Annotated in this window: 113 protein-coding genes (1 of these 113 only partly in view); 79 read left to right on the plus strand and 34 right to left on the minus strand. The window is 61.3% G+C overall.

Annotated elements, in window-relative coordinates:
- A partial coding sequence (locus tag CKW07_RS15220; RefSeq protein WP_141234455.1) for an S-layer family protein occupies nt 1-4288 on the plus strand: 4288 nt, incomplete at its 5' end.
- 160 nt (nt 4289-4448) lie between these two features.
- Here CKW07_RS15220 and lapD read toward each other — a convergent pair.
- From lapD to CKW07_RS15240, 4 genes are all read right to left on the minus strand, one after another.
- Nucleotides 4449-6389, minus strand: a complete 1941-nt coding sequence (gene lapD / locus CKW07_RS15225) for a cyclic di-GMP receptor LapD (RefSeq protein ID WP_095145627.1) — start codon at nt 6387-6389, stop codon at nt 4449-4451.
- 26 nt (nt 6390-6415) lie between these two features.
- Nucleotides 6416-7123 (minus strand): cysteine protease LapG, encoded by a 708-nt coding sequence (gene lapG / locus CKW07_RS15230; RefSeq protein WP_095145628.1) that lies wholly within the window; start codon nt 7121-7123, stop codon nt 6416-6418.
- A gap of 118 nt (nt 7124-7241) precedes the next feature.
- Nucleotides 7242-7607: a YbaN family protein gene (locus CKW07_RS15235; protein ID WP_176465329.1), complete on the minus strand. Its 366-nt coding sequence runs from the start codon at nt 7605-7607 to the stop codon at nt 7242-7244.
- 40 nt (nt 7608-7647) lie between these two features.
- Nucleotides 7648-8235, minus strand: coding sequence for a YecA family protein (locus CKW07_RS15240; RefSeq protein WP_095080204.1), 588 nt, complete (start codon nt 8233-8235; stop codon nt 7648-7650).
- A 280-nt stretch (nt 8236-8515) separates the two neighbouring features.
- On the opposite strand from CKW07_RS15240, the gene recQ reads away from it, so the two are divergent.
- The 3 genes from recQ (at nt 8516) to CKW07_RS25855 (ending at nt 12387) form a co-directional block, all read left to right on the plus strand.
- Nucleotides 8516-10642: a DNA helicase RecQ gene (recQ, locus tag CKW07_RS15245; protein WP_095145630.1), complete on the plus strand. Its 2127-nt coding sequence runs from the start codon at nt 8516-8518 to the stop codon at nt 10640-10642.
- Nucleotides 10643-10758: 116 nt separating this feature from the next.
- On the plus strand, nt 10759-11193 hold the full coding sequence (locus tag CKW07_RS15250; RefSeq protein ID WP_095145631.1) for a MarR family transcriptional regulator: 435 nt from the start codon (nt 10759-10761) through the stop codon (nt 11191-11193).
- Nucleotides 11194-11319: 126 nt separating this feature from the next.
- The gene (locus tag CKW07_RS25855; protein WP_141234452.1) at nt 11320-12387 is read left to right on the plus strand and encodes a FimV family protein; all 1068 of its coding nucleotides are present in this window, start codon (nt 11320-11322) and stop codon (nt 12385-12387) included.
- Between the two features lie 27 nt (nt 12388-12414).
- Here CKW07_RS25855 and CKW07_RS15260 read toward each other — a convergent pair whose 3' ends face one another.
- Nucleotides 12415-14604, minus strand: coding sequence for a patatin-like phospholipase family protein (locus tag CKW07_RS15260; RefSeq protein ID WP_095145633.1), 2190 nt, complete (start codon nt 14602-14604; stop codon nt 12415-12417).
- Nucleotides 14605-14673: 69 nt separating this feature from the next.
- On the opposite strand from CKW07_RS15260, the gene CKW07_RS15265 reads away from it, so the two are divergent.
- Nucleotides 14674-14961 carry a SelT/SelW/SelH family protein gene (locus tag CKW07_RS15265; protein ID WP_095145634.1) on the plus strand — a complete coding sequence of 96 codons (288 nt, stop codon included), beginning with the start codon at nt 14674-14676 and terminating at the stop codon, nt 14959-14961.
- On the opposite strand, the gene CKW07_RS15270 is transcribed toward CKW07_RS15265, so the two are convergent.
- On the minus strand, nt 14955-15848 hold the full coding sequence (locus tag CKW07_RS15270; protein WP_095145635.1) for a DMT family transporter: 894 nt from the start codon (nt 15846-15848) through the stop codon (nt 14955-14957). The genes CKW07_RS15265 and CKW07_RS15270 overlap by 7 nt on opposite strands.
- 94 nt (nt 15849-15942) lie before the next feature.
- Nucleotides 15943-16701: an AraC family transcriptional regulator gene (locus tag CKW07_RS15275; RefSeq protein ID WP_095145636.1), complete on the minus strand. Its 759-nt coding sequence runs from the start codon at nt 16699-16701 to the stop codon at nt 15943-15945.
- A gap of 400 nt (nt 16702-17101) precedes the next feature.
- On the opposite strand from CKW07_RS15275, the gene CKW07_RS15280 reads away from it, so the two are divergent.
- Complete coding sequence (locus CKW07_RS15280) at nt 17102-17917, plus strand: UDP-2,3-diacylglucosamine diphosphatase (RefSeq protein ID WP_095145637.1); 816 nt, start codon at nt 17102-17104, stop codon at nt 17915-17917.
- A 29-nt stretch (nt 17918-17946) separates the two neighbouring features.
- Here CKW07_RS15280 and CKW07_RS15285 read toward each other — a convergent pair whose 3' ends face one another.
- Both CKW07_RS15285 and CKW07_RS15290 read right to left on the minus strand, forming a co-directional pair.
- Nucleotides 17947-18537 carry an HD domain-containing protein gene (locus CKW07_RS15285; protein WP_095145638.1) on the minus strand — a complete coding sequence of 197 codons (591 nt, stop codon included), beginning with the start codon at nt 18535-18537 and terminating at the stop codon, nt 17947-17949.
- 44 nt (nt 18538-18581) lie between these two features.
- On the minus strand, nt 18582-18893 hold the full coding sequence (locus tag CKW07_RS15290; protein WP_095145639.1) for an Mpo1-like protein: 312 nt from the start codon (nt 18891-18893) through the stop codon (nt 18582-18584).
- 160 nt (nt 18894-19053) lie between these two features.
- On the opposite strand from CKW07_RS15290, the gene CKW07_RS15295 reads away from it, so the two are divergent.
- Nucleotides 19054-20115, plus strand: a complete 1062-nt coding sequence (locus CKW07_RS15295) for an AraC family transcriptional regulator (RefSeq protein ID WP_095145640.1) — start codon at nt 19054-19056, stop codon at nt 20113-20115.
- Here CKW07_RS15295 and CKW07_RS15300 read toward each other — a convergent pair.
- Nucleotides 20072-21526, minus strand: a complete 1455-nt coding sequence (locus CKW07_RS15300) for a TrkH family potassium uptake protein (protein ID WP_095145641.1) — start codon at nt 21524-21526, stop codon at nt 20072-20074. The genes CKW07_RS15295 and CKW07_RS15300 overlap by 44 nt on opposite strands.
- 121 nt (nt 21527-21647) lie before the next feature.
- Between CKW07_RS15300 and CKW07_RS15305 the strand changes: the two genes are divergently transcribed.
- Nucleotides 21648-22208, plus strand: coding sequence for an NAD(P)H nitroreductase (locus CKW07_RS15305; protein WP_095145642.1), 561 nt, complete (start codon nt 21648-21650; stop codon nt 22206-22208).
- Nucleotides 22209-22312: 104 nt separating this feature from the next.
- On the opposite strand, the gene CKW07_RS15310 is transcribed toward CKW07_RS15305, so the two are convergent.
- The 6 genes from CKW07_RS15310 to CKW07_RS15335 form a co-directional block, all read right to left on the minus strand.
- Nucleotides 22313-23650: a HAMP domain-containing sensor histidine kinase gene (locus CKW07_RS15310; RefSeq protein WP_095145643.1), complete on the minus strand. Its 1338-nt coding sequence runs from the start codon at nt 23648-23650 to the stop codon at nt 22313-22315.
- 67 nt (nt 23651-23717) lie between these two features.
- Entirely contained in the window at nt 23718-24155 is a 438-nt protein-coding gene (locus CKW07_RS15315) for an LTXXQ domain protein (RefSeq protein ID WP_095145644.1), read from the minus strand.
- 125 nt (nt 24156-24280) lie between these two features.
- Nucleotides 24281-24958, minus strand: coding sequence for a response regulator transcription factor (locus CKW07_RS15320; RefSeq protein ID WP_095145645.1), 678 nt, complete (start codon nt 24956-24958; stop codon nt 24281-24283).
- Nucleotides 24959-24965: 7 nt separating this feature from the next.
- Nucleotides 24966-25376, minus strand: a complete 411-nt coding sequence (locus CKW07_RS15325) for a translation initiation factor 2 (protein ID WP_095145646.1) — start codon at nt 25374-25376, stop codon at nt 24966-24968.
- Between the two features lie 106 nt (nt 25377-25482).
- Nucleotides 25483-25782 carry a YciI family protein gene (locus tag CKW07_RS15330; protein ID WP_095080186.1) on the minus strand — a complete coding sequence of 100 codons (300 nt, stop codon included), beginning with the start codon at nt 25780-25782 and terminating at the stop codon, nt 25483-25485.
- A gap of 1 nt (nt 25783) precedes the next feature.
- Complete coding sequence (locus tag CKW07_RS15335) at nt 25784-26380, minus strand: septation protein A (RefSeq protein ID WP_095080185.1); 597 nt, start codon at nt 26378-26380, stop codon at nt 25784-25786.
- Nucleotides 26381-26466: 86 nt separating this feature from the next.
- On the opposite strand from CKW07_RS15335, the gene CKW07_RS15340 reads away from it, so the two are divergent.
- From CKW07_RS15340 to CKW07_RS15370, 6 genes are all read left to right on the plus strand, one after another.
- Nucleotides 26467-27315, plus strand: a complete 849-nt coding sequence (locus CKW07_RS15340) for a PHP domain-containing protein (protein WP_095145647.1) — start codon at nt 26467-26469, stop codon at nt 27313-27315.
- Between the two features lie 171 nt (nt 27316-27486).
- Complete coding sequence (locus tag CKW07_RS15345) at nt 27487-28116, plus strand: L-threonylcarbamoyladenylate synthase (protein WP_095145648.1); 630 nt, start codon at nt 27487-27489, stop codon at nt 28114-28116.
- A 120-nt stretch (nt 28117-28236) separates the two neighbouring features.
- Nucleotides 28237-28935 (plus strand): ScpA family protein, encoded by a 699-nt coding sequence (locus CKW07_RS15350; RefSeq protein WP_172736528.1) that lies wholly within the window; start codon nt 28237-28239, stop codon nt 28933-28935.
- A gap of 12 nt (nt 28936-28947) precedes the next feature.
- A complete protein-coding gene (gene scpB / locus CKW07_RS15355; protein WP_095145650.1) occupies nt 28948-29931 on the plus strand; it encodes an SMC-Scp complex subunit ScpB in 984 nt (327 codons plus the stop codon).
- Between the two features lie 171 nt (nt 29932-30102).
- Nucleotides 30103-31338 carry a 23S rRNA pseudouridine(2605) synthase RluB gene (gene rluB / locus CKW07_RS15360; RefSeq protein ID WP_095145651.1) on the plus strand — a complete coding sequence of 412 codons (1236 nt, stop codon included), beginning with the start codon at nt 30103-30105 and terminating at the stop codon, nt 31336-31338.
- Between the two features lie 897 nt (nt 31339-32235).
- Entirely contained in the window at nt 32236-33654 is a 1419-nt protein-coding gene (locus CKW07_RS15370; protein ID WP_095145653.1) for an amino acid permease, read from the plus strand.
- An 89-nt stretch (nt 33655-33743) separates the two neighbouring features.
- On the opposite strand, the gene CKW07_RS15375 is transcribed toward CKW07_RS15370, so the two are convergent.
- On the minus strand, nt 33744-34520 hold the full coding sequence (locus CKW07_RS15375; RefSeq protein ID WP_095145654.1) for an NAD(P)H-dependent oxidoreductase: 777 nt from the start codon (nt 34518-34520) through the stop codon (nt 33744-33746).
- 439 nt (nt 34521-34959) lie between these two features.
- On the opposite strand from CKW07_RS15375, the gene arfB reads away from it, so the two are divergent.
- Nucleotides 34960-35373 (plus strand): alternative ribosome rescue aminoacyl-tRNA hydrolase ArfB, encoded by a 414-nt coding sequence (arfB, locus tag CKW07_RS15380; RefSeq protein ID WP_095145655.1) that lies wholly within the window; start codon nt 34960-34962, stop codon nt 35371-35373.
- On the opposite strand, the gene CKW07_RS15385 is transcribed toward arfB, so the two are convergent.
- The 6 genes from CKW07_RS15385 to phhA form a co-directional block, all read right to left on the minus strand.
- The gene (locus CKW07_RS15385) at nt 35370-36560 is read right to left on the minus strand and encodes an MFS transporter (protein ID WP_095145656.1); all 1191 of its coding nucleotides are present in this window, start codon (nt 36558-36560) and stop codon (nt 35370-35372) included. The genes arfB and CKW07_RS15385 overlap by 4 nt on opposite strands.
- A gap of 112 nt (nt 36561-36672) precedes the next feature.
- Complete coding sequence (locus CKW07_RS15390; protein ID WP_095145797.1) at nt 36673-36855, minus strand: hypothetical protein; 183 nt, start codon at nt 36853-36855, stop codon at nt 36673-36675.
- A 74-nt stretch (nt 36856-36929) separates the two neighbouring features.
- On the minus strand, nt 36930-37061 hold the full coding sequence (locus CKW07_RS25745) for a hypothetical protein (protein WP_256577056.1): 132 nt from the start codon (nt 37059-37061) through the stop codon (nt 36930-36932).
- Between the two features lie 309 nt (nt 37062-37370).
- Nucleotides 37371-38564, minus strand: a complete 1194-nt coding sequence (locus CKW07_RS15395; RefSeq protein ID WP_095080176.1) for an amino acid aminotransferase — start codon at nt 38562-38564, stop codon at nt 37371-37373.
- Nucleotides 38564-38920, minus strand: coding sequence for a 4a-hydroxytetrahydrobiopterin dehydratase (locus CKW07_RS15400; RefSeq protein ID WP_095080175.1), 357 nt, complete (start codon nt 38918-38920; stop codon nt 38564-38566). The genes CKW07_RS15395 and CKW07_RS15400 overlap by 1 nt, the downstream gene beginning before the upstream one ends.
- 70 nt (nt 38921-38990) lie before the next feature.
- Nucleotides 38991-39782, minus strand: coding sequence for a phenylalanine 4-monooxygenase (gene phhA / locus CKW07_RS15405; RefSeq protein ID WP_095080174.1), 792 nt, complete (start codon nt 39780-39782; stop codon nt 38991-38993).
- A 279-nt stretch (nt 39783-40061) separates the two neighbouring features.
- On the opposite strand from phhA, the gene CKW07_RS15410 reads away from it, so the two are divergent.
- The 40 genes from CKW07_RS15410 to flhB all read left to right on the plus strand — a co-directional run bounded on the left by CKW07_RS15410 (nt 40062) and on the right by flhB (nt 79881).
- The gene (locus CKW07_RS15410; protein WP_095145657.1) at nt 40062-41621 is read left to right on the plus strand and encodes a sigma-54-dependent transcriptional regulator; all 1560 of its coding nucleotides are present in this window, start codon (nt 40062-40064) and stop codon (nt 41619-41621) included.
- A 170-nt stretch (nt 41622-41791) separates the two neighbouring features.
- Nucleotides 41792-41959 carry a periplasmic nitrate reductase, NapE protein gene (locus tag CKW07_RS15415; protein ID WP_095145658.1) on the plus strand — a complete coding sequence of 56 codons (168 nt, stop codon included), beginning with the start codon at nt 41792-41794 and terminating at the stop codon, nt 41957-41959.
- Between the two features lie 42 nt (nt 41960-42001).
- Nucleotides 42002-42268 carry a chaperone NapD gene (locus tag CKW07_RS15420; RefSeq protein WP_095080171.1) on the plus strand — a complete coding sequence of 89 codons (267 nt, stop codon included), beginning with the start codon at nt 42002-42004 and terminating at the stop codon, nt 42266-42268.
- A complete protein-coding gene (gene napA, locus CKW07_RS15425) occupies nt 42259-44763 on the plus strand; it encodes a nitrate reductase catalytic subunit NapA (protein ID WP_095145659.1) in 2505 nt (834 codons plus the stop codon). The genes CKW07_RS15420 and napA overlap by 10 nt, the downstream gene beginning before the upstream one ends.
- An 11-nt stretch (nt 44764-44774) precedes the next feature.
- Nucleotides 44775-45266: a nitrate reductase cytochrome c-type subunit gene (locus CKW07_RS15430; protein ID WP_095145660.1), complete on the plus strand. Its 492-nt coding sequence runs from the start codon at nt 44775-44777 to the stop codon at nt 45264-45266.
- A gap of 9 nt (nt 45267-45275) precedes the next feature.
- A complete protein-coding gene (locus tag CKW07_RS15435; RefSeq protein WP_095080168.1) occupies nt 45276-45872 on the plus strand; it encodes a cytochrome c3 family protein in 597 nt (198 codons plus the stop codon).
- A 212-nt stretch (nt 45873-46084) separates the two neighbouring features.
- A complete protein-coding gene (locus tag CKW07_RS15440; protein ID WP_095080167.1) occupies nt 46085-46825 on the plus strand; it encodes a flagellar basal body rod protein FlgF in 741 nt (246 codons plus the stop codon).
- Between the two features lie 45 nt (nt 46826-46870).
- On the plus strand, nt 46871-47656 hold the full coding sequence (gene flgG / locus CKW07_RS15445) for a flagellar basal-body rod protein FlgG (RefSeq protein ID WP_095145661.1): 786 nt from the start codon (nt 46871-46873) through the stop codon (nt 47654-47656).
- Nucleotides 47657-47708: 52 nt separating this feature from the next.
- Nucleotides 47709-48404, plus strand: a complete 696-nt coding sequence (gene flgH, locus CKW07_RS15450; RefSeq protein ID WP_095145662.1) for a flagellar basal body L-ring protein FlgH — start codon at nt 47709-47711, stop codon at nt 48402-48404.
- A 15-nt stretch (nt 48405-48419) separates the two neighbouring features.
- Nucleotides 48420-49529, plus strand: a complete 1110-nt coding sequence (locus CKW07_RS15455; protein WP_095080164.1) for a flagellar basal body P-ring protein FlgI — start codon at nt 48420-48422, stop codon at nt 49527-49529.
- Nucleotides 49530-49539: 10 nt separating this feature from the next.
- The gene (flgJ, locus tag CKW07_RS15460; RefSeq protein WP_095145663.1) at nt 49540-50823 is read left to right on the plus strand and encodes a flagellar assembly peptidoglycan hydrolase FlgJ; all 1284 of its coding nucleotides are present in this window, start codon (nt 49540-49542) and stop codon (nt 50821-50823) included.
- Nucleotides 50824-50833: 10 nt separating this feature from the next.
- Nucleotides 50834-52846, plus strand: a complete 2013-nt coding sequence (flgK, locus tag CKW07_RS15465) for a flagellar hook-associated protein FlgK (RefSeq protein WP_095145664.1) — start codon at nt 50834-50836, stop codon at nt 52844-52846.
- 13 nt (nt 52847-52859) lie between these two features.
- The gene (locus CKW07_RS15470) at nt 52860-54434 is read left to right on the plus strand and encodes a flagellar hook-associated protein 3 (protein ID WP_095145665.1); all 1575 of its coding nucleotides are present in this window, start codon (nt 52860-52862) and stop codon (nt 54432-54434) included.
- A gap of 327 nt (nt 54435-54761) precedes the next feature.
- Complete coding sequence (locus tag CKW07_RS15475; protein ID WP_095145666.1) at nt 54762-55691, plus strand: ketoacyl-ACP synthase III; 930 nt, start codon at nt 54762-54764, stop codon at nt 55689-55691.
- 251 nt (nt 55692-55942) lie between these two features.
- Nucleotides 55943-57367: a flagellin gene (locus CKW07_RS15480; protein WP_095145667.1), complete on the plus strand. Its 1425-nt coding sequence runs from the start codon at nt 55943-55945 to the stop codon at nt 57365-57367.
- 74 nt (nt 57368-57441) lie between these two features.
- On the plus strand, nt 57442-57795 hold the full coding sequence (locus CKW07_RS15485) for a flagellar protein FlaG (protein ID WP_095145668.1): 354 nt from the start codon (nt 57442-57444) through the stop codon (nt 57793-57795).
- Nucleotides 57796-57876: 81 nt separating this feature from the next.
- Nucleotides 57877-59262, plus strand: a complete 1386-nt coding sequence (gene fliD / locus CKW07_RS15490; protein WP_095145669.1) for a flagellar filament capping protein FliD — start codon at nt 57877-57879, stop codon at nt 59260-59262.
- 150 nt (nt 59263-59412) lie between these two features.
- Nucleotides 59413-59802 (plus strand): flagellar export chaperone FliS, encoded by a 390-nt coding sequence (gene fliS / locus CKW07_RS15495; protein ID WP_095145670.1) that lies wholly within the window; start codon nt 59413-59415, stop codon nt 59800-59802.
- Between the two features lie 24 nt (nt 59803-59826).
- Nucleotides 59827-60123 carry a flagellar protein FliT gene (locus CKW07_RS15500; protein WP_095145671.1) on the plus strand — a complete coding sequence of 99 codons (297 nt, stop codon included), beginning with the start codon at nt 59827-59829 and terminating at the stop codon, nt 60121-60123.
- Between the two features lie 172 nt (nt 60124-60295).
- The gene (locus tag CKW07_RS15505) at nt 60296-61771 is read left to right on the plus strand and encodes a sigma-54 dependent transcriptional regulator (protein WP_095145672.1); all 1476 of its coding nucleotides are present in this window, start codon (nt 60296-60298) and stop codon (nt 61769-61771) included.
- A gap of 110 nt (nt 61772-61881) precedes the next feature.
- Complete coding sequence (locus CKW07_RS15510; protein WP_095145673.1) at nt 61882-63081, plus strand: PAS domain-containing sensor histidine kinase; 1200 nt, start codon at nt 61882-61884, stop codon at nt 63079-63081.
- Nucleotides 63082-63086: 5 nt separating this feature from the next.
- Nucleotides 63087-64487 carry a sigma-54 dependent transcriptional regulator gene (locus CKW07_RS15515; RefSeq protein WP_095145674.1) on the plus strand — a complete coding sequence of 467 codons (1401 nt, stop codon included), beginning with the start codon at nt 63087-63089 and terminating at the stop codon, nt 64485-64487.
- Between the two features lie 130 nt (nt 64488-64617).
- Nucleotides 64618-64947 (plus strand): flagellar hook-basal body complex protein FliE, encoded by a 330-nt coding sequence (fliE, locus tag CKW07_RS15520; RefSeq protein WP_095145675.1) that lies wholly within the window; start codon nt 64618-64620, stop codon nt 64945-64947.
- Nucleotides 64948-64962: 15 nt separating this feature from the next.
- Nucleotides 64963-66750: a flagellar basal-body MS-ring/collar protein FliF gene (gene fliF, locus CKW07_RS15525; protein WP_095145676.1), complete on the plus strand. Its 1788-nt coding sequence runs from the start codon at nt 64963-64965 to the stop codon at nt 66748-66750.
- Nucleotides 66743-67762, plus strand: a complete 1020-nt coding sequence (gene fliG / locus CKW07_RS15530) for a flagellar motor switch protein FliG (RefSeq protein ID WP_095080149.1) — start codon at nt 66743-66745, stop codon at nt 67760-67762. Before fliF ends, fliG begins: the two co-directional genes overlap by 8 nt.
- Nucleotides 67763-67766: 4 nt before the next feature.
- Nucleotides 67767-68570 (plus strand): flagellar assembly protein FliH, encoded by an 804-nt coding sequence (fliH, locus tag CKW07_RS15535; protein ID WP_095145677.1) that lies wholly within the window; start codon nt 67767-67769, stop codon nt 68568-68570.
- Complete coding sequence (fliI, locus tag CKW07_RS15540) at nt 68560-69918, plus strand: flagellar protein export ATPase FliI (RefSeq protein WP_095145678.1); 1359 nt, start codon at nt 68560-68562, stop codon at nt 69916-69918. Before fliH ends, fliI begins: the two co-directional genes overlap by 11 nt.
- Nucleotides 69919-69923: 5 nt before the next feature.
- Nucleotides 69924-70373: a flagellar export protein FliJ gene (gene fliJ, locus CKW07_RS15545; protein WP_095145679.1), complete on the plus strand. Its 450-nt coding sequence runs from the start codon at nt 69924-69926 to the stop codon at nt 70371-70373.
- Nucleotides 70374-70463: 90 nt separating this feature from the next.
- Nucleotides 70464-70769: an STAS domain-containing protein gene (locus CKW07_RS15550; protein ID WP_095145680.1), complete on the plus strand. Its 306-nt coding sequence runs from the start codon at nt 70464-70466 to the stop codon at nt 70767-70769.
- Nucleotides 70770-70774: 5 nt separating this feature from the next.
- A complete protein-coding gene (locus tag CKW07_RS15555; RefSeq protein WP_095145681.1) occupies nt 70775-72481 on the plus strand; it encodes a fused response regulator/phosphatase in 1707 nt (568 codons plus the stop codon).
- 30 nt (nt 72482-72511) lie between these two features.
- Nucleotides 72512-72856: an Hpt domain-containing protein gene (locus CKW07_RS15560; RefSeq protein WP_095145682.1), complete on the plus strand. Its 345-nt coding sequence runs from the start codon at nt 72512-72514 to the stop codon at nt 72854-72856.
- A gap of 81 nt (nt 72857-72937) precedes the next feature.
- Entirely contained in the window at nt 72938-74215 is a 1278-nt protein-coding gene (locus CKW07_RS15565) for a flagellar hook-length control protein FliK (protein WP_095145683.1), read from the plus strand.
- A 268-nt stretch (nt 74216-74483) separates the two neighbouring features.
- Complete coding sequence (gene fliL, locus CKW07_RS15570; protein WP_095145684.1) at nt 74484-74984, plus strand: flagellar basal body-associated protein FliL; 501 nt, start codon at nt 74484-74486, stop codon at nt 74982-74984.
- A gap of 9 nt (nt 74985-74993) precedes the next feature.
- On the plus strand, nt 74994-75962 hold the full coding sequence (gene fliM / locus CKW07_RS15575) for a flagellar motor switch protein FliM (protein ID WP_095080140.1): 969 nt from the start codon (nt 74994-74996) through the stop codon (nt 75960-75962).
- Nucleotides 75963-76018: 56 nt separating this feature from the next.
- Nucleotides 76019-76477 carry a flagellar motor switch protein FliN gene (fliN, locus tag CKW07_RS15580; RefSeq protein WP_095145687.1) on the plus strand — a complete coding sequence of 153 codons (459 nt, stop codon included), beginning with the start codon at nt 76019-76021 and terminating at the stop codon, nt 76475-76477.
- 45 nt (nt 76478-76522) lie between these two features.
- Nucleotides 76523-76909: a flagellar biosynthetic protein FliO gene (gene fliO / locus CKW07_RS15585; RefSeq protein ID WP_256577057.1), complete on the plus strand. Its 387-nt coding sequence runs from the start codon at nt 76523-76525 to the stop codon at nt 76907-76909.
- Nucleotides 76909-77658: a flagellar type III secretion system pore protein FliP gene (gene fliP / locus CKW07_RS15590; protein ID WP_095145690.1), complete on the plus strand. Its 750-nt coding sequence runs from the start codon at nt 76909-76911 to the stop codon at nt 77656-77658. The genes fliO and fliP overlap by 1 nt, the downstream gene beginning before the upstream one ends.
- 24 nt (nt 77659-77682) lie before the next feature.
- Nucleotides 77683-77952, plus strand: coding sequence for a flagellar biosynthesis protein FliQ (fliQ, locus tag CKW07_RS15595; RefSeq protein ID WP_093417060.1), 270 nt, complete (start codon nt 77683-77685; stop codon nt 77950-77952).
- Between the two features lie 3 nt (nt 77953-77955).
- On the plus strand, nt 77956-78738 hold the full coding sequence (gene fliR, locus CKW07_RS15600; protein ID WP_095145692.1) for a flagellar biosynthetic protein FliR: 783 nt from the start codon (nt 77956-77958) through the stop codon (nt 78736-78738).
- Nucleotides 78739-78741: 3 nt separating this feature from the next.
- Nucleotides 78742-79881: a flagellar biosynthesis protein FlhB gene (gene flhB / locus CKW07_RS15605; RefSeq protein ID WP_095145694.1), complete on the plus strand. Its 1140-nt coding sequence runs from the start codon at nt 78742-78744 to the stop codon at nt 79879-79881.
- 193 nt (nt 79882-80074) lie between these two features.
- On the opposite strand, the gene CKW07_RS15610 is transcribed toward flhB, so the two are convergent.
- Entirely contained in the window at nt 80075-81115 is a 1041-nt protein-coding gene (locus CKW07_RS15610; RefSeq protein WP_095145696.1) for an RHS repeat-associated core domain-containing protein, read from the minus strand.
- A 388-nt stretch (nt 81116-81503) separates the two neighbouring features.
- On the opposite strand from CKW07_RS15610, the gene flhA reads away from it, so the two are divergent.
- The 14 genes from flhA (at nt 81504) to CKW07_RS15680 (ending at nt 95826) form a co-directional block, all read left to right on the plus strand.
- Nucleotides 81504-83633, plus strand: coding sequence for a flagellar biosynthesis protein FlhA (flhA, locus tag CKW07_RS15615; protein WP_095145698.1), 2130 nt, complete (start codon nt 81504-81506; stop codon nt 83631-83633).
- A gap of 11 nt (nt 83634-83644) precedes the next feature.
- The gene (flhF, locus tag CKW07_RS15620; RefSeq protein ID WP_095145699.1) at nt 83645-84970 is read left to right on the plus strand and encodes a flagellar biosynthesis protein FlhF; all 1326 of its coding nucleotides are present in this window, start codon (nt 83645-83647) and stop codon (nt 84968-84970) included.
- A 113-nt stretch (nt 84971-85083) separates the two neighbouring features.
- A complete protein-coding gene (gene fleN, locus CKW07_RS15625; RefSeq protein ID WP_027621027.1) occupies nt 85084-85914 on the plus strand; it encodes a flagellar synthesis regulator FleN in 831 nt (276 codons plus the stop codon).
- Nucleotides 85911-86651, plus strand: coding sequence for an RNA polymerase sigma factor FliA (fliA, locus tag CKW07_RS15630; RefSeq protein ID WP_007894214.1), 741 nt, complete (start codon nt 85911-85913; stop codon nt 86649-86651). Before fleN ends, fliA begins: the two co-directional genes overlap by 4 nt.
- Before the next feature lie 166 nt (nt 86652-86817).
- Nucleotides 86818-87189, plus strand: a complete 372-nt coding sequence (locus CKW07_RS15635; RefSeq protein WP_172736526.1) for a chemotaxis response regulator CheY — start codon at nt 86818-86820, stop codon at nt 87187-87189.
- 30 nt (nt 87190-87219) lie between these two features.
- Nucleotides 87220-88008, plus strand: coding sequence for a protein phosphatase CheZ (locus CKW07_RS15640; RefSeq protein WP_095145701.1), 789 nt, complete (start codon nt 87220-87222; stop codon nt 88006-88008).
- A 76-nt stretch (nt 88009-88084) separates the two neighbouring features.
- Complete coding sequence (locus CKW07_RS15645) at nt 88085-90316, plus strand: chemotaxis protein CheA (protein WP_095145703.1); 2232 nt, start codon at nt 88085-88087, stop codon at nt 90314-90316.
- Nucleotides 90317-90365: 49 nt separating this feature from the next.
- Complete coding sequence (locus tag CKW07_RS15650; RefSeq protein ID WP_095145705.1) at nt 90366-91493, plus strand: chemotaxis response regulator protein-glutamate methylesterase; 1128 nt, start codon at nt 90366-90368, stop codon at nt 91491-91493.
- Nucleotides 91493-92233 (plus strand): flagellar motor protein, encoded by a 741-nt coding sequence (locus tag CKW07_RS15655; protein WP_095080127.1) that lies wholly within the window; start codon nt 91493-91495, stop codon nt 92231-92233. Before CKW07_RS15650 ends, CKW07_RS15655 begins: the two co-directional genes overlap by 1 nt.
- A 10-nt stretch (nt 92234-92243) precedes the next feature.
- Complete coding sequence (gene motD / locus CKW07_RS15660) at nt 92244-93137, plus strand: flagellar motor protein MotD (RefSeq protein WP_095145798.1); 894 nt, start codon at nt 92244-92246, stop codon at nt 93135-93137.
- A gap of 44 nt (nt 93138-93181) precedes the next feature.
- Entirely contained in the window at nt 93182-93970 is a 789-nt protein-coding gene (locus CKW07_RS15665; RefSeq protein WP_095145707.1) for a ParA family protein, read from the plus strand.
- Nucleotide 93971: 1 nt separating this feature from the next.
- Nucleotides 93972-94859, plus strand: a complete 888-nt coding sequence (locus tag CKW07_RS15670; protein WP_095145709.1) for a CheW domain-containing protein — start codon at nt 93972-93974, stop codon at nt 94857-94859.
- An 85-nt stretch (nt 94860-94944) separates the two neighbouring features.
- Nucleotides 94945-95430 carry a chemotaxis protein CheW gene (locus tag CKW07_RS15675; protein ID WP_095080123.1) on the plus strand — a complete coding sequence of 162 codons (486 nt, stop codon included), beginning with the start codon at nt 94945-94947 and terminating at the stop codon, nt 95428-95430.
- The gene (locus CKW07_RS15680; protein ID WP_095145711.1) at nt 95431-95826 is read left to right on the plus strand and encodes a DUF2802 domain-containing protein; all 396 of its coding nucleotides are present in this window, start codon (nt 95431-95433) and stop codon (nt 95824-95826) included.
- Between the two features lie 51 nt (nt 95827-95877).
- Here CKW07_RS15680 and CKW07_RS15685 read toward each other — a convergent pair whose 3' ends face one another.
- Nucleotides 95878-96210, minus strand: a complete 333-nt coding sequence (locus tag CKW07_RS15685) for an EscU/YscU/HrcU family type III secretion system export apparatus switch protein (protein ID WP_095145713.1) — start codon at nt 96208-96210, stop codon at nt 95878-95880.
- The gene (locus CKW07_RS15690; RefSeq protein ID WP_095145715.1) at nt 96207-97772 is read right to left on the minus strand and encodes a flagellar hook-length control protein FliK; all 1566 of its coding nucleotides are present in this window, start codon (nt 97770-97772) and stop codon (nt 96207-96209) included. The genes CKW07_RS15685 and CKW07_RS15690 overlap by 4 nt, the downstream gene beginning before the upstream one ends.
- Before the next feature lie 194 nt (nt 97773-97966).
- Between CKW07_RS15690 and ccmA the strand changes: the two genes are divergently transcribed.
- The 10 genes from ccmA to CKW07_RS15740 all read left to right on the plus strand — a co-directional run bounded on the left by ccmA (nt 97967) and on the right by CKW07_RS15740 (nt 105348).
- Nucleotides 97967-98602, plus strand: a complete 636-nt coding sequence (ccmA, locus tag CKW07_RS15695; RefSeq protein WP_095145717.1) for a cytochrome c biogenesis heme-transporting ATPase CcmA — start codon at nt 97967-97969, stop codon at nt 98600-98602.
- Nucleotides 98599-99267, plus strand: coding sequence for a heme exporter protein CcmB (ccmB, locus tag CKW07_RS15700; protein ID WP_095145718.1), 669 nt, complete (start codon nt 98599-98601; stop codon nt 99265-99267). Before ccmA ends, ccmB begins: the two co-directional genes overlap by 4 nt.
- A 77-nt stretch (nt 99268-99344) precedes the next feature.
- Nucleotides 99345-100100 (plus strand): heme ABC transporter permease, encoded by a 756-nt coding sequence (locus CKW07_RS15705; protein WP_095145720.1) that lies wholly within the window; start codon nt 99345-99347, stop codon nt 100098-100100.
- Nucleotides 100097-100273 (plus strand): heme exporter protein CcmD, encoded by a 177-nt coding sequence (gene ccmD, locus CKW07_RS15710; protein WP_095080104.1) that lies wholly within the window; start codon nt 100097-100099, stop codon nt 100271-100273. Before CKW07_RS15705 ends, ccmD begins: the two co-directional genes overlap by 4 nt.
- The gene (gene ccmE, locus CKW07_RS15715) at nt 100270-100725 is read left to right on the plus strand and encodes a cytochrome c maturation protein CcmE (protein WP_095145722.1); all 456 of its coding nucleotides are present in this window, start codon (nt 100270-100272) and stop codon (nt 100723-100725) included. Before ccmD ends, ccmE begins: the two co-directional genes overlap by 4 nt.
- 3 nt (nt 100726-100728) lie before the next feature.
- Complete coding sequence (locus CKW07_RS15720) at nt 100729-102717, plus strand: heme lyase CcmF/NrfE family subunit (protein ID WP_095145724.1); 1989 nt, start codon at nt 100729-100731, stop codon at nt 102715-102717.
- The gene (locus CKW07_RS15725) at nt 102714-103250 is read left to right on the plus strand and encodes a DsbE family thiol:disulfide interchange protein (RefSeq protein WP_095145726.1); all 537 of its coding nucleotides are present in this window, start codon (nt 102714-102716) and stop codon (nt 103248-103250) included. Before CKW07_RS15720 ends, CKW07_RS15725 begins: the two co-directional genes overlap by 4 nt.
- Nucleotides 103247-103717, plus strand: coding sequence for a cytochrome c-type biogenesis protein (locus tag CKW07_RS15730; protein ID WP_095080100.1), 471 nt, complete (start codon nt 103247-103249; stop codon nt 103715-103717). The genes CKW07_RS15725 and CKW07_RS15730 overlap by 4 nt, the downstream gene beginning before the upstream one ends.
- Nucleotides 103714-104922, plus strand: coding sequence for a c-type cytochrome biogenesis protein CcmI (ccmI, locus tag CKW07_RS15735; RefSeq protein ID WP_095145728.1), 1209 nt, complete (start codon nt 103714-103716; stop codon nt 104920-104922). The genes CKW07_RS15730 and ccmI overlap by 4 nt, the downstream gene beginning before the upstream one ends.
- A 15-nt stretch (nt 104923-104937) precedes the next feature.
- Entirely contained in the window at nt 104938-105348 is a 411-nt protein-coding gene (locus tag CKW07_RS15740; RefSeq protein ID WP_095145729.1) for a hypothetical protein, read from the plus strand.
- A gap of 33 nt (nt 105349-105381) precedes the next feature.
- On the opposite strand, the gene CKW07_RS15745 is transcribed toward CKW07_RS15740, so the two are convergent.
- The 8 genes from CKW07_RS15745 to CKW07_RS15780 all read right to left on the minus strand — a co-directional run.
- A complete protein-coding gene (locus CKW07_RS15745; RefSeq protein ID WP_095145731.1) occupies nt 105382-105957 on the minus strand; it encodes a PIN domain-containing protein in 576 nt (191 codons plus the stop codon).
- Nucleotides 105954-106421 carry a helix-turn-helix domain-containing protein gene (locus CKW07_RS15750; protein ID WP_095145732.1) on the minus strand — a complete coding sequence of 156 codons (468 nt, stop codon included), beginning with the start codon at nt 106419-106421 and terminating at the stop codon, nt 105954-105956. Before CKW07_RS15750 ends, CKW07_RS15745 begins: the two co-directional genes overlap by 4 nt.
- A 264-nt stretch (nt 106422-106685) precedes the next feature.
- On the minus strand, nt 106686-107684 hold the full coding sequence (locus tag CKW07_RS15755; protein WP_095145734.1) for a sulfate ABC transporter substrate-binding protein: 999 nt from the start codon (nt 107682-107684) through the stop codon (nt 106686-106688).
- Between the two features lie 92 nt (nt 107685-107776).
- A complete protein-coding gene (locus CKW07_RS15760; protein ID WP_095145736.1) occupies nt 107777-108601 on the minus strand; it encodes an ion transporter in 825 nt (274 codons plus the stop codon).
- A gap of 21 nt (nt 108602-108622) precedes the next feature.
- The gene (locus CKW07_RS15765; protein WP_095145738.1) at nt 108623-109543 is read right to left on the minus strand and encodes an urea transporter; all 921 of its coding nucleotides are present in this window, start codon (nt 109541-109543) and stop codon (nt 108623-108625) included.
- A gap of 175 nt (nt 109544-109718) precedes the next feature.
- Entirely contained in the window at nt 109719-111134 is a 1416-nt protein-coding gene (gene pyk / locus CKW07_RS15770; RefSeq protein ID WP_095145740.1) for a pyruvate kinase, read from the minus strand.
- Nucleotides 111124-112404, minus strand: a complete 1281-nt coding sequence (locus CKW07_RS15775) for a glycerate kinase (protein WP_095145742.1) — start codon at nt 112402-112404, stop codon at nt 111124-111126. Before CKW07_RS15775 ends, pyk begins: the two co-directional genes overlap by 11 nt.
- Before the next feature lie 86 nt (nt 112405-112490).
- Nucleotides 112491-113311 carry the 3' portion of a 2-hydroxy-3-oxopropionate reductase gene (locus CKW07_RS15780; RefSeq protein ID WP_095145744.1) on the minus strand. The gene runs 73 nt beyond the window's last position, so 821 of the gene's 894 nt are visible here — the last part of the coding sequence; its start codon lies off the right edge, out of view — the gene reads right to left on this strand; the stop codon is at nt 112491-112493.

Raw genomic sequence — 113311 nt, forward strand, 5'->3', positions numbered from 1 at the left:
AAACCTCGGCGACGGCTCGGCACCGGGCAGTTCAAACCTGACCCAGAGCGCTACCTTCACCGTCACGGCACTGGACGGCGTACAGACCCTGAGCGTCGGTGGCATCAACGTGGTGACTAACGGCGTGAACGCCGGCTTCCCGCAAACCTTCACCACCGGCCTGGGCAACACCCTGACCATCACCGGCTACGACTCGGCGAGCGGGCTGGTGAGCTACAGCTATACCCTCAACGACAACGAAAACCACCCGACCGCCAGCGGCACCAACAGCCTCAGCGAATCCTTTGCAGTGACGGTCACCGACAGCAACGGCACCACCGCGACTGACTCACTGGACGTGAGCATCGTCGACGATGTGCCGGCGGCGGTGAGTGACAGCAACGCGGGAACTGCCAGTGAAGCGCAAACCATCCTTAGCGGTAATGTGCTGAGCAATGACGTGCAAGGCGCCGATCGCGTGCCGACCGGGCCGATCACCTCGCAGACCGTCAACGGCACCTACGGCCAATTGGTCCTGGCGGCCAACGGCACCTACACCTACACCGTCGACACTGGCAACCCGGCGTTCCTGGCGCTGCAAACCAACGCCACTGAGACCTTCACCTACACCCTTACCGACGCTGACGGCGATACCAGCACCGCGACCCTGGTGCTCAATGTCCACAACAACGACGATCCGGTGACCATCACCGGGCTCCAGGTCGAGGGCGGTGAACTGACGGTCTACGAAAAAAACCTCGGCGACGGCTCGGCACCGGGCAGTTCAAACCTGACCCAGAGCGCTACCTTCACCGTCACGGCACTGGACGGCGTACAGACCCTGAGCGTCGGCGGCATCAATGTGGTGACTAACGGCGTGAACGCCGGCTTCCCGCAAACCTTCACCACCGGCCTGGGCAACACCCTGACCATCACCGGCTACGACTCGGCGAGCGGGCTGGTGAGCTACAGCTATACCCTCAACGACAACGAAAACCACCCGACCGCCGGCGGCAGCAACAGCCTCAGCGAATCCTTCAGCGTGACAGTCACCGACAGCAACGGCACCATCGCGACCGACTCGCTGGACGTGAGCATCGTCGACGACGTGCCAGCGGCCAAACCCGACAGCGGCTCCGTGATCGAAGGCACAACCCTCAATCTCGCGGTACTGGGTAACGACATCAATGGCGCCGACGGTGCGACCGTGGTGGGCGTGAGGGCTGGCAGCAATACCGCGACTCCGGCCAGCGGTGGCCTGGGCACCAACATCGGCGGCACCTATGGTTACCTGACCCTGGACGCCGCGGGCAACGCGGTATACCACAGTAATCCGGACTCGGTGACCCCACCGGGCGCCACCGACACGTTCGTCTACACCGTTCGTGATGCCGACGGCGATGAAAGCACCACCACCATCACCATCCATGTCACCGACAACGGTCTGACGGCGGTCGTTGACACGGATGTCACGGTCTACGAAAAAGCCCTGGACCTGACCCAGGACGGCCAGGACCTGGCCGCCGGTACCGTCACCGGCAGTGACCCGGGCAATACGGGGGAGACCTCCACCGGCACGTTGGTGGGCTCGGTCAGCGGTGGCAGTGGCGCGCTCACCTACACACTGGTGGGTAGCGACACCGGCAACTATGGGCAAATCGTGCTCAACCCGAACGGCACCTACACCTACACCCTGACCTCGGCGCCGAAAACCTTGCCCAACGCCAATGACGGGCCCAACACCCTGACAGAAAGCTTCACCTACAAGGCGACCGATGCCTTGGGCAATTCCACCACCAGTACCATCCTGGTGAACATCGTCGATGACGTGCCCAAAGCCGTGGCTGCCGAGCGCTCGGTGCCAGCGGTGGAGATCGACTCCAATCTGCTGCTGGTGATCGACGTGTCCGGCAGCATGGATCAGTCATCCGGTGTCCCGGGAGGTGGAACCCGGTTGGACCTGGCTAAAGCGGCCATCAGTGCGTTGCTCGACAAGTACGACGACTTGGGTGATGTCAAAGTGCAGATCGTCACTTTCAGCAGCAGCGCCACTAACAACACCTCGACGGTCTGGGTCGATGTCGCCACGGCCAAACTCATCGTTGCCGGCCTCTCAGCCGGCGGGGGGACCAACTACGATGCGGCGGTGGCAATGATGCAAACCGCGTTCAACAAAGCCGGAAAACTCACCGGTGCGCAGAATGTCGGCTATTTCTTCTCCGACGGTGCTCCGACATTGGGACAGGAAATCGGCACGGCCGACGAGACGGCGCTCAAGGCGTTCCTAGACGCCAATGACATCAACAACTACGCCATCGGCCTGGGCGCTGGGGTGAGTAACGCCAACCTCAATCCATTGTCGTACAACGGTGCTGTCCACACCGACACCAGTGCAGTGGTCGTGACCGACCTGGTGCAGCTCAACTCGGTGCTTTCGGGCACGGTGGTCGGCGCGCCGGTCACCGGCACATTGCTGGGCGAGGGCGGTACCTTCGGCGCCGATGGCGGCTTTATCAAATCCATCGTGATCGATGGGACCACCTACACCTACGACCCCCAAGGCAATACCAACGCCGGTTCGCTGACCTTCAGCGGTACCAACCGCGGGACCTTCAACACGGTCGACAACAGCATCAGCATCGCTACGACCAAGGGCGGTACCCTGGTGATCAACCTCGACACGGGTGATTACACCTACACCTCGCAGAAGACCACGTCGGTGCAGGTCACCGAGAGTATCGGCTTCACGGTCAGTGACAACGATGGCGACCTCGCCACTGCCACGCTGACGATCAATGTCATGCCGAACTTGGCGCCAGTGGCGGGGGATGACCACGTCATTACCAACGTGTTGTCGAGCAGCATCGTGGTACCGGGCGAGTTGTTGCTGGCGAACGACAGCGATGCCAATGGCAATCTGCTGACGGCTACACCAACGACCTTCAACACCGGCTGGATAGCTAAGGGCGCTGACTTTACCGGCACCGGGGCCATCAACTTCACCGGCACCAACAACAATAATGCCGCCAACCAGAACCTGGCGAACGTGCGCGCCTCCTTTGCCGGAGACGCGGCCACCATGACCGCGCTGCTGGTGATCAGCGGTTATCTGGGGGGCGTTTCCGCTAACAATGCCAACGATGAAGACGTGATCACCGTCAATCTGAAGCAGGGTGAAACCCTCAACCTGAACCACGACCTGGCGGCCGGGCGCATCACCATGGCGTACTCGCTCAACGGCGCCCCGTTCGTGGCGATTGCCGATGGCGATACCCTCGCCGCAGCGGCGGATGGTACCTACCAGATCCGCGTGATCAACGTCACCAACCCTAGCGGTGGCGGTGCGAACAACTCGGAAGACTACCAACTGACCATGACGGTCAACTATGCCGGCGCCCATGACGTGACAGCGGACTACCACGGCACCTACACCACCAACGATAACCATGGCGGCAGTGACACGGCCAACGTCACCATCAGTTATCAGGAAGGCAATACCCTCACCGGGACCTCGGGGGACGACGTGCTGGTGGCCGGTGCGGGCAACAACATGCTCAATGCCGGTGACGGCAATGACGTGCTCACGGCGGGCAACGGTAACAACGAGTTGCACGGCGGCGCGGGCAATGACCTGTTGTTCAGTGGTACCGGCACCGACCTGCTCGACGGTGGCACAGGCACCGACACCGCCAGCTACGCCCATGCCACATCGGCGGTGACCGTCAATCTGGGGCTGTTGGGTGCACAGGGCACCGGTGGTGCGGGCTCCGATACCCTGAGCGCTATCGAGAATCTGACCGGCTCCAATTTCAACGACACCCTGACCGGCAATGGCAACGCCAACGTCATCACCGGTGGCTTGGGGCACGACGTGCTCAATGGTGGCGATGGTGACGACGTGCTGATCGGCGGGTTGGGCAACAACACCCTGAGCGGTGGCCAGGGCGTCGACACCTTCCAGTGGTCGCAAGGTAACAGCGGGCATGACCTGGTCACCGACTTCACGCCGGGTACCGACAAGCTCGACCTGTCGCAGTTGCTGCAGGGCGAAAACGCTACCACGGCCTCGCTGGATGACTACCTGCACTTCACCGTCACCGGCAGCGGCGCCTCACTGGTCACCAGCATCGACGTCAGTGCCAAGGCCGGTGCCGCGCCGACCCAGACCATCGATCTTGCAGGCGTCAACCTGGCCGATCACTACGGCGTCACGCCTGGGGCGGGCGGGGTGGTTGCCGGTGGGCACGACACCGCCACCATTATCAATGGCATGCTCAGCGACCATTCGCTGAAGGTGGATACCGTCTGACCTGAAACGACAGGACAATGCTGTTCAGTCAAGCGAACGCCGCCCCTTGTAGGAGCAGCCGGTCGACGCTCGAGTGCTCGCGATGACCGTGAGAGCGACGTGGGGCGTCCAGGCCGCACGCGTTATCGAGCGACCATCGCGAGCACAGTGCTGGTGGATATCACATCGGCTGTGGTGGTCCGATCAACCGGCCCATCGCCCCGAACACCCCTAATCCCCTGAGTGCTTCCAGCTCGCCATGGGTCTCGACCATTTCCGCGATCAATGGCAAGTCGATGCTGTTGGTGGCGCGGAAAATCGCTTCGATGAACAGGCGTTTGTCGTTTTGCCGATCGATGGCGCGGATGTAGCTGCCGTCGATTTTCAGGTAGGCCAGGCCCAGTTGGGTGAGGTTGCCGATCTGGTTGAAGCTGCCGCCGAAGTGTTGCAGGCCGATGTGGTAGCCGGTGTTGTGCAGGCTTTGGCTCAACTGGCGCAGCTCTTCAGGCGGTGGTAACTGGCGTTCGTCGATTTCCAGGGTCAGCAGTGGCGCAAGGTCTGGCAGGGCCTCGAGCGTGTCGAGCAGGATACGCAGTTGGCTGGCATCGCTCAGGGTACTGCCGGACAGGCTCAGGGCCAGCGGCTGGCGGTGTTCGGCGAGGTACTCCAGGGTGTTTTCGAGCATGGCCAGGTCAAACCGCGCGGTCCAGCCGAGGCGTTCGATCCAGGGCAGGAAGTGCCCGGCGGCAATGGCTTCGCCCTGCGGGTCGAGCAGGCGTGCCAATACCTTGTGATGCAACAGTTGCCGGGTGTCGGCGCATTGCACCACCGGCTGGAAGTACAGCTGCATCTTGCCATGGGTCAGGGCGTCGTCGATCCAGGTGCGCCAGTCATGCTGGGTCTGGTTCGGTGCAGTGTCGGACCGGGCCAGGTATACCCATGGCCGCTCCGGTTGTCGCTGTGCCTGGGTCAAGGCTTGATCGAGACGCAGCCATACATCGCCTGATGTCTCGCCCGGCGCGTAGGCGACGATCCCCAGGTGGGCGACGGGTGTGCAGTCGCTGGCTCCTGTCAGGCGCAGGTTCTCCAGGGTGGCGCTGATCTCGCTGGCCAGGCGCGCCGCGTCCTGGGTGTCCAGGCCCGGTGTCAGCAGGCTGAACTCTCCACCACGATTGCGCGCGGCCAGCCAGGTGTGACGTTCAGGTTGTTGAGCCAGGCGCTTGAGCAACTGGCCAATGGCGCCGATCAGCGCATCGGTGCGCTGGCCACCCAGTCGCTGGTTCAGGCCGGTCAGGTCGTTGACCCGCAGCATCAGTAAATGCCCGGTACGGCTTTGTTCGGAAACCAACAGTTGATCGGCCAGTTGCTCGTCGAGCAGGCGCCGGTTGGCCAGCCCCGTCAGGCTGTCCTGATAGGATTCGGCGCGCAGTTTTTCGCTGCGGGCGGCCTCTTCGGCGAACAGCCCCTTGAGCTTTTCGACCATCTGGTTCATCGCCAGCATCACCCGCTTGAGTTCCGGGGTGTTCGGCAGTTTGGGGGCGCTGAGAAACTCCCGGTGGCTGATGGCTTCGGCCTGCTTGACCATGGTGTCCAGCGGACGCAATTGTCGGCGCAGCAGCCAGCCACCAAACACGGCACTGAGCAAGCCGCACAGCAGTAACCAGATCAGGCTGCCCAGGGTGCTGTCCCACAGTTTGGCCAGGGCAAACTGCGGATTGCTCAGCACTTCGACCCGTGCGGCCTGCTCCCAGCCGCGCATGATCAGCGCATCGCCGCCCTGGGGGCGCAGGTCGACCAGTTTGACGAACCAGCCCGGTATGCCTTCGGACGCGGCAGTGGCAGTGCGCTCCACCATGATCTTCTCGTCTTCGATGTTGACCACGCGGATGCTGGAAAAATAGCCGCTGTCGAAGATCGAACTGACCATCAGTTCAATCATCGCCGGGTCGTCGATCTGTGTGGTCAGCGACAACCCCAACGCGGTGGCGGCATCCTGGGCGTGGGAGCGCAACTGGCCGAGCATCTGCTCGCGCGAGCTTTCCAGGCCGACAAAAAAACTGCCACTGAAAGCCACCAGCAGAAACAGGCAGATGGCCAGGAACAACTGTTTGAGTAGCGACATGCGGCGCTCCTTGTTGATCTGCGGTGTCAGCCATCACCCACGGCGAATCCTTCGACCTGCATCTTTTGCAGCACATCCTGCCAGCGCGACAGTCTTTTCGAGTCGCCGCTGCGTTTGCCACCGTTGGCACCCGGCATGTACAAGCCTTCGGCGTTGAAGGCGTACACCGGCAGCAGGTCTTTGCGTTGGGAGGCGGGACGGATTTCACCGATCAGGTTGTCCAGCACCAGTGGATCGGCCGTGGGGCTGGCGTAGTAGGTCAGCACCATGTGTGCCTGATTCTGGGTCAATGCCTTGACGTAGGTAATGCGCAGTTTTTCGCTGGGAACACCGAGTTGGCGCAGGCTGAAATACTTGGCCAGGGCGTAGTCTTCACAGTCACCGGCGCCCTTGACCAGCGATTCGACAGGGGTTGCCCAGTAATCGGTCTGACGCCACACACGGGTGTCGTCCTGAAAACTCAATTGCTGGTTGAAGAAGCGATTGACCGCGCTCAGTTGCTCGCGCTCGGGATCCGCTGATTCACTTTGCAGCATCTGGTTCCATGCCTCGATCCGTCCTTTTGCGGGGCCCAGCGTGCCGTAGCGTTTTTCGGCCGTTTGCAGGATTTGCCCGAAGTTCCAGTTCGCCCGGACGCTGCCCAGCCCCGCCAGCAAGAAAACTGTCAACAACAAGCATCCACCGAACCGAAGTCGGAGCGTTGACCTTCCTGGACTACGCGGACTAAGGAGCATGTCAGGCTGCTCGCATGCAGATGCCTGGAGTTTAGGCGCTGTTTGGTGAAAGGCAGGGCGGATCGTCGGTTGAGAGGCGAGTGGGCGGCGGGCTGCTGTTGTCAGCAGGAGCTCGCACTCAAGGTTTGCTCAGGGTCTTCTGGCGCAGGATGTACACCGTCACCAGCACGGCGCTGGTCAGCATGAACGCGCGTGCCCACGGCAGCGGTACGAGCAAGCACGACAGGCCGATGCTCAGCCACATCAGGCCAATGGCGTAGACCTTGCCCTTGAGCGGGATGCCATTGCCGTCCAGGTAGTCGCGAATCCAGGGGCCCAGGCGAGGGTGTTCGACCAGCCATTGGTAGAAACGCGGTGAACTGCGGGCGAAGCAGGCGGCTGCCAGCAACAGGAATGGCGTGGTGGGCAATACGGGCAGGAAGATGCCGATCACTCCCAGCGCTACGCTTAGCCAGCCTATGGCCAGCAGCACGTAGCGCTGCATCAGGGAGCGGTTGCCTATGGGATCAGCCACAGGCGGGGACTCAGTGATGGCGAGGCTTGAGGATCGCCGGTTTTTCGTCCGGGGCGTTGCACAGCAGGTACAGCGCGGTCAGCGCTTCCGGGATCTGCACGATCATGTCGTCCATCAGGTTGGCATCGGCCGCGATGTCGGAGAACTCTGGCTGTTCATCGAACAGGCCGGAACCGACCATGATCGGCAGCAGCATTTCGCTGACTTCATCTTCGGCGGTTTCGAACCAGGCTTCTTCGCGCAGGAACACGCCTTCCATGAAACCGATGCACCAGCCGCGCAGTTCGGAGTCATCCGGCTCGTCGCCCAGATCCAGGTCGCACGGCAGCTCGAATTCTTCATCGGCGGCCAGTTGACGGGCGATGTGAGCCTTGAGCGCCACCAGGGTCGACTCGATTTCCACGCGCTGGGCTTCGCTGCTGTAGTGCGGTTCTTCAGCGAACAGGGCGTCGATCCACTCACGCTCCGGCACGCTTTCGGAACAGATCGACAGGGCGGTCAGGTAGCCGTGGGCGGCCACGTAGTCCAGCGCCTCGTCATGCAGCTCGTCGGCGTCGAGGAAGACTTGCAGGCGGGTTAGTTGCTCAGCGAAGGACATTGGGAGGGCTACCTTGGGAATATACGATGACCAATTCTAGGCGTTCTTGAGCGCTCAGGCCAGCCGCGTGGCGGATTTGCCTGCATTGCACGGGCATTCGTCGCACCAGGGGCAAACCTCAACAGCCCCCGGGGCCGGTCGGGTATACTCGCGCGTTTTGCAAAGCCCTGCAGGCGCCGCTGTCACCCGGGACAAATCCACTTACGGATCTGTCCGTGAACAATGCGGTTTTTTGATCCAGCCTGTGTCCAGGGATATTCAGCACCATTTGGAGTTTTTCATGCTCGAACAGGCTCAGCGCGTCCTCAAGGACATCTTCGGCTACGACAGTTTCCGTGGCCGCCAGGGTGCCATTATTGAGCGCGTGGCCAGCGGCGGCGACGCCTTGGTGCTGATGCCTACCGGTGGCGGCAAATCCTTGTGTTTCCAGGTGCCGGCACTGCTGCGCGAAGGCCTGGCGGTCGTGGTTTCGCCGTTGATTGCGCTGATGGACGATCAGGTCGCGACCCTGGACGAACTGGGTGTTGCCGCCGCGGCCCTCAATTCGACCCTGAGCCCCGAGCAGCAACGTGACCTGGCCGCACGGATCAAGCGTGGCGAAGTGAAAATGCTGTACCTGGCACCAGAACGCCTGGTCCAGCCGCGCATGCTGGCGTTCCTGCAAAGCCTTGATATTGCGCTGTTCGCCATCGACGAAGCCCACTGCGTTTCGCAATGGGGTCATGACTTCCGCCCCGAATACCTGCAACTGGGCCAGTTGGCCGAGCTGTTTCCCCATGTACCGCGCATCGCCCTGACCGCCACTGCCGACAAGCGGACCCGTGAAGAGATCGTCACGCGCCTGCACCTGCAGGACGCCGAGCGCTTCCTGTCGAGTTTCGACCGGCCGAACATCTTCTATCGCATCGTGCCCAAGGAGCAGCCGCGCAAGCAATTGCTCGCGTTTCTTTCCGAGCGCCGCAGCGATGCGGGCATTGTCTATTGCCTGTCGCGCAAGAAAGTCGACGAAGTGGCCGCGTTCCTCTGCGAGCAGGGCTACCCGGCATTGCCGTACCACGCAGGCTTGGCCAATGACTTGCGGGCCTATCACCAGAAGCGCTTCCTCAACGAGGAAGGCCTGATCATGGTGGCCACCGTGGCGTTCGGCATGGGCATCGACAAGCCCAACGTGCGGTTTGTCGCGCACCTGGACTTGCCCAAGTCCCTTGAGGCGTACTACCAGGAAACCGGCCGGGCGGGGCGTGACGGCCTGCCGGCGGACGCCTGGATGGCCTACGGCCTGCAGGACGTGCTGATGCTCAAGCAGATGCTGCAAAACTCCGAAGGCGACGAGCGTCACAAGCGCCTGGAGCAGCACAAGCTCGACGCCATGCTCTCGCTGTGTGAAGAAACCCGTTGCCGCCGTCAGACCTTGCTGGCCTATTTCGATGAAGACATGCCCCAGCCCTGCGGCCACTGCGACAACTGTGTCGACGGTGTGCAGACCTGGGATGCGACCGAACCGGCCCGTCAGGCCTTGTCGACGATCTACCGTACCGGTCAGCGCTATGGCGTCGGGCATCTGGTGGAGGTGCTGCTGGGCAAGGACAACGAAAAGGTGCGTAGCGCCGGTCATCAGCACTTGTCGGTGTTTGGCGTCGGCAAGGCGCGGGCAGAAAGTGAGTGGCGCTCGCTGTTCCGGCAACTGGTGGCGCGCGGCTTGGCCGACATCGACCTGGAAGGCTACGGCGGCCTGCGATTGAGCGACAGTTGCCGGCCGTTGCTCAAGGGCGAAGTGACCCTTGAGCTGCGCCGCGACCTCAAGCCGCAAACCACCGCCAAGAGCAGTACCAGCCAGGCCAGCCAGCTGGTGCGCCTGGAGGAGCGCGAGCAGTGGGAAGCCCTGCGCGCCTTGCGTCGCAAGCTCGCCGAAGAGCACGGTGTGCCGCCTTACGTCATCTTCCCCGATTCCACCTTGCTGGAAATGCTCCGCAGTCAACCCGGCACCCTGGCGGAAATGGCCAGGGTCAGTGGTGTCGGCGCGCGCAAGCTGGAGCGCTATGGCGACGCGTTCCTCGAGGTCCTGGGCGGTCAGGCCGAGGCGCCGAAAGTGGTGGCCGACCTGCGCCACGAACTGATTACCCTGGCCCGTGCCGGCATGACACCCGTGCAGATTGCCGGTCAGTTGCAGTGTTCGGAAAAGAACGTTTACACGATGCTCGCCGAGGCCATTGGCAAACAGCAACTGTCGCTGGAACAGGCGCTGGATCTGCCGGAGGACCTGCTAAGTGAAGTCCAGGATGCGTTCCTGGACGGCGAGGGCGAGTTGCCGCCCGTGGCCGAGGTCGCTGGCGTGTTCGCCGGGCGGGTTCCTGAGGGCGTGTTGTACTGCGTGAGGGCGGCCTTGCAGTCAGAGTTCGAAATGTGAGCAAACACTTCTCATGATGTAACGATTCAGTACATAGGCGCCCTTGCTTCGAGTCGAGGGTCATGCTTAGCTGACTAATAATTAGTTTTCTATTTCAGTCTAATCATGAGTTTTTTATGCCGTTAACCGATCAGCACCGTTTTGGCATGCAGTTGGCGCAGATGTCTCGCGGCTGGCGCGCCGAACTGGATCGTCGTCTCGCCGGCCTGGGCCTGTCCCAGGCACGTTGGCTGGTGCTGTTGCACCTGGCGCGTTTCGAGCAGGCCCCCACCCAACGGGAATTGGCGCAAAGCGTGGGGGTTGAAGGCCCGACCCTGGCGCGTTTGCTCGACAGTCTGGAAACCCAGGGGCTGGTGCAACGTCAGGCGGTGGTAGAAGACCGCCGGGCGAAAAAAATCGTCCTCTGCCCCTCGGCCTGTCCGTTGATCGAACAAATTGAAACCATTGCCACCGCATTGCGCCACGAACTGTTCGCCGGCGTCGACGAAGCGGATTTGAAGGTGTGCATGCGGGTTCACGGGCACATCCTGGCCAACCTCGAAAAATCCTGAGGCATATCCCCCCGGCAGACGTTTGAGACACCCCCTTGGGCAAACTATAAGAACTACCTGGCAATAACGTGTTCGTACAGCCAGTGCGAATACGCAGGGGTGGTTCCGGTTTTCCAGGGGATGTTCATGTTCAAGTGTTATCCGGCCGCGTGGCGGCATTACCTGCATGTGCTTCTGACAAGTGGCGCGCTGTGTTACTCGACGGCGACACCTGCGTTGGGATTGGGCGAAATCTCCCTGCACTCGGCGTTGAACCAGCCCCTCGTGGCAGAGATTGCACTGCTCGATGCGCAGGCACTGGCTGAAGGTGAGCTGTCGGTCGGCCTGGCCACTGCCGATGAGTTCAACCGAGCGGGTATCGAGCGGGTGGGCCTGCTCAACGATCTTCGCTTCACCCCCGTGTTGCGCGGCGAACGCAGCGTGATTCGGGTGACCTCCAATAAGCCCGTCAATGAACCCTTCCTGAATTTTCTGCTGCAACTCGACCAGCCCCAAGGCCGAGTGGTGCGCGAGTACACCGTGCTGATCGATCCTCCGGGTTCCCCGGGGATCGTGCCGTTGGCTGGCGTCGAGCCTGTCCCGGTAGCGCGCTCGCCCGCCGAAGATGTCGTACCGGCCCAGTCCCCGGTCATGTCCTCCAGTGACGGGCCTGGAGTGGTTGATCCGACACAGGAACAACTGGCCGCCAGCGTTCTGCAGAACCAGCAGTTGCAACTCTCCATCGATGAGTTACGCGCCGGCTTGCAAACCCGGGATGATCAAATCGCCCGTCAGCACCAGCAATTCAGCGAGCTGCAGGCGCAATTGGCCGAAGCCCGGCAGCCTCGGTCCGAGGCGGTCGCACCCTTGCCCGTCGCTGTTGCCCCGTTGAGCGAGAACGGCAAGGACTCGACGCCGTGGCGGCTCATCGCCTTGTCGGGGTTTGGCGGGCTGTTGTTACTCGGGTTGTTTTTACGCCATCAGCGACGGCAGGTGGCGGACCTGCCGGAACCTGATGTCCCTCATCAACCGCTGCCGGTGATCGAGCCCAGGCCGCTGGTGGAGCGGTCGATAGAACCCATTGCCCCGGATACGACGGACCGGTTGCCGTTGAAAAACGACGATCTGTCGATGGACCTGCAGTGGGAGCTGGTCAATCCGTTCGACAGTGCGCCGGATCCCGCAAGGCCCACTGCAATCAATGCCGATCGCTAGGCGTCAGGCGCTGTGCCTGGCCACGGGTCAGAACGTTTGCCCAAGGTTCATGTAGATCGCTTGTTCGTCTTCATCGTTGAAGCCATAACTGAAGTTCAGCGGCCCCAGGGGCGTATCGAAACCGAAGAACACGCTGGCCGCGTTGATGTACCCACTGTCGAATTCGTTGTCGTTGTTCCAGGCCCGACCGCGCTCCAGCGATGCGCCCAGGTACAGCGGGAAGTCCAGCGGCAGGTAGGCGCGCGGCGTCAGGCGACGGTAGTAGATGGCGCGAGTCAGGCTGACGTTCTGGCCGGAAATCGAATCCTGGCGAAAGCCCGACAGTTGCCGGGCACCGCCCAGGACGAAGCTGGAGGTGACCACGTCGGCGGTATCCAGGGTGCGTCCGTAGCGACCGCCAAAGACGTAGGTGTCCGGGCCGAAGCTCAGGGCCTTGTCCAGTTTGAAATCCCACTGACGGTAACGGCTGTCGGAACCCAGCCCGGGTTCGAACTCGCGGAAGGACAGGCCAATGTCTTCGCCGGCATGGGGGAAGTAGACGTTGTCCAGTGAGTCGAACGAGTACTTGAGCTCATAGAACCCTTCGTTGAAGCTCTCGCTGGGCAGGCTCTGGTCGCCAATGCGTACATCCGCATTGCCCCAGGCTTCGCCGACGCCCAGGCGAATCTCACCACTGTTGCCGATCTGCCGCCCCAGGTTCAGGCCAAAGCCATAGCGCTCAAGGCGATACTCGGCAATCGGGTCGTTTTCCAGGATGGCTTCCACGTTCTGCGACTCGATGGCGGCATAAGGGGCAACGAAGTAGCGCGAACCCACGTCCAGTGGCTGGTAGAACTCGGTGTACAGCTCTTGCTGGTCACCGATCTGAGCACGGGTCAGCCATTCGGCACCGAGGCTGTTGATGCCGTTCACGCGGTAGCTGGCGCCAATGTTGAAGGCGCTGTCGCCCTTCATGTCGTCGGACAGGTTCAGCCCCAGGCGCAGGTAGTCGGTGCCCGTGCGCTTGCCGCGTGCGCGGATCACCAGTGTGTGATCCTGCCCCTTGTGGACCACGCGGTACTGCACCAGGTCGAAGTAGTCCAGGCCATACAGCGTGCCCATGTCGGTTTGCAATCGGCCGATGTCCAGCGGTTCGCCGACTTTCTGCCGAATGTAGTAGCGGATTACGTCGTCGCCGACTTTCGAATCGTTTTCAACCCGGATGGCGTTGATGACGGGCGTGCGCTGGCCGGGTGCCCTGGCGGCGGTCAGTTCGGCATCCTCCGGTGTGGCGGGGCCCAGGGCAGCGAGGCGTGCGTCGAGGAGGCGCGTGGCACGATAGCCGGCATCGATCATCTCCCGGGCCTTGCCGAAATCGGTGACGCCAAAACTGGCCAGTGGTGGCTGGACCAGTATGTCGTCCTTGTGCAGGGTGGCCAGCTGTTCTTCGGAGTTGCGGCGGGTCATGAGGGTGATCGACTGGTTCAGCACGTCGACCACCGACGTCATCTGCTTGCGGGTGCGCAGCGGGGTGCCGATGTCGACCACGATGGCGAGGTCGACGCCCATCTCGCGGGCTACGTCCACCGGAATATTGTCGGTCATGCCGCCGTCCACCAGCAGGCGACCGTCGAGTTCGACCGGGGCGAACACGGCCGGTATCGACATGCTGGCGCGAATCACCTGGGGCAGGTGGCCCTTGCGAAAGACCACCTTCTCCCCGCTGGCGATATCGGTCGCCACTGCGCGGAAGGGTATCGGCAGCTTGTCGAAATCCCGGGTATCGCTGGTGTGAGCCAGCAGACTCTCGAGTAGCAACGTCAGGTTCTGCCCCTGGATCACCCCCAGCGGCAGGCCGAGGCTGCCGTCATCGCGAAAGCTCAGCTGCTGCTTGACCAGAAAGTCGCGGTCATCCTGTTTACGGCGAAACGGTATGTCGGCGCGGGGCGGCGCGTCGGACAGTGCCTGCTGCCAGTCGATGCCCAGGGCCAGCTTTTCCAGTTCGTCGATCTTGTAACCCGAGGCATACAGGCCGCCAATGACCGCTCCCATGCTGGTGCCGGCGATCGCATCAATCTTGATGCCTTGTTCCTCCAGCGCCTTGAGCACGCCAATATGGGCCAGGCCGCGCGCGGCGCCGCCCGACAGTACCAGGCCGATTTTCGGCCGTGGCGCTTGCTCGGCAAGCACGAACAAGGGCATCAGGCACAGCAACAGGCAGGACAACAGGCGGCGCATCGGCAATCTCGGGCGAACGGTAAAGGCGGTTATTATAGGACGCCACCGACCTCAGGAGTTTCGCGCGTCATGACCGTCAGCAAACCGGAAGTAGTCATCACCTATTGCACGCAATGCCAATGGCTGTTGCGTGCCGCCTGGCTGGCCCAGGAGCTGCTCAGCACTTTCGCTGACGACCTGGGCAAAGTGTCCCTGGTGCCGGGAACCGGCGGCGTGTTCCAGATCAGCTGCGACGGCGTGCAGATCTGGGAGCGCAAGGCCGACGGTGGTTTCCCTGAGGCCAAGGTCCTCAAGCAGCGGGTACGAGACCAGATCGATCCAGAGCGCGATCTGGGTCACAGCGACAGGACTCAGTGAGGGACCGCTTCTGCGGACACGGCCTTGTTGCCTGAACTCCCCGACAGGCTGCTGGATACCACGATGGCGACGATGATCAACGCACCACCGATCAGCATCCGCAGCGTCGGGTCTTCGCCGAACAGCAGCCACGCCACCGTGATCCCGTAAACCGGCTCCAGGGCGAACACCATCGCCGCCGTACGCGCCTTGATCACTGCCAGGCTGGCCACGAACAGGCTGTGGGCGAGGCCGGTACAGAACACCCCCAACAGGCCTATCCACAGCCAGTCGAGGGCACGTACCTCACTCAAGCCAGGTGCCGCTACCGGCAGCAGGCACAGTGCGACGACCACGTTCTGGCACAGCGCCGCCTGTACTGCCGGGATGCGCCCCGAACTGGCGCGGTTGGTCAGCGACAGCAGGGCGAATAACAGGCCTGAGCCCACGGCCCAGAGCAGGCCGATGGTGGCTTCGCTGGCCAGGTCGAAGGCCGGGGTGACCAGCACCAGGCCAATGCTCACTAGGACCACCAGCAGTATTTCGTTGGCGCGGATCCGCTCGCGGAAGATCAAACCCTCCAGGATCACGGTGAACGCCGGGAAGCTGGCAAACCCCAGGGTCGCAATCGCCACGCCGGCAACCTTCACCGCAATGAAGAAGCTCACCCAATGCCCGGCCAGCAGCAGGCCGCTGAGCAGCAGGCGGCGGGTGTCCACGGCGCGCATTTTCTGCCAGCCGGTGTTGCTGGCGAAACGGGCAAAGCAGGCCAGGGCAATCACGGCGAAGGCCGCCCGACCGAAGACGATGATGGCGGGGGAAGCGGCGGCGAGTTTGCCGAACACACCGGTCAGGCCAAACATCAGTGCACCGATATGCAGGGCGCCAAGGGCGGTACGCGGAGTCATTGCAATCCTTAATACGAAGACACAGGCATGGGGCCACTTTAAGGGGCGGACCACAGGGGTGTCTGTCGCCAGACTCGCGATTTTTAGCGCCAGTCTAGCGTTCTGTCTCGGCTCGGCGCAGTTTGCCGGGGGAAGCACCGAACTCGCGAGTGACGGCGGCGGCGAAAGCGCTTTGCGAGCTATAGCCAACCCGCAAGGCGACTTCACCGATGGGCAGCGCGGTTTCGCGCAACAGCTTCACGGCGATGTGCAGGCGACGGCTGCGGATGTAATCCATGGGCGTCTGCCCGCATTCGGCGACAAAGCGTGCGTGCACCCGCGCACTGGAAAGTCCGGCAACGCGCGCCAGGTCGGCGACTTGCAGAGGGTAGGCGGCGTATTGGTCGATGTGCGCATTGAGTGCGGCGTAGGGTAGGCGTCTGCCGGCCATCTGGCTTGGTGCGGCGTTGTTGAGGCTGGCAAGCAACAACACGGCGCCCTGCTGGGCAATCAGCGGGTCGTCCACCGGGCTGCTCGCCAGCCAGCTCACCAACTGGCTTTGCCCAGCGTCCAGCGGCAGGCGCCCGGGGGTGTCGAGCAGGCGTCGGCTGGCATCGGCGTGCTCGCCCAGCGAGTGGGATACCCATTGATCGCTCGGCACGTCGAGCACCAGGCAACGGCTGCCATTGGCGCTGCCACAGGCGTGGTGGGCACCGGACGGCACCACCACGAAGCTTTGTTGTACCACTTGGCTACCGCGGCCGCCGACCTCGAAGTCGAGCGCGCCCGACAGGCCGAACACCAGTTGTGCGTGGTCGTGGCTGTGGACGATCAAGTCGTGGCTGTAGTGGCGTAGCGTGAGGATCGGTCTCATCGCGGTCTCCTAGGGTCTGTTGACGTTTGGTGGCGGCCGCGACGGATGCCCGCTTGGTGCAGGGCAAGGCGCGAGGAACGCGGTTTGGTTGTTCCAAATAAGTTCCGAGCAACGCAGCCCTGCACCAAGCGGGCCCCGTCCCTTCGGGTTGCGTGCCAACGTGGGCGAGGCTGCGTTGCGGGATTTGCCAAGGGAACAACCATTGGCGGCATCCCGCGCCTTGCCTCGCCCACGTTGGCCCAGCAACGCGGTTCGCCACCAAACGTCAACAGACCCTAGGCAGACCGGCAGTTTACACCGCTCGCCCCCTGGTACGGGCTGTCATCGGACTGCCGCATTTTTGTCATGGTCTATTAATCGCTGCGGGGCAAGCTTGCAAAAAATCTCGCAGAGGTTGCCCATGACCCGTGCCGAACTCGCCAAACCCAGCCGTAAACAACGCGTGCGCACCTTGTGGATCTCTGATGTGCACCTGGGCACCCGGGATTGCCAGGCCGGGCATTTATCGCAGTTCCTCAAGGGCTACCACGCCGACAAGGTGTACCTGGTCGGTGACATTATCGATGGCTGGAAGCTGCGCAGCGGTATGTATTGGCCCCAGGCGCACACCAACGTGATCCGTCGCCTGCTGACCATGAGCAAGCGCGGCACCGAGGTGATTTACGTCACCGGTAACCATGACGAGTTCCTGCGGCGTTACTCGAAGCTGATGCTGGGCAATATCCAGTTGGTGGACGAGGCCGTGCATGTCACCGCAGATGGCCGGCATCTGTTGGTGATTCACGGCGACCAGTTCGATGTGATCACCCGTTATCACCGCTGGCTGGCGTTTCTGGGGGACTGGGCCTACGAGTTCACGTTGACCCTCAATCGCTGGCTCAATCACTGGCGTGCTCGATACGGCTACGGTTACTGGTCGTTGTCGGCTTACCTCAAGCACAAGGTCAAAACCGCCGTCAGCTTTATCAGCGATTTCGAAGAGGCCATTGCCCACGAGTGCGTCAAGCGCGGGTTGCACGGAGTCGTTTGCGGGCACATTCACCACGCGGAAATCCGCAAGGTCGGTGGCGTGGACTACCTCAACTGCGGGGATTGGGTGGAGTCCTGCACCGCGCTGATCGAGCATTGGGATGGCACGATCGAGCTGTACCGGCTGGCGGACGCCCAGGCGCGTGAGGCACAACTGAGCGCGGTGAAGGTGGCAGAGCCGGCGTAAACGTCTCACCGCCGGCAACCGGCCGGTCTTCAGGCCGGGGCGTGTTCTTCCAGCACCGCGGTATAGATCGAGTTTTTCGGCCGGGTAAACAGGCGCTCCATCATCGGCTCGAAGAAACTCAGGGGGAGCGTCTCGTACGCAGGGTCAAAGGCCGCCGCATCGTACCTGGCGCAAAACTCGATGGTCTGCCGGTACTGCGGGTGCTCGCTGAACTGCTCACGTAGGTGCCGATCCATGCCCAGGTAATGGAAGAAGTAGTAGCCCTGGAAAATCCCGTGCTTTTCCACCATCCACAGGTTTTCGGCGCTGACGAAAGGTCTGAGAATCGCCGCGGCAATGTCCGGGTGGTTGTAACTGCCGAGGGTGTCACCAATATCATGCAAGAGCGCGCACACGACGTACTCCTCATCGCGGCCATCGCGCCAGGCGCGGGTAGCGGTTTGCAATGAGTGGGTGAGGCGATCAACCGGGAAGCCGCCAAAGTCACCCTCCAGCAACTTCAGGTGCGCCACGATCCGTTTCGGCAATTGCCTGGCGTAGGCGCTGAAGTCCGCTGCAATGATGGCCCAGTCTTCCTGCGTGCCATCCTTCATGTGGGTGAAACGGGCCTGTGCGTTCATCGGCTATCCTCTTATTGTGTTGATTGAGCCCGGGCTCAAGGCCACTAGAACGGCACCTTGCCCGCCAGCATGTCGCGGTACATGACGAAATCGCCGAGCAGGCTGTAAAGCGGGTGTCGGAAGGTCGCCGGACGGTTCTTCTCAAAGAAAAAGTGGCCAACCCAGGCGAAGCTGTAGCCGGCCAGCGGCAAGGCCAGCAACCACCACCAGGCGCCTTTGACGATGGCGATGGCGAAGATCAGCATCACCAGGCTGGTGCCGACAAAATGCAACCGACGGCAGGTGCTGTTGCTGTGCTCGCCGAGGTAATACGGGTAGAACTCGGCGAAGCTGTTGAAATGTCTTATGTTTTCCACGACTGCATTCTCTGTGGCTTGGGTGCTGTTGATCGGATGTTCTGCGGGGATCTTATTTGAGTCTAGAGTCATCATTGGCCACAGCCAGTGACAATAGGCGCCACTTTACTATCCTTATGAAATTGGTCGCGAGATGCGGCCTATCACGTAAGAAAACGCCATGAGCGAACGAACGACTTCTTCAAGCTGGGCGATGGGAATTGTCAAGGCGCTGGAAATGGACGGCCTGGATTGCCGGGACTTGTTCAATCAGCTGGGGCTCGACTACGCGGCGCTGGATGATCCGGATGCGCGCTTCCCTCAAGATTCGATGACGCGCCTGTGGCAACGGGCGGTAGCGTTGTCCGGCAACCCGGCCATTGGCTTGAACATGGGCAAGGTGGTGCGTCCGGCGTCCTTTCATGTGGTCGGCTATGCCTTGATGTCCAGCCGGACCCTGGCCGAAGGCTTTCAGCGACTGGTGCGCTATCAACGCATCATTGCCGAAAGTGCCGACCTGAGTTTTCGCCTGTTACCCGAAGGCCATGCGCTGATTCTGACGGTGCATGGCGATCACCTGCCGCCGACCCGGCAAAGCGCCGAGGCGTCGCTTGCCTGTGCGCTAGGCTTGTGCAACTGGCTGACCGGGCGCACCTTGCAGCCATGCAAGGTCCTGTTTCAAGGCGATCGGCCCCTGGACCTCGGACCTTATACACGGACCTTCCATGCGCCGCTGGCGTTCAACGCACCCTACGACGCGCTGATTTTCGAGCCGGCGGACATGGAGGCACCGTTACCCACGGCCAATGAGGCCATGGCACTGCTGCACGACCGGTTTGCCGGTGAGTACCTGGCGCGATTCTCGGGCAGTCGGGTGACCCACAATGCGCGGCAGGTCCTGTGTCGGCTGCTGCCCCAGGGAGAACCCAAGCGCGATACGGTCGCGCAAGCGCTGCATTTGTCTCAGCGCACCTTGCAACGCCGCTTGCAGGAAGAGGGGACGAGCTTTCAGGCGTTGCTCGATGACACTCGGCGCGAACTGGCCGAACAGTACCTGGCGCAGCCGAGCATGACCTTGCTGGAAATTGCCTACTTGCTTGGGTTTGCCGATCCGAGCAACTTTTTCCGTGCGTTCAGGCGCTGGTTCGACAGCACACCCGGCGAGTACCGGGTGCGTTTTCTGGAGACACCCAAGGTGATCAGTGACGCCAGAACGCCGGAATACACAGTACAAACACGGTAATGATCTCCAGCCGCCCGAGCAGCATGCCCAGGGACAGAATCCACTTGGCCGCGTCGGGAAGGGTGGCGAAGTTACCGGCCGGGCCAATGGTCTCACCCAGGCCCGGGCCCACGCCGGAGACGGTGCTGGCCGCGCCGGTGAGGGCGGTCATCCAGTCCACGCCCAGCAGTGACAGGGCCAGGGCGATGGCGCAGATGGTGATCGCAAAGAAGAACGAAAAGGTCAGGATCGAGCGCACGATCTCTTCGTCGAGGCGGTGGCCGTTGTACTTCTGCTTGATCACCGCCCGAGGGTGAATCAACTGATTAAGGTTGGCCTTGAGCAGGATATAGGCAACCTGGAAGCGGAAAATCTTGATCCCGCCTGCGGTCGACCCTGAGCAGCCGCCGACAAAACCCAGGTAAAAGAACAGCATCAGCGAGAAGTTGCCCCACAGGCTGTAGTCCCCAAGTGCAAAACCGGTGGTCGTGACCACCGAGGTGACGTTCAGCGCGACGTGGCGCAGCGCGTCCAGCCAATGCAGTTCGGTGGTCCACCAGTACCAGGTCCCGAGGACCACCCAGGTCACCAGCAGCATGCCGAGCAAGCCCTGCACCTGTTGATCCTTGATCAGTGCCCGGCGATTGCCACGCAGGGTTGCCACATACAAGGCAAACGGCAGGCTGCCCAGAATCATCACGACCACCGCGACCCAGTGCACCGCCGGTGCGGTCCATTTGGCCAGGGACTGGTCGGAGGTGGAGAAGCCACCGGTGGAAATCGCCGACATCGCATGGTTGATCGCATCGAACGGGGTCATGCCCGCCCACCAGAACGCCAGGCTGCCGAGGATGGTGATACCGACGTAGGCGGCAACGATCAGTCGCGCCACCATGTGTGAGCGGGGCATGACTTTTTCGGAGCGGTCCGAGGACTCGGTCTGGAACAGCCGCATGCCACCGATGCGCAGCAGCGGCAAAATGGCGACCGCCATGCCGATAAAGCCGATGCCCCCCAGCCAGTGCAGCAGCGAGCGCCACATCAGGATGCCCGGGGACATGGTGTCCAGGCCACTCAACACGGTGGCGCCGGTGGCGGTAATGCCGGACATGCTCTCGAAAAACGAGTCGGTGTAGCTGATGTGCTGGGTCAACAGGAACGGCAGCGCGGCGAAGATACACACCACCACCCAACTCGATACCGTGAGCAGGTACATGTCGCGCGGACGCAGGTGAATATGTTCCGGGCGTCCGGGGATGACCAGTGCCAGGCCCGCGACAAAGGTGATCATGCTGGACCAGAGGAACGATGGCAGGTCGCTGGTGCGTTCGTAAATCACCAGGGTCGCCATCGGCACAACCATGCTGACGGCGAGCGTGATCAGGAAGATGCCGATGATAAAACCAATGATCCGTAAGGTCGGCAACGCCATGAAGTCCGCTCGGGGTAATGTAGGAAGGGCGCCATTCTACCTGCGAGGCAGGGCATGTAAACCGGCATCCCAACGGTAGTTACCGCTAGAATAGCCAAACATTTTTTTCAGGAGGTGGCCGATGCAGGCTCTCGACGCTTTGCTCAACCGTGTTTCCGTTCCGCGTTTGATTGACCCGGCACCGACTGCCGAACAGCGCGAAGTGCTGTTTGCAGCCGCCCTGCGGGCTCCGGATCACGGGCATATGCAGCCATGGCGCTTTTTGACGGTTGAAGGCGCGGCGCGTGAGCAACTGGGCGAGCTGTTGGCCGAGGCGGCACTGTTGCAAGACGCCGACGCCCCGCAGGCGTTGGTGGACAAGGCGCGTAATGGTCCGCTGCGCGCGCCGTTGGTAGTGGTTGTGGTGGCGCGCCTGCAGGATCACGTCAAGGTGCCCAAGTCCGAGCAACTGTTGGCAGCCGGTTGCGCTGCCCACGGTATTTTGCTCGCGGCCTACGCCCAGGGGATCGGCGCGGTATGGCGCACCGGCGATCTGGCGTACTCGGCCCATGTGGCCAAGGGGCTGGGGTTGGCTGAAGGGGAGGAGGTGATTGCGTTCCTGTACCTCGGCACCCCGCAGAAAGAACCGCGGGTAGCCGAGAAAGTCGATCTGACGGAATTTGTCAGCGCCTGGTCCGTGTAGGAACGAGCGCGCTCGCGATGGACGTCAACGATAACGCGCACTTTCTGAATAACCGCGTTGCTCTTGAGTTCATCGCGAGCGCGCTCGCTCCTACAGGGGCTGTTTCAGGTAGCGATTCCAGGCTCCAGGGGCAGGTCCAGGCTGGCGATGAATCCGCCCTCCGGGTGATTGGCCAGGACCAGGCTGCCACCATGACGCTCCGCTGCCCGGCGAGCGATGGCCAGCCCCAGGCCATGACCGGCCGCGGACTGGCCTGGTGCCCGGTAGAAGGGCTCGCCTAACTGCGCCATATGCTCAGGCTGCACGCCGGGGCCGTAGTCACGCACGCTCACCACCATGCGCTCACCCTCGCGCCGGGCTGACAGGTCAATCGGTTGCCCCGGTGGGTTGAAGCGTTGTGCGTTACGCAGCAGGTTGTCCAATGCCCGCTCGATCATGGTCGGCCACCCCTTGAGGTGCAGTGCCGGTTCGGCTTCTATGCGGATGTACTGCTCCGGCGACGCGAGCTGCGCGTCTTTTTGCAGGCTGCCCAGCAGTGTGTTGAGGTCGACGTCCTCAGCGCTGGCGCTGTCGGCATCGACCCGTGCCAGCACCAGGATTTCACTGATCAGGGCTTCCAGGCGATCGCACTCGCGGGTCAGGCGTGGCCAGAGCTTTTCCCGTTCCTCGGGGGTGGCGCGCTCTGCCAGCGCCAGGGCGATGCGCAAGCGGGCCAGTGGTGAGCGCAGTTCGTGAGAAACGTCACGCAGCAATTGTCGCTGGCTGCCGATCAGGCTTTGCAGGCGCGCGCCCATGCGGTTGAAGTCATTGGCCAGCACTCCGAACTCGTCACGCCGGTTGGCCAGGCGCGCCAGGCTGTTTTGCTGGTACGTGGTCTGTCCCAGGTCGTGCACGGCACCCCGCAGCCGGCTCAACGGGCGAGTGATCGACAGCGTCACCAGCAAGCTGAACAGGGTCAACACCACCAGGGCGATGCCCAGCGCACTCAGCGGCCAGAGCAGGCTTTCGCGGTGCCAGGCATCGAGTTCCGGGTGCGGGATGCGGTAGATCAGCAGGTAGGTTTCACCGGTTTTCGGGCTGGTGTACTCGTCGGTCAGGCGGCGCCAGGGCAGGTGGCGGTCATTGCCGTCACCCTGTCGCGCCTCGAATGCAGCGGCGCGGCGAGGGAATGTACCGCGCACCACCGGATCGCCACTCTCGTTCAATACCTGGACGTTGATGTGGTAGAGCCGCTTGCGTTGCTGCAGCAGCAACTGGGCGGCCTCTTCACCACTTTCTTCGTAGCGCTGCGTCCACTGTTGCGCCAGGTCACTCAGGCCCGGATGGCGACTGAGAATCCAGGCGTCCTGGTTCAACATGTGCCCGAGCAGAATCGACAGGCCGGCAACCAGCGTGATGGCCAGCCAGAAGCTGGCCAGGATGCGCCAGAACAATGAACGCACGGTAAGTCCTCAAACAAGGAAAGCCCAATGGCGGTTAACCATTGGGCTGGGGAGTTGCACTAGACCATTACTGTGCTTTTTGTGGCTGTTGGGCTTTCCAGGCTTTGAACTGCTCCCATTCTGCCTTGCGTTCAGCCTGCTTTTTCTGAATCGCGTCGAATTTCTGCTGCTGGTCAGGCTTGAGCAGGGTGCGAATCTCGGCTTCGGTTTTCTGGTGGCGTGCAGCCATTTCGTCCTTCAGGGCTTTTTGATCGGCTGGCGGCAGTTTTTCCAGGTACTTGTCGACCAGTTGCTTACGCTCAAGCATTTGCTTGCCCATGATTTTGCGGATCTGCTCACGTTGTTCGTGGGTCAGGTCCAGCTGGCTGTACGGGCCTTTACCGTGCATCTGACCGCCGTGTCGCGAGCCGTCCATCGAGCCCATCGGACCTTCGCCTTCGGGCATGGCCATGGCAACCGTTGGCAGGGCAGCAGCGAACATCAAAGCGATAAGGGTCTTGCGCATGGTGTATCTCCTTGTCTCATTCCCGGTGTGTTCCGGATGTGTGCAGATTACAGAGATCAAGGTCAGCGGCGGTCAGCGAAGCGTAAAGCTTGGGTAAAGATGGTTTTGCACCGCCCTGACAAAACTTACAGGCTGTAATAGTAGCCGCGGCTGCGCAGGGCAACGATGCGCGGTCGGCCATCGGGGTGCGGGCCGATCTTTTTACGCAGGTTGCTGACGTGCATGTCCAGGCTGCGGTCGTACAGGGTGAGCTTGCGGCCAAGGGCGATCTGCGCCAGCTCCTGCTTGTCCAGCGGTTCGCCGGGCTGCTTGAGCAAGGCTTCGAGCAAGCGGCTTTCAGACACGGTGAGGGTGTATTCCTGCTCGTCGATACTGACCACGCCACGCGCCGGGCTGAAACACAGGTCGCCCAGTTCCAGCTGGCTGGAGACCGGTGCCGGATGGCTGCGTCGCAGCACGGCGCGCAGGCGGGCGGTCAGCTCCCGTGGGTCGCACGGTTTGGCCAGGTAATCGTCGGCACCCAGTTCCAGGCCCAGGATGCGGTCCAGCGGCTCGCCCCGGGCCGAGAGCATGACCACCGGCAGGTCCGGGTGATCGCTGCGCAGTTGCTTGAGCAGTTCCAGGCCGCTGCCGTCGGGCAGCATCACATCCAGTACCACGGCGGCAGGTGCCGATTCGGCCAGGGCGCGACGCGCACTCAGGCCGTCGTGGCAGGCACGCACCGCAAAGCCTTCCTGGCTCAACCAGCTGGCAAGGAGCTCACACAGCTCCTGGTCATCATCAATCAGTAACAGCTCGCTCATGACTTACTCAATTTAGCCATTGTCGACGTCTTCTGTGCCCACCGCTGGCGAAGATACCGCAGAGCAGCGCCAATAGCGCGACTCCCGCCCCGGTGACGAACCATTGTTGCTGATCGGTCAGCAGGCGCGGCACGGTGCTGGCCTGGACTTCCTTGAGTTGCAGCTTGAGGCGCTGGTTCTCTTGGCGCAGTCGGCCCAGTAGGGCGCTTTCGCGTTCGCTGTCGGCGGTTTGCAGGTGTTTGTTCAGCTCTTCTCGTTGCCGCTCGCTTTCCTTCAAGCGTTGCTGCAATTGCGTGATCTGGCTGCCGGCACTCAAGGACAGAGGCGTTGAAAAGCCTGCATCCGAGTCTCCCTCGGCATGGGCAAAGCCCCCGATCGATAATGTGACCAACAGCAGACACAGCGGACCTTGGCGCATCGCAACTCCTGATTCCAAACGAGTGTTGGGCAGGTTGTCGGCCGTTGAACGAGAATACTGAGCAATTGAGTGCGCGATGAACCGAAGGTTCACCGCGCGGGCAGGATCAAGGCAGGACTTGCTTGAACGGCTTTACCAGCACGTTGGCGTAAACGCCGGCGGCGATGTACGGATCGGCGTCGGCCCAGGCCGTGGCGGCTTCAAGGGAGGCGAACTCGGCAACGATCAGGCTGCCGGTGAAGCCTGCGGCACCCGGATCATTGCTGTCCACCGCCGGGTGCGGGCCGGCCAGCACCACGCGACCTTCGGCCTTGAGTTGTTGCAGTCGCTCAAGGTGAGCGGGGCGTGCAGCCAGGCGGCTTTCCAGGGAGTTGGCGACGTCTGTGGCAATGATTGCGTAAAGCATGTCAGTCCTCGGTTTTAGGCGTAGTGGTGTCGGCGTCATGCAGGTGGCGGGACAGGTAGATGCCCTGGCCGACCAGGAACAGCAGGGTCATGCCCAGGCTGCCGAAGACTTTGAAGTCGACCCAGATGCTCTGGAAGGTGAAGGCAACGAACAGGTTGGCTGCGCCGCAGAACAGGAAAAAGCCGATCCAGGCGATGTTCAGGCGCGTCCAGACTTGATCGGGCAGGGTCAGCGCGTGGCCCATGATGCGTTTGATCAGCAGTTGTTCGCCCACGAAATGGCTGCCGATAAAGGCCAGTGCGAACAGCCAGTTGACCACCGGAGCCTTCCATTTGAGGAAGGTCTCGCTGTGGAAGGCCAGGGTCAGGCTACCGAACACCAGGCAGGCGACGAGGGTCAGCCACTGGCTTTTTTCCAGCTTGCGCTGGGAGATGTACAGGGCGCCGTACACCACCAGGGAGCTGGTGATCAGCATTGCCGTGGCGCTGTAAATGCCGCCTACAGTCAGTTGATGGCCGGCGATGTCGACGACCCGCGGGTCGATTTTGAAGACGATGAAAAACAGCAGGAGCGGGATGAAGTCGATGAATTGTTTCACAGTGGCAGCCAGAAGCAGGATGTGCCGGCATAATAACAAACATATTGAGTCGCGAAAGCGCCAGCTGATTTGAGGTTACACATCCTGTGAATGTTGATTTGCACTGCCATAGCACGGCCTCCGATGGCGCCTTGGCGCCCGCGGCACTGGTTGCGCGTGCGTTCGAAAACGGCGTGCGAGTCCTGGCGTTGACCGACCACGACACTCTGGAGGGCCTCGATGAGGCCCGCGGCGCCGCGCAGGCACTGGGGATGCAACTGGTCAATGGTGTCGAACTGTCCTGCACCTGGGGCGGTGCGACCATCCATGTACTGGGCTACGGTTTCGACGTTAATGCCCCGGCGTTGGTCGAGGCGATCGCCAAACTGCGTGACGGGCGCTGGCTGCGTTCCGAAGAAATCAGCCGCAAGCTCGAACTCAAGGGTATGCCGGGGGCGCTGGAAGGCGCGCGGGCCATTCAGCAGGAACTGGGCGACAGCGGCAATGCGCCGGCCCGTCCGCACTTCGCCGACTATCTGGTGCGCGCCGGCTACGTCAAGGATCGTGCTGAAGCCTTCCGCAAGTGGCTGGGCGCCGGCAAGCTGGGCGACGTCAAGCAACACTGGCCGACCCTGGAGGAAACCGTCGAAACCCTGCGTGCCGCCGGCGCCTGGGTCAGCCTGGCCCACCCGTGGCACTACGATTTTACCCGCAGCAAGCGCCGTCGCCTGATTGCCGACTATATTCAAGCAGGCGGCCACGCGATTGAAGTGGTCAATGGTCATCAGCCGGCCGAGCAGGTCGGCAGCCTGGCCATACTTGCCCGTGAGTTCGGTCTGCTGGTCAGTGCCGGCAGTGATTTTCATGGCCCGGGGGGCTGGTCGGAGATTGGCGAGTACCGTCCTGTCCCGGAGGATCTGCCACCACTGTGGTGTCGATTCAAATCCTTAGTCTGATGGATGTGAAACGTGACGAGCGAAGGCAAGGCAAGGAAAAAACAGGCGAGGAGGCGGAGTTTACATCCTGTAAATGCGCACTCCGAGCCGGTTTTTGATGCAGAATTGCACGCGGAGCCTGCAGTAGTTTTCACGCCATCAGTATTGCCGTCGTCTGAACAGGTAGAAAATGTGAGTCAATTTTTCCAGATTCATCCGGAAAACCCACAAGTGCGCCTGATCAAGCAGGCCGTCGAAATCATCCGCAATGGCGGTGTGGTGATCTATCCCACCGACTCGTCCTACGCCATTGGCTGCCAGATCGGCGACAAAAATGCCATAGAACGCGTACGTCGCCTGCGACAACTGGACGACAAACACAACTTTGCGCTGATCTGCAGTGACCTGTCGCAGCTTGGGCTGTTCGCCAAAATCGACACCGGTACGTTCCGGATCCTCAAGGCGCACCTGCCGGGGCCTTACACCTTCATTCTCAATGCCACCCGCGAAGTGCCGCGCCTGTTGCTGCACCCGAAAAAGCGCACCATCGGCCTGCGGGTGCCGAGTCATCCAATTGCCCTGGCATTGCTCGAGGAACTGGGCGAGCCGCTGATGAGCGTGACCCTGATCATGCCCGGTGACAGCGACCCGTTGAGCGACCCTTATGAAATGCGCCAGATGCTCGAGCATCAGGTCGACCTGATCATCGACGGCGGTTTTGGCGGTATCAAGGCCTCCACCGTGATCAGCCTGGCCGACGGCGAGCCGGAAGTGATCCGCGTCGGTTGCGGCGACCCGACGCCGTTCATGGTCGAGGCCTGAATGTCGGTGGTAGAAAGCCTCGACAGCCAGGCCGGCGCCCAGCAGGAGCTGCCGTTTGCCATGGTCTATGGCCAGGCGGTCATGGAAATGCCGCTGGACCTCTACATTCCGCCGGACGCTCTGGAAGTCTTCCTCGAGGCCTTTGAAGGTCCGCTCGACCTGCTGCTCTACCTGATCCGCAAACAGAACATCAACATCCTCGACATCCCGGTGGCGGAAATCACCCGCCAGTACATGGGCTATGTCGAGTTGATGCAGTCGGTGCGCTTGGAGCTGGCCGCCGAGTATCTGGTGATGGCCGCGATGCTGGCCGAGATCAAGTCGCGGATGCTGCTGCCGCGTTCGGTGGAGATCGAACAGGAAGAAGACGACCCGCGTGCCGAACTGATTCGGCGCTTGCAGGAGTACGAACGCTTCAAGGCCGCTGCCGAGGGTATCGACGGGCTGAGCCGGGTCGGGCGTGATGTGGTGGTGCCCAGGCTTGACGCCCCGCAAGCCCGGGCGCGCAAGTTGTTGCCGGACGTGAGTCTGGAAGAGTTGTTGATGTCCATGGCCGAGGTGTTGCGCCGTGGCGATATGTTCGAGAGCCACCAGGTCAGCCGCGAGGCATTGTCGACCCGCGAACGTATGAGCGATGTGCTGGAGCGGCTCAAGGGCGGTGGTTTTGTGCCCTTTGTCGAGCTGTTCACTGCCGAAGAAGGACGCCTGGGTGTGGTCGTGACCTTTATGGCGATCCTCGAGCTGGTCAAGGAGTCCTTGGTCGAGCTGGTGCAGAATGAGCCCTTTGCGGCGATCCATGTGCGGGCGCGAGCCGAATAACGAGCAAAATCCATGAACCTGAGTGAACCCCGCGAGCTGGCGCCACTGCTTGAAGCCTTTCTGTTGGCTTCGGGAAAGCCGCAATCGATGGAGCGTCTGTTCGAGCTGTTTGAAGAGGGCGAGCGCCCGGAACCGCCCGTCTTCAAGAAGGCCCTGGCGATCCTTGCCAAGTCCTGTGACGGCCGGGCCTTTGAACTGAAGGAAGTGGCCTCGGGTTATCGCCTGCAAATTCGCGAGAAGTTCGCGCCCTGGGTCGGACGTCTGTGGGAAGAGCGCCCCCAGCGCTATTCGCGGGCGATGCTGGAAACCATGGCCCTGATCGCCTATCGCCAGCCGATCACCCGTGGCGAGATCGAAGATGTGCGGGGTGTGGCGGTCAACAGCAACATCGTCAAGACCCTGCTAGAGCGCGAGTGGATCAGGGTCGTCGGTTACCGCGAAGTACCGGGCAGGCCGGCGATGTTTGCCACCACCAAGGCCTTTCTCGACCATTTCAACCTGAAGAACCTCGACGACCTGCCACCCCTGGCCGAGTTGCGCGAACTGGAACCCGAGCCCATGCTCGAGTTCGACGATGCCCCTGTTCCGCAGAGCCTGCAGGACTTGGCCGACGCCAGTGCCGAACCCGAAGAGCCCAAGGAGGAGACCAGTTTCCATACCTTGCTGCTGGAACTGGACTCGATGGAGGAGGGGATCAAGACCGATTTCGATGACTTGCTGCGTGATGGCGAGGTGAGCGAGGGGGATTGGCCGAAGCCGGACGACACGCCGGTTGAAATGGAAACCGAAGTTGAAGTTGAAGCCGAGCCTCAAGTCGTAACCCCGCAAGCGCCTGAAGAAGACGTCCTCGGCGTCGCCCAGGCCCGTGAGCAATTGCTCGCCGCCGTGGCTGCCCTCGAAAAGCCGGCACCCGAGCCCGAACTGAGCGACGAAGAGGCCGAAGCCCTGGCACTGGCCGAAGCGATCGAGGCCGAACGCCGTGCGCTCGATGATTGACGCAGCCGGTCGGCGGAAAAACCAGTAACCGACCGTTTATCAGCTAGTCTCTGGTGCGCAAGCGACGCCATGCGCGTATGATTCGCACCCCTTTGACGATCCTTTCGTCAAAGGATCAGTTTTCAACGCTTCAGGCTCAGCCCTGAACAGACCACACCGGGAGGTGCCCAGATGAGTATCAACGATCAGAAAGACGACCAGGAAATCGGCCCAGCAGGCGAAAAGCTGCAGAAAGTCCTCGCCCGTATCGGCGTCGGCTCGCGCCGTGACGTGGAAGCCTGGATCAGCCACGGCCGGATCAAGGTCAACGGCAAAGACGCCACCCTTGGTCTGCGTGTCGACATGCACGACGCCATTACCATCGATGGCAAGGTGATCAAGCGCGAAGAAGCGGCCGAGTCGGTTCGCCGCGTGATCATGTACAACAAGCCCGATGGCGAGATCTGCACCCGTGTCGACCCGGAAGGCCGTCCGACCGTGTTCGACAAGATGCCGCGCCCGAAAGAAGGTCGCTGGATCAACATCGGTCGTCTGGACATCAACACCACCGGTCTGCTGATGTTCACCACCGACGGTGAACTGGCCAACCGCCTGATGCACCCTTCCTACGAAATGGACCGCGAGTACGCGGTACGTGTGCGTGGCGAAGTCGACGACGAAATGATCGAGCGCCTGAAAGCGGGCGTCGTGCTCGAGGACGGCCCGGCCAAGTTCACCGACATCAAGCAAGCGCCAGGCGGTGAAGGCTTCAACCACTGGTATCACTGCGTGGTGATGGAAGGTCGTAACCGCGAAGTGCGTCGCCTGTGGGAATCCCAGGGCCTGGTGGTCAGCCGTCTGAAGCGTGTGCGTTTCGGTCCGGTGTTCCTCAACTCCGACCTGCCGATGGGCCGCTGGCGCGAAATGAGTCAGTACGAAGTCGACATTCTGAGTGCTGAGGTTGGCCTGACGCCGGTCGCGATGCCGCAGATGAACGCCAAGAGCAAAGACAAGCTTGATCGCATGCAGCGTAAATCGTCGCGTCCAATGGCCAAGACCGAGCGCGTGCGCACTTTGCGTCCAGCCGCTGGCACTCCGGCTTCCGTCCCGCGTCCGGCGCGTGAGCCGCAGATCGAAGGCGAGCGTCCAGGCCGCAAGCCAGCGCCACGCCAGGATGGCGAGCGCGGTCCGCGCACGCCGCGTCCGGCCAACGGTCGCACTGAGCGTGGTGAAGTCCGTGGTGCTCCAGCCGGTCGCGGTACGCCGGTGGCAGATCGTCCGGTCGACACCAAGCGCCCGGCCAAGCCTGCGCCGAAGAAGCGCCCAGGCATCGTGCTGGTCGACCGTGACGCGCCGTCAGGCAAGCGTCGTGGCGCACCGGCCGGTTCCGGTCAGCGCCCAGGCTTTGGCCGTCGCAAGCCGGAGTGAAGCAGTTGTAAGCTTCAAGCCATAAGCTGCAGATGAAAACGCCAACCCTCGGGTTGGCGTTTTTTTTTGCTGGAATGGTCGTTAACAATAATGATTAACCCTGTGGGAGAGAGCCGTGTGGCGTTCCGCTTGCTCGCGATGCTCTCAAGAGCGACGCGTTGATTCAGGCAGTACGCGTCATCGTTGACGTCCATCGCGAGCAAGCTCGCTCCCACAGGTGCTGCATTGCTGGTACCTCCAGCCTGGAAATTCAATGTTACGGACTGTAACGAAAACCTGACGAAAACCCCGGCTTAAGCCTGTGGAATCGTCATCTTTCGGACGCTGTAAGGAAATCCTGCCGTCCGTTGTCTTTTTGGTCGCTTTCCAGGGCTCTAGCCCGCTTGTTTCACGGGCTCATGCAAGGTGTCATGCGCCCCATGCCTGTCGTGCAGGTGGATAACAAGAAGGAGGCGCAATGTACGCCGTGAGTCATCTTCATCTCTCTTCGTGGGGCGATTTTTCCGTCACCCCCGTCACTGACCCGCAAAGGTCTGACCCCATTTTTGCAGTCGCCCGACCCTGTCGTGGCGGACACAGGCAATCCCGGCAACCGACACGCTGATTCCTGCGAGGTCTGGCGGCAGGGGGTTACAGGTGTACAATGCGCCGCGTTTTACCTGTGACCTCCTTGCGTAACCACGCAAACCTCAAGGCTATCCGCCTTGTTCACTCCGCCGCGTCACGAGCGCGACGGGTTCGATTTCGTCACAGATAAGAACAAACAGGTGACGCATGACCGTTGTAAATACGCTGAACTCCTGGTGCCTGCGCTGGGGTTTGATCGGCGCTGCTTAATCCCGATTCGAGCAGCAACGTCTTAACGAACATCATCAAACCTTGCGTGAGACCCTTTTCATGAGTGGACAAAACTCGCATTCAGGCGAGCTTAAACGCGGCCTGAAAAATCGCCATATTCAACTGATCGCCCTCGGTGGCGCGATTGGTACCGGATTGTTCCTGGGCTCTGCCGGCGTATTGAAGTCGGCCGGCCCGTCGATGATCCTCGGCTACGCCATCTGTGGCTTCATCGCCTTCATGATCATGCGCCAACTGGGTGAAATGATCGTTGAAGAGCCGGTGGCCGGTTCGTTCAGTCACTTTGCCCACAAGTACTGGGGCGGCTTCGCGGGCTTCCTGTCGGGCTGGAACTGCTGGATTCTGTACATCCTGGTGGGCATGTCGGAGCTGACGGCCGTTGGCAAGTACGTGCACTACTGGTGGCCGGAAATCCCGACCTGGGCTTCGGCGGCAGCGTTCTTCGTGCTGATCAACGTGATCAACCTGGCCAACGTCAAGGTCTTTGGTGAAGCCGAATTCTGGTTTGCGATCATCAAGGTCGTGGCAATCGTCGGCATGATTGGCCTGGGCAGCTACCTGCTGGTCAGCGGCAACGGTGGCCCGCAAGCCGCGGTGAGCAACCTGTGGGAACACGGTGGTTTCTTCCCTAACGGCGTCAGTGGCCTGGTGATGGCCATGGCGATCATCATGTTTTCCTTTGGCGGCCTGGAAATGCTCGGTTTTACCGCTGCAGAAGCCGACAAGCCGAAAACCGTGATCCCGAAAGCCATCAACCAGGTGATCTACCGGATCCTGATTTTCTACATCGGCGCCCTGGTCATTCTGTTGTCGCTGACCCCGTGGGACAGCCTGCTGAACACCATTAACGCGTCCGGCGATGCCTACAGCGGCAGCCCGTTCGTCCAGGTGTTCTCGATGCTGGGCAGCAACACCGCGGCACACATCCTCAACTTTGTGGTCCTGACTGCGGCGTTGTCGGTGTACAACAGCGGCACCTACTGCAACAGCCGCATGCTGCTGGGCATGGCCGAGCAGGGCGATGCGCCGAAAGCACTGGCGAAGATCGACAAGCGCGGTGTACCGGTGCGTTCGATCCTGGCCTCGGCGGCGGTGACCCTGGTGGCGGTGCTGTTGAACTACCTGATCCCGCAACACGCGCTGGAGCTGTTGATGTCGCTGGTGGTCGCGACCCTGGTGATCAACTGGGCGATGATCAGCTACTCGCACTTCAAGTTCCGCCAGTACATGAATCGCACCAAGCAAACACCGCTGTTCAAGGCGCTGTGGTACCCGTATGGCAACTACGTCTGCCTGGCGTTCGTGGTGTTCATTCTCGGCGTCATGCTGATGATCCCGGGCATCCAGGTCTCGGTGTATGCGATCCCGGTATGGCTCGTGTTCATGTGGGTCTGCTACACCCTCAAGAACAAGCGCAGTGCGCAACCGGTGTTGAATGCGGCGCCTGCCGTGAAGTAAGCCTGCTAAGCACAAACAATAAACCCGGAGAATGCCGGGTTTATTGTTTCAAGGCTTATACGGATTGCCTTTAATAACGAGCTCCGCGTTCACTCTGTCGAAGTTCTTGCCGGGGAGAGAGTACCAGGGTGCTGGATAAAAGGTGTGTAACTGGCTGCCCCCGCCTTTAGTTGACCGCGCTCGTCCCAGTCCGTGGGCGAATTGAATGAAAGCAGTGGTGCCTGGTCAATATCAGAGCAAAATGATTCGAAGCGCTCCAGTTCCTCGTTCAGGTCGCGTCCCGTTGCCGTACAGTCTGCCCAGACACCGTGTATCAGATGAGCCTGGAGTACATCGAAGCCTACATAACGAAAGGCGTATTGGATCGGCCATAACAGCAGGTGGGTATTTCCCTCTCGACCGTTAACTGCGCATTCGTCTGCCGAGGAACCGGTTGTGACACACAGAAGCACTCTCTTTCCCCGGCATACACCGTGTTCGAAGCGTTTTTCACTTGAGTAAAGGCCACCGTACACCAGTACCCGATCCATCCACCCTTTGAGCATTGCGGGGGCGCCGAACCACCACAGCGGGAACTGGACAATCAACAGGTCGGCCCAATCAAGGGCAGCCAGCTCGCGATCCACCTGTGCTGGCAGGGTTCCATTTTCGTAACCGAAGCGCTGCTCGGCCTGCACGTCGAACCGGTGAGAGTTCTTGCGCTTGTGAAAATGCCGGGTGTGCTCGCATGCGTCGAAGTCATGTGCATATAAGTCGGTTGCCTTGACACTGTGCCCCGAGGCTTCAAGCGTATGGGTGGCAGTCGTCACAAGACTGTTATTGAAAGACGTGGGTTCCGGGTGCGCGGAAACTATATAGATATTCATTATTGATAATGATCTCTAAAGTTGGATTAAGGGGGGCGCTGCAGTTGTTACAAGTACCCTTCAATTGTTGGTGGTCATGGGGTTGCGCGAGAGAGTATGAGTGCGAGATAAAGTCTTTCTGTTTAATTATTAGTTGATATGGAGGTCGTCCAGCATAGGAGGTTTGCAGAGGAAGGCGGAGTTGTGCGATAGGTGTGTAAAGTTTCCTTGAATTGCAAGGTGCTCTATGTACGACTCAGGATAGACTTAAAGTGGCTCAGGGCTTTGGTCGATTTTGTTCCAGAATGTGATTCATCAACATGTACGTGGGTGCAATCAAGTTGATATAGGGGCGGGCACAGAGCCATGTTGCGTAGTGGCGTTGCATGAACGGGGTAACAGGCACCCCATTCTTTGCCGTTGCGCGTATCCTGCACGCTCTGAACACGGATGCTTTTCCATGCTGGTGATTTCCAACAATGTGCACGTGCCCGATGCCGAGATCGAGCTGACGGCGATTCGCGCGCAAGGTGCGGGCGGGCAGAACGTCAACAAGGTCTCCAGTGCCGTGCACCTGCGCTTCGACATCCCGGCATCGTCGTTGCCCGAATTCTACAAGGAGCGGCTGTTGGCGTTGCGCGACAGCCGGATCACCAGTGACGGGGTGATCATCATCAAGGCCCAGCAATACCGGACCCAGGAACAGAATCGTGCCGACGCCCTGGAGCGTTTGACCGAACTGATCCTGGCCGCCACCAAGGTGGAAAAGAAGCGCCGTCCCACCAAGCCGACGCTGGGCTCGAAGAAACGTCGACTGGAGTCCAAGACCAAGCGTGGCTCGATCAAGGCCGGGCGCGGTAAAATCGACTATTAGCGCAGTTCCCGATGTTTCGGTGCCTGGCGGTACAGGTAGACGCTGAGCATCAGGCCGCAGCAGGCGGCGAGGGACGCAAACAGGAAGATCGAGGCAAAGCCGAAGCCGGCGGCTATCGCCCCGGCCAGCGGTCCGGTGATCCCCAGGGACAGGTCGATGAACAGCGAGTAAGCGCCAACGGCCGCACCACGGCTGGACGCCGGCACCAGGTTCACCGCTTCCACGCCCAATGCCGGGAACACCAGCGAGAAGCCGAACCCGCTCAACGCCGCGCCCGCCAACGCCCAGTGGGCGTCCGGTGCCAGCCAGAGCAGCAACAGGCCGAGGCTTTCCACCGACAGGCAGGCAATGGCCACCCGAAAGCCGCCCAGACGATTGATCAGGTTGCCGAACAGCAGGCGCGCGCCGATGAAGCAGGCGCCGAACAGGCTCAGGCACAGCACGGCGTTGTCCCAGTGTCGGGTGGCGTAATACAGGGTGATGAAGGTGGCAATGGTGCCGAAGCCGATCGAACCTAGCGCCAGGCCGCAGCCATGGGGCAGGACCCGTCCCAGCACATGCATGAACGGCAGGCGCTCGCCGGCAACGATGGGCGCAGCGGTCTTCGGCCAAGCCAGCAGCAGGCCGATGATTGCCAGCAACACAATGCTCACGCCCATGCTCCACAGCCCGAACCGCTGGACCAGCAGCACGCCCAGCGGGGCGCCGACCGCCAACGCGCCATAACTGGCGATGCCGTTCCAGGAAATGACCTTGGCGGTGTTCTGTGCGCCGACCCGGCCAATGCCCCAGCCGATGGAGCCTGAACCTACCAGGCTTTCCGCGCTGCCGAGCACCAGGCGGCCAACCAGCAGGCAGGTCAGGCTCAGCGTCGGCAGGTGTTGTGTCCAGGCGGACAACAGCATGAATACACCGCTCAGTCCGCACCCGGCCAGGCCATACATCACTGCCAGTTTGCTGCCTTTGTTGTCGATGATCCGTCCTGCGTACGGGCGGCTGAGCAGGGTGGCCAGGTACTGCACGCTGATCACCAGGCCAGCGATCACCGCACCAAAGCCCAGGTCGCTGTGGACATAACCCGGCAGTACGGCCAATGGAATGCCGATGTTCAGGTAACCGATGAAGGTAAACAGGACGATAGAAACGACTTGCAGCGTGACCGCCAAGGGGCGCTGGGTATCTGGCATGGGGACGTCCACGGGACAGCAGGATAGATAGGCTGCTTATGATACCGGTGGTTGGATGCGCGAAGGGGGAGAAATTGACGCTAGGTGTCGGGCGTCAGGTGTTGCCGGGTGATCAGGGTTTGGCGGGGGCCAGCATCTGGGTGGCGACCAGGGCCGCGAGGGCTTTCTCCTGGCTGCCAAAGCGGGCCAGTAGCAGGGCTTGTTTCTCGGGTGTCAGGCGACTCCAGACGTCGATCATTTTTTCCGCCGCGTTGATCAGTGCGCTGGCCTGGTGTTCGTCGAAGGTGTCGGTCATGGAGCGGGTCTCGGGTTTCAGGCGGTGTGGAAAGCGCATGAGAGAGCGCTTTCCACACGGTCTGGGTCTAACGCTCAGTCTTCGCTGTCGGCCTTGCGGCTGCCAGTGGCTTCTTTGCGCTCGGGCTGTTGGGCGCCGGCTTGTTGCGGGGTTGTCTGCTCAGTTTCGTGCAGGCTTGGGAAGGGGAGATTGGGAATCTCGTGCATGGTGATTGCTCCTCGCAAAGTCTGTTTTTAAATCGCTGTGTAGAACCACGCTTTTAAAAAGCCTCGGCAGGATACAGCAGGGGAGATGACAATCAGACTTTTATCTCGATTTTCTGCGACAGATGGCCGCAGAGGCGAGGCTGTGAACGGCTGTCGTGGCGAGGGAGCTTGCTCCCGTTCGAGCACGCAGTGGTCGCAAAGCCAGGCAATGAGTTCTAACTGAACGAACTCATTGCCTGGCTTTTGGGGCTGCTGCACAGCCCAGCGGGAGCAAGCTCCCTCGCCACAGGGAACCTGCCTTGCCGGGAGTTACTTGCAGACGTCGGCGATGGCTTGCGCGAGCAAGTCCAGCCGCGTTGCATCAATCCCCGCCACGTTGGCCCGGCCGGAGCTGACCATGTACACGCTGTGGTGGTCCCGCAGGTCTTTCACCTGTGCCGGCGACAGGCCGGTGTAGGAGAACATCCCGCGTTGCACACCGATATGGGCAAAGCGTTCGCGCAAACCGTGCGGCTCCAGTGCCTCCACCAGACCCGAACGCAGCTGCGCGATGCGCAGGCGCATGGCTTCCACTTCGTCGGCCCAGCGTTGTTTCAGCTCTGGGTCGCCGAGGATGGTTGCCACCACGGCCGCACCGTGATCCGGTGGTGTCGACCACAGGTTACGGGCGATATGCGCCAATTGGCTGCGGACATCCACCAGCTTCTCGGCATCCCGGGTGCAGACGATCAGCGCCCCCGTGCGGTCGCGGTACAGGCCGAAGTTCTTCGAGCAGGAACTGGTGATCAGCAACTCAGGCAGTTCGGCGGCAAACAGCCGGACAGCCCAGGCATCCTGTTCCAGGCCATCGCCAAAGCCCTGGTAGGCAAAGTCGATCAAGGGCAGCAGTTCGCGGCTACGAACCACGTCCAGTACCCGGTGCCAGTCGTCGTGCGACAGGTCGAAACCGGTCGGGTTATGACAGCAGGCGTGCAGCAGTACCACGTCGCCCTTGGGAATCAGGTTCAGGGTGGCCAGCATCGCCTCGACGTCGAGGCGGTTGTCGCTGCCCACGTACGGGTAATGGCTGACCTTGAGGCCGGCGGTGGCGTAGATGGTTTCGTGGATCGGCCAGGTCGGGTTGCTCAACCAGATGCCGCGGCCCGGCAGGCACTGAGCGATGAAATCAGCGCTCAAGCGCAAGGCGCCGGTACCGCCCGGTGTCTGGGTGGCGCCGGCGCGCTGCTCGGCGATCAACGCGGAGTCGGCGCCCAGCACCAGCTCGTTGATCACCTTGCCGAACGCAGCGTCACCGTGACCACCGATATAGGTCTTGGTGGTCTGGCGATCCACCAGGCGCAGTTCGGCTTGTTTCACCGACTGCGGAATCGGCGTCAGGCCCTGGGCATCCTTGTAGACCCCCACGCCCAGGTCGAACTTGCACGGGTTGCTGTCCTGGGCATAGGCCTCCATCAGGCCGAGGATCGGGTCGCCGGGTACTCGGCCGATGGCGTCGAAATGCATTACTTGCGGCCCTCGGCATCCTTGGCCACTTCGTCAGTGCGCGCGGCCATGATGAAGTCGTTGCGGTGCAGGCCTTTGATCGAGTGGCTCCACCAGGTCACGGTCACTTTGCCCCACTCGGTGAGCAGGCCAGGGTGGTGGCCTTCGGCCTCGGAGATTTCACCCATGGTGTTGGTAAAGGCCAGGGCGAACTTGAAGTTCTTGAACAGGAAGACTTTTTCCAACTGCATCACGCCGTCGCGAACTTCGATGTTCCAGTCAGGGATCTGCTTGATCAGTACCGGCAGTTCTTCATCGCTGACTTGTGGGGCATCGGCACGGCAGGCTTCGCAATGGGCTTGGTTCAGAGCGGTCATGGTGTGTTCCTGAATGTGGTTCTTGTTAGACGTTACTATTTTTTCGGGCTCGCCGCGACTGCGGCGAGCCTCAGGCCGCCTTGGGTTTTGGCGGGAATTTCGGTGCGTGCAGACCCAGCTTCATGCCTTGGTGGACCATGCCCATGATGTCTTCGTGGGCCAGGTCGAACAGGCGCTTGAGGTTCGGCAGGACAAAGTACAGCGGCTGCAGGATGTCGATGCGGTACGGCGTGCGCATGGCTTCCAGCGGATCGAAGGCTTGATGCTCGGGCTCGCCGGACAGGCTGTACACGGTCTCTTTCGGTGAAGAGAGAATGCCGCCGCCGTAGATGCGTTGGCCTTCGGGGGTTTCGACCAGGCCGAACTCGATGGTCATCCAGTACAGGCGCGCCAGGTAGACACGCTCTTCCTTGGTGGCCTGCAGGCCGAGCTTGCCGTAGGTGTGGGTGAACTCCGCAAACCAGGGGTTGGTCAGCAGCGGGCAGTGGCCAAAGATCTCGTGGAAAATGTCCGGCTCTTGCAGGTAATCCAGTTCTTCGCGGGTACGAATAAAGGTCGCGACCGGAAACTGCTTGCTGGCCAGCAATTCGAAAAAGGTCTGGAATGGAATCAGTGCCGGTACCCGGGCCACTTGCCAGCCGGTGGTTTCGCCGAGGACTTTGTTGATTTCGTCGAGTTGCGGGATGCGGTCATGGGGCAGGCCGAGCTTCTCGATGCCTTCCATGTATTCCGGGCACGCACGACCTTCGAGCACTTTCAGCTGGCGAGTGATCAGCGTATTCCACACCGCGTGTTCTTCAGCGGTGTAGTGGATAAAACCTTGCGCATCGGGCTCACGGGCCACGTATTGCGTCTGCTTCATGCTGCTCTCCTGCAAAGGGATACGTTCTTGTTATGACGTGCTGATGGATCTAGTGATAACCCGAAGTACGCGACCTTGCAGCAGGGTGTGAGGGGTGAGCGTAGGAAAAAATCCTGAAATTCGTAAACTTTTCGTTACGGATTGACCTGTGTCACGTAACTGCTGAGATTTCATGGTTTGAAAAGCCGTGCACCTGTCACATAATCTTGACGACAAACTTCGTGCGTCGGCAGAAAAATCCACACCGCACGCCGTATTTTTCCTCGTTCGGGCCTTTATATGCGTATCAAAGTCCATTGCCAGAACCGCATCGGCATTCTGCGTGACATCCTCAATCTGCTGGTGGAGTACGGGATCAACGTCGCTCGTGGCGAAGTCGGCGGTGAGCATGGCAACGCGATCTACCTGCATTGCCCGAACCTGATCAACCTTCAGTTCCAGGCCTTGCGCCCGAAATTCGAGGCGATTGCCGGGGTGTTCGGCGTCAAGCGCGTAGGGCTGATGCCCAGCGAGCGTCGGCACATGGAGCTCAATGCCTTGCTCGGCGCCCTGGAGTTTCCGGTGCTGTCGATCGACATGGGCGGTTCGATTGTCGCGGCCAACCGCGCGGCGGCGCAGTTGCTCGGTGTGCGGGTCGACGAAGTGCCGGGCATTCCCTTGTCGCGTTATGCCGAGGACTTCGATCTGCCGGAACTGGTGCGCGCCAACAAGTCGCGGATCAATGGCTTGCGGGTCAAGGTCAAAGGCGACGTGTTCCTGGCCGATATCGCTCCCCTGCAATCGGAGCATGACGACAGCGAAGCCATGGCCGGAGCGGTGTTGACCTTGCATCGGGCGGACCGGGTCGGCGAACGCATCTACAACGTGCGCAAGCAGGAACTGCGTGGCTTCGACAGCATTTTCCAAAGCTCCCGGGTCATGGCGGCGGTGGTCCGTGAGGCACGGCGCATGGCGCCCCTGGATGCGCCGCTGTTGATCGAAGGTGAAACCGGTACCGGCAAGGAGCTGCTGGCGCGCGCCTGTCACCTGGCCAGCCCGCGCGGGCAGTCGCCGCTGATGGCGCTCAACTGCGCCGGATTGCCGGAGTCGATGGCCGAGACCGAGCTGTTTGGTTATGGCCCCGGCGCATTCGAAGGGGCGCGGGCCGAAGGCAAGCTCGGGCTGCTGGAGCTGACGGCGGGCGGTACGCTGTTTCTCGACGGCGTCGGCGAAATGAGCCCGCGCTTGCAGGTCAAGTTGCTGCGGTTCTTGCAGGACGGTTGCTTCCGCAGGGTCGGCAGCGATGAAGAGGTGTACCTGGACGTGCGTGTGATCTGCGCTACACAGGTCGACTTGTCGGAGTTGTGCGCCCGGGGCGAGTTCCGCCAGGACCTTTACCATCGCTTGAATGTGCTGTCGCTACACATCCCGCCGCTGCGCGAATGCCTGGATGGGCTGACACCGCTGGTGGAGCACTTCCTCGATCAGGCCAGCCGGCAGATCGGCTGCCCGTTGCCGAAACTGGCGCCCGCGGCCATGGAGCGGCTCAGCCACTACCACTGGCCCGGCAATGTCCGGCAACTGGAGAACGTGCTGTTTCAGGCGGTGTCCTTGTGCGACGGTGGCACGGTCAAGGCCGAACACATACGCCTGCCGGATTACGGTGTGCGCCAGCCGCTGGGGGATTTTTCGCTGGAGGGCGGGCTGGATGAGATCGTCGGGCGTTTTGAAAAAGCCGTGCTGGAGCGCTTGTATTCCGAGCATTCGAGCAGCCGGTTGCTGGGTAAGCGCCTGGGTGTTTCCCACACCACGATTGCCAACAAGTTGCGCGAGTATGAAATAGGCAAGCTCGAGCGTTGATGGTCTATGCCGTGCTCAGGGGCGGTGCTTACAAAGCCAGGCCGTGGAGACTCACGGCCAATCTTGATCGAGTGGTTATTGAGCCTGATTGATCTTCCGCTGATCCAAATCATGGAAATTGCCCCGCAGGCCATCTAGGCTCAGTGCACTATTTGGCAGGAGCGTTAACCATGCCATCGGCAGATGAGTCCGCTCAACGAGTGCGCAAAGAAACTCGACTGTTCCTGTTCTTGATTGTTTTTCTGTTTCCGCTGCTATCGGTCGCCATCGTCGGTGGCTACGGGTTTTTCGTCTGGTTCTTGCAGATGTTGCTCGGTCCCCCAGGGCCACCTCACTGATTGCTTGTCCTGTTCAGTACTAAGGCAAGGAGTGTGCTGGCCATGAAAGAAACCCTCCATATCGCCAGTCTGGTGGTGCTCGCCCGTCCTGCGTTGTTTGACGCGGTGAAGGCTAATCTGCGCTTGCTCAAAGGCGTCGAACTGCACCAGGAAAGTCCTGACGGAAAACTGGTGGTCGTGCTGGAAATGCACGGGGAACACCAGATGTTTCAGCGGATCGAGCAGATCGGTCGCCTGCCGGGTGTGCTCAATGCCTCCCTCGTCTATCACGAGATACTCGATGTAACGGGAGAAAACGCATGCCTATGACTCGGCGCGAATTCGTCAAGGCCCAGGCTGCCGGGATTGCTGCGGCCGCTGCCGGGCTTCCGGTGTTCACTTCGGCCAGCAACCTGATTACTGAACAGGACATGGTCGCCTTGAACTGGAACAAGGCCCCTTGCCGCTTTTGCGGCACCGGTTGCAGTGTGATGGTCGCGACCAAGGACAACCGGGTGGTGGCGACCCACGGTGATGTGAAAGCCGAGGTCAACCGTGGCCTGAACTGCGTCAAGGGCTACTTTTTGTCCAAGATCATGTACGGGGTGGATCGTCTGACCCAGCCCCTGCTGCGCATGACGGATGGGCGCTATGACAAGCAAGGCGAGTTCCAGCCGGTTTCCTGGGAACAGGCCTTCGATGTGATGGAGTTGAAGTTCAAGGAGGCGCTGAAAAACAAGGGCGCCGAGTCGATCGCGATGTTCGGCTCCGGGCAGTGGACCGTCTGGGAAGGTTATGCCGCCAACAAACTCATGAAGGCGGGATTTCGCACCAACAACATCGACCCCAATGCGCGTCATTGCATGGCCTCTGCGGTCATGGGGTTCATGCGTACGTTCGGTATCGACGAACCCATGGGCTGTTATGACGATATCGAAGTCACCGATGCGTTCGTCTTGTGGGGATCGAACATGGCGGAGATGCACCCGATTCTCTGGAGTCGGGTGACGGATCGTCGGATGAGCCAGCCCGACGTCAAGGTCGCGGTACTGTCCACCTTCGAGCACCGCAGCTTTGAGCTGGCCGACATCCCGATGGTGTTCAAGCCACAGACCGACTTGCTGATCCTCAATTACATTGCCAACTACATCATTGAAAGTGGTTCGGTGAACAAGGAGTTTGTCAGCAAGCACACCAAGTTCGCCAAGGGGGTCGATGACATCGGCTACGGTCTGCGCAGCGATGATCCACTGGAGATGAAGGCCAAGAATGCGGCCAAGGCGAACACCTGGAGCGATATCGACTTCGAGCAGTTCGCCGCCTTTGTAAAACCCTACACCCTGGAGCGCACCGCCAGGGAAACCGGGGTGCCGGCCGAGCGCCTCGAGGCCTTGGCGCAACTGTACGCGGACCCGAAGCGCAAAGTGGTTTCATTCTGGACCATGGGCTTCAACCAGCACACACGCGGGGTGTGGGCCAATAACCTGATCTACAACATCCATCTGCTGACCGGCAAGATCAGCGAGCCGGGCAACAGTCCCTTCTCCCTGACCGGCCAGCCATCGGCCTGTGGCACGGCGCGGGAAGTGGGGACGTTCTCCCATCGCCTGCCCGCGGACCTGGTGGTCACCAACCCGGCGCACCGTGCGAAGGCGGAAAAAATCTGGAAGGTGCCGCCAGGTACCGTCAATGAAAAGATCGGGTTCCACGCGGTGCAGCAGAGCCGCATGCTCAAGGACAGTGTGATTAATGTCTACTGGACCATGGCCAGCAACAACATGCAGGCCGGTCCCAACATCATGCAGGAAGTACTGCCCGGCTGGCGTAATCCCCAGAACTTCGTGATTGTGTCCGACGTGTACCCGACGGTTTCCGCGCAAGCGGCCGATCTGATTCTGCCGACAGCGATGTGGGTCGAAAAAGAGGGCGCTTATGGCAATGCAGAACGACGCACTCAGTTCTGGCATCAGTTGGTGACGGCACCGGGTGACGCCAGGTCCGATCTCTGGCAACTGGTCGAGTTTTCCAAGCGATTCACGACCGACGAAGTCTGGCCGGCGGAGTTGCTGGCAACCTCACCACAATACAAGGACAAGACCCTGTTTGAGGTGTTGTTCAAGAACGGTCAGGTCGACCAGTTTCCGAATGAGCAACTGGACGCCGCCTATCAAAACTCTGAGGCCAAGGACTTTGGTTTCTACCTGCAAAAAGGCCTGTTCGAAGAGTATGCCCAGTTCGGCCGGGGGCACGGCCATGACCTTGCACCCTTTGATCTCTATCACACCGAGCGGGGTTTGCGCTGGCCGGTTGTCGACGGCAAGGAAACCCGCTGGCGTTTTCGTGAAGGCTATGACCCTTACGTGGAAAAGGGCAGCGGTGTGCAGTTCTATGGCTATCCCGACAAGAAAGCGATCATCTTTGCGCTGCCCTACGAGCCCCCGGCGGAAGCCCCGGATGCGGATTTCCCGTTCTGGCTGAGCACCGGACGGGTCCTGGAACATTGGCATACCGGGTCCATGACCCAGCGCGTGGAAGAGCTCCACAAGGCGGTGCCCTACGCGTTGGTATACATGCACCCGGACGATGCCAAGGCCTTGAATGCCCGTCGCGGCAGTGAAGTCAAAGTGATCAGTCGCCGTGGTGAAATGCGCGGGCGCATCGAAACCCGAGGCCGTAACAAGCCGCCGCCGGGCTTGGTGTTCGTGCCGTTCTTCGATGCCAACAGGTTGATCAACAAGGTCACGCTCGATGCGACGGACCCGATCTCCAAGCAGACGGATTATAAGAAATGTGCCGTCAGGATTGAGCTGATCAAGACAGCGTAAGGAGAGCTTTGATGAATGGTCGTTCGCTGTCCTTGCTTGCCGCGCTGCTGGTCTGGTTGCCGGTGGCTTTCGCCGCGCAGCCGGGTTATCCGCTGGATGCACCTGCGCCGGATGGTCGGCGGGCAGGTGGCACCCTGACCCAGGAGTTGCCGGCCCCGCCGATTGCCGATGACGAGAACAAGGACCTCAAGCGTGAGCGCAATTATCCCGAGCAACCGCCGACCATTCCCCACAGCATTCGCGGTTATCACATCGATAAGAACAGCAACAAGTGCCTGTCCTGTCATAGCCGGGCCAACAGTGCGCGCACCCAGGCACCGATGATCAGCATCACCCATTACATGGACCGGGATGGCCAGGCGCTGGCGGCGGTTTCCCCCCGTCGATATTTCTGTAACCAGTGTCACGTGCCGCAGAAAGACGTGAAGCCGCTGGTGAACAACAGCTTCAAGAATATTGACCAGGTACTGCAAGATGAAATCAACAACACGCAGAAGCCTTGAGGAGCGGTCATGAAGTCATTGCTTGTCCTGCTCAAAGACTATTGGGCCATTCTGCGTCGACCCAGCGTTCATTACAGCCTGGGCTTTCTGACACTTGGGGGGTTCATTGCCGGGGTGATCTTCTGGGGCGGTTTCAACACGGCGCTGGAAGCGACCAATACCGAGAAGTTCTGCATCTCTTGCCATGAGATGCGCGACAACGTCTACGTCGAACTGCAGGAAACCATTCACTACACCAATCGCTCGGGCGTGCGTGCGACCTGCCCGGACTGCCACGTGCCACACGAATGGACCCACAAGATTGCGCGCAAGATGCAGGCGTCGAAAGAGGTCTGGGGCAAGGTGTTCGGGACCATCAGTACCCGTGAGAAATTCCTCGGTATGCGCCGCGAACTGGCGGAGCACGAGTGGGCCAGGCTCAAGGCCAACGACTCCAGGGAATGCCGCAATTGCCACAACTTCGAGTTCATGGATTTCACCCGCCAGGGCAAGCGCGCGGTTAGCATGCATTCCACGTCACTGGCGACAGGACAGGCGACCTGCATCGACTGCCACAAGGGCATCGCCCACAAGCTACCGGACATGAGCGGGGTCAAAGGCTGGTAGCGATTGAGCAGGTGCGCCTCGGCGCATTGCCGTCAAACGGCATAAGTGCGCCGGTTTTTCGTCTTTGAGCCACGCCACCATTCCCCTCTGATTGTCCTCATGTCCTGTGTTTAAAGGACTTCGAACCTCTGTGCGCAAGTTGGTCTGCAAATTGCTACAACCTGCGCAGTACAGCAGTGGGCGGCAAACGTCCGGCATGCAGAGGAACGATTGTGGACAAGTACCTTTATGTGGCAATGACCGGCGCCAGCCAGAACGCACTGGCGCAGAAGGCCCATGCCAACAACCTGGCGAACATCTCCACCAACGGTTTTCAGAAAGACCTGGAGCAGGCGCGGTCGATGCCGGTGTTTGGCGACAGCTTTCCGGCGCGCGCCTTCGCCATGAGCGAACGTCCTGCCACCGACTTCAGCCCAGGCTCGCTGGTGGAAACCGGTCGTGACCTCGACGTGGCGGTCAGCGGCAACGGCTGGATTGCCGTGCAGAACCCCGATGGCGCTGAAAGCTATGTGCGCACCGGCAGCCTGAATGTCGATGCCCTGGGCGTGTTGCGCGCCGGCAACGGCATGCCGGTCATGGGCAATGGCGGGCCGATCGCCGTGCCGCCCGAGCAGAAAATCGAAGTCGGCCAGGACGGCACCATCAGCATCCGTGCCCTGGGCGAAGGCCCGAGCGTGATGGCTGAAGTCGACCGTATCAAGCTGGTCAACCCGGACCTGAAGAACATGACCAAGGGCCTGGACGGTTCGATCCACACCAAGGACGGCCAGCCGGCGCCCGCCGATGCCAACGTGCAACTGGTGTCGGGGTTCCTTGAGTCGAGCAACGTCAACGCGGTGGAAGAGATGACGTCGGTGCTGGCGCTGGCCAAGCAGTTCGAGCTGCACATCAAGATGATGAACACCGCCAAAGAAGACGACCAGGCCATGGCTCGGGTCTTGCAGATCAGCTAATTATCAGAACGTCGCGCCGTAAAACAGGCGCACGAGGAGAATCGAATGCTTCCGGCTCTATGGGTTGCCAAGACAGGCCTGTCCGCCCAGGACACCAACCTGACGACTATTTCCAACAACCTGGCAAACGTCTCGACCACGGGTTTCAAGCGTGACCGTGCCGAGTTCCAGGACTTGCTGTACCAGATCAAGCGTCAGCCTGGCGCCCAGTCGACCCAGGACAGCGAATTGCCGTCGGGCCTGCAACTGGGTACCGGTGTGCGCATCGTCGGCACCCAGAAGAACTTCAGCGCCGGCAGCCTGCAGACCACCGAGCAGCCGCTGGACATGGCCATCGACGGCCGTGGTTTCTTCCAGATCCTGCAACCGGATGGCACCACCTCCTACACCCGCGACGGTACCTTTCACCTGGACTCCAATGGCCAGATCGTGACCTCCGCCGGGTTTGCCCTGGAACCGGCCATCGTTATCCCCAACGAAGCCCAGACCTTCACCGTGGGCCGTGACGGCACCGTCTCGATCACCATCGCCGGCAACCCGGCGGCCCAGGTGATCGGCAACCTGCAAACCGCCGACTTCATCAACCCGGCCGGCTTGCAGGCAACGGGCAACAACCTGTTCCTGGAAACCGCCGCCAGCGGTGCGCCGCAGGTCGGCACCCCGGGCCTGAACGGTTTCGGTACCACGCTGCAGAACACCCTGGAAACCTCCAACGTCAGCACGGTCGAGGAGATGGTCAACATGATCACCACCCAGCGCGCCTACGAGATGAACTCCAAAGTGATCTCCACCGCCGACCAGATGCTCTCGTTCGTAACGCAGAATCTGTAATCCAGTCTATGGGGCGGCGTGAGGCCGCCTGCAACACCGTGAGGTTAGGGTCATGAAACGCTTTGTATCTGTTCTCGCACTGAGTGGGATCGCCGTGCTGGCGGGCTGCGTCGGGCCGACGCCGAAACCCAATGACCCTTACTACGCACCGGTGTTGCCGCGCACGCCACTGCCGGCGGCGGCCAACAACGGCTCGATCTATCAGGCCGGGTTCGAGCAGAATCTGTACAGCGACCGCAAGGCGTTCCGGGTCGGTGACATCATCACCATCACCCTGAACGAAAAAACTCAGGCCAGCAAAAACGCCAACTCCCAGGTGGGCAAGACCAGCAAGGCCGACATCGGCCTGACCTCGTTGTTCGGCAGCGTGCCCAACACCAACAACCCGTTTGGCAGTGGCGACCTGAGCCTGGAGGCCGGCTACAGCGGTGAGCGCGCGACCAAGGGCGACAGCAAGGCGGGGCAGGGCAACAGCCTGACCGGTTCGATCACCGTGACGGTGGCGGACGTACTGCCCAACGGCATCATCTCCGTGCGCGGCGAGAAGTGGATGACCCTCAACACCGGCGACGAGCTGGTGCGCATTGCCGGCCTGGTGCGGGCAGACGATATCGCCACCGACAACACCGTGCCCTCGACCCGTATCGCCGATGCGCGCATCACCTATTCGGGCACCGGTTCGTTTGCCGATGCGAGTCAGCCAGGCTGGTTCGACCGTTTCTTCTTAAGCCCGCTGTTCCCTTTCTAGGTGATGACTATTTCCATGTTGAACTTCAAACACCTGATGGCGGCCGCGTTGTTGCTGTCCACTTCCCTCGGCGTCCAGGCCGAGCGGTTGAAGGACATCGCCAGTATTTCGGGCGTGCGTTCCAACCAGCTGATCGGCTATGGCCTGGTGGTCGGGCTCAACGGCACGGGCGACCAGACCACGCAGACCCCGTTCACCCTGCAGACCTTCAACAACATGCTGTCGCAGTTCGGCATCAAGGTGCCGCCGGGTTCGGGGAACGTGCAGTTGAAGAACGTCGCGGCGGTGTCGATCAGTGCCGACCTGCCACCCTTCGCCAAGCCGGGTCAGCAGGTCGACATCACGGTCTCGTCGATCGGCAACTCCAAGAGCCTGCGTGGCGGCACCTTGTTGCTGACGCCGCTCAAGGGGATCGACGGCAACGTCTATGCGGTCGCCCAGGGTAACCTGGTGGTGGGCGGTTTTGATGCCGAGGGGCGTGATGGTTCGAAGATCACCGTCAACGTTCCGTCGGCCGGTCGTATTCCCGGCGGTGCCTCGGTGGAGCGAGCAGTGCCCAGTGGCTTCAACCAGGGCAACAGCCTGACCCTGAACCTCAACCGCTCGGACTTCACCACCGCCAAGCGCATCGTCGACAAGATCAACGACATGCTGGGCCCTGGCGTCGCCCAGGCCATCGATGGCGGTTCGATTCGCGTCACCGCGCCGCTCGATCCGAGCCAGCGCGTCGACTACCTGTCGATCCTGGAAAACCTCGAAGTCGATCCGGGCCAGGCGGTGGCCAAGGTCATCATCAATTCGCGTACCGGCACCATCGTGATCGGCCAGAACGTCAAGGTTTCGCCGGCCGCCGTGACCCACGGCAGCCTGACCGTGACCATCACCGAAGACCCGATCGTCAGCCAGCCAGGCGCCTTTTCCAATGGCCAGACAGCGGTGGTACCACGCTCGAACGTCAATGCCCAGCAGGAAGCCAAGCCGATGTTCAAGTTCGGCCCGGGCACCACGCTGGACGAGATCGTACGGGCGGTGAACCAGGTGGGGGCGGCGCCGGGTGACTTGATGGCGATCCTCGAAGCCTTGAAGCAGGCCGGCGCCTTGCAAGCCGACCTGATCGTGATCTGAGGTAGCGGGCATGGATATTCACAAGAGCGGCCTGGTCAGCAGCAGCGATTCGGGTTCCTACTCGGACCTCAACCGGCTTAACCAGCTCAAGGTCGGCGACAAGAACAGCGACGGCAACATGCGCAAGGTGGCGCAGGAGTTCGAGTCGCTGTTCCTCAACGAAATGCTCAAGTCCATGCGCTCGGCCACCGACGCCCTGGGCCAGGACAATCCGCTGAATACGGCGGCGGCCAAGCAGTACCAGGAAATGTACGACCAGCAGTTGGCGGTTTCCATGTCCCGCGAGGGCGGCGGTATCGGCCTGGCCGATGTGCTGATGCGGCAGATGTCAAAAAACAAACCGCTGGCGCCCGGCGAGGCGGCCGCGCTGTCGGCAGCCAAGCAGGAGGCCGCGAAAGCGGCGGTGCAGACGCCAATTGCCGCCGGCACCACAGCGACCAACGGGCCACTGTCCCGGCTCAATGGCCAGCGTCCGCTGTGGGCTTCGCGCTCGGTCAGCCCGCCGCAAGGTGCGGGCGAGGGTGCCCACGGGAATGACATGGCGTTGCTCAACCAGCGCCGCCTGGCCTTGCCGCCCAAACTGGCCGATCGCCTGTTGGCGGGGCTGGTGCCATCGGCCACGGGGACGGCCGCTACCACTGCCCATACCACGCTGCCTAATCGCGCTACCACCACCGGCAATGCGCTGGTCAAAGGGGATTGGCAGCCAGCGCAAAGCTATTCCGCGGAGCGCGGTCGCTTGCAGGTCTATGGCCGCGCCATGGCGCAGCCGCCGCTGGCACCGGCGAAAAAATCCTTCAGTTCACCTGACGAGTTCGTGGCCACCATGTTGCCGATGGCGCGCCAGGCCGCTGACCGCATCGGCGTCGATCCACTGTACCTGGTGGCTCAGGCGGCGCTGGAAACCGGCTATGGCAAATCGGTCATGCGCCAGCAGGACGGCAGCAGCAGCCACAACCTGTTCGGCATCAAGACCGGCAGCAGTTGGCAGGGGGCGCAGGCCCGTGCGATCACCAGTGAGTTCAGGAATGGCGAGATGGTCAAGGAGACCGCCGAGTTCCGCTCCTACACCTCCTATCAGGACAGTTTCCATGACCTGGTGAGCTTGTTGCAGGGCAACAATCGCTATCAAGAAGTGCTGAAGTCGGCCGATAAGCCGGAACAGTTTGTACGCGAGTTGCAAAAGGCCGGGTATGCCACCGACCCGAATTACGCCAGCAAGATTTCGCAGATTGCCAAGCAAATGAAGAACTACGAGCACTACGCTGCGGCCGGCTCTTCCACGAATTTATAAGGTCTGAATCATGAGTTTGCTCAATATCGGGATGTCGGGTCTGTCAAGCAGCCAGTCTGGATTGATGACGACCGGTAATAACATTGCCAACGCCGACACCGCCGGTTACTCGCGCCAGCAGACCGTGCAGAACAGCAAGGCGTCCAACCAGTTCGGCAACGTCTTCATTGGCAGTGGCACCACGCTGGCTGATGTGCGTCGGGTCTACAACTCCTACCTGGACAAGCAACTGCAACTGACCACGTCGCTCAACAGCGATGCCCAGGCGTACCTGAGTCAGGTCAGCCAGGTCGACAAATTGTTGTCCGACAGCGGCACCGGCATCACCAAGGTGATGCAATCGTTCTTCTCGTCATTGCAAACGCTGTCTTCGACCCCGAATGACGCCGCCGCGCGCCAGGCGTTGCTGACCAACGCCCAGAGCCTGAGCAGCCGCTTCAACTCGATGTCCGAGCAGCTCTCGCAGCAGAACACCTACATCAACAGCCAACTGGGTTCGATGGCGGACCAGGTCAATAAGCTGGCCGCGACCGTGGCGGCCTACAATCAGAAAATCAGCGAGGTCAGCGGTTCGGGCGGCATGCCCAACGACCTGATGGACAAGCGCAACGAGACCGTTCGCCAGCTGTCCGAATTGGTGGGCACGCAGGTCGTCGAGCGTGAAGGCAGCCTGGATATCTACCTCAAGGGTGGCCAGCCGCTGGTGATGGGCAACACCGCCAACTCGCTGCAGGTGCAGACCGACAAGAACGATCCGAGCCGCAGCTCGATCATCATCAATCGCGGTTCCTCGACGCTGGATATCACCTCCGCCGTGACCGGTGGCGAGATGGGCGGCCTGCTGCGTTACCGTGATGACGTCCTGGCACCGGCCACCAACGAGCTGGGGCGTATCGCCATGGTCGTCTCTGACCAGGTGAACAAGCAATTGGGGCAGGGCCTGGACCAGAACGGTGAGTTCGGGGCGGCGCTGTTCAGCAACATCAACAGTGCGCTGGCGATCAGTCAGCGCAGTATCGCCAGCGGTAACAACAACCCGGCGTCCGGCAACCTGAACGTGACGATTGCCGACAGCAGCCGGCTCAGCGCCAGCGATTACCAGGTGACCTTTACCAGCGCCACCGGCTATAGCGTCAAGCGCCTGTCGGACAACACCGACATGGGCACCTTCACCCTGGGCGCCAGCCCGGCGCCGGTGATCGACGGCTTCTCCCTGAGCCTGAACAGTGCCGCCGGCATGAGCCCGGGTGACAGCTTCAAGATCACCCCGACCCGTAGTGGTGCCGGTGATCTGTCGACGGTGATGACCGACATCAAGCGCCTGGCAACCTCCGCCCCGCTGACCTCGACCCTGGCTCAGGGCAACAAGGGCACGGGTGCCGTCGGCCAGCCGACGCTGACCACCAGCGTGGATATCTACAACCCGACTCAGGCGCTGGATCTGCAGAATGCGGTGAAGACCGCGATGCCGGTGCGCGTGCTGATGACATCGGGCAGTGATTACCAAGTGCTGGATGCCCAGGGCAATACCCTCGGCACGGGCAGCATCGTGCCCGGCCAGGAAAACCAGCTGAGCATCCAGGTGCCGTACACCGACTCGGCCGGGGCCAGCCAGAACTTCAATTTCGAAATGACCGTCAACGGTACGCCGAGCAAGGGCGACAGCTTCAATGTCTCGATGACGGCCGCCGGCAGCAATGACAACCGTAATGCCCAGGCATTGCTCGGGCTGCAGTCGAAGGGCACGGTGGGGGCGAGCGCGACCAGCCCGGGAGTCAGTTTCACCGACGCCTATGGCGGCCTGGTGGCCGGGGTGGGGGCCAAGTCCAAGCAGGGCCAGATGGACGGCACCGCCAACAACGCGATCCTGCAACAGGCCGCCGCGGCGCGCGATTCCCTGTCCGGCGTTCAGCTCGATGAGGAATCGGGCAACCTGGTCAAATATCAGCAGTATTACAGCGCTTCCTCGCAGATCATCAAGGCTGCCCAGGAAACCTTCGCCACGCTGATCAACAGTCTATAAGGAGCCGTAGACCATGCGTATTTCGACTGCACAGTTTTACCAGAACACGGCGGCCAGCTATCAGCGCAACTTGAACAACCTGCTCAAGACGGCCGAGCAGGCCAGCAGTGGCATCAAGCTCGAAACCGCCGGGGATGACCCGGTGGGCGCGGCGCGCTTGCTGCAACTGGAACAGCAAAGTGCATTGCTGGGTCAGTACAACACCAACATCACGGCGCTGAAGACCGCCCAGGCGCAAGAAGAAAGTGTTCTGGACAGCATCAATACCGTGCTGCAGAAAGTCAGTGAACTGGCCGTGCGCGCCGGTAGCATTTCGCTGAACGATGACGACCGCATGTCCATTGCCGCTGAAGTCGGTCAGGCTGAAGAGCAGCTGTTGAGCCTGATGAACAGCAAGGACGCGGCCGGAAACTACCTGTTTTCCGGCGCCAGCAACGACGTGGCCCCCTTCTCGCGCAATGCCGATGGCACCTACAGTTACAACGGTGATCAGAGCCAGCTGGAGCTGAAGATCGGCGACTCCCTGTCCCTGGGGCTCAATGATTCTGGCTGGAGCGTGTTCCAGCAAGCGATCAACTCCAGTCGCACGGCGACCACCCTGACGGCTCCGGCGGTCGATGACGGGCGTGTAGCCCTGTCACCGGGGCTGGTGAGTTCCAGTCCAGAGTTCAATTCGAAGTTTCGCGGTGGCGAGCCTTACAGCTTGTCGTTTGTGAGCAGCACCCAGTTCAAGATCACGGACGCGGCCGGCAATGACGTCACGGCCGAGGCGAGTGAGGGCGGCACCTTCGATCCCAAGGCCAAGGGCGGTTCCGATGTGACCTTCCGGGGCATGACCTTCGCCCTGGACGTGACCTTTCAGGACTCGGATATCGGGGCCGGCGAAGATGCCGCGATCGCCGGTCACAGCTTCCAGCTGTCGGCCAAGCCCGACAGTTTTGTCAGCTCCCGCAGCCCGGGTAATTCGTCGACCGCCCTGGTCACCCAGACGTCGGTCAGCAATCCGTCCGACTATGCCGGTTTCTTCCCGGAGGGTGGGGCGGTGCTCAAGTTCACCAGCGCCACCACCTTTGAGCTGTATGCAAGTCCGTTGACCAGCGACAGTCAACCGGTGTCCACGGGCTCGGTTGCAGGCGGCGTGGCGACGGCGGCGGGTGTGAGCTTCAGCGTGAGTGGTACACCGGCGGCGAATGACCAGTTCAATGTCTCGGTCAATACTCACCAGACCCAGAACGTGCTGGATACCCTGAGCCAGTTTCGCCAGGCGCTTGAAACACCTGTCCAGGGTGACGCGGCTGCACAGCGAAGCTTTGACAATACGGTGGCCTCGACCATCGCCAATCTGGGCAATGCCAAGAGTCAGGTCGACCTGACTCGTGGGGCCATCGGTGCGCGGGGCAATGTCATGGACATGCAAAGTGACCAGAACCAGAGCGCGGGCCTGATCAATACCTCGACCCAGTCGGGCATCAGGGAGGCCGACCCGGCTGAGGTGCTGACCCGCCTGACCTTGCAACAAACCATGTTGCAGGCGGCGCAGTTGGCATTCTCGAAGATTTCCCAGCTGGGGTTGTTCAACAAGCTCTGACCGAACGCTGGGTTCGCGAGGCCGGCTCCCGTGGTGGGGGCCGGTCTTTTTTTTGAGGTTTTTTCGGGGTTTTATCGACCTCCAGGTCAGCTTTTCAGCGGATTTTGCTCACAAAAAGACAGAAAGCATCAGCCGCCGAGTGACCCGTGGGTCAAAACGCGCATCTTCACTGTATCCTGTCTGCGGGCGGTGAAGGTTGCGGGCCTGTTCAATGTCGTCATCGACGCCCGCCATTGCCTCCGGTTCGGGGTGGTGCAGCCCCCTGACTGTCGACACCCTCGAGCGTGCGAGTGGTGATTTTCAGCTGTTTATTATTGGGAAGCCATAATGATTGGCATAAAAAGTATAGCGAGTTACGTTCCGGCAGCCGGGGTTGACAACTACGCCCAGGGTGCAAAGTTCGACAAGGATGAAACCTTCATTCTCGGCAAGATCGGTTCGGCCTTTTTGCCGCGCAAGGGTGACGAGCAGGAAACCTCCGACCTGTGCGTTGAGGCAGTCAATGCCTTGTTCGCAGCCAACCCCGGGCTCAAGCGCGAGTCCATTGATGCGCTGATCGTCGTCACCCAGAACGGTGACGAAGAAGGCTTGCCGCACACCGCCGCCATCGTCCAGGACAAGCTGGGTCTGCCGACCCACGTGGCGGCCTTCGATATTTCCCTGGGCTGCTCCGGTTACGTCTACGGCATCTATGCGCTCAAAGGCTTCATGGAAGCGGCGGGGCTGAAAAACGGCCTGCTGATCACCGCCGATCCGTATTCGAAGATCGTTGACCCGGAAGACCGCAACACCACCATGCTGTTTGGTGATGCGGCGACGGTCACCTGGATGGGCGAAGACCCGACCTGGCGCCTGGGCAAGGCCAAGTTCGGCACCGACGGTTCCGGTGCGCCGCACCTGAAGGTCAGCGATGGCGTGTTCTTCATGAACGGTCGTCAGGTGTTCAACTTTGCCTTGCTCAAAGTGCCGGCGCATTTGCATGCGCTGCTCGATGAGTCGGACCTGCAGGCCAGCGACATCGATGCGTTCTGCATTCACCAGGGCAGTGCGGCCATCGTCGATGCCGTGGCACGCCGCTTTGAAGAAGGCGAGCCGGAGAAATTCCTCAAGGACATGCTGGAGACCGGCAACACCGTGTCCTCTAGCATTCCGCTGCTGCTGCAGAACCACGTGTTCGGCTCCGCCTGGAGGCGCGTGGCCATCAGCGGCTTCGGCGTTGGCCTGTCGTGGGGCTCGGCGATTCTCTATCGCCCTTGATCCAGAGCGGTTATAGCGCTGAACAGAACGCCCGGGAATGCATATTCCCGGGCGTTTTGCGTTTTATTGACGCCGGGTTTCTGGCTGCCAGCCCTTGAAAACAAAGGGCTGGCACCATGCCACTAAAAAATTCAAAAAAACCGCTCAAGCAAAGTGTGTTCACGACGATAACTATTACGAAGGTTCTCTAGGCCACACCCGGCGGTTGCCAGGGCCGGAAGCCGCAGTATCCATCCAACGAGGATTTCGTCATGGCTTTAACCGTAAACACTAACATTGCGTCGATCACTACTCAGGGCAACCTGAACAAAGCGGGCGGCGCCCTGGCCACTTCCATGCAGCGCCTGTCTTCCGGCCTGCGTATCAACAGCGCTAAAGACGACGCTGCCGGCCTGCAAATTGCCAACCGCCTGACCAGCCAGATCAACGGCCTGGGCCAAGCGGTCAAGAACGTGAACGACGGCATCTCCATCGCTCAGACCGCTGAAGGCGCGATGCAGGCTTCGACCGACATCCTGCAGAAAATGCGTACCCTGGCCCTGTCCTCGGCTACCGGTTCCCTGAGCGCTGACGACCGTAAGTCGAACAACGACGAATACCAGGCACTGACTTCCGAACTGACCCGTATCTCCCAGACCACCACCTTCGGTGGCCAGAAGCTGCTGGACGGCTCCTACGGCACCAAGGCTATCCAGGTCGGCGCCAACGCCAACGAAACCATCAACCTGAGCCTGGAAAACGTAGCGGCCAGCAACATCGGTTCGCAGCAAATCAAAAGTGGCACCATCGCGCCAAGTGCAGGAGGCCTGGCGGGCGGTGATATCACTGTTACCGGCAACGGTCAATCCAACACCATCACCTATGGCGCCAAAGCTTCCGCACAAGAAATCGCCAGCAAGTTGAATGGTTCGATTGGTGGCTTGACCGCTACCGCCAGCACCGAAGTGAAACTGGAAGTGGGTGCTGCTACCCCGTCAAACTTCAAGCTGGCTGTTGGTACCAGCGGCGCAGTTGACTTTGTCGGTGTAACCGATCTGGCCAGCCTGGCTGACCAGTTGAAGTCCAACTCTGCCAAGCTGGGCATCAGCGTTAACTACGACGAAGCGACTTCGAATCTGACAGTCAAGTCCGATTCGGGCGAAAACCTGGTGTTCTCGGGCGCTGACGCCAACGCTCAAGCGAACATCCTGGTTGGCGCAAAAGACGGCGCTGGTAGTTTCGCAACTGCAGCGGCCTTGGGTGGTACTGATCTGATTGTCAATGGTCAGGTTTCCCTGGATTCGGCCAAAGGCTACTCCCTGAGCGATACCGGTACTGGCGTATCCGACGTGTTTGGTGCCGCGACTATCTCGTCGACCAAGAAAACCATCTCCGAGACCGACGTTACCGACATCACCAACGCACAAAACGCGCTGGCTGTGATCGACAAGGCTATCGGCACCATCGACGGCGTTCGTTCGGGTCTGGGTGCTACCCAAAACCGTCTGACCACCACTGCCGACAACCTGCAGAACATCCAGAAGAACTCCACCGCTGCTCGTTCCACCGTGCAAGACGTAGACTTCGCTGCTGAAACTGCAGAGCTGACCAAGCAACAAACCCTGCAATCGGCTTCGACCGCGATCCTGTCGCAAGCGAACCAACTGCCATCCGCTGTACTGAAGCTGCTTCAGTAATAGCGACACTGGGTGACTGACGGAAGGGCGCGTTTACGTGCCCTTTCGTCATTTTCGTGAAGAGGAGATCAGGCATGGACATGAGCGTGAAGTTGAACCTGGCTTATCCAGCAGCCGTGGCCACACAAGGTGCAACGCCGTTGGCCGCAGCGCCTGTTGATAAGTCGAAGGCTGAAGCCGGGGTGTCGAAGCTCTCGGAACCCAAGCGCGATGAGCTGGAAAAAGCAGTCACCGATATTCGAGAATTCGTACAAGCGGCCCAGCGCAAACTGGACTTTTCCATTGATGATTCCACCGGCCGGGTCGTGGTCAAGGTCATCGCCACCGACAGTGGTGACGTGATCCGCCAGATCCCTTCGGAAACCGCATTGAAACTGGCGCAAAGCCTGACGGACGCCAGCAGCCTGCTGTTTGACGACAAGGTCTGAGCTGGCATGAATTTTGTTGCTGCCTGCGCTTGCGGCGCACGTCGTCAAGAAAGCGGCAGCCACTGAACAAGGAGATAGACGATGGCGGGTACAACGGTTAGCGGTATTGGTTCGAACATCGATACCCAGGCGATCGTGAAGTCCTTGGTGGACGCGGAAAAGGCGCCCAAGCAAGCACAGATCAACACCCAGACGCTGAAAGCAACCACCTCGCTGTCGTCGATCGGCAAGATTCAGGCGGCGCTGGATGCTTTCCGTGGCGCCCTGACCACCATGGGCACGGACAACAGTTTCCGTGGCCTGGTCACGTCCTCCTCGGACGAGAAGGTCGCCACCATGACCGCGGGCAATGGCGCCGCCAACGGCAGTTTTGCGCTGGTGGTCGGGCAGTTGGCCAGCGCCTCCAAACTGTCGACCCAAACCTATGCCGGTGGTGCCTCGACGGTGGTCAACAGTGGCACGACGCCGACCACCTTGACGATTTCACAGTCGGGCAAGAACTATGATTTGAGTGTGCCGGCCGGGGCGACCTTGCAGCAGGTGCGTGACTCGATCAACACGCAGTTTTCCACCTCTGGCCTGAGTGCCAACATCCTCACCGACTCTACAGGTTCACGGCTGGTGTTGACCTCGACCACCATGGGCGTTGGCTCGGACCTGACATTGTCCGGCAACTCTGGCCTCGACACCGGTGCGACCGTGATCGACGTGCCACAGAATGCCAAGTACACCATCGACGGCATCGCGATGGAGTCCAAGAGCAACACCATTGCTGAAGCGGTCAGTGGTGTCAGCATCAAGTTGCTGTCGGTTTCGCCGACGGCGGCCGGTGCGCCCAAGCCAACCCCGACCACCATTTCCGTGACCACCAGCAACTCGGCGCTCAAATCCGGGGTCAAGGGTTTTGTCGACACCTACAACGCGCTGATGAAAGCGATCAATACCGAGACCAAGGTCACCATGGGGGCGGATGGCAATCCGATTGCGGGTGCCATGACTGGTGATGCGTCAATGCGCACCTTGGTCAACTCGATTCGTAGTGAGCTGAACGCGCTGTCAGGCACGGGTACCTATAAGTCCCTGGCGCAGTTCGGCATCAGTACTGACTCGACGACAGGGCTGTTGACCCTCGATGACAAGAAGTGGGACAAGGCGATGACCACCAATGCGGCGGACATCACCAGTATCTTCACTGGCAAGGACGGCCTGATCGCGCGCATGACCGCCGTGACGGACGATTACGCCAAGGCAAGCACCGGGACGCTGGCCGAGCGTTCGAAGTCTCTGAGCGAAAGCCTGAATGATCTGAAAAAGCAGCAAGACAAGCTGGATGAACGCATGACGCTTCTGCAAACCAGCCTCACGTCCAAGTACACCGCCATGGACTCCCTGGTAGCCAAGTTGCGTGCACAGAGCGACAGCATCATGACCACGCTCAACGCGCTGAACAATCCCAAGGACAGCTGATCCGTTCCAAGGCTAAGCAGCCCGGGCTGACCTTGCGAGGCGCCCGGGTTTTTTCTTGAGCAGTCCGTCGACCCTAAAGTTTTTTGCGGCACAGTCGACACAAAGACCAGAACCCGACTTTATAGTGGTCGCCTGTCACGAGGTAGAAACATGAATCCCATGAGAGCCCTTCGCCAATATCAGAAGGTCAATTCCCATGCCCAGATCTCTGAAGCCAGCCCTCATCGCCTGGTGCAGATGCTGATGGAAGGCGGGCTGGACCGCATTGCTCAGGCCAAGGGCGCGCTGGCGCGTGGCGACATCGCGGAGAAGGGCCTGATGCTCGGCAAGGCGATCGATATCATTATCGGCTTGCGTGATGGTCTGGACGCCGAGAAAAGTGATAATCCGGATTATGTGCAGCAGCTCGAAAGCCTGTATGTGTACATGACCAACCGGCTGATGGAAGCCAATCTGCAGAACGACGTCGAAATCATGGACGAAGTGACGCGTTTGCTGATCACGGTCAAGAGTGGTTGGGATGCTATTGCGGCAGAATAGGCCGTTCGGCCTGAGGAACATGTCATGAGCCATGCACTGCAACGGATTGACGACACCCGCGAAGCCTTGATCGGTGCGTTGCTCGAGCGCAACTGGGATGCCATCGGCAAACTGGATGAGACGTGCCGCACCTGTATCGATGAGGTACTGAGCGAGGCGTCGACGGATGAAGGTGCCTTGCGCGAAAAACTGGAGAGTCTGTTGGCGGTTTATCGACAGCTGCTGGAAGTGACGACAGGCGAACGCCAGGCAATCGTCGACGAGATGTCGCAGATCAATCAGGCGCAAAAAGCGGCAAAGGTTTACCACCTGTTCGGTTAACGGTTCAGTTAATCCGATTTTAGTGCGCCATAAATTTGACTGTGCACGGTTTTTTGACTTAACTAGTGGCTGATTCGAGTTTTCAGGCGTCTATCAGGCTTAATGTGCCGGCAGGCGTCTAGATTGCCCTCTTTGTTCGGGCATATGAGTTGACCAGGGAAGTTGCTATTGCATGTGGCGTGAAACCAAGATTCTGCTGATTGATGACGATAGCGTCCGCCGCCGCGACCTGGCGGTGATTTTAAATTTTCTCGGTGAAGAAAATTTACCCTGTGGTAGCCATGATTGGCAGCAGGCTGTCGGTTCGTTGTCATCCAGTCGTGAAGTCATCTGTGTCCTCATCGGGACGGTAAGTGCTCCTGGTACGTTGTCGAGTCTGTTAAAGACACTCGCTACCTGGGATGAGTTCCTTCCGGTGTTGTTAATGGGCGATAATTCTTCCGTTGACCTGCCTGATGAACAGCGCCGCCGGGTGCTTTCCACCCTGGAACTGCCGCCCAGCTACAGCAAGTTGCTCGACTCCCTGCACCGTGCCCAGGTCTATCGCGAGATGTACGACCAGGCCCGTGAGCGCGGTCGTCATCGTGAACCCAATCTTTTCCGCAGCCTTGTCGGCACCAGCCGGGCGATTCAACACGTCCGCCAGATGATGCAGCAAGTTGCCGACACCGATGCCAGCGTGCTGATCCTCGGTGAGTCCGGCACGGGCAAGGAAGTGGTGGCGCGTAACCTGCACTATCACTCCAAGCGCCGCGACGCGCCGTTCGTGCCGGTCAACTGCGGGGCGATCCCGGCCGAGTTGCTGGAAAGCGAACTGTTCGGCCACGAGAAGGGCGCCTTTACCGGGGCGATCACCAGCCGTGCCGGGCGTTTTGAGCTGGCCAACGGTGGCACCCTGTTCCTCGACGAAATCGGCGACATGCCGTTGCCGATGCAGGTCAAGCTGCTGCGGGTGTTGCAGGAGCGTACCTTCGAGCGTGTGGGCAGCAACAAGACCCAGAGCGTCGATGTGCGAATCATTGCCGCGACCCACAAGAACCTCGAAAGCATGATCGAGGTCGGCAGCTTCCGCGAAGACCTGTATTACCGCCTGAACGTATTCCCGATCGAAATGGCGCCCCTGCGCGAGCGGGTCGAGGACATTCCGTTGCTGATGAACGAGTTGATCTCGCGCATGGAGCACGAGAAGCGCGGTTCCATTCGTTTCAACTCGGCGGCGATCATGTCGCTGTGCCGCCACGGCTGGCCGGGCAACGTCCGCGAGCTGGCCAACCTTGTGGAGCGCATGGCGATCATGCACCCGTACGGGGTGATCGGCGTGGTCGAGTTGCCGAAGAAGTTTCGCTACGTCGACGACGAAGACGAGCAAATGGTCGACAACCTGCGCAGCGATCTGGAAGAGCGGGTGGCCATCAACGGGCATACCCCGGACTTCACGGCCAACGCCCTGTTGCCGCCCGAAGGCCTGGACCTGAAGGATTACCTGGGTGGCCTGGAGCAAGGGCTGATCCAGCAGGCACTGGATGATGCCAACGGGATTGTCGCGCGCGCGGCCGAGCGCCTGCGCATTCGCCGCACCACCCTGGTGGAAAAGATGCGCAAGTACGGCATGAGCCGTCGTGATGGAGAAGAACAGACGGAGGATTGACGCCTGTTTTTCAACTCATTGAATAATGGGCAGTTTTTTTTAGGCACGGGTATTGCTACATCCCTCGCAACGTTCCGTTTAACTGACGGTCAGCCAAGCGAGAGAGCACGATGCCCCACGCCGCCCAGATGTCTCCAGTCCCCGACACGCCCTGCGTAGAGCAGGCAAGCCGGCTTGGTCTTGAGCAGGCGTTCGCGCTGTTCAATCAGATGTCGAGCCAACTCACCGACTCCTACAGCATGCTGGAAGCCCGGGTCACCGAACTCAAGGGTGAGCTGGCGGTGGTCAGTGCCCAGCGGATGCAGGAGCTGGCCGAAAAAGAACGCTTGGCCAACCGCCTGCAAAACCTCCTTGATCTGTTGCCTGGCGGTGTCATCGTCATCGATGCTCAGGGCATCGTGCGCGAAGCCAACCCGGCCGCCGAGGAATTGCTCGGTCTGCCCCTCGAAGGCGAGTTGTGGCGCCAGGTGATTGCGCGCAGTTTCGCCCCCCGTGACGACGACGGTCATGAAGTCTCCTTGAAGGACGGTCGACGCCTGTCGATCGCCACCCGTTCTCTGGATGCCGAGCCGGGCCAGTTGGTGCTGCTCAACGACCTGACCGAAACCCGTCATCTGCAAGGTCAACTGGCGCGTCATGAGCGCTTGTCATCCCTGGGGCGCATGGTCGCCTCGCTGGCCCATCAAATCCGCACGCCGCTGTCGGCGGCCTTGCTCTATGCCAGCCATCTGGCCGAGCAGGCGTTGCCGGTGGCGACCCAGCAGCGCTTTGCCGGCCGTTTGAAAGAGCGCTTGCACGAGCTGGAGCACCAGGTGCGTGACATGCTGGTGTTTGCCCGCGGCGAGTTGCCGCTGACGGATCGCGTGACCCCCAAGGCGCTGATGCAATCGCTGCAGGCGGCGGCCCAGACTCACGTCCAGGGCTTGCCGATCCGTTGGCAGTGCGACACCCATGCCGGCGAGTTGCTGTGCAATCGCGACACGCTGGTTGGCGCACTGCTGAACCTGCTTGAAAACGCCATTCAGGCCAGCGCTGGCGATGTGCGCTTGAAAGTGCATGCCTATCGCCGTGGCAATACCCTGCGGCTGTGCGTCAGTGACAACGGCGAAGGGATCGATGCCTCGGTGCTTGAGCGCCTGGGGGAGCCGTTTTTTACCACCAAGGCCACCGGCACCGGCTTGGGCCTGACCGTGGTCAAGGCCGTGGCGCGGGCTCATCAGGGACAATTGCAGCTGCGCTCGCGGCCGGGTCGCGGCACCTGTGCACGGGTCGACCTGCCGTTGTTTTCCAGCGCTCAAGGACTGGAGTGAGGTCAATGACAATCAAGGTTCTGCTGGTCGAGGATGACCGCGCGCTGCGCGAGGCACTGGCCGATACGCTGCTGCTGGCCGGTCACGACTACCGCGCCGTGGGCTCGGCCGAAGAGGCGCTGAGCGTGGCGGCCGAAGAGTCCTTCAATCTGGTGATCAGTGACGTCAACATGCCGGGCATGGACGGCCACCAGTTGCTGGGCGCACTGCGGGTTCGTTACCCGCACCTGCCGGTGCTGCTGATGACCGCCCATGGCGCCGTGGAGCGCGCGGTGGATGCAATGCGCCAGGGGGCTGCGGACTATCTGGTCAAGCCGTTCGAGCCCAAGGCGTTGCTCGACCTGGTGGCGCGCCACGCCCTGGGCAGCCTGGGCGGTGCAGAGGACGAAGGGCCGGTGGCGTTCGAGCCGGCCAGCGCACAGTTGCTGGCGCTCGCGGTGCGGGTGGCACGCAGTGATTCGACGGTGTTGATCTCGGGCGAGTCCGGCACCGGCAAGGAAGTGCTGGCGCGCTACATTCATCAGCACTCGCGACGCGGCCAGCAGCCGTTCATTGCGATCAACTGTGCGGCGATCCCGGACAACATGCTCGAGGCGACGCTGTTCGGGCATGAGAAAGGTGCGTTCACCGGGGCGATTGCCGCCCAGGCCGGCAAGTTCGAGCAGGCCGATGGCGGGACCCTGCTGCTCGACGAAATTTCCGAAATGCCCCTGGGGTTGCAAGCCAAGCTGCTGCGTGTGTTGCAGGAGCGCGAGGTTGAGCGCGTGGGTGCGCGCAAGCCGATTGCCCTGGATATTCGTGTGGTGGCGACGACCAACCGCGACCTGGCGGCGGAAGTGGCGGCGGGGCGTTTTCGTGAGGATCTCTATTATCGCTTGTCGGTCTTCCCGCTGGCCTGGCGCCCGCTGCGCGAGCGCACTGCCGACATTCTGCCGCTGGCCGAGCGCCTGCTGGCCCGGCACGTCAATAAAATGAAGCACGCCGCCGCCAGACTTTCGCCTGAGGCGCAGGCCTGCCTGATCGGTTATCCCTGGCCGGGCAATGTGCGCGAGCTGGATAACGCCATTCAGCGAGCGCTGATCTTGCAGCAGGGCGGGTTGATCCAACCGCAGGACTTTTGTCTGTCCGGGCCGGTGGCCTGTGCGCCATTGCCGGTCCTGGCGCCTGCTTACGTGGCGTCGCGGGTGCTGGAGGTCGAGACGCCCCAGGCAGAGTCGGCCGGGGTCCTGGGCGATGACCTGCGGCGTCATGAGTTCCAGATGATCATCGACACCCTGCGTAGTGAGCGCGGGCGGCGCAAGGAAGCCGCCGAGCGCCTGGGCATCAGTCCGCGGACCCTGCGCTACAAGCTGGCGCAGATGCGTGATGCCGGCATGGACGTCGAGGCCTGTTTATTCGCGACCTGAGCCTTGTGTGAGTAAAGCCCGGGCAGGGCTTTTGTCGAGCGTCGCCATGGAGCTGGCACCCTTGTTGCTAACACCACTCTATCCGCCGAGTGAGTGTCAAAAAATTGCGGGTCGTCAGAGAGAGTAGTCCATGAGTCAAGGAATTGAATTCAACCGGTTGATGCTGGACATGCGGGCCATGCAAATGGACGCCATGGCTCAGCCCAAGGCTGGCGTCGCCGTGCCGGAACTGGCCGGCAGCAGCTTCGCCGATATGCTCGGCCAGGCCGTCAACAAGGTCAACGAAACCCAGCAGGCGTCGACCCAGTTGTCCACCGCGTTCGAGATCGGCAAGAGCGGTGTCGACCTGACCGATGTGATGATCGCCAAGGAAAAAGCCGGCGTCTCCTTTCAGGCACTGACCCAGGTGCGTAACAAGTTGGTTCAGGCATACCAAGACATCATGCAGATGCCGGTTTAAGGACGAGATTGAGTCATGGCAGAAGCAGTCGCCGATAACGTTCCGGCCAAGGTCGCGCCCACCGACGGCAAACCGCCGCTCTTTGGGTTGTCCTTCCTGGAAAACCTCTCCGAGATGACCATGCTGCGTCAGGTCGGCCTGTTGGTCGGCCTGGCCGCCAGTGTGGCGATTGGCTTTGCCGTGGTGCTGTGGTCGCAGCAACCCGATTATCGGCCGCTGTACGGCAGCCTGGCCGGGATGGATGCCAAGCAGGTCATGGAAACCCTGGCCACCGCTGACATTCCTTACACCGTAGAACCCAATTCCGGCGCCTTGCTGGTCAAGGCCGATGACCTGCCGCGTGCGCGGCTCAAACTTGCCGCCGCGGGTGTCACTCCCACCGACGGCAACATCGGTTTCGAGATTCTCGACAAGGACCAGGGCCTGGGCACCAGCCAGTTCATGGAGGCGACCCGTTATCGTCGTGGCCTTGAAGGCGAACTGGCGCGCACCATTTCCAGCCTGAACAACGTCAAGGGCGCCCGCGTGCACCTGGCGATCCCCAAGAGTTCGGTGTTCGTGCGTGACGAGCGCAAGCCCAGCGCTTCGGTATTGGTCGAACTCTATGCCGGGCGCTCGCTGGAGCCGGGTCAGGTGCTGGCCATCGTCAACTTGGTGGCGACCAGTGTTCCGGAATTGAGTAAATCGCAAATCACCGTGGTCGACCAGAAGGGCAACCTGCTCTCCGACCAGGCGGAAAACTCCGCGCTGACCATGGCCGGCAAACAGTTCGACTACAGCCGCCGCATGGAAAGCATGCTCACCCAGCGTGTGCACAACATCCTGCAGCCGGTGCTGGGCAATGATCGTTACAAAGCCGAAGTGTCCGCCGACGTGGACTTCAGCGCGGTCGAGTCGACGTCCGAACAGTTCAACCCGGATCAGCCGGCGTTGCGCAGCGAGCAGTCGACGTCCGAGCAGCGCACCGCCAGCAACGGCCCGCAGGGCGTGCCTGGCGCGTTGAGCAATCAGCCACCGGCACCGGCCTCGGCACCGCAAACCACCGGTGGCGCGACGGCTTCGGCCGGTATGGTGCAGCCCGGCCAGCCGCTGCTCGATGCCAACGGCCAGCAGATCATGGACCCAGCCACGGGGCAGCCGATGCTGGCCCCGTACCCGGCGGACAAGCGCCAGCAGTCGACCAAGAACTTCGAGCTTGACCGCTCCATCAGTCACACCAAGCAGCAACAGGGGCGCTTGAATCGCCTGTCGGTGTCGGTGGTGGTCGATGATCAGGTCAAGATCAACCCGGCCAACGGCGAAACCACCCGGGCGCCGTGGAGTGCCGATGAACTGGCACGCTTCACCCGCCTGGTACAGGACGCGGTCGGTTTCGACGCCAGCCGTGGCGACAGCGTCAGCGTGATCAACATGCCGTTCTCCGCCGAGCGCGGCGAGGTGATTGCCGATATTCCGTTCTACTCGCAACCGTGGTTCTGGGACATCGTCAAGCAAGTGCTGGGTGTGCTGTTCATCCTGGTGCTGGTGTTCGGCGTGCTGCGTCCGGTGCTCAACAACATCACCGGTGGCGGCAAGGATCGGCAGCTGGCGGGTATCGGCAGTGATTCCGAGCTCGGCGGCCTGGGCGGTCTGGATGGCGAGCTGGGTAACGATCGCGTCAGCCTCGGCGGTCCGCAAAGCATCCTGTTGCCTAGCCCGAGCGAAGGCTATGACGCACAGTTGAACGCAATCAAGAGCCTGGTGGCCGAAGATCCGGGTCGTGTGGCCCAGGTCGTGAAAGAGTGGATTAACGCAGATGAGTGATAACCGAGCCGCTATCGCCAAACTCAGCCGGGTCGACAAAGCCGCGATTCTGCTGCTGTCCCTGGGCGAAACCGATGCCGCGCAAGTGTTGCGCCACATGGGGCCCAAAGAGGTCCAGCGCGTGGGCGTGGCCATGGCGCAAATGGGTAATGTGCACCGTGAGCAGGTCGAACAGGTGATGAGCGAGTTCGTCGACATCGTCGGCGACCAGACCAGCCTGGGCGTCGGCTCTGATGGCTATATCCGCAAAATGCTCACCCAGGCCCTGGGCGAGGACAAGGCCAACGGCCTGATCGACCGGATCCTGCTAGGGGGCAATACCAGCGGCCTGGACAGCCTCAAGTGGATGGAGCCGCGCGCGGTGGCGGACGTGATCCGGTACGAGCACCCGCAGATCCAGGCCATTGTCGTGGCCTATCTGGACCCGGACCAGGCGGGTGAAGTGCTGGGTAATTTCGACCACAAGGTGCGGCTGGACATCATCCTGCGGGTTTCCTCGCTGAACACGGTACAGCCAGCGGCACTCAAGGAACTGAACCAGATTCTGGAAAAGCAGTTCTCCGGCAATTCCAATGCCTCGCGCACCACCCTGGGTGGCATCAAGCGCGCGGCGGACATCATGAACTTCCTCGACAGTTCGATCGAAGGCCAGTTGATGGACTCGATCCGCGAAGTCGACGAGGACCTGTCCGGTCAGATCGAAGACCTCATGTTCGTGTTCAACAACCTGTCCGACGTCGACGACCGTGGCATCCAGGCGTTGCTGCGCGAAGTCTCCTCCGACGTGCTGGTGCTGGCCCTCAAGGGGTCCGACGAAGGCGTCAAGGACAAGATCTTCAAGAACATGTCCAAGCGTGCCGCCGAACTGCTGCGCGACGACCTGGAGGCCAAGGGCCCGGTGCGCGTCAGCGATGTGGAAACCGCGCAAAAGGAAATCCTCACCATTGCCCGCCGTATGGCCGAAGCCGGAGAAATCGTTCTCGGCGGGAAGGGCGGCGAAGAAATGATCTGACCTTATGGCCTCCAAGAGTGATGAGTCGCCCACTGACCTGATTCGTGCGCGTGATGTCAGTGGGTTCGACATCTGGTCGTTGCCCAGTTTCGATCCGTTTGTCCCGGAGCCCGAACCCGAGCCTGAACCCGAGCCGCCGGAAATCGAAGAGGTGCCGCTGGAGGAAGTCCAGCCGCTGACCCTCGAAGAGCTTGAAAGCATTCGCCAGGAAGCCTGGAACGAAGGGTTTGCCACCGGCGAGAAAGAAGGCTTTCACAGCACCACCCTCAAGGTCCGCCAGGAGGCGGAAGTGGCCTTGGCGGCGAAGCTGGCCAGCCTTGAGCAACTGATGAGCCACCTGTTCGAGCCCATCGCCGAGCAGGACACGCAAATCGAAAAAGGCCTGGTGGCCCTGGTCCGGCACATCTCCCGCCAGGTGATTCAGCGCGAGCTGGCCATCGACTCCTCGCAAATCGAACACGTCATGCGCGAGGCCCTCAAGCTGTTGCCGCTGGGCGTGGGTAACGTGCGCCTGTACATCAATCCGCAGGATTTCGAGCAGGTCAAAGCCTTGCGCGAGCGTCATGAGGAAACCTGGCGCATCGTCGAGGACGAAGCCCTGCTGCCTGGCGGTTGCCGTGTCGAGACCGAACACAGCCGCATCGATGCCACGGTGGAAACCCGGATCACCCAGGCCACGGCGCAGTTGCTCGATCAACTGCACGAGCAGGCGCTGCACCCGGCCGAGGCGGACCTGTCGATCGACTTGTCCGCTCCCGCGAAAGCGCCTGCCCGGCCAGAGCCAGTGGACTGCCTTGATGCGTCTTGAGCGCACCAGTTTCGGCAAGCGCCTGAGTGGCTACGCCGACGCCGTCGAACTGCCGGGCCAGCCAATCCTCGAAGGGCGCCTGCTGCGCATGGTCGGCCTGACGCTCGAGGCCGAGGGCTTGCGCGCGGCCATGGGCAGTCGTTGTCGGGTGATCAACGACAACAGCTATCACCCGATCGAGGTGGAAGCCGAGGTCATGGGGTTTTCCGGCAATAAAATATTCCTGATGCCGGTGGGCAGTGTCGCCGGCATTGCGCCTGGCGCCCGGGTCGTGCCGCTGGCCGACAACGGCCGCTTGCCGATGGGCATGAGCATGCTCGGGCGTGTACTCGACGGTGCCGGCCGTGCCCTGGACGGCAAGGGCGGGATGAAAGCCGAAGACTGGGTGCCGCTGGATGGCCCGACCATCAACCCGCTCAATCGCGACCCCATCAGCCAGCCGCTGGACGTAGGCATTCGTTGCATCAACGGTTTGTTGACGGTGGGGCGTGGCCAGCGCCTGGGCCTGTTCGCCGGTACCGGCGTGGGCAAGAGTGTGTTGCTGGGCATGATGACCCGCTTTACCGAGGCCGACATTATTGTGGTCGGGCTGATCGGTGAGCGGGGCCGTGAAGTCAAGGAATTCATCGAGCATATTCTCGGTGAAGAAGGCCTCAAGCGCTCGGTGGTGGTCGCGTCCCCCGCCGACGATGCGCCGCTGATGCGCCTGCGCGCAGCGATGTATTGCACGCGAATCGCCGAGTACTTTCGCGACAAGGGCAAGAATGTCCTGTTGCTGATGGACTCCCTGACCCGTTTCGCCCAGGCCCAGCGGGAAATCGCCCTGGCCATCGGCGAGCCGCCAGCGACCAAGGGCTATCCGCCCTCGGTGTTCGCCAAGCTGCCGAAACTGGTGGAGCGGGCCGGTAACGCCGAGGCCGGAGGGGGTTCGATCACCGCGTTCTATACCGTGCTGTCCGAAGGCGACGACCAGCAGGACCCGATTGCCGACTCAGCGCGGGGCGTGCTCGACGGGCACATTGTGTTGTCGCGGCGCCTGGCGGAAGAAGGGCACTACCCGGCAATCGACATCGAGGCCTCCATCAGCCGGGTCATGCCGTCGGTGGTCTCGCCCGAGCACATGCGCCGTGCCCAGTACTTCAAGCAGCTCTGGTCGCGTTATCAACAGAGTCGCGACCTGATCAGCGTCGGTGCCTATGTGGCCGGTGGTGACCGTGAGACCGACACCGCCATTGCCTTGCAGCCGACCATGGTCAAGTACCTGCGCCAGGGGCTCAACGACAACATCGGCCTGGGTGAAAGCGATGCGCACCTGGAGACGATCTTCGCGCCGGCGGCCGGGGGCTGACCGCTATGGCCCAAAGCCGCGCAACGCGCCTGGCACCGGTGGTCGACATGGCTGAAAAGGCCGAGAAGACTGCTGTCCAGCGCCTGGGGTATTTCCAGGGGCAGGTTCGGCTGGCGGAAACCAAGCTGGCCGACCTGGACGGCTTTCGCCTGGAATACCTGGAACGCTGGGTAGAGCGCGGCCGCGAGGGGGTTTCCGGGCAATGGTTGCTGGGTTACCAAGGGTTTCTGGTGCAGCTGGGGACCGCGATCGACCAGCAGCGGCAGAGCCTGGCCTGGCACCAGAACAACCTGGACAAGGCGCGGGACGCCTGGCAGCAGGCGTACGCCCGGGTTGAAGGCCTGCGCAAGCTGGTGCAACGCTATATCGATGAGGCCCGCCAGCTTGAAGACAAGCGCGAGCAGAAGCTGCTGGATGAGCTTTCCCAGCGGTTGCCGCGAGAGAGTCCGTATTGATGGGGGAGGGGTGTCGATTTCATTCCTTGAACATGCCCTGTGCAGGTGCTAAACCTTGTACACGATTGCCAATGACAAGGAAGCTTTAGCATGTCAGTCATCACCGAAGTCTCAGCGGATGGACAAAAACTGACGATATCGATCAAGGGACGGTTTGATTTCGCCAAGCATCAGGAATTTCGCGACTCCTACGAAAAGCTCGATGATCAGCTCAGCTCGGTGGTGGTTGACCTCAAGGACGCCACCTACCTCGACAGCTCGGCGCTGGGTATGTTGCTGTTGCTGCGCGACCATGCCGGTGGGGATGAATCCGACGTGCGCCTGGTCAACAGCAGCACTGACGTGCGCAAGATTCTCGCGATCTCCAACTTCGACAAGCTGTTCGACATCAGTTGATCGCCATGGCGCCGTTGGCGGAGTCCCTGACGGTATTGATCGCGGAAGACAGTGCCGCCGATCGCTTGTTGCTGTCGAGTATCGTGCGGCGCCAGGGGCACGAGGTGCTGGTGGCCGCCAACGGTGTCGAAGCGGTCGAGCTGTACCGCCAGCAGCGACCCCACCTGGTGTTGATGGACGCGATGATGCCGGTGATGGACGGCTTTGACGCGGCGCGCCAGATCAAGCAACTGGCCGGGGAGACCCTGGTACCGATCATCTTTCTGACGTCCCTGACCGAAAGCGAGGCGCTGGCCCGTTGCCTGGAGGCCGGTGGTGACGACTTTTTGGCGAAACCCTATAACCAGGTGATCCTCGCGGCCAAGATCAAGGCCATGGATCGCTTGCGGCGTTTGCAGGCCACGGTGCTGGAGCAGCGCGACCAGATCACCCGGCATCACGATTACTTGCTCAACGAACAGCGCGTGGCCAAGGCGGTGTTCGACAAGGTTGCCCATTCGGGGTGTCTGAGCGCGCCAAACATCCGCTACTCGCAATCCCCCTATGCGCTGTTCAATGGGGATTTACTGCTGGCCGCGTTCACCCCATCCGGTGACATGCAGGTGCTGCTCGGCGATTTCACCGGCCATGGGTTGCCGGCGGCGGTTGGCGCCATGCCACTGGCTGAAGTGTTCTACGGCATGACCGCCAAGGGCTATGGCCTGGCCGAAACCCTGCGGGAAATGAATGCCAAACTCAAGCGTATCCTGCCGGTGGACATGTTCTGCTGCGCGACCTTGCTGTCCTTGAGTTTTCAGCGTGGCTCGGTCGAGGTCTGGAATGGCGGGATGCCGGATGGCTACCTGCATGACATCGCCACCGGCGAGCGCAGGCCGCTGACCGCGCGGCATTTGCCGTTGGGTGTGTTGAGTCCCGAAGCCTTCGACGATCGCACTGACGTGTTCCCGATGGCTTTGGGGGATCGGGTGTTCCTGTTGTCCGATGGGGTCATCGATACCTGCGATGCCGACGAGCAGTTGTTCGGCGTCGAGCGTCTGCACAAGGTGTTTGCCGACAATCGTCAGCCAGAGCGGTTGTTCGAGGAGATCGAGCAGGCGCTGCGCGACTTTGGTGGTGGGGCGCGGGATGACGTGAGCATGGTCGAGATCAGCCTGCTGGAGCCTGAGCACGTCAGCCCGCCAGTGCCGGTGTATTCCGACAGTGGTCAGTCCTGTCCGCTGGACTGGTCGGTGAGCTTCGAGTTTCGTGCCGCCACCCTCAAGCGCTTCAACCCGCTGCCGTATCTGCTGCAGTTGCTGCTGGAAGTGCATGGATTGCGCGCGCAAAGCGGCGCGCTCTACAGTGTGCTGGCCGAGCTTTACTCCAATGCGCTGGAGCATGGCGTGCTGGGGCTGGATTCGAGCATCAAGCGCGACGTGTCGGGGTTTGCGCATTATTATCAGCTGCGCAATCAGCGCCTTGAGCAGCTTGCGGACGGCTACCTGCGGGTGCATTTGCAGGTAGTGCCCCAAGGGGCTGGCGGGTGCCTGGTGATAGAGGTTGAAGACAGCGGCAATGGTTTCGATGTGCAGCGCGTGATGGACCGACCGTCGGACGTCGGCCGCTTGTCGGGGCGAGGCGTGAGCCTGATCCGTCAATTGAGCCACAACGCCTGTTGGTCGGACGATGGTCGACGGGCCCGCGTGGAGTTTTCCTGGGACGCTCAGGCATAATCCGTACATTCTTGATCAAGGAGCGAACAAGTGACTGAGACACATCTGGATCACAACGTGTTGAGTGCGTTGCAGGAAGTCATGGAGGGAGAGTATCCGCTGTTGCTGGATGCGTTTCTTGCTGACTCCGAAGAGCGTTTGCGCTTACTGCGCAAGGCGGACGACGTCGCGCAGATTATCAATGTGGCCCATAGCCTCAAGGGCAGTAGCGGCAATATGGGAGCGCTGCGCCTGGCCGAGTTCTGCGGTGAACTGGAACAGCGTGCCAAAAAAAATACGACCCCCCCGGCCGTCATTGCGCGACTGGTAGGCGAAATCGACGGTGAGTTCGAGATTGTCCGGCCGCTTTATGAAGCCGAGCGCCGGCGCTCTTAGTCGCCGCCGGGCAAAGCTGGCCCGACCTTTGCAGTCATCTCCACTGACTTTACCTACGATTCCCGTGCAGCGGAGACTGCCATGCCCCTTTCCCCACACCTGCTTCTTCAGGCGAGCGCCAAGGCCAAACCTCAGTCCGGCCCCGCCAATGCCCCGGCGGCGCCCGTGGCGCCAGGGGACAAGGCCGCCAGCTTTGTCGGCGTGTTTGCCGGTCAGGCCTGGGGAAAATCCCCCGTGACCGCTGACGCAGTGGCAAAGACGCCACGTGACAAGGCTGCCGAAGGTCCGGCCAAAAAGGATGTCGCCAGTGATGCGCCTGCCGCTGCGGCCCCTGTGGTTGCCGGTAGCGGCAAAACCTTGCCTGCCGACAACATCGATAAACCCGACGGCGCCCAGGCCGCAACGGACGATACGCTACCCCTGGACCCGGCGTTGCGGGTGGATGCACAGCCAACAGCGCCGACACCGGTTGCTGACTCAGCGGCCGTGGTCGCGGCGGACCCGGTTGCCGAGGCTGCCATTGCCGCCTCGGTTCAAACCGTCACCGCGCCGGCATTCGACCCTGAAGCCGATCCGCTCGATGCGCTGCCCGCGGTGCGTTTGGCCATGGAGCAGAGCGGTCACGTCTCTGCGTCCACGCAGGCCCAGGCCAAGCTGGCCCCGGCTGCGCTCGATGGCGAGCCGACGCCGGCGCAACACTTCTCCGCCGGCATGGCCAGCATGCTTGAATTGCAAGCCGACAAGGACAGCACCGGCCAAGGGGGCGAAAAAGCCTTCACCGGCCTGCTTGACGAAGGCCTCAAGGACCTGGGCGCTGCCAGCAGCGACACCCGTGTCGACGATTTTGCCAGCCGCCTGGCGGCGTTGACCCAGGCGGCGACGCCGAAAACCGCCAATGCGCTACCGGTCAACCAGCCGATCGCCATGCATCAAAGCGGCTGGACCGAAGAAGTGGTCAATCGCGTCATGTACCTGTCGAGTGCCAACCTCAAGGCCGCCGAGATTCAGCTTCAGCCGGCCGAACTGGGGCGCCTGGATATCCGCATCAACCTGATTCCCGATCAACAGACCCAGGTGACCTTCATGAGCGCCCACGTCGGGGTTCGCGAAGCGCTGGACGGGCAGATGCATCGGTTGCGCGAGATGTTCGTGCAGCAAGGCATGGGGCAGGTCGACGTCAATGTGTCCGACCAGTCCCGGGGCTCGCAAGAGCAGACTCAGCAGGGGCACAGCGGGCGCACTTCGGCCAGCGGTGCGCGCCTGGACGCGACCGCCGATGAGCCCTCGGTCAGCGTGACCGAAGTCGCCGCCAGCACCGCCAGTGTGATTGGCACCAGTGCGGTCGATTACTACGCCTGACTGAACGCAGAACCCACTCCCGTGGCGAGCAAGCTTGCTCGCGCTGGGCTGCATAGCAGCCCCACAACCCTCGCCGAGGTCTTTCCGATAGACCGCCACCACCTTGTCAGGGCGCGCTGCGCACGCCAGCGCGAGCAAGCGCCCTCGCCACAAGGGCAGCCTTCATGTGTTATTGAGTCGCATGAGTGCGCCCCGACACTTCTGGCATAACACTTGCTCTTGCCTTGCCGTGCGACTGTGAAAACCCGAATAGTGACGGATTATTGGCATGGCGAAGAGCGACGCAGCAGTAAAAGACCCCGCCGGGAAAGGCAAACTCAAGCTGATCCTGGTGATTGTGGCGGCGTTGCTGCTGGCCGTCGGCCTGTCCGTGGGGGCGACCTGGTACTTCATGCACAGCGCTCAGAGCAAGCCTGAGCCCGTGGCGGAGTCGACCGGCACTGGCAAGCCCGTGGCGATCTATGAGCCCATGGCGCCGGCGTTCATTGCCAACTACAACCACAATGGTCGTCAGCGCTACATGCAGGTGAGCATCACCCTGCAGGCGCGCAACCAGGCCGATCTGGATGCGCTGAAAGTGCATATGCCGGTGATCCGCAACAACCTGGTCATGCTGTTCTCCGCACAGAGTTTCGACACCCTGGCCACCCCGGTCGGTCAGGAAATGCTGCGCCAGAAAGCCACTGCCAGCGTGCAGGAAGTGGCGCAGAAAGAAGTCGGCAAGGTAGTGGTCGAGCAGTTGCTCTTTACTAATTTCGTACTGCAGTAGGAACACGACATGGCCGTGCAGGACCTGCTGTCCCAGGATGAGATCGATGCGCTGTTGCATGGCGTCGACGATGGTCTGGTACAGACCGATACCGCTGCTGAACCGGGCAGTGTCAAAAGCTACGACCTGACCAGTCAGGACCGTATCGTCCGGGGGCGCATGCCGACCCTGGAAATGATCAATGAGCGTTTCGCCCGCTACACCCGCATCAGCATGTTCAACATGCTGCGGCGCTCGGCTGACGTTGCAGTCGGCGGTGTGCAGGTGATGAAGTTCGGCGAGTACGTACACTCGCTGTACGTACCCACCAGCCTCAACCTGGTCAAGATCAAGCCGCTACGTGGCACCGCGCTGTTCATTCTCGACGCCAAGCTGGTGTTCAAGCTGGTGGACAACTTCTTCGGCGGTGACGGGCGTCACGCCAAGATCGAAGGCCGTGAATTCACGCCCACCGAACTGCGCGTGGTGCGCATGGTGCTGGAGCAGGCCTTCATTGACTTGAAGGAAGCCTGGCAGGCGATCATGGAAGTCAACTTCGAGTACATCAACTCGGAAGTGAACCCGGCCATGGCCAACATCGTCGGGCCGAGCGAGGCCGTGGTGGTCTCCACCTTCCACATTGAGCTCGATGGCGGAGGCGGCGACCTGCACGTGACCATGCCGTACTCGATGATCGAACCGGTTCGCGAAATGCTCGATGCGGGCTTCCAGTCCGACCTCGACGACCAGGACGAACGTTGGGTCAATGCCTTGCGCCAGGACGTGATGGACGTCGACGTGCCATTGAGTGCCACCGTCGCCCGTCGTCAGCTGCGCCTGCGCGACATCCTGCATATGCAGCCGGGGGATGTGATCCCGGTGGAGATGCCGGAAGACATGATCATGCGCGCCAACGGCGTGCCGGCCTTCAAGGTCAAGATGGGCTCCCACAAAGGCAACCTGGCGTTGCAGGTGATCGAGCCGATCGAGCGCCGCTGACCGGCGCTCGTCCCCCCCTTTGTTTTTAAATGTTTTTTGCCCGCCGAGGACAAATGATGGCTAACGATATGAATTCCCAGGACGACCAGGCGCTGGCTGATGAATGGGCTGCCGCGCTGGAAGAGGCCGGTGACGCCGGACAGGACGACATCGATGCCTTGCTGGCAGCCGATGCGGCGAGCTCGCCGTCCAACCGCCTGCCCATGGAAGAGTTCGGCAGCGTGCCGAAGAATAACCAGCCGGTGACCCTCGACGGTCCGAACCTGGACGTGATTCTGGACATTCCGGTGTCGATCTCCATGGAGGTCGGCAGCACCGACATCAACATCCGCAACCTGCTGCAGTTGAACCAGGGCTCGGTGATTGAGCTGGATCGCCTGGCGGGTGAACCGCTGGACGTGCTGGTCAACGGCACCTTGATCGCCCACGGCGAGGTGGTGGTGGTCAACGAGAAGTTCGGTATCCGCCTGACTGACGTGATCAGCCCCAGCGAACGCATCAAGAAGCTGCGCTGAGTGAAGACGTTTCTCGGCGTGTTGCTGGCCTTGCCGTTCAGCGTCATGGCTACCGAACCGGTGACGGCCGTGGCGGCGCCTGCGGTCGGCAGTGGCGTGGCTGGGCAGTTGACCCAGCTGGTGCTGGGTCTGCTGCTGGTGCTGGGGTTGATCTTCTTCCTCGCCTGGCTGCTGCGTCGGGTGCAGCAGGCGGGCCCGGCGGGCAAAGGGCAGGTAATCGAGTTGATCGGCTCGCGTGCCCTCGGGCCGCGTGATCGGCTGGTGCTGGTGCAGGTCGGCAACGAGCAGATCCTGTTGGGGCTGACGCCGGGCACCATCACCCCACTGCATGTACTGAAAGAACCGGTGGCGGTGCCGAGCACCGAGCAGGCCACCCCCGAGTTTGCCCAGCGCCTGATGGAGTTGCTGGGTAAAGACAAGGATAAGAAGTAATGCCGTTGCGAGTCCTGCTGACGCTGCTCCTGATGTTGGCCGCGCCGTTGGCGTTTGCCGCCGATCCGTTGTCGATTCCGGCCATTACCCTTGGCACTAACGCCGAGGGCGCCCAAGAGTATTCGGTCAGCCTGCAGATCCTGCTGATCATGACCGCGCTGAGTTTCATTCCGGCGTTCGTCATGCTGATGACCAGTTTCACCCGGATCATCATCGTGTTCTCGATTCTGCGCCAGGCCCTGGGCTTGCAGCAGACGCCGTCGAACCAGATCCTCACCGGCATGGCACTGTTCCTGACCCTGTTCATCATGGCGCCGGTGTTCGACCGGGTGAATCAGGACGCCTTGCAACCCTATCTGGCGGAGAAAATGACCGCTCAGGATGCGGTGGCCAAGGCCCAGGTGCCGATCAAGGATTTCATGCTGGCGCAGACTCGCAGCAGTGACCTGGAGCTGTTCGTGCGCCTGTCCAAGCGGACCGACATCGCCTCGCCGGAGCAGGCGCCGCTGACCATCCTGGTGCCGGCCTTCGTCACCTCGGAGCTCAAGACTGCGTTCCAGATCGGTTTCATGATCTTCATTCCGTTCCTGATCATCGACCTGGTGGTGGCCAGTGTGCTGATGGCCATGGGCATGATGATGCTCTCGCCGTTGATCATTTCCTTGCCGTTCAAAATCATGCTGTTTGTGCTGGTGGATGGCTGGGCGTTGATCATCGGCACCCTGGCGGGCAGTTTCGGCGGTGTGTAGCCATGAGTGGACGGGTAGGGCGATATGACTCCTGAAGTAGCGGTAGACCTGTTCCGTGAGGCGTTGTGGCTGACCACCCTGATGGTGGCGGTGCTGGTGGTGCCAAGCCTGTTGGTGGGGCTGCTGGTGGCGATGTTCCAGGCGGCCACCCAGATCAACGAGCAGACCCTGAGCTTCCTGCCGCGCCTGCTGGTGATGCTGGTCACGCTGATCGTCGCCGGTCCGTGGCTGGTGCAAACCTTCATGGAATACATCCTGCGCTTGTACGGCAGTATTCCGCAGTTGATCGGCTAAGCCATGTCGCTGCTGGCGCTGACCGACACGCAGATCAGTACCTGGGTGGCCAGCTTCATGCTGCCGCTGTTCCGGGTCGGCGCGGTGTTGATGACCATGCCGATCGTGGGCACGACGCTGGTCCCCAAGCGTATCCGGCTGTACTTCGCGCTGGCGATCACGGTGGTGATCATGCCCGGGCTGCCACCGATGCCGGCGGTCAACCCGTTGGACCTCAGCGGCCTGCTGCTGATCGCCGAACAGATCCTTATCGGTGGCCTGCTGGGGTTCGCCTTGCAGCTGTTCTTCCAGGCGTTCGTGGTGGCCGGCCAGATCATCTCGATCCAGATGGGCATGGGCTTTGCCTCCATGGTCGACCCCACCAACGGCGTGTCGGCGGCAGTGATCGGGCAATTTCTGACGATGCTCGTGACCCTGCTGTTTCTCGGCATGAATGGCCATCTGGTGGTGTTTGAAGTGCTGGCTGAAAGCTTCACTACCTTGCCGGTGGGCAGTGCGGTGTTGACCACGCACTTCTGGGAGATCGCCAACAAGCTGGGCTGGGTGTTGGGCGCGGCCATGTTGCTGGTGCTGCCGGCGATCACTGCGCTGCTGGTGGTCAACATTGCCTTCGGGATCATGACCCGGGCAGCGCCGCAGTTGAACATCTTCTCCATCGGCTTTCCGCTGACCCTGGTGCTGGGCCTGGTGATCTTCTGGATCAGCCTGGGCGACATTCTCAATCAGTATCAACCGCTGGCCACTGAAGCCTTGCAGTTGCTGCGCGATATGGCACAGGCGCGCTAAGCCATGGCCGAGAGCGAGAGTGGTCAGGACAAGACCGAAGAGCCCACGGAGAAAAAGAAAAAGGACGCCCGGGAGAAGGGTGAGATTGCCCGCTCCAAGGAGCTCAACACCCTGGCGGTGATGCTGGCCGGTGCCGGAGGGCTGCTGATCTATGGTGGCGGCCTGGCGCTGGACCTGCTGGAAATCATGCGCCTGAACTTCTCCCTGCCTCGCGAGGTGCTGCTCAGCCCGGGCGCCATGGGCCAATACCTGTTGCACTCGGGCAAGATTGCGATCATCGCCGTGCAGCCGGTGCTGATTACCTTGCTCCTGGCCGCGCTGATCGGTCCGATCTCCCTGGGCGGCTGGTTGTTTGCCGGCAGTAGCCTGGCGCCCAAGTTCAGTCGGATGAACCCGGCCAACGGCCTCAAGCGCATGTTTTCCTCCACCGCCGTGATCGAGTTGCTCAAGGCGCTGGCCAAGTTCCTGTTGATCCTGTTTGTGGCGCTGACGGTACTGAAGTCGGACATCGACGACTTGCTGCGCATCGCCCACGAACCGCTGGAACAGGCGATCATCCATAGCGTGCAGCTGGTGGGCTGGAGCACCTTGTGGATGGCCTGCGGCTTGATCCTGATCGCCGCGGTCGACGTGCCGGTGCAGTTGTACCAGAGCCACAAGAAGCTGTTGATGACCAAGCAGGAGATTCGCGACGAGCACAAGGATCAGGAGGGCCGCCCCGAGGTCAAGCAGCGCATTCGCCAACTGCAGCGCGAAATGTCCCAGCGCCGCATGATGGCGGCCATCCCCGACGCCGACGTGGTCATCACCAACCCGACCCACTACGCCGTGGCCCTCAAGTACGACCCGGACAAGGGCGGCGCGCCGATGCTGATCGCCAAGGGCAGCGACTTCCTGGCCCTGAAAATCCGCGAAATCGCCGTGAGCAACAATGTGCTGCTGCTGGAGTCACCGGCGTTGGCGCGGTCGATCTACTACTCCACCGAACTGGATCAGGAGATTCCGGGCGGGCTGTACCTGGCGGTGGCCCAGGTACTGGCCTACGTCTATCAGATCCGCCAGTACCGTGCGGGCAAGGGCAAGCGCCCGGAACCGTTCAAGGATGAGGTGCCGATTCCGCCGGAGTTGCGGCGGGACTCCTGATAAAACCAAAGCAATCACCTGCATTCGCGAAAACGACCTGCCGATTGTGGCCGCGTTGTACGACATGGTGGGGGCGAGTAATTTTGCTTCCGCTATGTTGTAAATAAATCTGTGGCAGGCTCAACCGGTCGATGCAACGAGACGCTGCATCGACCGGTTGAGTCCGCCGTCCTCTTTTTTTCTTCTGCGGTTTTCAGGTTTGTTTTCGTGAGCTTATTGTTTGTTCAAGCATTTCCATCTCGCTCATGTACTCGTCTGATTTCGGGTCTCTAATGTTATCAATTTTTTCTTTGTATGCTCGGGCCGCCGATATCCTTGTTGCGGGTTCTTTTGGGTGATTGCCGTATAGTCTTTCTCTCGTGGCTTCCTCTAATTTTCGGGCGTCATAGGTTCGTGAAGGTTTGGATTTGAAGATTTCAATTCGTTCGAGCAATAGCTTATAGTCTTGTCCAGTCGGTGGTCCTTCTCGGAATGTTTTTCGTTCCAAGGCTTTAATGTTTGACGGCATAATGTTAGCGTTGGCATCAGATCGAAGAATGCTTAAATCCTTATTAAATGCTGCACGCTTATAGCGATCATAGTACACGCGATCCGCGACATACCGTAACCTGCGTTTTGCATTTGAGTTCGAATAAGCCATGCTTTTTCTTGCTCGATTAGCCCATTTTGTAAGTTGCTCAATTATCATATTTGTAATTGGAATATTCCCGCTTGGGTCAAACTTGTTTGTCGGATCTCCTAAGCAGTATGCATACGGATTCAACCCACCTTTTCCAAACGGACTCATGCTGTCCGGGCAATTAAATCTCATCAAAACCGGATTAAACGCCCGATACCCATTCCCCAACAAATAGCATCCAGTCACCGGATCCGGCCGTTCGCCGTTAAAGCCGAGCAAGCTGAGTAACCCGCTTTCAACAGGCCGGTGGCCATAGGGCGAATAGGCGATGGGCTGGGGTGGACGATCCGCCTTAAGCGTCTGCAACACCGAACGCTGCTGATCAGTGGCTAGCAGCGTGGTATCGGTTACATCACCCTCACTTCGCTGTTGCCCCAACAGCTGGTCGCCATGCTGGACGATCGAATAGCGCATCGCCCCCTGTATCTCGGTGGCCAGCCTGCTTTTGCAGTAAAAGCGCTGGCGCTCGGGGATATCTGGCAGTGCGTGACTGATCAGTCGATCAAGGGGGTCGTAGTGGTAATGGCAGAGCACGGTTTCGCGCAGCGATGGCATGGGTGGTTGCTCCGAACGTCTGAAGTGCGGGAGTTCAGTATTGGCGGCTTTGCAAGGGTTGGGTACTAGCAGAACTGATAGGTTTGCTGGGTTTGTTTGTTCGAATGGCTGGTCAGCAGCGCACTTTCCGAGATGTTCGCTGGCAGTGCCGGCCTCATCGCGGGCAAGCCCGGCTCCGGCAATGCTCGGGTCTGGCCGCAAAATCGGCGTTCGACTTAGATCAGTGTGGGAGCGCGGCTTGCCCGCGAAGAAGCCCGTCCAGTCAACCCAAATCCCCCAATAAACCCTCAATTCCAAACCTCCGCAAAAGTTGGAAGGCTTCTTGCAGTAGCCGCCCTGCGCCCGCTTGCGGCGTCAAAAGTTTGCTTCAAAGGAACGGGGAATACCGGTGGATCGCTCTCAATTTATCAACAGTGCCCGCAGCAACATGGCAGACCTCAGCCGAGGCAATCTGGGTGTGCCGCTGTTGCTGTTGGTCATGTTGGCAATGATGATGTTGCCGATCCCGCCGTTCCTGCTCGACGTGTTCTTCACCTTCAACATTGCCCTGTCGATCGTGGTGCTGCTGGTCTGCGTGTACGCCTTGCGGCCGCTGGATTTTGCGGTGTTTCCCACGATTTTGCTGGTGGCGACGCTGTTGCGCCTGGCGTTGAACGTGGCCTCCACGCGGGTGGTGATGCTCCACGGCCAGGACGGTCACGCCGCCGCCGGCAAGGTGATCCAGGCCTTCGGCGAGGTGGTGATCGGCGGTAACTACGTGGTCGGTATCGTGGTCTTCGCAATTCTGATGATCATCAACTTCGTGGTGGTGACCAAGGGTGCCGGGCGGATTTCCGAGGTGAGCGCGCGCTTCACCCTCGATGCGATGCCCGGCAAGCAGATGGCCATCGACGCCGACCTCAACGCTGGCCTGATCGATCAGGGCCAGGCCAAGGCCCGCCGTACGGAAGTCGCCCAAGAGGCCGAGTTCTACGGCTCGATGGACGGGGCCAGCAAGTTCGTCCGTGGCGATGCCATCGCTGGCCTGTTGATCCTGTTCATCAATCTCATCGGTGGCATGGCGGTGGGGATCTTCCAGCACGGCATGACCTTCGGTGATGCGGGCAAGGTGTACGCGCTGCTGACTATCGGTGACGGTTTGGTGGCGCAATTGCCATCACTGCTGCTGTCCACCGCCGCGGCGATCATGGTGACTCGTGCTTCCGGGTCCGAAGACATGGGCAAGCAGATCAACCGGCAGATGTTTGCCTCGCCCAAGGCCCTGGCCGTATCGGCCGCGCTGATGGCGATCATGGGTATCGTGCCGGGCATGCCGCATTTCGCATTTCTCAGCATGGCGGCAGTGGCGGCGGGCGGTGCCTACCTGTTCTGGAAGAAACAGAACACCGTCAAGGTCAAGGCGCTGGAAGAGGTCAAGCGCCAGCAGGAACTGCTGCCATCGCCAGCGCGGGCCATGGAAACCAAGGAACTGGGCTGGGACGACGTGACCCCGATCGACATGATTGGCCTGGAGGTCGGCTACCGCCTGATCCCGCTGGTGGATCGCAATCAGGGTGGGCAGTTGCTGGCGCGGATCAAGGGTGTGCGTAAAAAGCTCTCCCAAGACCTGGGTTTCCTGATGCCGACCGTGCACATTCGCGACAACCTCGACCTGGCGCCGAGTGCTTACCGCCTGACCCTGATGGGGGTGATCCTTGCCGAAGCGGAGATTTATCCGGACCGCGAGCTGGCGATCAACCCGGGCCAGGTCTACGGCACGCTCAATGGCATTACCGCCAAAGATCCGGCCTTTGGCCTGGAAGCGGTGTGGATCGAAGTCAGCCAGCGCTCCCAGGCGCAATCGCTGGGTTATACCGTGGTTGACGCCAGCACGGTGGTGGCGACGCACCTCAACCAGATTTTGTACAAGCACTCCAGCGAGTTGATCGGCCACGAAGAAGTCCAGCAACTCATGCAGTTGCTGGGTAAAAGCTCGCCGAAACTGGCCGAGGAGCTGGTGCCGGGCGTGCTGTCGCTGTCGCAATTGCTCAAGGTGTTGCAGGCACTGCTGGCTGAACAGGTTCCGGTGCGCGACATTCGCAGCATCGCCGAGGCCATCGCCAACAACGCCGCCAAGAGTCAAGATACCGCCGCTTTGGTGGCCGCGGTGCGTGTCGGCTTGTCCCGCGCTATCGTGCAAAGCATTGTAGGCACTGAGTCCGAGCTGCCTGTGATCACGCTGGAGCCAAGGTTGGAACAAATATTGCTCAATAGTATGCAGAAGGCTGGGCAAGGTGCCGATGAGGGTGTCTTGCTGGAGCCAAGCATGGCCGAGAAGCTGCAGCGCTCACTGATCGACGCGGCGCAGCGTCAGGAAATGCAAGGTCACCCGGTGATTCTGTTGGTCGCAGGTCCGGTCCGCGCGATGCTCTCGCGGTTCGGCCGCCTGGCAGTCCCGGGGTTGCATGTGTTGGCGTACCAGGAAATCCCTGACAACAAGCAAGTGACCATCGTGGCGACAGTAGGGCCCAACGGCTGAGGTAGTGGTTTATGCAAGTTAAGCGTTTTTTCGCCGCCGATATGCGTCAGGCCATGAAGCTGGTTCGTGATGAGCTGGGCGCTGAAGCCGCCATCATTGGCAACCGTCGCATCGCCGGTGGTGTCGAGCTGATGGCTGCCCTGGATTACAAGCTGTCGGCGCTGGCACCACGGGTGCCGAACATGGAACTCGAAGACGAGCTGCGCAAGACCCAGACGCGGATCGTCACCGCCCAGGCCGAACTCAGCCTGCGCGGCGATGGCGAGGCAAGCACCAGCACCAACCGTCAGTTGTTTGCCGGCCTGCCACTGACGGCGGCCGAACCGCTGATCGAGCCCACGCTGTCCGAGCCGCCACGCCCTGCGCCAGCACCGGTGGCAGCGGCCACTGTCGACGTGCGGGCCTACGATTCGATGCGTTCGGAACTCAATGGCTTGCGCGAGCTTCTGGAAGTGCAGCTGGGTTCGCTGGCCTGGAATCAACTGCAAGGCAGCCGCCCGCAACAGGCCAACCTGTGGCGTCGTCTGCAGCGCATCGGCCTGTCCGGCCCGCTGTCGCGCGACCTGCTGGCGTTGACCACGGACATTGAAGAGCCTCGTCAGGCCTGGCGCATGCTGTTGGCGCATCTGGCGAGGATGATCGTGACCCCCGAGATCGAACCACTGGAAGAGGGCGGTGTGATTGCCATGGTCGGCCCTGCCGGCATGGGCAAGACCACCACCCTGGCCAAGTTGGCCGCGCGTTACGTGCTCAAGTACGGCGCGCAGAGCATTGCGCTGGTGAGCATGGACAGCTACCGCATTGGCGCCCAGGAGCAACTCAAGACCCTGGGGCGGATCCTCAATGTCTCGGTCACCCATGTCGACCCGGGGCAGTCCTTGGCTCAGGCCCTGGATCCACTGTTGCGCAAGCGCGTGGTGCTGATCGACACCGCCGGCCTGCAAGCCAGTGATCCGGCGTTGCGCATGCAGCTGGAAAGCCTGGCCGGTCGCGGGATCAAGTCGAAGAATTATCTGGTCCTGGCCACCACCAGCCAGAAGCAGGTGCTGACCGCCGCGTACCACAGTTACAAGCGTTGTGGCCTGGCGGGCTGCATCCTGACTAAACTGGATGAAACGGCGAGCCTGGGCGAAGTGTTGAGCCTGGCGATCAGTCACGAATTACCGGTGGCCTATCTGACCGATGGGCCGCGGATCCCGGATGATCTGCATTTGCCGCGCCGCCATCAGTTGGTCAGTCGCGCCGTGAGTGTGCAGATGCAGGAAGAACCCAGCGAAGAAGCCATGGCTGATATGTTCGCTGATATCTACCACAGTCCGACCAAGCGGGTTGGCTGAGGTAACAATGACTAGATTTGTATCTACATCGATGGCCTGCCATGCATTGTTCAGTATTGAACGCGCAGCCAGTCATGTAGCCCGCGTCTAAGACGACAAGGTATAGAAAGCACATGGGCAGCATGCATCCCGTACAGGTGATCGCGGTGACCGGCGGCAAGGGTGGCGTCGGTAAGACTAACGTGTCAGTGAACTTGTCCCTGGCTCTGGCAGAGCTCGGCAGGCGAGTGATGTTGCTGGACGCCGACCTGGGGTTGGCGAACGTCGACGTGTTGCTGGGGCTCACCCCCAAGCGCACGCTGGCCGACGTGATCGAGGGCCGTTGCGAACTGCGCGATGTGTTGCTGCAGGGGCCGGGCGGCATTCGTATCGTGCCGGCCGCCTCGGGCACCCAGAGCATGGTGCATCTGAGCCCGGCCCAGCACGCCGGTCTGATCCAGGCGTTCAGCGACATCGGTGACAACCTCGATGTGCTGGTGATCGACACCGCTGCCGGTATCGGCGAGTCGGTGGTCAGCTTTGTGCGCGCCGCCCAGGAAGTGCTGCTGGTGGTGTGCGACGAGCCGACCTCCATCACCGATGCCTACGCACTGATCAAACTGCTTAATCGCGACTACGGCATGAACCGTTTCCGCGTGCTGGCCAATATGGCGCAGAGCCCGCAGGAAGGGCGCAACCTGTTCGCCAAGTTGACCAAGGTCACGGATCGCTTCCTGGATGTCGCCTTACAATATGTCGGCGCGGTGCCTTACGACGAAAGCGTGCGCAAGGCCGTGCAGAAACAGCGCGCCGTGTACGAAGCCTTCCCCCGCTCCAAGTGCGCATTGGCCTTCAGGGCCATCGCGCAGAAAGTCGATACCTGGCCGTTGCCCGCCAATCCGCGCGGGCATCTGGAGTTTTTCGTCGAGCGCCTGGTGCAACAAACGGCGGGTCCGGTGTTATGACAGCCAGCGGTTACAACCTGTACAAGAAGTCGGCGCGTGACGCGCAGTACGAGCTGATCGAGCGTTACGCGCCACTGGTAAAACGTATTGCCTATCACCTGCTGGCGCGTCTGCCGGCCAGCGTGCAGGTGGAAGACCTGATCCAGGCGGGGATGATCGGGTTGCTTGAAGTGTCGACCAAATACGACGCGAGCAAAGGTGCAAGTTTCGAGACCTATGCCGGGATTCGTATCCGCGGCGCGATGCTCGATGAAGTGCGCAAGGGGGACTGGGCGCCACGTTCGGTCCACCGTAATACCCGGATGGTCAGTGACGCGATTCGCTCAATTGAAGCTAAAACCGGACGTGACGCTAAAGATCACGAGGTTGCGGCCGAACTCCAATTGAGTCTCGATGATTATTACGGGATTTTGAATGACACCTTGGGCAGCCGCCTGTTCAGTTTCGACGACCTGCTGCAGGACGGCGAACACGAAGGGCTGCACGAGGATGGCGCGAGTGCTCATCTTGAGCCGTCGCGTGACCTGGAAGATGAACGCTTCCAGGCCGCGCTGGCGGACGCGATTGCCAATTTGCCGGAGCGTGAGCGACTGGTGTTGGCGCTGTACTACGACGAAGAGCTGAACCTCAAGGAAATCGGTGAGGTCCTGGGGGTCAGCGAATCGCGGGTCAGCCAGTTACACAGCCAGTGCGCGGCCCGTTTGCGGGGGCGTTTGGGAGAGTGGCGAGCGCGTTGACAGCAGTGTGGGGACACTGCGAACGAGACCGGTGTGGCGTGCAGCCGCACAGGCTTCAATCCGTTGTGCTCCAGACAGTCGTTGAGTGTTACGCCTGATTGATTGAATGGCGTGTCCAGGTGCTGGGCGCGTTTAAGACTGCTTGGAGGTCGAATTGGACAAGAACATGAAAATCCTCATCGTTGATGACTTCTCAACGATGCGGCGGATCATTAAAAACCTGTTGCGTGACCTCGGGTTCACCAACACGGTCGAGGCAGACGACGGCACAACGGCCATCCCTGTGCTCAACAGCGGCAGCATCGACTTTCTGGTAACGGACTGGAACATGCCTGGCATGACCGGCATCGATTTGCTGCGCCACGTGCGCGCCGACGAAAAACTCAAGCACCTGCCGGTGTTGATGGTGACCGCTGAAGCCAAGCGCGAGCAGATCATCGAAGCGGCTCAGGCCGGCGTCAACGGCTACGTGGTCAAGCCGTTCACGGCCCTGGCGTTGAAAGAGAAGATCGAGAAAATCTTCGAACGCATCGGTTGATAGGTGGTGCCACTGCGCCACGGGGGAGCTATGGAGCATAGAGAGATTTCACAGGGCGATTTTGAATCGACCCTGAAAAAACACGCGGTCGAATTGGTCGACAGCCTTGAAAAGGGCAAGTTCGGCGACGCCGTGCAACTGATCCATGAGCTCAACCAGACCCGTGACCGCGGCCTGTACCAGGAAGTCGGCAAGCTGACCCGTGAGCTGCATAGCGCGATCGTCAATTTTCAGATCGACCCGCACATGCCGCAGGCCGAGGAAGTGTCGCAGATCACGGATGCCACCGAGCGCCTGTCCTATGTGGTCAAGCTGACCGAGGCCGCTGCCAACCGCACCATGGATCTGGTCGAGAGCAGCACACCGCTGGTCAATGCCCTCGGCACCGATGCCCAGGCCTTGAGCGCGGACTGGGGGCGCTTCATGCGTCGCGAAATCGGGGCCGAAGAGTTCCGCGAACTGGCCCGGCGCGTCGACGGTTTCCTGACGCGCAGCGCCGAGCAGACCCAGGTCGTATCAGGCCACCTCAATGACATTCTGCTGGCCCAGGATTACCAGGACCTCACCGGTCAGGTGATCAAGCGTGTGACGCAACTGGTCACGGAAGTCGAAAGCAATCTGCTCAAGCTCGTGCTGATGGCCAGTCAGGTCGACCGCTTTGCGGGCATCGAACATGACCGCGAATCGATCCTGGCTGAAAAAGATCCGAAAAAACATCTGGCTAAGGGTGAAGGTCCGCAGATTCATGCCGATAAACGTGATGACGTGATGTCCGGTCAGGACGATGTGGACGATTTGCTTTCCAGTCTTGGTTTTTAGGTCACAGGTCGTGGAGACGGTGAATGCCGGTCCGGCATTGACCGTCATCAGGACTTACCATTAGGAGCACCCATTAATGAGCTTCGGCGCCGATGAAGAGATCCTTCAGGATTTCCTGGTTGAGGCCGGCGAGATTCTAGAGCAACTGTCCGAGCAACTGGTCGAGCTGGAAAGCCGACCGGATGATGCGGATTTGCTCAATGCAATTTTTCGCGGTTTTCACACTGTAAAAGGGGGCGCCGGCTTCCTCCAGCTCAACGAGCTGGTGGAATGCTGTCACATCGCCGAGAACGTGTTCGACATCCTGCGCAAGGGTGAGCGTCGCGTCGACTCAGAGCTGATGGACGTGGTTCTCGAAGCGCTGGACGCCGTCAATGGCATGTTCGGCGAAGTCCGTGAGCGGGCGCCGATCACGGCGGCCACCCCGCAACTGCTGGCGGCATTGGCGCGCCTGGCCGAACCGCAGTCGGCCGATGAAGTCGCGCCATTGGTAGAAGCGGTGGCCGAGCCTGAAGCGCAAAGCGACTCGGGCGACATTACCGACAATGAATTCGAACAGTTGCTCGACTCGCTGAACGCCGTCAAGGCGCAAGCCGAGGCACCCGTTGCGCCAGCGCCAGTGGTGGCTGCCGGCAACGATGAGATAACCGATGCCGAGTTCGAGTCGTTGCTCGATCAGTTGCACGGTAAAGGCCAGTTCGCCGTCGATGCACTCGCGGCGCCGGCCGAGCCTGTTGCGCCTGTCGCAGCGGCCGAGAACACCGATATTACCGATGACGAATTCGAAGCACTGCTCGATCAGTTGCACGGCAAGGGCAACTTTGCCGTCGAAGCGCTGGAGTCGGCCATTGCCTCTGTTCCGGCAGCGGCCGTGCCCGCCGCAGTGGCTGTTGGCAGCGATCTGATCTCCGATCACGAGTTCGAATCCTTGCTCGATGAGTTGCACGGCAAGGGCAAGTTCAGCCAAGACGTCGGCAGTGCCGGGTCTACGGTTACTCCCGCGGCTCCGGTTGCCGTGCCTGTGGCACAGCCGGTTGTCAAGCCAGCGCCAGCGCCCGCCAAGGCTCAAGCGTCCAAGCCAGTCGCCGCGCCGACCCGTGCACCAACGCCAGCGCCTGCCGAGAAGCCGGTCAGTGAAGCCGAGACCACGGTCCGTGTGGACACCGCGCGCCTGGACGAAATCATGAACATGGTCGGCGAACTGGTGCTGGTGCGTAACCGTCTGGTTCGCCTGGGGCTCAACAGTGGCGACGAAGCCATGTCCAAGGCTGTGTCGAACCTCGATGTGGTGACGGCTGACTTGCAGACGGCCGTCATGAAGACCCGGATGCAGCCGATCAAGAAAGTCTTCGGGCGCTTCCCGCGCCTGGTTCGCGACCTGGCGCGTCAGCTCAAGAAAGAGATCAACCTGGAACTGGTCGGTGAAGAAACCGACCTGGACAAGAACCTCGTCGAGGCGCTGGCCGATCCGTTGGTCCACTTGGTGCGCAACGCGGTCGACCACGGTATCGAATCGCCGGAAGAACGCGAGGCCTCGGGCAAGGCCCGTGGTGGCAAGGTGGTGCTGGCGGCCGAGCAGGAGGGTGATCACATCCTGCTGTCGATCTCCGATGACGGCAAAGGCATGGACCCGAACGTCCTGCGCGCGATCGCGGTAAAACGCGGCGTGATGGACAAGGATGCCGCCGACCGACTGAGCGACACCGAATGCTACAACCTGATTTTTGCCCCGGGGTTCTCGACCAAGACCGAGATCTCCGATGTGTCCGGGCGCGGCGTGGGCATGGACGTGGTGAAAACCAAGATTTCCCAGCTCAACGGTTCGATCAACATCTACTCGACCAAGGGCCAGGGTTCGAAGATCGTCATCAAGGTCCCGCTGACCCTGGCGATCATGCCCACGCTGATGGTCATGCTCGGCAACCAGGCGTTCGCCTTCCCGCTGGTCAACGTCAACGAGATCTTCCACCTCGACCTGTCGCGCACCAACGTGGTCGATGGTCAGGAGGTGGTGATCGTGCGCGACAAGGCGCTGCCACTGTTCTACCTCAAGCGCTGGCTGGTCAGTTCCGCCGCTCATGAAGAGCAGCGCGAAGGCCATGTGGTGATCCTTTCGGTGGGCACCCAGCGAATCGGCTTTGTCGTCGATCAACTGGTGGGCCAGGAAGAAGTGGTCATCAAGCCATTGGGCAAAATGCTCCAGGGAACCCCGGGGATGTCCGGCGCCACCATTACCGGTGACGGCCGCATTGCCCTGATTCTCGATGTTCCGAGCATGCTCAAGCGTTACGCCGCACGGCGTATTTGATTCTGATGGGGCGGGGCGACTGAGCCTCGCTCCGTCTAATGGAGTGTTTATGGCAGTCAAGGTCCTGGTGGTGGATGATTCGGGTTTTTTCCGCCGCCGCGTCTCGGAAATTCTTTCGGCCGATCCGAATATCCAGGTGGTCGGGACGGCCACCAACGGTAAAGAGGCGATCGATCAGGCCCTGGCCCTCAAGCCGGACGTGATCACCATGGACTACGAGATGCCGATGATGGATGGCATCACGGCAGTGCGGCACATCATGCAGCGCTGTCCGACCCCGGTGTTGATGTTCTCCTCGCTGACCCATGAAGGCGCCCGGGTGACCCTCGATGCGCTGGACGCCGGCGCGGTGGATTTCCTGCCGAAGAATTTCGAAGACATCTCGCGCAACCCCGAGAAGGTCAAGCAACTGTTGTGCGAGAAGGTTCACAGCCTTTCACGCAGCAACCGTCGCATGAGCGGCTACAGTGCTCCGGCACCGGTTGCCGCGCCGACAGCGCCGGCACCTGCCAGTGTCAGCAGCTACGGCAGCAGCGCGTCAGTACGCCCGGCCCCGCTGCCCGTGCCGAGCCGTGCTGCGGTCGCCAGCCCGTCGTCGCCGGCCCCCAAGCGCAAATCCTACAAGCTGGTGGCCATCGGTACGTCCACTGGCGGGCCCGTGGCCTTGCAGCGTGTGCTGACGCAGTTGCCCGCCCACTTCCCGGCCCCGATCGTGCTGGTTCAGCACATGCCGGCGGCCTTCACCAAGGCTTTCGCCGAGCGTCTGGACAAGCTGTGCCGGATCAGCGTCAAGGAAGCCGAGGACGGTGACATCCTGCGTCCCGGCCTGGCCTTGCTCGCGCCGGGCGGCAAGCAAATGATGGTCGATGGCCGTGGCGCGGTGAAAATCCTCCCGGGCGATGAGCGTTTGAACTACAAGCCGTGCGTGGACATCACCTTCGGTTCGGCGGCCAAGTCCTATGGCGACAAAGTTCTGGCGGTGGTGCTCACCGGCATGGGCGCCGACGGTCGCGAAGGTGCACGCCTGCTCAAGCAGGGCGGCAGTTCGATCTGGGCCCAGGATGAAGCCAGCTGCGTGATCTACGGCATGCCGATGGCGATCGTCAAAGCCAACCTGGCGGACGCGATCTACGACCTGGACGCGATCGGCAAGCACCTGGTCGAGGCGTGCATCTGATGGATGTGTTAAGCCTCATCGGGATCATCATGGCGTTTGTCGCCATTATCGGCGGCAACTACCTGGAAGGCGGGCACCTGGGAGCCTTGGCCAATGGCCCGGCGGCCTTGATTGTGCTGGGTGGCACCATTGGCGCGGCGTTGTTGCAGTCGCCGATGAGTGCCTTCAAGCGGGCCATGCAGATCCTCGCGTGGATCCTGTTCCCGCCCCGTATCGATCTGGCCGGCGGCATCGACCGTGTCGTCAACTGGAGCCTCACCGCGCGCAAGGAGGGCCTGCTCGGCCTGGAAGGCGTGGCGGACACCGAACCGGACAGCTATTCGCGCAAGGGCCTGCAATTGCTGGTCGATGGCGTCGAGCCGGAAGCGATCCGCAGCATCCTGGAGGTGGATTTCTATACCCAGGAAAGCCGCGATATCGAAGCGGCCAAGGTGTTTGAAAGCATGGGCGGCTATGCGCCGACCATCGGCATCATCGGTGCGGTGATGGGCCTGATTCATGTCATGGGCAACCTGGCCGATCCGTCGCAACTGGGCAGCGGCATTGCCGTGGCGTTCGTTGCGACCATCTACGGGGTGGCCAGTGCCAACCTGGTGCTGCTGCCGATTGCCGCCAAGCTCAAGGCGATTGCCTTGCGCCAGTCCCGGTACCGGGAAATGTTGCTCGAAGGCCTGTTGTCGATCGCTGAAGGTGAAAACCCTCGTTCCATTGAGTTGAAGCTACAGGGCTTCATGGACTAGGGGATTGACCATGGCACGTCGTCGCCACACTGAAGAGCATGTCAACCATGAACGCTGGCTGGTTTCCTACGCTGACTTCATTACGTTGCTGTTCGCCTTTTTCGTGGTGATGTATTCCATCTCTTCGATCAACGAAGGCAAGTACAAGGTCATCTCCGAAGCCTTGATCGGCGTGTTCACCGATTCGGATCGTGCCCTCAAGCCGATCCCGATTGGTGACGAGCGTCCGCGCACCGTGACCCCAGCCCAGCCGCTGGTCAAGGATGCCGAGCAGATCGACGCGGGGCTCGCCCAGGCCAGCAACGACCCGCTCAAGAGCATTGCCGACGACATCAGCGCGGCGTTTGGTGACTTGATCAGCTCCAACCAGATGACCGTGCGCGGTAACGAGTTGTGGGTCGAGATCGAACTGAACTCCAGCTTGCTGTTCGGCAGCGGCGACGCCATGCCCAGCGATATCGCGTTCAGTATCATCGACAAGGTCGCGGCGATTCTGAAACCGTTCGACAACCCGATTCACGTTGAAGGGTTCACGGACGATCAACCGATCCGCACCGCGCAGTACCCGACCAACTGGGAACTGTCCTCGGCCCGTTCGGCGAGCATCGTGCGCATGCTGGCCATGCAGGGAGTCAACCCTGGGAGGCTGGCCTCGGTGGGTTACGGTGAGTTTCAGCCGGTGGCCAACAACGCCACCGCCGAAGGCCGCGCACGCAACCGTCGGGTGGTGCTGGTGGTGTCGCGCAATCTCGATGTGCGGCGCAGCCTGACCGCCACCGGAGCCGCCCATGCGCAACCGGACGCCGCCTTGAAGCGTGCTGGCACACAAACTGCACCGACGCCTGTCAAGTCGCCGGGCAACGCGAGTGCCGTCAATTCTCCGTCACCCGGCTTAACACGTTGAGCTATTTCTCGGTTGCCCCTGTACGACCGGGAGGAACGAACTGAATGAGAGTCTGGGCAGTTGCCAATCAAAAGGGTGGTGTTGGTAAAACCACGTCCTCCATCGCTTTAGCCGGATTACTGGCCGAGGCGGGCAAGCGTGTGGTCGTGGTCGACCTGGACCCCCACGGCTCCATGACCAGCTACTTCGGCTACGACCCCGATAGCCTGGAGCACAGCAGCTACGACCTGTTCTTGCACAAGGGCAGCGTGCCCCAGGGGTTGCCCGGGCAGTTGCTGTTGCCGACCAGCGATGAACACATTTCCCTGTTGCCCTCCAGCACCGCGCTGGCCACCCTTGAGCGCCAGTCGCCGGGGCAGAGTGGCCTGGGCCTGGTCATCGCCAAGAGTCTGGCGCAGCTGTGGCAAGACTTCGATTACGCACTGATCGACAGCCCGCCGTTGCTCGGTGTGCTGATGGTCAATGCCTTGGCGGCCAGCCAGCAACTGGTGATCCCGGTTCAGACCGAGCACTTGGCGGTCAAAGGGCTGGAGCGCATGGTCAATACCCTGGCGATGATCAACCGCTCACGCAAGCAGGCGTTGCCGTTTACCATCGTGCCGACCCTGTTCGACCGTCGCACCCAGGCCTCGCTTGGCACCTTGAGGGTGTTGCGCGACCTGTACCCGGATGAAATCTGGCAAGGCTATATCCCGGTCGATACCCGGCTGCGCGACGCCAGCCGGGCGGGGCTGACGCCTTCGCAGTTCGACGGCAAGAGCCGTGGCGTGCTGGCCTATCGTTCGTTGCTCAAGCACTTGCTGGCCCAGCAACTTGTCGCGCAGGTGGCTTGAGATGAATCGGCCGGTACAGATCGCGTCTCGCCCGCAATTGGCATTGCAGTCCTATCTGGATGGATTGCTGCAAGACGCGACTGAAGAGTTGGCACCCGAAGTGGTCCAGGTCATTGAAGTCCTCGAGGTGATCGAGGTTGAAGACGCGCTGGACGAGTTCCAGGCCGCGGTACTCGAAGAACAGGCGCGTGACGCGCAGGCCCCCGTGGTGGTGGCCGAGCCGCTCACCCCGGCGATGACCAGTGAACCTGTCGTGGTGCCGGTGCTGGAGGCCCCTGCACTGGAAGCCCCTGCACCGATTCTGGCACCTGTGTCTTTGGTTGCTCCTTTACAGCAGGCACTGGTTGAGCCCGTGGCTGAAGTGCACTTGCCGCCCAGCCAGACACCACCTCCGCTCAAGGGCGATGGCCGGCCGAGCTGGGCCGCGGAGCCGTTCGAATGCCTGCTGTTCGACGTCGCCGGTTTGACCCTGGCCGTGCCGCTGGTGTGCCTGGGTTCGATCTATCCGCTGGCCGGGCACGAGCTGACACCGTTGTTCGGGCAGCCGGAGTGGTTCCTCGGGATTTTGCCGAGCCAGGCCGGCAACCTGAAGGTGCTGGATACCGCGCGCTGGGTCATGCCCGATCGCTATCGCGACGATTTTCGCCAGGGCCTGCAATACGTGATCTCGGTTCAGGGTTATGAGTGGGGGCTGGCGGTGCATCAGGTCAGCCGCTCGTTGCGCCTGGATCCGAACGAAATCAAATGGCGCAGCCACCGTGGTCAACGATCCTGGTTGGCAGGCACCGTGATTGAACACATGTGTGCGTTGCTGGACGTCTCGGAACTGGCGGAGTTGATCGCCAGTGGTGGCGCCAGGCACATGGGCAATTTGAAACCGGTCAATTGACCGACATAACAGACAGCGGGTCGCATGCACCGTGCGGCCAGGCAGAACACACACCGCCATGGGCGGTTTTTCGAGGGGTCAGGGTATGAATGATAAGGCGTCGTCTGCAAAGGGTTCCGAAGATCCGATCCTGCAATGGGTAACCTTCAAGCTGGACAATGAAACCTACGGCATCAATGTGATGCGCGTTCAGGAAGTCCTGCGTTACACCGAGATCGCTCCGGTTCCGGGTGCGCCAAGCTATGTGCTGGGCATCATCAACCTGCGCGGCAACGTGGTCACGGTGATCGACACTCGCCAGCGCTTCGGCCTGGGGACGGTGGAAGTCAGCGACAACACCCGGATCGTGATCATCGAGGCCGACAAGCAAGTGGTCGGGATCATGGTCGACAGCGTGGCTGAAGTGGTTTACCTGCGTCAGTCGGAAATCGAGACCGCGCCGAATGTCGGTAACGACGAGTCGGCCAAGTTCATTCAGGGCGTGTGCAACAAGAACAACGAATTGCTGATCCTGGTCGAGCTGGACAAGATGATGAGCGAAGAAGAGTGGTCGGAACTGGAGAGTATCTGATTGATTCTCGAGGTTGCTGTCATTGTGCTGGGGTTGCTCTGGATCGGCACCCTGGCGATGTGTCTGGCCTACACCCGCAAGCAGCGCGAGCTGGCGGTGGAGCAGGCCAAGGCGGATGCGTTGCGCGATCAACGCCTCAAGGACCTGGCCAGACGCGTCGACAACTACCAGGACGGTAACGTGCGCATGGGCGAAGACCTGCATGAGTTGCGTGCGGTGGTCGGGCCCTTGCCGGACAAACTGGCGCAGCTCGAGCAGCGCGACCCGACGAGCCTGTCGTTCGCCCAGGCGGCGCGGCTGGTGGGGATGGGCGCCAGCGTCGATGAACTCACTCAGTCCTGCGGCCTGACCCAGGCCGAGGCGGAGTTGATGCGCAAGATGCATAAGGGCAGCTAGAGGTTTCTAGCCGCAAGCTGCAAGTGAAAGCAACGTGCTATGGCTTGCAGCTTAAAGCTCACAACTGCCCCTAACAGTCACATCCCTCTCTTCCATCGCTGTCTGTGAATGCTGCTCGGCGGGAAACTTGCCCTTGAGTTTCCAGGCGAACGCAATGATCTCGGCAATCGTTCGATACAACTCCTCCGGAATGCTGTCCCCCAATTCCATCCGCGCCAGCAGTCTCACCAGTTCGGCGTTTTCATAGATCGGCACTTCACAGTCGCGAGCGATTTTCAGGATGGCTTCGGCCAGCGCTTCGTCACCCTTGGCGGTCAGCGTGGGGGCGTGGCTGCCGTCGTACTTGAGGGCGATGGCCTGGCGGGGCGGGTTGGGGTTTTTCATGCGGTATCGTCGACCCAGCGTTGTTCGAGACGGGTTTGCGAGCCCTGGGGTGGTTTGCCGAGGTGGCAATCCAGCTCGCCGACGTTCAGCCCAGCGGCCAGCAGTTGCGCACGCAGGCTGCCCAGGTGCTGTTCGATCAGGCTCGCGGTGTAGGGCTGCTCGGCCCAGAGCTGGCTGGACAGGCTGCCGCGTACCAGTTGCGCCTGGACTTGCAGCGGCCCCAGCGGCTCCAGGTCGAAGGCCAGGTCAACCCGCCACAGCGGTTGCCGGATTTCGCGTTCGGCGGGTTGATCCTTGTGCTCCCGGGGTGGGGGATCTTCACGCTGGAGTTTGACCTGCAACGGCACAATGTCTTGCCCATTGCGCATGGGGATTTCCAATTGCCAGGTGGTTTGCAGCCGACCCTCCTCGGTCATGCCGGTTTGTTCCAGGCCCGCCAGCTGATGACTTTGCAGGCGAGAGATGGCAGCTGCCGCCAGGCGCAGCAGGTGCTCCAGGTCGCCTTCGCCGTCCAGGCTCTGCAGTAGGCGCGAGGGCAGGGGAAAGCTGCCGGGGTGCGGTTTGGCACTGACCTGGCCCAGGGTCCCGAGGGCGTTGCGCACGAAACTTGGCAGGGCCTGGGCCAAGGTGTTGGCCGCAATGGCGGCATTGAAACTGGTGTTGGCCGGCAACCCCGGTGCCAGCTGTGCCACCAGGCGTAGCAGGTTGCCTTTCAGGTCCTGGGTCAGGTCGGGAGGCGCTCCGGCGAGCAGCTTGTTTTCCAGAAACAGACCGCTGTTGGCCAGCGCCAGCGCCAGCCCTTTGCTGGAGCTCAATTGTTGCGCGTCGGGCAGGCTTGCCAGCAGTTGCTCGACGGTGGCGCGCACCTGCGCGGGCTGGGTGCCGGCGGGCAGGCTTTGCAAGGCCTTGAGCAAACCCTCCAGCGAGCCTTGACGGTGCTGCTGGTTGATCAGCTGTTGAGCGATCGCCAGTTGATCCTGGCGGTTGGCGAGGGGCACGAAACTCAGGGTCTGCGAGTCCTGGACCAGGGCGCTGAGCAGGGTGCCGATGCGCAGCGGCTGCGCACTGTCGATACTCAGGGTACTGCCGCTGAGCGCCGTGTTGAGCAGGCTCACCATGGAGCGGTACACCGCCGGTTGCCCCGGGGTTTGGGGTAACGCCTGTTGGGTCAGTACTTTACCCTGCAACAGCGTGCCAACCGGCAGTTGTGAGGTGTCCAGGCGGGTGAGGGCGGCAATGTTCGCGGCCTGGACCTGTTGCGCCGTGATCGCCAGGTTGCTGGCCGAGGGTTGAGTGAGGGTCAGGCTGGTACCTTGGGGCAGCGGCAGATTGCTGGTGGCCTGCACCGTGGTCTGGCGGCCGCTGTCGAGCGTCACTTTGAGCAGGAGCTGGAAGATCTGGTCGTTCTGCTTGAGCGACAGGACTTGCGCGTCGGCACTTTTGCCGGCCGCGATCAGACCGTCCATGGGCGTGAGCAGCTTGAGCAACTCGCCACTGACCTGCTGGCGCGACGGGACCGCCGCGGTGGGGGGCAGTGGAAGAATGTTGATCTCACCGGTCATCAGGTCACACCCTGTCGAAATTGCCCTCTTTAGAGTAGGACATCGCATGTATAATGCGGCCCGTCTTCGGAGACCTCGCGAAAACATCGCAATTGTTTGACCCAGCTCTCTGGAACAGGCCGTCAATGCCTCTATGCTGCACCACGTTAACGGCCGATCCACAGCCGACTTGAACCGTAAAGGCCCGCGATCTTTTGACCATCCCTCGACTACAAGCCGTAGCGCTCGCCTGCGAGCGAGACTTGCGAATGCTCTTCGAGCACCTCGAATTGCAGCTGGGCAGCGGTGACATGTTGCAGATCAGCGGCCCCAACGGCAGCGGCAAGACCAGCCTGCTGCGCCTGCTCGCCGGGTTGATGCAGCCCACCAGCGGCCAGGTGTTGCTCAATGGCCAGCCACTCAATCACCAGCGCACGGAGCTGGCCCACAATCTGCTGTGGATTGGTCATGCCGCAGGCATCAAGGACTTGCTGACCCCTGAGGAGAACCTCAGTTGGTTGTGCGCCTTGCATCGACCGGCCACCCATGAGGCCATCTGGCGGGCGCTGGAAGCGGTAGGACTGCGTGGTTTCGAAGATGTTCCCTGCCACACCCTGTCCGCCGGGCAGCAACGCCGGGTCGCCCTGGCGCGGTTGTACCTGGACAGCCCGAAGCTGTGGATTCTCGACGAGCCGTTTACCGCGCTCGACAAACAAGGTGTCGCCCAGTTGGAAGAACACCTGGCCGCACACTGCGAGCAGGGTGGCATGGTGGTCTTGACCACTCACCACACCCTGACCCGGATGCCGGCCGGTTACCGCGACATTGATCTGGGGCGGTGGGCCGTATGAGTGTCTTTGCGCTGTTGGTCGCCCGTGAGGCGCGCTTGTTGTGTCGTCGTCCGGCAGAACTGGCCAACCCTCTCGTATTCTTCGCCATCGTCGTTGCATTGTTCCCGCTGGCGGTCGGACCTGAGACACAATTGTTGCAAACCTTGTCGCCGGGCCTGGTCTGGGTAGCGGCCCTTTTGTCGGTTTTGCTCTCGCTGGACGGGCTTTTCCGCAGTGATTTCGAGGACGGATCCCTTGAGCAGTGGGTCCTTTCGTCGCACCCCCTGCCTCTTCTGGTTTTGGCAAAAGTACTGGCACACTGGGTGTTTTCCGGCCTGGCACTGGTATTGCTTGCGCCGTTACTGGCGTTGATGCTCGGTTTGCCTGCCGCCTGTCTGCCGGTTTTGCTCTTGTCGCTGTTGCTGGGTACACCGGTACTGAGCTTGCTCGGTGCGGTCGGCGCGGCACTGACAGTGGGTCTCAAGCGTGGTGGCTTGCTGCTGGCGCTGTTGATTTTGCCGTTGTATATCCCGGTGTTGATCCTGGGCAGTGGTGCCTTGCAGGCGGCGCTCCAGGGTATGCCGACAACCGGTTATCTGCTGTGGCTGGGTAGCCTGGCCGCCCTGGCGATAACCCTGACACCCTTTGCAATAGCCGCTGGCCTGAAGATCAGCGTCGGCGAATAATGAGGCCTGGTTATTTTTTAATCAGTAAAGGCCCTGGCTTTTCGTGACAACGAAAAACAACCGTGATGGAAACAGTAATGAACTGGACCTGGTTTCATAAACTCGGCTCACCCAAGTGGTTTTACGGCATCAGCGGTAGAATGCTGCCCTGGCTGAGTATCGCCGCGTTGCTGCTGATCGGCATCGGTGCCGTCTGGGGCCTGGCCTTCGCGCCGCAGGACTACCAGCAAGGCAACAGCTTCCGGATCATCTACATTCATGTGCCGGCCGCCATGCTGGCCCAGTCCATCTATGTGATGCTGGCGGTCTGCGGCATTGTGGGACTGGTGTGGAAGATGAAACTGGCGGACGTGGCCCTGCAATGCGCCGCGCCGATCGGCGCCTGGATGACAGCCGTGGCGCTGGTGACCGGGGCGATCTGGGGCAAGCCGACCTGGGGCTCGTGGTGGGTCTGGGATGCCCGGCTGACGTCGATGCTGATCCTGCTGTTCCTGTATTTCGGTCTCATTGCCCTGGGCAATGCCATCAGCAATCGCGACAGCGCGGCCAAGGCCTGCGCGGTGCTGGCGATTGTCGGCGTGATCAACATCCCGATCATCAAGTACTCGGTGGAGTGGTGGAACACCCTGCACCAGGGCGCCACCTTCACCCTTACCGAAAAACCGGCGATGCCGGCGCAAATGTGGCTGCCGTTGTTGCTCACGGTGCTGGGTTTCTACTGTTTCTTCGGCGCGGTGCTATTGCTGCGCATGCGCCTTGAAGTACTCAAGCGCGAAGCGCGTGCCAGCTGGGTGAAAGCCGAAGTGCAAAACAGCCTGGAGGCCGCGTCATGAGTTTCGCTTCATTTGGCGACTTCCTCGCCATGGGCCATCACGGTCTTTATGTCTGGTCGGCCTATGGCATCTGCCTGGCGGTACTGGCCCTCAACGTGGCCGCGCCGATCCTGGCCCGCAAGCGTTATCTGCAACAAGAGGCGCGTCGTCTGCGCCGGGAGAACAGCCAGTGAATCCGCTGCGTAAAAAGCGTCTTGTCATCATTCTCGCGATCCTGGTCGGTGTCGGCGCTGCCGTCGGCCTGGCCTTGAGCGCCCTGCAGCAGAACATCAACCTGTTCTACACGCCGACCCAGATCGCCAACGGCGAAGCCCCGCAAGACACGCGCATCCGCGCGGGCGGCATGGTCGAAGCCGGGTCCCTGCAACGTTCCGGCGATTCGCTGGACGTGAGGTTCGTGGTGACCGACTTCAGCAAGTCCGTGACCATCACCTACCGCGGCATCCTTCCGGACCTGTTCCGCGAAGGGCAGGGCATCGTTGCGCTGGGCAAGCTGAACGCCGATGGCGTGGTAGTGGCGGACGAAGTGTTGGCCAAGCACGACGAGAAGTACATGCCGCCCGAAGTGACCAAGGCGCTCAAAGACAGTGGTCAATCCGCTCCCACACCCGCGAAGGAGGGTTGATCCATGACTTCCGGTCTCTTTATTCCCGAGCTTGGCCACCTGGCGATGATTCTCGCCCTGTGCTTTGCCGTCGTGCAGGCCATTGTGCCGTTGCTCGGCGCCTGGCGCGGCGATCGCCTGTGGATGGGCCTGGCCCAGCCAGCGGCGTGGGGCCAGTTCACCTTTCTGGCGTTCGCCTTCGGGTGCCTGACCTACGCCTTCATGGCCGATGACTTCTCGGTCGCCTATGTGGCCAACAACTCCAACAGTGCATTGCCCTGGTACTACAAGTTCAGCGCCGTGTGGGGTGCCCACGAAGGTTCCCTGTTGTTGTGGGCACTGATTCTCGGTGGCTGGACCTTCGCGGTGTCGGTGTTCTCCCGGCAACTGCCGCAGGTCATGCTAGCCCGGGTACTGGCGGTGATGGGCATGATCAGCACCGGTTTCCTGCTGTTCCTGATCGCTACCTCGAACCCCTTCGAGCGCATCCTGCCGCAAATGCCGACGGATGGCGCCGACCTCAATCCGTTGCTGCAAGACATCGGCCTGATCGTTCACCCGCCGATGCTCTACATGGGCTACGTCGGCTTCTCGGTGGCCTTCGCCTTCGCCATTGCCGCGCTGATGGGCGGTCGCCTGGATGCGGCGTGGGCCCGCTGGTCCCGTCCCTGGACCATTGTTGCCTGGGCTTTCCTGGGTATCGGCATCACCCTCGGCTCGTGGTGGGCCTACTACGAACTCGGCTGGGGTGGCTGGTGGTTCTGGGACCCGGTGGAAAACGCCTCGTTCATGCCCTGGCTGGTCGGTACTGCGCTGATCCACTCGCTGGCGGTGACTGAAAAGCGGGGTGTGTTCAAGAGCTGGACCGTGTTGCTGGCCATCGCCGCGTTTTCCCTGAGCCTGCTGGGCACCTTCCTGGTTCGTTCCGGCGTCCTGACGTCGGTGCACGCGTTCGCCTCGGACCCTGAGCGTGGCGTGTTCATCCTGATCTTCCTGCTGTTCGTGGTGGGCGGTTCGCTGACGCTGTTTGCCTTGCGTGCGCCGGTGGTCAAGAGCCATGTGGGCTTCAACCTGTGGTCCCGGGAAACCCTGCTGCTGGGCAATAACCTGGTACTGGTGGTGGCGGCCTCGATGATTCTGCTGGGCACCTTGTACCCGCTGGTGCTGGACGCCCTGACCGGCGCCAAGCTGTCGGTGGGCCCGCCGTACTTCAATGCCCTGTTCATTCCATTGATGGCATTGCTGATGGTGGTGATGGCGGTGGGCGTGCTGGTGCGCTGGAAAGACACCCCGGTGAAATGGTTGTTGGGCATGCTGACCCCGGTGCTCCTGGGCAGCGCCGCGCTGGCCGTGGTGGCCGGGATCGCCTACGGCGATTTCAACTGGGCGGTGCTGGCGACTTTCATGCTCGCGGCCTGGGTGTTGCTGGCCGGTGTGCGTGACATCTTCGATAAAACCCGTCACAAGGGCCTGATCAAGGGCCTGCCGACCCTGACCCGCAGCTACTGGGGCATGCAGATCGCGCATTTTGGTATTGCCGTGTGCGCGCTGGGCGTGGTGCTGTCGAGCCAAAACAGCGCCGAGCGCGACTTGCGCCTGGACCCGGGCGAGTCGATGGAGCTGGCCGGTTATCACTTCGTGTTCGAGGGGGCCAAGCACTTCGAAGGCCCGAACTTCACCTCCGACAAGGGTACCGTGCGGGTGATCCGCGATGGCAAGGAAGTCAGTGTTCTGCACCCGGAAAAACGCCTGTATACCGTGCAGAACTCGGTCATGACCGAAGCCGGGATCGATGCCGGCTTCACCCGGGACATCTATGTGGCCCTGGGTGAATCCCTGGGCGATGGCGCCTGGGCCGTGCGCGTGCACGTCAAGCCGTTCGTGCGCTGGATCTGGTTCGGCGGCCTGCTCACCGGTTTTGGCGGTTTGCTGGCGGCAATGGACCGGCGTTATCGGGTCAAGGTGAAAAGCCGTGTGCGTGAAGCGCTGGGCATGACGGGAGCGACTGCATGAAACGTTGGTTGATGGTGTTGCCACTGGCGCTGTTCCTGGTGGTCGCCGTGTTTCTTTATCGGGGGTTGTACCTGAACCCGGCCGAGTTGCCTTCGGCGATGATCGGCAAGCCGTTCCCGGAGTTCACCCTGCCCACGGTGCAGGGCGACAAGACCCTGACCCGCGCCGACCTGCTGGGTAAGCCGGCACTGGTCAACGTCTGGGGGACCTGGTGCATTTCCTGCCGGGTCGAACACCCGGTGCTGAACAAGCTGGCCGGGCAGGGCGTGGTGATCTACGGCGTCAACTACAAGGACGTCAATGCCGACGCCCTGAAGTGGCTGGCCGAGTTCCACAACCCGTACCTGCTGGACATCCGTGACGAGGAGGGCACCCTGGGCTTGAACCTGGGTGTCTACGGTGCCCCGGAAACCTTCTTCATCGACGCCAAGGGGATCATTCGCGACAAATACGTCGGGGTGATCGACGAAGTGGTCTGGCGTGAGCAACTGGCGCCCAAGTACCAGGCGCTGGTCGACGAGGCCAAGCCATGAAGCGCTGGATTGCCGCTGCCGTACTGGGCTTGAGCATCGCGGGTGTGGCCCATGCGGCCATCGACACCTACGAGTTCGCCAAGGAAGGCGATCGCGAGCGGTTTCGCGAGCTGACCAAAGAGCTGCGTTGCCCCAAGTGCCAGAACCAGGACATTGCCGACTCCAACGCCCCGATTGCCGCTGACCTGCGCAAAGAGATTTTCCGCATGCTCGGCGAGGGCAAGGACAACCAGCAGATCATCGACTTCATGGTCGATCGCTACGGCGACTTCGTGCGCTACAAGCCGGCCCTGACCGGCAAGACCGCGCTGCTGTGGTTTGGCCCGGCCGGGCTGTTGCTCGGGGGTGTGGTGGTGATTGCCCTGATCGTCCGTCGTCGGCGCGTCGAGCGTGCCGCTGGCAAGGACACGCTTACTGACGAGGAGCGCAAGCGCCTCGACCAACTGTTGGATAAAAACCAAGAATGATTGATTTCTGGCTCGCTGCAGGTCTGCTTCTACTGGTTGCCCTGAGTTTTCTGTTGATCCCGGTGCTGCGGGGCCGTCGCGCCCAGCGCGAAGAGGATCGTACCGCGCTGAACGTGGCGCTTTACCAAGAGCGCGTGGCCGAGTTGCAGTCGCAGCAGGCCGAAGGCGTGCTCGATGCGACGCAGATGAGCGCCGGTCGTGACGAAGCCGCCCGTGAGCTGTTGGCCGACACCGAAGGTGCCGATACCGGTCGGGTTTCCCGCCTGGGCAAGCCGCTGCCGTTGCTGGCCGCGATCCTGGTGCCGGTGTTGGGGCTGGGGTTGTACCTGCATTTTGGTGCCAGCGACAAGGTCGAATTGACCCGCGAATTCGCCCAGGCGCCGCAGACCATGGAAGAGATGACCCTGCGCCTGGAACGGGCCGTTGCCGCTCAGCCGGACTCTGCCGAAGGCCTGTACTTCCTGGGGCGTACCTATATGGCCCAGGACCGTCCGGCGGACGCCGCGAAGATGTTCGAACGCACCGTGGCCATTGCCGGCCGTCAGCCCGAGTTGCTCGGCCAGTGGGCCCAGGCCCAGTACTTTGCCGACAACAAGAAGTGGTCGGACAAGGTCCAGGCGTTGACCGACGAAGCGCTCAAGGCTGATCCGAAAGAAGTCACCAGCCTCGGCCTGCTGGGCATCGCGGCCTTCGAAGGCGAGCGTTACCAGGAGGCCATCGACTACTGGAATCGCCTGCTGGCGCAACTGCCCGCCGAGGACAATTCGCGCAGCGCCCTGCAGGGCGGCATTCAACGGGCGAGCGAAAAACTGCAGGAAAGCGGCGGTGCCGTGGCCAAGGCTCCGGTCGCCGCGGCCAAGCCCGCGGCGCTGCTGAAGGTGACCGTCGACCTGGCGGCTGACCTGAAGGCCAAGGTCTTGCCGGGTGACAGCGTGTTCATCTTTGCGCGCGCCACGTCCGGCCCGCCGGCCCCCCTGGCAGCCAAGCGCCTGACCGTTGCCGACCTGCCTGTGACCGTTGAGCTGGGTGATGCCGACGCAATGATGCCGCAGTTGAAACTGTCCAACTTTCCTGAAGTCCAACTGGTTGCGCGCGTGTCCCGTGCCGGTCAACCGACTGCCGGCGAATGGATCGGTCGCAGCCAGCCTTTGGCCAGCAGCACCACCGCGCCGCAAAAACTGACCATCGACAGTCCGGACAAATAACCAGGAAACACCGCAATGACCGTATTCGCCCGTATCACTCTGCTCAGTCTGGTTTTGGGGTTGAGCGCCTGTGCGGTCCAGGAGCCATTACCGGATACCCGGCCATTGCCGCCGAGCCCGCCATCGGGCCCGACGACCAAGCCTGGACCCTCCACCGCGCCCAGCAAGCCGGTGACCCCGAACAAACCGGGCAAGCCCCTGCCGCGCACCTCGGCAAGCTTCGCCCCGCCTCCTGGCGGTAACAGCCACTGGGACGCCAAGTTGGGCGTCTATGTTCTCGACGACCAGACCAACGTCTTCTACCGCCAGCGCACCTATTACCGCTGGAACAACGGTTGGAGCCGCAGCATCAGCCCGCAGGGGCCATGGGAGGATACCGATATCCATGGCGTGCCGTCGGGGTTGGGCCGGCAGTACGGGCAGTAATGAAAACGGCGCCTTGGGGCGCCGTTTCAGCATTCAGAGAATGGCTCGGTAGTGGGTGAGTTCCTTGACAGATTGGACGAGTCCTTGTCGCTGCAGCAGCGCCAGATAACTGTCGACATCCATTGATGGCAGTTTCAGATGAGCACGCTGGCGCTGGGCTGCTGCAATGACTGCTGCGGGGTCGAGATCGAACAGGTTGTCTATGAACTCATCGGGATGCTGTGCCTCGACACCCAGAGGCCCCAATGTGCTGGCAGGAAAGTCCTTTTGATTGAAGGTCACGATGACACCGGCACCGCAGCGCAGGGCGGCCGCCAGGACATGACGATCATCGGCATCTGGTAGCGACAGCCCTTCGATCAGGTTTTCATAGCGGGTGACGCAGGCATCAGGAACGGCCTGGTCCATCAGAGTGGAGGTGCGATCCAGTTGTTCTACTGTGAGGTCGGGCCGATTTTTCAGAAGGTTTCTTTTCCACTCATTGTGTATCTGCTGTGTCCATCTGGCGCGGAATCGCCCGGAAAGGGCAAGCCACATCAGGAAGTCGCGTAATGGGGCGGGATAGAGCACGCAGGCGTCATACACAACGGTGAAAGAGGAGTGCCTCACTCGTATCCGAACCTCAGCGTCTGAGCCTGTTCTGCGAGCAATGCCATGGCGTGTTCGCTGGCTGCATCGCGCTTGTGCTTATAGTCCATCAGTTCGGCAAAGCGCACACGACGGTGCTTGCCTGTTTTGTGGTAGGACAGTTCCCCGCATTCCAGCAGCTTGATTAGATGTGGGCGCGAGACATTGAGCAAGTCGGCGGCCTCCTGAGTGGTCAGCTCCGCATGTACCGGCACGACCTTGACCGCATTGCCTGCTGCCAGCTCCGCCAGGATGTCGACCAGCAACCGCAGTGCCGAGGTGGGAAGCTCGACGTTGTGGGCTTCATTTTGCTCATCGATTATTTGAATCTGTTGAGTTTCAAAGTGAGTCGAAAGATACGCCACCAATGCACGTTGGCCTTCAATGGCTGCTTTGATTTCACGCTCCATGGGTAGGCTGATGGGTGGGGGGATAACTGAAGGCATGACGGTGTTCCAGAATGCTTAATGGTGTGTTTTTTGAGGTTATTCGAAATAAACGAAAATCGCAATAAACGAAAATGCTGGATGGTGTTTCTCTGTGTTATTTCTCTCGAGCAGTCCACCTGAGTCTTCGCGGGTGCTGGTGAGTGATTCTTTCGCTGGCGCAATGGCGGGTTGAACTGGAGGTGATGCCTGCGTAGCACGAGATAAATACGCCCCATGAAAAAGGCGACCCGAAGGTCGCCTTTGTAAGGCCTCGCTCAGCGGTTACTGGCCGCTATAGATCTGGTCGAAAACACCGCCATCGTTGAAGTGGGTTTTCTGCACGGTGCGCCAGTCACCGAAGGTTTTCTCCACCGACAGGAAATCGACTGTCGGGAAGCGGTCGGTATATTTGGCGAGGATGGCCGGGTCACGCGGGCGCAGGTAGTTGGCGGCGGCAATTTCCTGGCCCTGTGGGGACCACAGGTATTTCAGGTACTCGTCGGCGGCGGCGCGGGTGCCTTTCTTGTCGACGACCTTGTCGACCACGCTCACCGGTGGCTCGGCTTCGGCGGAGACGCTCGGGTAGATCACTTCGAACTGGTCGCGGCCGAACTCGCGGGCGATCATTTCCGCTTCGTTTTCGAAAGTCACCAGCACGTCGCCAATCTGGTTGGTCATGAAGGTGGTGGTGGCGGCGCGGCCACCGGTGTCGAGCACCGGGGCTTGCTTGAACAGTTTGCCGACGAAGTCCTTGGCCTTGTTCTCGTCGCCACCATTCTTCAGCACGTAGCCCCAGGCCGACAGGTAGGTGTAGCGGCCGTTACCCGAGGTTTTCGGGTTTGGCACGATGACCTGGACGCCATCCTTGAGCAGGTCTGGCCAGTCTTTCAGGGCTTTGGGGTTGCCTTTGCGGACGATGAACACGGTGGCCGAGGTGAACGGTGCACTGTTGTTCGGCAGGCGGGTGACCCAGTTCTCAGGGACCAGTTTGCCGTTGTCGGCCAACGCGTTGATGTCGGTGGCCATGTTCATGGTGATGATGTCGGCTGGCAGGCCGTCGATCACAGAGCGCGCCTGTTTGCTGGAGCCGCCGAAGGACATCTGCACGGTGATGTTTTCGTTGTGCTCGGCTTGCCAGTGTTTCTGGAAGGCAGTGTTGTAGTCCTTGTAGAAATCGCGCATCACGTCGTAGGAAACGTTGAGCAGGGTCGGTGCGGCTTGAGCCATGCTAGCGAGGGTCAGGCCAGCGGCCAGAAGTGAAGCGCCAAAGATTTTTTTCACTGCACATTCCTTTTGTTCGAGAGAGTGAAGGCAATTTGCCGTCGACTATAGCGGGAGCTCTATAGCTCTTTAAATACTAAAAAGTGCTTTGCTTATTCGATTTTCTTGAATAGCGCGTTGCCGCAGCGTGAGCAGAATGACGCGCCGTGTTCATGGTTGTCTTTGCTGCACACCGGGCAGTCGTGTTGCAGCTTTTCCCCGCGCATGGCGTTGGCCAGCTCCGCGGTGAAGATCCCGGTGGGCACGGCAATGATCGAGTAACCGGTGATCATCACCATCGACGAAATGATCTGGCCCAATATGGTCTTGGGCACGATGTCGCCGTAACCGACGGTGGTCAGGGTCACGATTGCCCAATAGATGCCTTTGGGAATGCTGGTAAAGCCATGTTCCGGGCCTTCGACCACGTACATCAGGGTGCCGAACACTGTGACCAGGGTGCAGACACTGAGCAGGAACACGAGGATTTTCTGTTTGCTGCCGCGCAAGGCGTCGAGCAGGTAATGGGCCTGCTTGAGGTAGGGGCCGAGCTTGAGCACGCGGAAGATCCGCAGCATCCGGATCACCCGGATGATCAACAGGTACTGGGCGTCGCTGTAATACAGCGCCAGGATTCCCGGCACGATCGCCAGCAGGTCCACCAGCCCATAGAAGCTGAACGCATAGCGCAGCGGTTTGGGGGAGCAGTACAGGCGCAGGCCGTACTCGAGCAGGAAAATCGCGGTGAAGCCCCACTCTATGGCGGCCAGCAGGCCGGCGTAGTTCTGATGGACGTCATCGATGCTGTCCAGGATCACCACCACCAGGCTGGCGAAGATGATCAGCAGCAAGCTGGTGTCGAAGCGCCGTCCCGCCGGTGTGTCGGTCTGGAAAATAATCACGTACAGGCGATTGCGCCACGTGTCCCTGCTGTCCATTCACATCGCCTTGGCTGTAAATCAGCGCAGCCTAGGTTGATTCTCCGGGGTTTGGCAAGGCGAACGGTCGCGGGGTGTGCGGCGCAGCAGGCGAATACCGGCACGCAGCAACCAGCAGGCGAGGATGAAGGGCGCGGTCAGCGTTGCCAGGCCCATGGCGGCGAAGGCCGGTGTGAGCAGGATCGCCAGCGCGATACCCAGCAGCGGCAGCCAGGGTTGGCGGCGTTGTTGGCTGAGGGCCAGGGCTGCCAGTGCCGGGTTGTAGCCCTGCAGGCCGATCAAGGCGCCTGAGGTGTCGTTCATCCACAGGGCGCAGGTCAGGCCGGCGGCTGAGCCCACCAGCGCCCAGAGGGCGGCACGGCGATCGGCGAGCAATAGACCGGCGGCGATCAGGACACCCGCCAGCGGATGGTCGAGGAACATGACCTGGCCCAGGCCCTTGAGTCCGGCGCCCAGCAGGTTCAAGGCCGTGAGTTCGGCCACGGGGTCGGGCGTTGCAGGGGTGGGCGCGGCGAAGCTCAGGAGCAACCAGCCCAATAGCACGAAGGGCGCGGTATAGGCGGGTAGAAAGCGCTGCTTGCGGGTGCGTTTGAGCCATTGCTCGGTGAGCATGGCGCTCAACCCGCCGCAGGCGAGGATCAGGGGCGGCAACATGGCCGACCAACTGAAGGCCAGGCTCAGCAACAGGCCGATCAATACCCCGTTGTAGCTGAACAGGCCGGCCTGGCGATCCGCCTTGGCATAGCCACGACGTTGCGCGGTGAGCAAGCCGGCAACGCCACCCAGCAGGGCGCCGCCGAGCAAGGCCGGGGCCGTCAGGAGGATGGCCAACAGGCACAGCAGGCCGCACAACGGGTTGCGCTGGAGGAAAATCTGGCTGAAGCCGTTGAGCAGGGCAGTGGCCCAATCGGGGCAATGGGTGTTGAAGTGGTTGGCAGGCATGAAGATCATTACCGGGGAGTTGCATAAAACCCTGTGGCGAGGGAGCGTGCTCCCGCTGGGCCGCAAGGCGGCCCTAAAATCGATGAGCGCGGTTTTTCTGTGGAAACTGTCATGCCGAAAGACGACTGCTCTGCAGTCGAGCGCAAGCTTGCTCCCTCGCCACAAGGGCAGTTCGTTAGATCAATGTCTCTATTCGCAGTGAGTTAGTCGACCCGGGTTGACCGAAAGGCACACCGGCGGTGATCAACAACGTGTCGCCACGCTGGGCCATGCCTTGCGCCTGGGCGATTTCCAGCGCGGTAGAGCACACTTCATCCACCTGGCGCAGGCGATCGTTGACCACTGAGTGCACGCCCCAGGCCACGCTCAGGCGCCGCGCGGTCGACAGGTTGGGGGTCAGGTTGAGGATCGGCACCGAAGGACGCTCGCGAGCGGCCCGCAAGCTCGAGGTGCCTGACTCGCTGTAGTTCACCAGCACCGCCACCGGCAAGATGTTGCTGATCCGGCGAATGGCGCAACTGATGGCGTCCGAGGTAGTGGCCTCGGCTTTCGGTCGGCTGACCTCCAGCTGTGCCTGATAATCCGGGCCGCTTTCGACCTGGCGGATGATCTTGCTCATCATCTGCACCGCTTCGAGCGGGTAGTCGCCGGAGGCGGTTTCCGCCGACAGCATCACCGCGTCAGTGCCTTCGGCCACGGCCGTGGCCACATCGGTGACCTCGGCACGGGTCGGTGCCGGAGAGAAACGCATCGACTCCAGCATCTGGGTCGCCACCACCACCGGCTTGCCGAGCTGGCGGCAGGTGCTGATGATGTCTTTCTGGATCTGCGGCACACTCTCGGCCGGGACTTCCACGCCCAGGTCACCACGGGCCACCATGATCGCGTCGCTCAGCTCGGCGATCTCGCGCAACTGTTCAACGGCCGATGGCTTCTCGATTTTCGCCATCAAGAAGGCTTTGTCGCCGATCAGCGAACGGGCTTCACGAATGTCGTCAGGACGCTGGACGAACGACAGGGCCACCCAGTCCACACCCAGCTCCAGGCCGAAACTCAGGTCGCGACGATCCTTTTCGGTCAGCGGGCTGAGGTCGAGTACCGCTTGCGGCACGTTGACGCCCTTGCGGTCCGACAGTTCACCGCCATTGAGCACTGTGGTGTCGATGGCGTCGGCGTACTTGGTCACCACCCGTAGGCGCAGCTTGCCGTCGTCCAGCAGCAGGTCCATGCCGGGTTCCAGGGCGGCGATGATTTCCGGGTGCGGCAGGTTGACCCGGCGTTCATCGCCCGGTGTGGTATCCAGGTCCAGGCGCAAGGCCTGTCCCCGGACCAGTTGCACCTTGCCCTGGGCGAACTTGCCGACCCGCAGTTTCGGGCCTTGCAGGTCCATCAGAATGCCGAGCGGGTAGTTGAGCTGGCGTTCGACTTCGCGGATCCACTGATAGCGCTGGGCGTGATCGGCGTGTTCGCCGTGGCTGAAGTTCAGGCGGAAGATGTTGACCCCGGCCTGCACCAGCTCGCGAATGGTGTCGATCCCGTCGGTGGCGGGACCCAGGGTGGCGAGGATTTTGACCTTTTTATCAGGCGTCATGTTTAGGGTTCTCGAGGATCAGGATGGCACGGAAGTCGTTGACGTTGGTGCGCGTTGGCTCGGTGACGATCAGGGCGTCGAGTGCCTCGAAGTAGCCGTAGCCATTGTTGTTGTCCAGTTCATCGCTGGCACTCAGGCCCAGCGCCGTGGCGCGAGCGTAGCTGTCCGGGGTCATGATGGCGCCGGCGTTGTCCTCGGAGCCGTCGATGCCGTCGGTATCACCGGCCAGGGCGTAGACACCCGGCAGGCCTTTGAGGCTATCGGTCAGGCTGAGCAGGAACTCGGCATTGCGTCCGCCACGGCCATTGCCGCGTACGGTGACGGTGGTCTCACCACCCGACAGGATTACGCAAGGAGCCGCCAGGGGCTGACCGTGCAGCACCACTTGGCGCGCGATCCCGGCGTGGACTTTCGCCACTTCGCGGGACTCGCCTTCCAGGTCACCAAGGATCAACGGGCTGAAACCGGCTTGACGGGCTTTTACCGCGGCCGCTTCCAGGGATTGCTGGGGGCGGGCAATCAGTTGGAAATGGTTGCGTGCCAGGCATGGATCGCCAGGTTTCACGGTCTCGGATTCGGGGTTTTGCAGCCAGCTGCGTACCGATGCCGGGACATCGATGGCGTAGCGTTTGAGAATGGCCAGCGCGTCTGCCGAGGTGCTGGGGTCGGCCACGGTCGGGCCGGACGCGATCACCGTGGCGAGGTCGCCCGGGACATCGGAAATGGCATAGGTGTAGACCGTCGCGGGCCAGCAGGCTTTGCCCAGGCGTCCGCCCTTGATCGCCGAGAGATGCTTGCGCACGCAGTTCATCTCGCCAATGGTCGCACCGGACTTGAGCAGGGCTTTGTTGATCGCCTGTTTGTCGGCCAGGGTGATACCGGCAGCGGGCAGGGCCAGCAAGGCTGAACCACCCCCCGACAGCAGGAAGATCACGCGGTCGTCTTCGCTGAGATTGCTGACCCGTTCCAGGACTCGCTTGGCCACGGCCAGGCCGGCGGCGTCGGGCACCGGGTGGGCGGCTTCGACCACTTCGATTTTTTCGCACGGTGCGCCGTGACTGTAGCGGGTGACGACCAGGCCGGACACTTCACCCTGCCAGCAGCGCTCGACCACCAGCGCCATGGCCGCGGCAGCCTTGCCGGCACCGATGACGATCACCCGACCGCTGCGGTCTTTGGGTAAATGGGCTTCGAGGACCTGTTGCGGATGGGCCGCGTCGATGGCGGTGGCGAACAGGTCGCGCAGGAATTGTTGCGGATCGACCGACATGGCGGGCTCCCAATCTTATTGTTTTTGGAACAGAGCTAATGATCGTTCCTTTGCTGCGCGTGGGAACGATCAGTACCGGGCAGGGCTTACTTCTTGTCGCGAATCGAGAAGTTCGCCATGTGTTCCAGGCCCTTGATCAGCGCCGAGTGGTCCCAGTTGCTGCCACCGATGGCCGCGCAGGTGCTGAACACTTGCTGGGTGTTGGCGGTGTTCGGCAGGTTGATGCCCAGCTCGCGAGCACCGGCCAGCGCCAGGTTGAGGTCTTTCTGGTGCAGGCTGATGCGGAAGCCCGGATCGAAGGTGCCTTTGATCATGCGCTCGCCGTGGACTTCGAGAATCTTCGATGAAGCAAAGCCACCCATCAGGGCTTCACGTACCTTGGCCGGGTCGGCACCGTTTTTCGAGGCGAACAACAGCGCTTCGGCAACGGCCTGGATGTTCAGCGCGACGATGATCTGGTTGGCTACCTTGGCGGTTTGACCGTCGCCATTGCCACCAACCAGGGTGATGTTCTTGCCCATGGTCTGGAACAGCGGCAGGGCGCGTTCGAAGGCGTTGGCGTCGCCGCCGACCATGATGCTCAGGGTGGCCGCCTTGGCGCCGACTTCACCACCGGATACCGGGGCGTCGAGGTACTGCGCGCCTTTTTCATTGATTTTGGCGGCGAAGGTTTTGGTCGCGGTCGGCGAGATCGAGCTCATGTCGATCACGACTTTGCCAGGGCCAACACCAGCGGCGACGCCATCGGCGCGGAACAGTACGTCGTCAACCTGCGGGGTATCCGGCACCATGACGATGATGAATTCGGCTTCCTGGGCGACTTCTTTCGGGTTCGCCAGCGCCACCGCGCCAGCGGCGACCAGGTCTGCCGGGGCTGGGTCGTGGTGTGCCGACAGGAACAGGCTGT

Origin of the sequence: Pseudomonas sp. Irchel s3b6 (genome assembly GCF_900187415.1) — a bacterium.
Taxonomy (GTDB): domain Bacteria; phylum Pseudomonadota; class Gammaproteobacteria; order Pseudomonadales; family Pseudomonadaceae; genus Aquipseudomonas.

Excerpts from the sequence above, each read along its gene's own strand:
- CKW07_RS15280 (WP_095145637.1), top strand. The coding sequence starts at position 17,102 with ATGACCCGTGCCGAACTCGCCAAACCCAGCCGTAAACAACGCGTGCGC.
- fliS (WP_095145670.1), top strand. The coding sequence starts at position 59,413 with ATGAATCCCATGAGAGCCCTTCGCCAATATCAGAAGGTCAATTCCCAT.
- CKW07_RS15240 (WP_095080204.1), bottom strand. The coding sequence starts at position 8,235 with ATGTCCTTCGCTGAGCAACTAACCCGCCTGCAAGTCTTCCTCGACGCC.
- CKW07_RS15730 (WP_095080100.1), top strand. The coding sequence starts at position 103,247 with ATGAAGCGCTGGATTGCCGCTGCCGTACTGGGCTTGAGCATCGCGGGT.
- fliL (WP_095145684.1), top strand. The coding sequence starts at position 74,484 with ATGGCGAAGAGCGACGCAGCAGTAAAAGACCCCGCCGGGAAAGGCAAA.
- CKW07_RS15315 (WP_095145644.1), bottom strand. The coding sequence starts at position 24,155 with ATGCGCAAGACCCTTATCGCTTTGATGTTCGCTGCTGCCCTGCCAACG.
- fliM (WP_095080140.1), top strand. The coding sequence starts at position 74,994 with ATGGCCGTGCAGGACCTGCTGTCCCAGGATGAGATCGATGCGCTGTTG.
- flgJ (WP_095145663.1), top strand. The coding sequence starts at position 49,540 with ATGGATATTCACAAGAGCGGCCTGGTCAGCAGCAGCGATTCGGGTTCC.
- CKW07_RS15720 (WP_095145724.1), top strand. The coding sequence starts at position 100,729 with ATGACTTCCGGTCTCTTTATTCCCGAGCTTGGCCACCTGGCGATGATT.
- fliA (WP_007894214.1), top strand. The coding sequence starts at position 85,911 with ATGACAGCCAGCGGTTACAACCTGTACAAGAAGTCGGCGCGTGACGCG.
- phhA (WP_095080174.1), bottom strand. The coding sequence starts at position 39,782 with ATGAAGCAGACGCAATACGTGGCCCGTGAGCCCGATGCGCAAGGTTTT.
- ccmB (WP_095145718.1), top strand. The coding sequence starts at position 98,599 with ATGAGTGTCTTTGCGCTGTTGGTCGCCCGTGAGGCGCGCTTGTTGTGT.
- CKW07_RS15610 (WP_095145696.1), bottom strand. The coding sequence starts at position 81,115 with ATGCCATCGCTGCGCGAAACCGTGCTCTGCCATTACCACTACGACCCC.
- ccmD (WP_095080104.1), top strand. The coding sequence starts at position 100,097 with ATGAGTTTCGCTTCATTTGGCGACTTCCTCGCCATGGGCCATCACGGT.
- rluB (WP_095145651.1), top strand. The coding sequence starts at position 30,103 with ATGAGTATCAACGATCAGAAAGACGACCAGGAAATCGGCCCAGCAGGC.
- fliJ (WP_095145679.1), top strand. The coding sequence starts at position 69,924 with ATGGCCCAAAGCCGCGCAACGCGCCTGGCACCGGTGGTCGACATGGCT.
- fliH (WP_095145677.1), top strand. The coding sequence starts at position 67,767 with ATGGCCTCCAAGAGTGATGAGTCGCCCACTGACCTGATTCGTGCGCGT.
- CKW07_RS15760 (WP_095145736.1), bottom strand. The coding sequence starts at position 108,601 with ATGGACAGCAGGGACACGTGGCGCAATCGCCTGTACGTGATTATTTTC.
- CKW07_RS15265 (WP_095145634.1), top strand. The coding sequence starts at position 14,674 with ATGACCGTCAGCAAACCGGAAGTAGTCATCACCTATTGCACGCAATGC.
- CKW07_RS15685 (WP_095145713.1), bottom strand. The coding sequence starts at position 96,210 with ATGAAAAACCCCAACCCGCCCCGCCAGGCCATCGCCCTCAAGTACGAC.
- CKW07_RS15400 (WP_095080175.1), bottom strand. The coding sequence starts at position 38,920 with ATGACCGCTCTGAACCAAGCCCATTGCGAAGCCTGCCGTGCCGATGCC.
- CKW07_RS15275 (WP_095145636.1), bottom strand. The coding sequence starts at position 16,701 with ATGAGACCGATCCTCACGCTACGCCACTACAGCCACGACTTGATCGTC.
- flhF (WP_095145699.1), top strand. The coding sequence starts at position 83,645 with ATGCAAGTTAAGCGTTTTTTCGCCGCCGATATGCGTCAGGCCATGAAG.
- CKW07_RS15385 (WP_095145656.1), bottom strand. The coding sequence starts at position 36,560 with ATGCCAGATACCCAGCGCCCCTTGGCGGTCACGCTGCAAGTCGTTTCT.
- CKW07_RS15320 (WP_095145645.1), bottom strand. The coding sequence starts at position 24,958 with ATGAGCGAGCTGTTACTGATTGATGATGACCAGGAGCTGTGTGAGCTC.
- CKW07_RS15260 (WP_095145633.1), bottom strand. The coding sequence starts at position 14,604 with ATGCGCCGCCTGTTGTCCTGCCTGTTGCTGTGCCTGATGCCCTTGTTC.
- CKW07_RS15410 (WP_095145657.1), top strand. The coding sequence starts at position 40,062 with ATGCGTATCAAAGTCCATTGCCAGAACCGCATCGGCATTCTGCGTGAC.
- CKW07_RS15515 (WP_095145674.1), top strand. The coding sequence starts at position 63,087 with ATGACAATCAAGGTTCTGCTGGTCGAGGATGACCGCGCGCTGCGCGAG.
- CKW07_RS15395 (WP_095080176.1), bottom strand. The coding sequence starts at position 38,564 with ATGCATTTCGACGCCATCGGCCGAGTACCCGGCGACCCGATCCTCGGC.
- CKW07_RS15455 (WP_095080164.1), top strand. The coding sequence starts at position 48,420 with ATGTTGAACTTCAAACACCTGATGGCGGCCGCGTTGTTGCTGTCCACT.
- CKW07_RS15650 (WP_095145705.1), top strand. The coding sequence starts at position 90,366 with ATGGCAGTCAAGGTCCTGGTGGTGGATGATTCGGGTTTTTTCCGCCGC.
- CKW07_RS15420 (WP_095080171.1), top strand. The coding sequence starts at position 42,002 with ATGAAAGAAACCCTCCATATCGCCAGTCTGGTGGTGCTCGCCCGTCCT.
- lapG (WP_095145628.1), bottom strand. The coding sequence starts at position 7,123 with ATGCTCCTTAGTCCGCGTAGTCCAGGAAGGTCAACGCTCCGACTTCGG.
- CKW07_RS15740 (WP_095145729.1), top strand. The coding sequence starts at position 104,938 with ATGACCGTATTCGCCCGTATCACTCTGCTCAGTCTGGTTTTGGGGTTG.
- CKW07_RS15300 (WP_095145641.1), bottom strand. The coding sequence starts at position 21,526 with ATGGCGTTGCCGACCTTACGGATCATTGGTTTTATCATCGGCATCTTC.
- flgH (WP_095145662.1), top strand. The coding sequence starts at position 47,709 with ATGAAACGCTTTGTATCTGTTCTCGCACTGAGTGGGATCGCCGTGCTG.
- recQ (WP_095145630.1), top strand. The coding sequence starts at position 8,516 with ATGCTCGAACAGGCTCAGCGCGTCCTCAAGGACATCTTCGGCTACGAC.
- CKW07_RS15510 (WP_095145673.1), top strand. The coding sequence starts at position 61,882 with ATGCCCCACGCCGCCCAGATGTCTCCAGTCCCCGACACGCCCTGCGTA.
- CKW07_RS15305 (WP_095145642.1), top strand. The coding sequence starts at position 21,648 with ATGCAGGCTCTCGACGCTTTGCTCAACCGTGTTTCCGTTCCGCGTTTG.
- pyk (WP_095145740.1), bottom strand. The coding sequence starts at position 111,134 with ATGACGCCTGATAAAAAGGTCAAAATCCTCGCCACCCTGGGTCCCGCC.
- fliI (WP_095145678.1), top strand. The coding sequence starts at position 68,560 with ATGCGTCTTGAGCGCACCAGTTTCGGCAAGCGCCTGAGTGGCTACGCC.
- CKW07_RS15330 (WP_095080186.1), bottom strand. The coding sequence starts at position 25,782 with ATGCTTTACGCAATCATTGCCACAGACGTCGCCAACTCCCTGGAAAGC.
- CKW07_RS15435 (WP_095080168.1), top strand. The coding sequence starts at position 45,276 with ATGAAGTCATTGCTTGTCCTGCTCAAAGACTATTGGGCCATTCTGCGT.
- CKW07_RS25855 (WP_141234452.1), top strand. The coding sequence starts at position 11,320 with ATGTTCAAGTGTTATCCGGCCGCGTGGCGGCATTACCTGCATGTGCTT.
- fliN (WP_095145687.1), top strand. The coding sequence starts at position 76,019 with ATGGCTAACGATATGAATTCCCAGGACGACCAGGCGCTGGCTGATGAA.
- CKW07_RS15485 (WP_095145668.1), top strand. The coding sequence starts at position 57,442 with ATGGACATGAGCGTGAAGTTGAACCTGGCTTATCCAGCAGCCGTGGCC.
- CKW07_RS15640 (WP_095145701.1), top strand. The coding sequence starts at position 87,220 with ATGGAGCATAGAGAGATTTCACAGGGCGATTTTGAATCGACCCTGAAA.
- fliR (WP_095145692.1), top strand. The coding sequence starts at position 77,956 with ATGTCGCTGCTGGCGCTGACCGACACGCAGATCAGTACCTGGGTGGCC.
- CKW07_RS25745 (WP_256577056.1), bottom strand. The coding sequence starts at position 37,061 with ATGCACGAGATTCCCAATCTCCCCTTCCCAAGCCTGCACGAAACTGAG.
- CKW07_RS15655 (WP_095080127.1), top strand. The coding sequence starts at position 91,493 with ATGGATGTGTTAAGCCTCATCGGGATCATCATGGCGTTTGTCGCCATT.
- CKW07_RS15250 (WP_095145631.1), top strand. The coding sequence starts at position 10,759 with ATGCCGTTAACCGATCAGCACCGTTTTGGCATGCAGTTGGCGCAGATG.
- CKW07_RS15480 (WP_095145667.1), top strand. The coding sequence starts at position 55,943 with ATGGCTTTAACCGTAAACACTAACATTGCGTCGATCACTACTCAGGGC.
- CKW07_RS15390 (WP_095145797.1), bottom strand. The coding sequence starts at position 36,855 with ATGACCGACACCTTCGACGAACACCAGGCCAGCGCACTGATCAACGCG.
- CKW07_RS15295 (WP_095145640.1), top strand. The coding sequence starts at position 19,054 with ATGAGCGAACGAACGACTTCTTCAAGCTGGGCGATGGGAATTGTCAAG.
- CKW07_RS15565 (WP_095145683.1), top strand. The coding sequence starts at position 72,938 with ATGCCCCTTTCCCCACACCTGCTTCTTCAGGCGAGCGCCAAGGCCAAA.
- napA (WP_095145659.1), top strand. The coding sequence starts at position 42,259 with ATGCCTATGACTCGGCGCGAATTCGTCAAGGCCCAGGCTGCCGGGATT.
- fliG (WP_095080149.1), top strand. The coding sequence starts at position 66,743 with ATGAGTGATAACCGAGCCGCTATCGCCAAACTCAGCCGGGTCGACAAA.
- flgK (WP_095145664.1), top strand. The coding sequence starts at position 50,834 with ATGAGTTTGCTCAATATCGGGATGTCGGGTCTGTCAAGCAGCCAGTCT.
- fliQ (WP_093417060.1), top strand. The coding sequence starts at position 77,683 with ATGACTCCTGAAGTAGCGGTAGACCTGTTCCGTGAGGCGTTGTGGCTG.
- CKW07_RS15235 (WP_176465329.1), bottom strand. The coding sequence starts at position 7,607 with ATGCAGCGCTACGTGCTGCTGGCCATAGGCTGGCTAAGCGTAGCGCTG.
- CKW07_RS15430 (WP_095145660.1), top strand. The coding sequence starts at position 44,775 with ATGAATGGTCGTTCGCTGTCCTTGCTTGCCGCGCTGCTGGTCTGGTTG.
- arfB (WP_095145655.1), top strand. The coding sequence starts at position 34,960 with ATGCTGGTGATTTCCAACAATGTGCACGTGCCCGATGCCGAGATCGAG.
- CKW07_RS15765 (WP_095145738.1), bottom strand. The coding sequence starts at position 109,543 with ATGCCTGCCAACCACTTCAACACCCATTGCCCCGATTGGGCCACTGCC.
- CKW07_RS15775 (WP_095145742.1), bottom strand. The coding sequence starts at position 112,404 with ATGTCGGTCGATCCGCAACAATTCCTGCGCGACCTGTTCGCCACCGCC.
- CKW07_RS15285 (WP_095145638.1), bottom strand. The coding sequence starts at position 18,537 with ATGAACGCACAGGCCCGTTTCACCCACATGAAGGATGGCACGCAGGAA.
- CKW07_RS15555 (WP_095145681.1), top strand. The coding sequence starts at position 70,775 with ATGGCGCCGTTGGCGGAGTCCCTGACGGTATTGATCGCGGAAGACAGT.
- CKW07_RS15665 (WP_095145707.1), top strand. The coding sequence starts at position 93,182 with ATGAGAGTCTGGGCAGTTGCCAATCAAAAGGGTGGTGTTGGTAAAACC.
- CKW07_RS15670 (WP_095145709.1), top strand. The coding sequence starts at position 93,972 with ATGAATCGGCCGGTACAGATCGCGTCTCGCCCGCAATTGGCATTGCAG.
- CKW07_RS15705 (WP_095145720.1), top strand. The coding sequence starts at position 99,345 with ATGAACTGGACCTGGTTTCATAAACTCGGCTCACCCAAGTGGTTTTAC.
- lapD (WP_095145627.1), bottom strand. The coding sequence starts at position 6,389 with ATGTCGCTACTCAAACAGTTGTTCCTGGCCATCTGCCTGTTTCTGCTG.
- fliE (WP_095145675.1), top strand. The coding sequence starts at position 64,618 with ATGAGTCAAGGAATTGAATTCAACCGGTTGATGCTGGACATGCGGGCC.
- CKW07_RS15750 (WP_095145732.1), bottom strand. The coding sequence starts at position 106,421 with ATGCCTTCAGTTATCCCCCCACCCATCAGCCTACCCATGGAGCGTGAA.
- CKW07_RS15635 (WP_172736526.1), top strand. The coding sequence starts at position 86,818 with ATGAAAATCCTCATCGTTGATGACTTCTCAACGATGCGGCGGATCATT.
- fliO (WP_256577057.1), top strand. The coding sequence starts at position 76,523 with ATGGCTACCGAACCGGTGACGGCCGTGGCGGCGCCTGCGGTCGGCAGT.
- flgG (WP_095145661.1), top strand. The coding sequence starts at position 46,871 with ATGCTTCCGGCTCTATGGGTTGCCAAGACAGGCCTGTCCGCCCAGGAC.
- flhB (WP_095145694.1), top strand. The coding sequence starts at position 78,742 with ATGGCCGAGAGCGAGAGTGGTCAGGACAAGACCGAAGAGCCCACGGAG.
- CKW07_RS15505 (WP_095145672.1), top strand. The coding sequence starts at position 60,296 with ATGTGGCGTGAAACCAAGATTCTGCTGATTGATGACGATAGCGTCCGC.
- CKW07_RS15375 (WP_095145654.1), bottom strand. The coding sequence starts at position 34,520 with ATGAATATCTATATAGTTTCCGCGCACCCGGAACCCACGTCTTTCAAT.
- CKW07_RS15325 (WP_095145646.1), bottom strand. The coding sequence starts at position 25,376 with ATGCGCCAAGGTCCGCTGTGTCTGCTGTTGGTCACATTATCGATCGGG.
- CKW07_RS15550 (WP_095145680.1), top strand. The coding sequence starts at position 70,464 with ATGTCAGTCATCACCGAAGTCTCAGCGGATGGACAAAAACTGACGATA.
- CKW07_RS15270 (WP_095145635.1), bottom strand. The coding sequence starts at position 15,848 with ATGACTCCGCGTACCGCCCTTGGCGCCCTGCATATCGGTGCACTGATG.
- CKW07_RS15370 (WP_095145653.1), top strand. The coding sequence starts at position 32,236 with ATGAGTGGACAAAACTCGCATTCAGGCGAGCTTAAACGCGGCCTGAAA.
- ccmI (WP_095145728.1), top strand. The coding sequence starts at position 103,714 with ATGATTGATTTCTGGCTCGCTGCAGGTCTGCTTCTACTGGTTGCCCTG.
- CKW07_RS15690 (WP_095145715.1), bottom strand. The coding sequence starts at position 97,772 with ATGACCGGTGAGATCAACATTCTTCCACTGCCCCCCACCGCGGCGGTC.
- CKW07_RS15415 (WP_095145658.1), top strand. The coding sequence starts at position 41,792 with ATGCCATCGGCAGATGAGTCCGCTCAACGAGTGCGCAAAGAAACTCGA.
- fliD (WP_095145669.1), top strand. The coding sequence starts at position 57,877 with ATGGCGGGTACAACGGTTAGCGGTATTGGTTCGAACATCGATACCCAG.
- CKW07_RS15645 (WP_095145703.1), top strand. The coding sequence starts at position 88,085 with ATGAGCTTCGGCGCCGATGAAGAGATCCTTCAGGATTTCCTGGTTGAG.
- fliP (WP_095145690.1), top strand. The coding sequence starts at position 76,909 with ATGCCGTTGCGAGTCCTGCTGACGCTGCTCCTGATGTTGGCCGCGCCG.
- fliF (WP_095145676.1), top strand. The coding sequence starts at position 64,963 with ATGGCAGAAGCAGTCGCCGATAACGTTCCGGCCAAGGTCGCGCCCACC.
- CKW07_RS15725 (WP_095145726.1), top strand. The coding sequence starts at position 102,714 with ATGAAACGTTGGTTGATGGTGTTGCCACTGGCGCTGTTCCTGGTGGTC.
- CKW07_RS15675 (WP_095080123.1), top strand. The coding sequence starts at position 94,945 with ATGAATGATAAGGCGTCGTCTGCAAAGGGTTCCGAAGATCCGATCCTG.
- CKW07_RS15470 (WP_095145665.1), top strand. The coding sequence starts at position 52,860 with ATGCGTATTTCGACTGCACAGTTTTACCAGAACACGGCGGCCAGCTAT.
- scpB (WP_095145650.1), top strand. The coding sequence starts at position 28,948 with ATGAACCTGAGTGAACCCCGCGAGCTGGCGCCACTGCTTGAAGCCTTT.
- CKW07_RS15500 (WP_095145671.1), top strand. The coding sequence starts at position 59,827 with ATGAGCCATGCACTGCAACGGATTGACGACACCCGCGAAGCCTTGATC.
- motD (WP_095145798.1), top strand. The coding sequence starts at position 92,244 with ATGGCACGTCGTCGCCACACTGAAGAGCATGTCAACCATGAACGCTGG.
- CKW07_RS15475 (WP_095145666.1), top strand. The coding sequence starts at position 54,762 with ATGATTGGCATAAAAAGTATAGCGAGTTACGTTCCGGCAGCCGGGGTT.
- fleN (WP_027621027.1), top strand. The coding sequence starts at position 85,084 with ATGGGCAGCATGCATCCCGTACAGGTGATCGCGGTGACCGGCGGCAAG.